Annotated in this window: 99 protein-coding genes and 2 pseudogenes (2 of these 101 cut by a window edge); 50 read left to right on the plus strand and 51 right to left on the minus strand. The window is 64.1% G+C overall.

From position 1 onward, the window contains the following. Both HWV67_RS10305 and HWV67_RS10310 read left to right on the plus strand, forming a co-directional pair. Window positions 1-415, plus strand: the final stretch of a protein-coding gene (locus HWV67_RS10305; protein WP_175651155.1) for a WD40 repeat domain-containing protein. The gene continues 476 nt to the left of window position 1, outside the view; only the last 415 of its 891 coding nucleotides appear in the window; its start codon lies beyond the left edge, outside the window; the stop codon is at window positions 413-415. A gap of 247 nt (window positions 416-662) precedes the next feature. Further along, on the plus strand, window positions 663-2513 hold the full coding sequence (locus HWV67_RS10310) for an amidohydrolase (protein ID WP_175651156.1): 1851 nt from the start codon (window positions 663-665) through the stop codon (window positions 2511-2513). A 60-nt stretch (window positions 2514-2573) separates the two neighbouring features. Here HWV67_RS10310 and HWV67_RS10315 read toward each other — a convergent pair whose 3' ends face one another. From HWV67_RS10315 to HWV67_RS10345, 7 genes are all read right to left on the minus strand, one after another. Continuing rightward, the gene (locus HWV67_RS10315; RefSeq protein WP_175651157.1) at window positions 2574-5036 is read right to left on the minus strand and encodes a TonB-dependent siderophore receptor; all 2463 of its coding nucleotides are present in this window, start codon (window positions 5034-5036) and stop codon (window positions 2574-2576) included. A 90-nt stretch (window positions 5037-5126) separates the two neighbouring features. Next, window positions 5127-6080 carry a FecR domain-containing protein gene (locus HWV67_RS10320; RefSeq protein ID WP_175651158.1) on the minus strand — a complete coding sequence of 318 codons (954 nt, stop codon included), beginning with the start codon at window positions 6078-6080 and terminating at the stop codon, window positions 5127-5129. After that, a complete protein-coding gene (locus HWV67_RS10325; RefSeq protein ID WP_175651159.1) occupies window positions 6077-6607 on the minus strand; it encodes a sigma-70 family RNA polymerase sigma factor in 531 nt (176 codons plus the stop codon). The genes HWV67_RS10320 and HWV67_RS10325 overlap by 4 nt, the downstream gene beginning before the upstream one ends. Before the next feature lie 100 nt (window positions 6608-6707). Beyond that, a complete protein-coding gene (locus tag HWV67_RS10330; RefSeq protein ID WP_175651160.1) occupies window positions 6708-7598 on the minus strand; it encodes a LysR family transcriptional regulator in 891 nt (296 codons plus the stop codon). A 115-nt stretch (window positions 7599-7713) separates the two neighbouring features. Beyond that, window positions 7714-8178, minus strand: a complete 465-nt coding sequence (locus HWV67_RS10335; RefSeq protein WP_095154219.1) for a nuclear transport factor 2 family protein — start codon at window positions 8176-8178, stop codon at window positions 7714-7716. A gap of 27 nt (window positions 8179-8205) precedes the next feature. Then, window positions 8206-10251: a 2Fe-2S iron-sulfur cluster-binding protein gene (locus HWV67_RS10340; protein ID WP_175651161.1), complete on the minus strand. Its 2046-nt coding sequence runs from the start codon at window positions 10249-10251 to the stop codon at window positions 8206-8208. A 33-nt stretch (window positions 10252-10284) separates the two neighbouring features. Beyond that, entirely contained in the window at window positions 10285-10902 is a 618-nt protein-coding gene (locus tag HWV67_RS10345) for a glutathione S-transferase (RefSeq protein ID WP_175651162.1), read from the minus strand. Between the two features lie 213 nt (window positions 10903-11115). Between HWV67_RS10345 and HWV67_RS10350 the strand changes: the two genes are divergently transcribed. The 6 genes and pseudogenes from HWV67_RS10350 (at window position 11116) to tadA (ending at window position 18418) form a co-directional block, all read left to right on the plus strand. Next, window positions 11116-11811 (plus strand): response regulator transcription factor, encoded by a 696-nt coding sequence (locus HWV67_RS10350; RefSeq protein WP_175651163.1) that lies wholly within the window; start codon window positions 11116-11118, stop codon window positions 11809-11811. Then, window positions 11811-13157, plus strand: a complete 1347-nt coding sequence (locus HWV67_RS10355) for a HAMP domain-containing sensor histidine kinase (RefSeq protein WP_175651164.1) — start codon at window positions 11811-11813, stop codon at window positions 13155-13157. Before HWV67_RS10350 ends, HWV67_RS10355 begins: the two co-directional genes overlap by 1 nt. A 76-nt stretch (window positions 13158-13233) precedes the next feature. Beyond that, window positions 13234-15462 (plus strand): annotated as a pseudogene (locus HWV67_RS10360) (TonB-dependent siderophore receptor). A gap of 65 nt (window positions 15463-15527) precedes the next feature. Next, the gene (locus tag HWV67_RS10365) at window positions 15528-16418 is read left to right on the plus strand and encodes an alpha/beta hydrolase (RefSeq protein WP_175651165.1); all 891 of its coding nucleotides are present in this window, start codon (window positions 15528-15530) and stop codon (window positions 16416-16418) included. Window positions 16419-16556: 138 nt separating this feature from the next. Continuing rightward, complete coding sequence (locus HWV67_RS10370; RefSeq protein WP_175651166.1) at window positions 16557-17939, plus strand: multicopper oxidase family protein; 1383 nt, start codon at window positions 16557-16559, stop codon at window positions 17937-17939. After that, entirely contained in the window at window positions 17939-18418 is a 480-nt protein-coding gene (gene tadA, locus HWV67_RS10375; RefSeq protein WP_110968183.1) for a tRNA adenosine(34) deaminase TadA, read from the plus strand. Before HWV67_RS10370 ends, tadA begins: the two co-directional genes overlap by 1 nt. Here the strand turns inward: tadA and mltF are convergent. Then, window positions 18415-19875, minus strand: coding sequence for a membrane-bound lytic murein transglycosylase MltF (gene mltF / locus HWV67_RS10380; RefSeq protein WP_175651167.1), 1461 nt, complete (start codon window positions 19873-19875; stop codon window positions 18415-18417). The two genes, tadA and mltF, sit on opposite strands and share 4 nt — an antisense overlap. Window positions 19876-20121: 246 nt before the next feature. On the opposite strand from mltF, the gene purL reads away from it, so the two are divergent. Both purL and HWV67_RS10390 read left to right on the plus strand, forming a co-directional pair. Further along, a complete protein-coding gene (gene purL / locus HWV67_RS10385) occupies window positions 20122-24021 on the plus strand; it encodes a phosphoribosylformylglycinamidine synthase (RefSeq protein WP_175651168.1) in 3900 nt (1299 codons plus the stop codon). Between the two features lie 3 nt (window positions 24022-24024). Beyond that, window positions 24025-24336 carry a Nif3-like dinuclear metal center hexameric protein gene (locus tag HWV67_RS10390; RefSeq protein WP_110968185.1) on the plus strand — a complete coding sequence of 104 codons (312 nt, stop codon included), beginning with the start codon at window positions 24025-24027 and terminating at the stop codon, window positions 24334-24336. A 104-nt stretch (window positions 24337-24440) separates the two neighbouring features. On the opposite strand, the gene HWV67_RS31655 is transcribed toward HWV67_RS10390, so the two are convergent. From HWV67_RS31655 to HWV67_RS10410, 5 genes are all read right to left on the minus strand, one after another. Further along, entirely contained in the window at window positions 24441-25373 is a 933-nt protein-coding gene (locus HWV67_RS31655) for a hemagglutinin repeat-containing protein (protein WP_256680081.1), read from the minus strand. Next, entirely contained in the window at window positions 25333-28971 is a 3639-nt protein-coding gene (locus HWV67_RS10395; protein WP_256680082.1) for a two-partner secretion domain-containing protein, read from the minus strand. Before HWV67_RS10395 ends, HWV67_RS31655 begins: the two co-directional genes overlap by 41 nt. 24 nt (window positions 28972-28995) lie before the next feature. Then, window positions 28996-30699 carry a ShlB/FhaC/HecB family hemolysin secretion/activation protein gene (locus HWV67_RS10400; protein ID WP_175651169.1) on the minus strand — a complete coding sequence of 568 codons (1704 nt, stop codon included), beginning with the start codon at window positions 30697-30699 and terminating at the stop codon, window positions 28996-28998. 198 nt (window positions 30700-30897) lie between these two features. Next, window positions 30898-31464, minus strand: a complete 567-nt coding sequence (locus HWV67_RS10405; protein WP_175651170.1) for a L,D-transpeptidase family protein — start codon at window positions 31462-31464, stop codon at window positions 30898-30900. A gap of 27 nt (window positions 31465-31491) precedes the next feature. Next, entirely contained in the window at window positions 31492-32052 is a 561-nt protein-coding gene (locus HWV67_RS10410; RefSeq protein ID WP_175651171.1) for an NUDIX hydrolase, read from the minus strand. A 131-nt stretch (window positions 32053-32183) separates the two neighbouring features. On the opposite strand from HWV67_RS10410, the gene HWV67_RS10415 reads away from it, so the two are divergent. From HWV67_RS10415 to purT, 5 genes are all read left to right on the plus strand, one after another. Continuing rightward, on the plus strand, window positions 32184-32783 hold the full coding sequence (locus HWV67_RS10415; protein WP_110968190.1) for a CoA pyrophosphatase: 600 nt from the start codon (window positions 32184-32186) through the stop codon (window positions 32781-32783). 41 nt (window positions 32784-32824) lie between these two features. Beyond that, the gene (locus HWV67_RS10420; protein WP_095154202.1) at window positions 32825-33349 is read left to right on the plus strand and encodes a gamma carbonic anhydrase family protein; all 525 of its coding nucleotides are present in this window, start codon (window positions 32825-32827) and stop codon (window positions 33347-33349) included. Then, window positions 33349-33561: a DUF1289 domain-containing protein gene (locus tag HWV67_RS10425; protein ID WP_110968191.1), complete on the plus strand. Its 213-nt coding sequence runs from the start codon at window positions 33349-33351 to the stop codon at window positions 33559-33561. Before HWV67_RS10420 ends, HWV67_RS10425 begins: the two co-directional genes overlap by 1 nt. Window positions 33562-33625: 64 nt before the next feature. Then, window positions 33626-34093 carry a VUT family protein gene (locus HWV67_RS10430; RefSeq protein ID WP_175651172.1) on the plus strand — a complete coding sequence of 156 codons (468 nt, stop codon included), beginning with the start codon at window positions 33626-33628 and terminating at the stop codon, window positions 34091-34093. Between the two features lie 94 nt (window positions 34094-34187). Beyond that, window positions 34188-35369, plus strand: coding sequence for a formate-dependent phosphoribosylglycinamide formyltransferase (gene purT, locus HWV67_RS10435; RefSeq protein WP_095154199.1), 1182 nt, complete (start codon window positions 34188-34190; stop codon window positions 35367-35369). Here purT and HWV67_RS10440 read toward each other — a convergent pair. The 3 genes from HWV67_RS10440 to HWV67_RS10450 all read right to left on the minus strand — a co-directional run bounded on the left by HWV67_RS10440 (window position 35270) and on the right by HWV67_RS10450 (window position 39078). Beyond that, window positions 35270-36721, minus strand: coding sequence for an MFS transporter (locus HWV67_RS10440; protein ID WP_371929293.1), 1452 nt, complete (start codon window positions 36719-36721; stop codon window positions 35270-35272). The two genes, purT and HWV67_RS10440, sit on opposite strands and share 100 nt — an antisense overlap. A 304-nt stretch (window positions 36722-37025) precedes the next feature. Beyond that, on the minus strand, window positions 37026-38255 hold the full coding sequence (locus HWV67_RS10445; protein WP_175651173.1) for a transporter associated domain-containing protein: 1230 nt from the start codon (window positions 38253-38255) through the stop codon (window positions 37026-37028). A 10-nt stretch (window positions 38256-38265) separates the two neighbouring features. Beyond that, complete coding sequence (locus tag HWV67_RS10450; RefSeq protein WP_371929294.1) at window positions 38266-39078, minus strand: cytochrome C assembly family protein; 813 nt, start codon at window positions 39076-39078, stop codon at window positions 38266-38268. Between the two features lie 197 nt (window positions 39079-39275). Between HWV67_RS10450 and ffh the strand changes: the two genes are divergently transcribed. From ffh to HWV67_RS10480, 6 genes are all read left to right on the plus strand, one after another. Further along, window positions 39276-40652 (plus strand): signal recognition particle protein, encoded by a 1377-nt coding sequence (gene ffh, locus HWV67_RS10455; protein WP_175651175.1) that lies wholly within the window; start codon window positions 39276-39278, stop codon window positions 40650-40652. Between the two features lie 240 nt (window positions 40653-40892). Next, window positions 40893-41144, plus strand: coding sequence for a 30S ribosomal protein S16 (gene rpsP / locus HWV67_RS10460; RefSeq protein ID WP_175651176.1), 252 nt, complete (start codon window positions 40893-40895; stop codon window positions 41142-41144). 5 nt (window positions 41145-41149) lie between these two features. Further along, a complete protein-coding gene (gene rimM, locus HWV67_RS10465; RefSeq protein ID WP_175651177.1) occupies window positions 41150-41686 on the plus strand; it encodes a ribosome maturation factor RimM in 537 nt (178 codons plus the stop codon). Between the two features lie 3 nt (window positions 41687-41689). Then, the gene (trmD, locus tag HWV67_RS10470; protein WP_175651178.1) at window positions 41690-42442 is read left to right on the plus strand and encodes a tRNA (guanosine(37)-N1)-methyltransferase TrmD; all 753 of its coding nucleotides are present in this window, start codon (window positions 41690-41692) and stop codon (window positions 42440-42442) included. 42 nt (window positions 42443-42484) lie between these two features. Next, the gene (gene rplS, locus HWV67_RS10475) at window positions 42485-42835 is read left to right on the plus strand and encodes a 50S ribosomal protein L19 (protein ID WP_095154191.1); all 351 of its coding nucleotides are present in this window, start codon (window positions 42485-42487) and stop codon (window positions 42833-42835) included. 194 nt (window positions 42836-43029) lie between these two features. Beyond that, on the plus strand, window positions 43030-43437 hold the full coding sequence (locus tag HWV67_RS10480) for an acyl-CoA thioesterase (RefSeq protein ID WP_095154190.1): 408 nt from the start codon (window positions 43030-43032) through the stop codon (window positions 43435-43437). A 9-nt stretch (window positions 43438-43446) separates the two neighbouring features. On the opposite strand, the gene HWV67_RS10485 is transcribed toward HWV67_RS10480, so the two are convergent. After that, window positions 43447-45252 carry a cation:proton antiporter gene (locus HWV67_RS10485; protein WP_175651179.1) on the minus strand — a complete coding sequence of 602 codons (1806 nt, stop codon included), beginning with the start codon at window positions 45250-45252 and terminating at the stop codon, window positions 43447-43449. A 77-nt stretch (window positions 45253-45329) separates the two neighbouring features. Between HWV67_RS10485 and xerD the strand changes: the two genes are divergently transcribed. From xerD to HWV67_RS10515, 6 genes are all read left to right on the plus strand, one after another. Next, entirely contained in the window at window positions 45330-46226 is an 897-nt protein-coding gene (xerD, locus tag HWV67_RS10490) for a site-specific tyrosine recombinase XerD (protein WP_175651180.1), read from the plus strand. Between the two features lie 176 nt (window positions 46227-46402). Next, a complete protein-coding gene (gene dsbC, locus HWV67_RS10495) occupies window positions 46403-47128 on the plus strand; it encodes a bifunctional protein-disulfide isomerase/oxidoreductase DsbC (RefSeq protein WP_175651181.1) in 726 nt (241 codons plus the stop codon). Between the two features lie 82 nt (window positions 47129-47210). Next, entirely contained in the window at window positions 47211-48515 is a 1305-nt protein-coding gene (locus tag HWV67_RS10500; RefSeq protein WP_095154186.1) for a homoserine dehydrogenase, read from the plus strand. A 103-nt stretch (window positions 48516-48618) separates the two neighbouring features. Beyond that, window positions 48619-50028 carry a threonine synthase gene (thrC, locus tag HWV67_RS10505; RefSeq protein WP_095154185.1) on the plus strand — a complete coding sequence of 470 codons (1410 nt, stop codon included), beginning with the start codon at window positions 48619-48621 and terminating at the stop codon, window positions 50026-50028. 197 nt (window positions 50029-50225) lie between these two features. After that, window positions 50226-51437 (plus strand): EAL domain-containing response regulator, encoded by a 1212-nt coding sequence (locus HWV67_RS10510; protein WP_175651182.1) that lies wholly within the window; start codon window positions 50226-50228, stop codon window positions 51435-51437. 164 nt (window positions 51438-51601) lie between these two features. Beyond that, entirely contained in the window at window positions 51602-51886 is a 285-nt protein-coding gene (locus HWV67_RS10515; protein WP_095154359.1) for a DUF3509 domain-containing protein, read from the plus strand. A 149-nt stretch (window positions 51887-52035) separates the two neighbouring features. Here the strand turns inward: HWV67_RS10515 and HWV67_RS10520 are convergent, their stop codons facing one another. Then, complete coding sequence (locus tag HWV67_RS10520) at window positions 52036-52884, minus strand: TIGR02285 family protein (protein WP_371929304.1); 849 nt, start codon at window positions 52882-52884, stop codon at window positions 52036-52038. Between the two features lie 23 nt (window positions 52885-52907). Then, on the minus strand, window positions 52908-54107 hold the full coding sequence (locus HWV67_RS10525; RefSeq protein ID WP_175651183.1) for a CaiB/BaiF CoA transferase family protein: 1200 nt from the start codon (window positions 54105-54107) through the stop codon (window positions 52908-52910). Between the two features lie 151 nt (window positions 54108-54258). Between HWV67_RS10525 and HWV67_RS10530 the strand changes: the two genes are divergently transcribed. From HWV67_RS10530 to HWV67_RS10540, 3 genes are all read left to right on the plus strand, one after another. Beyond that, complete coding sequence (locus HWV67_RS10530) at window positions 54259-54801, plus strand: YaeQ family protein (RefSeq protein WP_110968206.1); 543 nt, start codon at window positions 54259-54261, stop codon at window positions 54799-54801. Window positions 54802-54846: 45 nt separating this feature from the next. Next, a complete protein-coding gene (gene recJ / locus HWV67_RS10535; RefSeq protein WP_175651184.1) occupies window positions 54847-56556 on the plus strand; it encodes a single-stranded-DNA-specific exonuclease RecJ in 1710 nt (569 codons plus the stop codon). A gap of 119 nt (window positions 56557-56675) precedes the next feature. After that, window positions 56676-57782 carry an NADH:flavin oxidoreductase/NADH oxidase gene (locus tag HWV67_RS10540; RefSeq protein WP_175651185.1) on the plus strand — a complete coding sequence of 369 codons (1107 nt, stop codon included), beginning with the start codon at window positions 56676-56678 and terminating at the stop codon, window positions 57780-57782. A gap of 109 nt (window positions 57783-57891) precedes the next feature. On the opposite strand, the gene HWV67_RS10545 is transcribed toward HWV67_RS10540, so the two are convergent. The 8 genes from HWV67_RS10545 to HWV67_RS10580 form a co-directional block, all read right to left on the minus strand. After that, window positions 57892-59754: an NAD(P)/FAD-dependent oxidoreductase gene (locus HWV67_RS10545; protein WP_175651186.1), complete on the minus strand. Its 1863-nt coding sequence runs from the start codon at window positions 59752-59754 to the stop codon at window positions 57892-57894. 16 nt (window positions 59755-59770) lie between these two features. Then, entirely contained in the window at window positions 59771-61195 is a 1425-nt protein-coding gene (locus HWV67_RS10550; RefSeq protein WP_175651187.1) for a gamma-aminobutyraldehyde dehydrogenase, read from the minus strand. A 27-nt stretch (window positions 61196-61222) separates the two neighbouring features. After that, a complete protein-coding gene (locus HWV67_RS10555; protein ID WP_110968211.1) occupies window positions 61223-62029 on the minus strand; it encodes an ABC transporter permease in 807 nt (268 codons plus the stop codon). After that, complete coding sequence (locus HWV67_RS10560; RefSeq protein ID WP_110968212.1) at window positions 62019-62969, minus strand: ABC transporter permease; 951 nt, start codon at window positions 62967-62969, stop codon at window positions 62019-62021. The genes HWV67_RS10555 and HWV67_RS10560 overlap by 11 nt, the downstream gene beginning before the upstream one ends. A 1-nt stretch (window position 62970) precedes the next feature. Beyond that, a complete protein-coding gene (locus HWV67_RS10565) occupies window positions 62971-64008 on the minus strand; it encodes an ABC transporter ATP-binding protein (protein WP_175651188.1) in 1038 nt (345 codons plus the stop codon). A 211-nt stretch (window positions 64009-64219) separates the two neighbouring features. Then, a complete protein-coding gene (gene ydcS, locus HWV67_RS10570) occupies window positions 64220-65371 on the minus strand; it encodes a putative ABC transporter substrate-binding protein YdcS (protein ID WP_175651189.1) in 1152 nt (383 codons plus the stop codon). A gap of 83 nt (window positions 65372-65454) precedes the next feature. Next, entirely contained in the window at window positions 65455-66918 is a 1464-nt protein-coding gene (locus HWV67_RS10575; protein ID WP_175651190.1) for a gamma-aminobutyraldehyde dehydrogenase, read from the minus strand. Window positions 66919-67035: 117 nt separating this feature from the next. Further along, a complete protein-coding gene (locus HWV67_RS10580) occupies window positions 67036-67947 on the minus strand; it encodes a LysR family transcriptional regulator (protein ID WP_110968215.1) in 912 nt (303 codons plus the stop codon). Window positions 67948-68212: 265 nt separating this feature from the next. On the opposite strand from HWV67_RS10580, the gene HWV67_RS10585 reads away from it, so the two are divergent. Both HWV67_RS10585 and HWV67_RS10590 read left to right on the plus strand, forming a co-directional pair. Further along, window positions 68213-68926: a helix-turn-helix transcriptional regulator gene (locus HWV67_RS10585; RefSeq protein ID WP_175651191.1), complete on the plus strand. Its 714-nt coding sequence runs from the start codon at window positions 68213-68215 to the stop codon at window positions 68924-68926. Window positions 68927-68970: 44 nt separating this feature from the next. Continuing rightward, a complete protein-coding gene (locus tag HWV67_RS10590) occupies window positions 68971-69273 on the plus strand; it encodes a hypothetical protein (RefSeq protein WP_175651192.1) in 303 nt (100 codons plus the stop codon). Between the two features lie 153 nt (window positions 69274-69426). On the opposite strand, the gene HWV67_RS10595 is transcribed toward HWV67_RS10590, so the two are convergent. From HWV67_RS10595 to HWV67_RS10655, 13 genes are all read right to left on the minus strand, one after another. Beyond that, window positions 69427-70047, minus strand: coding sequence for a TetR/AcrR family transcriptional regulator (locus HWV67_RS10595; protein WP_095154168.1), 621 nt, complete (start codon window positions 70045-70047; stop codon window positions 69427-69429). A gap of 116 nt (window positions 70048-70163) precedes the next feature. Continuing rightward, window positions 70164-71246: an endonuclease/exonuclease/phosphatase family protein gene (locus HWV67_RS10600; RefSeq protein ID WP_175651193.1), complete on the minus strand. Its 1083-nt coding sequence runs from the start codon at window positions 71244-71246 to the stop codon at window positions 70164-70166. Window positions 71247-71307: 61 nt separating this feature from the next. After that, entirely contained in the window at window positions 71308-72279 is a 972-nt protein-coding gene (locus HWV67_RS10605) for a S1/P1 nuclease (RefSeq protein ID WP_175651194.1), read from the minus strand. Then, window positions 72276-73556 (minus strand): phosphopentomutase, encoded by a 1281-nt coding sequence (locus tag HWV67_RS10610; protein ID WP_175651195.1) that lies wholly within the window; start codon window positions 73554-73556, stop codon window positions 72276-72278. Before HWV67_RS10610 ends, HWV67_RS10605 begins: the two co-directional genes overlap by 4 nt. Further along, entirely contained in the window at window positions 73553-74875 is a 1323-nt protein-coding gene (deoA, locus tag HWV67_RS10615; RefSeq protein ID WP_175651196.1) for a thymidine phosphorylase, read from the minus strand. The genes HWV67_RS10610 and deoA overlap by 4 nt, the downstream gene beginning before the upstream one ends. Next, window positions 74875-75651: a deoxyribose-phosphate aldolase gene (deoC, locus tag HWV67_RS10620; RefSeq protein ID WP_175651197.1), complete on the minus strand. Its 777-nt coding sequence runs from the start codon at window positions 75649-75651 to the stop codon at window positions 74875-74877. Before deoC ends, deoA begins: the two co-directional genes overlap by 1 nt. A gap of 30 nt (window positions 75652-75681) precedes the next feature. Next, window positions 75682-76941, minus strand: coding sequence for a NupC/NupG family nucleoside CNT transporter (locus tag HWV67_RS10625; RefSeq protein ID WP_175651198.1), 1260 nt, complete (start codon window positions 76939-76941; stop codon window positions 75682-75684). Between the two features lie 65 nt (window positions 76942-77006). Beyond that, on the minus strand, window positions 77007-77423 hold the full coding sequence (gene cdd, locus HWV67_RS10630; RefSeq protein ID WP_175651199.1) for a cytidine deaminase: 417 nt from the start codon (window positions 77421-77423) through the stop codon (window positions 77007-77009). Continuing rightward, window positions 77413-79113, minus strand: coding sequence for a bifunctional metallophosphatase/5'-nucleotidase (locus tag HWV67_RS10635; RefSeq protein WP_175651200.1), 1701 nt, complete (start codon window positions 79111-79113; stop codon window positions 77413-77415). Before HWV67_RS10635 ends, cdd begins: the two co-directional genes overlap by 11 nt. A gap of 16 nt (window positions 79114-79129) precedes the next feature. Beyond that, window positions 79130-79774, minus strand: a complete 645-nt coding sequence (locus tag HWV67_RS10640) for a MotA/TolQ/ExbB proton channel family protein (protein WP_175651201.1) — start codon at window positions 79772-79774, stop codon at window positions 79130-79132. A gap of 79 nt (window positions 79775-79853) precedes the next feature. Then, complete coding sequence (locus HWV67_RS10645; protein WP_218585598.1) at window positions 79854-82154, minus strand: TonB-dependent receptor; 2301 nt, start codon at window positions 82152-82154, stop codon at window positions 79854-79856. Between the two features lie 117 nt (window positions 82155-82271). Further along, the gene (locus HWV67_RS10650) at window positions 82272-83027 is read right to left on the minus strand and encodes an energy transducer TonB family protein (protein ID WP_175651202.1); all 756 of its coding nucleotides are present in this window, start codon (window positions 83025-83027) and stop codon (window positions 82272-82274) included. 3 nt (window positions 83028-83030) lie between these two features. Next, a complete protein-coding gene (locus HWV67_RS10655) occupies window positions 83031-83438 on the minus strand; it encodes an ExbD/TolR family protein (protein WP_175651203.1) in 408 nt (135 codons plus the stop codon). 413 nt (window positions 83439-83851) lie between these two features. Between HWV67_RS10655 and aphA the strand changes: the two genes are divergently transcribed. Continuing rightward, window positions 83852-84493, plus strand: a complete 642-nt coding sequence (aphA, locus tag HWV67_RS10660; protein ID WP_256680083.1) for an acid phosphatase AphA — start codon at window positions 83852-83854, stop codon at window positions 84491-84493. On the opposite strand, the pseudogene HWV67_RS10665 reads toward aphA, so the two are convergent. From HWV67_RS10665 to HWV67_RS10690, 6 genes and pseudogenes are all read right to left on the minus strand, one after another. Then, window positions 84490-85753, minus strand: a pseudogene (locus tag HWV67_RS10665) (FAD-dependent oxidoreductase). The gene aphA and the pseudogene HWV67_RS10665 sit on opposite strands and share 4 nt — an antisense overlap. Window positions 85754-85756: 3 nt before the next feature. Continuing rightward, complete coding sequence (locus HWV67_RS10670) at window positions 85757-87334, minus strand: aldehyde dehydrogenase (NADP(+)) (protein WP_175651204.1); 1578 nt, start codon at window positions 87332-87334, stop codon at window positions 85757-85759. 84 nt (window positions 87335-87418) lie between these two features. Next, window positions 87419-88366 carry a dihydrodipicolinate synthase family protein gene (locus tag HWV67_RS10675; RefSeq protein ID WP_175651205.1) on the minus strand — a complete coding sequence of 316 codons (948 nt, stop codon included), beginning with the start codon at window positions 88364-88366 and terminating at the stop codon, window positions 87419-87421. A 94-nt stretch (window positions 88367-88460) separates the two neighbouring features. Beyond that, the gene (locus HWV67_RS10680; protein ID WP_175651206.1) at window positions 88461-89387 is read right to left on the minus strand and encodes a 4-hydroxyproline epimerase; all 927 of its coding nucleotides are present in this window, start codon (window positions 89385-89387) and stop codon (window positions 88461-88463) included. A gap of 33 nt (window positions 89388-89420) precedes the next feature. Next, complete coding sequence (locus tag HWV67_RS10685; RefSeq protein WP_175651207.1) at window positions 89421-90434, minus strand: Ldh family oxidoreductase; 1014 nt, start codon at window positions 90432-90434, stop codon at window positions 89421-89423. Window positions 90435-90451: 17 nt separating this feature from the next. Beyond that, window positions 90452-92080: an APC family permease gene (locus tag HWV67_RS10690; RefSeq protein ID WP_175651208.1), complete on the minus strand. Its 1629-nt coding sequence runs from the start codon at window positions 92078-92080 to the stop codon at window positions 90452-90454. 486 nt (window positions 92081-92566) lie between these two features. Between HWV67_RS10690 and HWV67_RS10695 the strand changes: the two genes are divergently transcribed. Beyond that, on the plus strand, window positions 92567-93349 hold the full coding sequence (locus HWV67_RS10695; RefSeq protein ID WP_175651209.1) for an AraC family transcriptional regulator: 783 nt from the start codon (window positions 92567-92569) through the stop codon (window positions 93347-93349). A 563-nt stretch (window positions 93350-93912) separates the two neighbouring features. Here the strand turns inward: HWV67_RS10695 and HWV67_RS10700 are convergent. Continuing rightward, window positions 93913-94674, minus strand: coding sequence for a DUF2092 domain-containing protein (locus HWV67_RS10700; protein WP_256680084.1), 762 nt, complete (start codon window positions 94672-94674; stop codon window positions 93913-93915). Window positions 94675-95029: 355 nt separating this feature from the next. Between HWV67_RS10700 and HWV67_RS10705 the strand changes: the two genes are divergently transcribed. The 15 genes from HWV67_RS10705 (at window position 95030) to HWV67_RS10775 (ending at window position 111084) form a co-directional block, all read left to right on the plus strand. After that, window positions 95030-95716 carry a tellurite resistance TerB family protein gene (locus tag HWV67_RS10705; protein WP_175651210.1) on the plus strand — a complete coding sequence of 229 codons (687 nt, stop codon included), beginning with the start codon at window positions 95030-95032 and terminating at the stop codon, window positions 95714-95716. Window positions 95717-95853: 137 nt separating this feature from the next. Beyond that, window positions 95854-97476: a methyl-accepting chemotaxis protein gene (locus HWV67_RS10710; RefSeq protein ID WP_175651211.1), complete on the plus strand. Its 1623-nt coding sequence runs from the start codon at window positions 95854-95856 to the stop codon at window positions 97474-97476. 7 nt (window positions 97477-97483) lie between these two features. Next, window positions 97484-98011 (plus strand): chemotaxis protein CheW, encoded by a 528-nt coding sequence (locus HWV67_RS10715; protein ID WP_175651212.1) that lies wholly within the window; start codon window positions 97484-97486, stop codon window positions 98009-98011. Next, window positions 98008-99273, plus strand: coding sequence for a CheR family methyltransferase (locus tag HWV67_RS10720; RefSeq protein WP_175651213.1), 1266 nt, complete (start codon window positions 98008-98010; stop codon window positions 99271-99273). The genes HWV67_RS10715 and HWV67_RS10720 overlap by 4 nt, the downstream gene beginning before the upstream one ends. Continuing rightward, entirely contained in the window at window positions 99270-99929 is a 660-nt protein-coding gene (locus HWV67_RS10725) for a chemotaxis protein CheW (RefSeq protein ID WP_175651214.1), read from the plus strand. The genes HWV67_RS10720 and HWV67_RS10725 overlap by 4 nt, the downstream gene beginning before the upstream one ends. After that, window positions 99926-102214, plus strand: a complete 2289-nt coding sequence (locus tag HWV67_RS10730; RefSeq protein ID WP_175651215.1) for a hybrid sensor histidine kinase/response regulator — start codon at window positions 99926-99928, stop codon at window positions 102212-102214. Before HWV67_RS10725 ends, HWV67_RS10730 begins: the two co-directional genes overlap by 4 nt. Beyond that, window positions 102211-103224 carry a chemotaxis response regulator protein-glutamate methylesterase gene (locus tag HWV67_RS10735; protein WP_175651216.1) on the plus strand — a complete coding sequence of 338 codons (1014 nt, stop codon included), beginning with the start codon at window positions 102211-102213 and terminating at the stop codon, window positions 103222-103224. The genes HWV67_RS10730 and HWV67_RS10735 overlap by 4 nt, the downstream gene beginning before the upstream one ends. Window positions 103225-103275: 51 nt before the next feature. Beyond that, entirely contained in the window at window positions 103276-104280 is a 1005-nt protein-coding gene (locus tag HWV67_RS10740) for a response regulator (protein WP_175651217.1), read from the plus strand. A 159-nt stretch (window positions 104281-104439) separates the two neighbouring features. Further along, window positions 104440-105535, plus strand: a protein-coding gene (gene prfB / locus HWV67_RS10745; protein ID WP_175651218.1) for a peptide chain release factor 2 whose coding sequence is annotated in 2 segments (ribosomal slippage) — window positions 104440-104511 and window positions 104513-105535 — 1095 coding nt in all. Because the reading frame shifts where the segments join, the coding sequence is not laid out codon by codon here. A 102-nt stretch (window positions 105536-105637) separates the two neighbouring features. After that, on the plus strand, window positions 105638-107140 hold the full coding sequence (lysS, locus tag HWV67_RS10750) for a lysine--tRNA ligase (protein WP_175651219.1): 1503 nt from the start codon (window positions 105638-105640) through the stop codon (window positions 107138-107140). A 152-nt stretch (window positions 107141-107292) separates the two neighbouring features. After that, a complete protein-coding gene (locus HWV67_RS10755) occupies window positions 107293-107997 on the plus strand; it encodes a TetR/AcrR family transcriptional regulator (protein ID WP_175651220.1) in 705 nt (234 codons plus the stop codon). A 26-nt stretch (window positions 107998-108023) separates the two neighbouring features. After that, on the plus strand, window positions 108024-108569 hold the full coding sequence (locus tag HWV67_RS10760; RefSeq protein WP_175651221.1) for a hypothetical protein: 546 nt from the start codon (window positions 108024-108026) through the stop codon (window positions 108567-108569). A gap of 19 nt (window positions 108570-108588) precedes the next feature. After that, the gene (locus HWV67_RS10765) at window positions 108589-109866 is read left to right on the plus strand and encodes a flavohemoglobin expression-modulating QEGLA motif protein (protein WP_110968244.1); all 1278 of its coding nucleotides are present in this window, start codon (window positions 108589-108591) and stop codon (window positions 109864-109866) included. Next, a complete protein-coding gene (locus HWV67_RS10770) occupies window positions 109838-110761 on the plus strand; it encodes an alpha/beta hydrolase (protein ID WP_175651222.1) in 924 nt (307 codons plus the stop codon). Before HWV67_RS10765 ends, HWV67_RS10770 begins: the two co-directional genes overlap by 29 nt. Then, complete coding sequence (locus tag HWV67_RS10775) at window positions 110758-111084, plus strand: hypothetical protein (protein WP_095154133.1); 327 nt, start codon at window positions 110758-110760, stop codon at window positions 111082-111084. Before HWV67_RS10770 ends, HWV67_RS10775 begins: the two co-directional genes overlap by 4 nt. 265 nt (window positions 111085-111349) lie before the next feature. Here HWV67_RS10775 and HWV67_RS10780 read toward each other — a convergent pair whose 3' ends face one another. From HWV67_RS10780 to HWV67_RS10795, 4 genes are all read right to left on the minus strand, one after another. Continuing rightward, the gene (locus tag HWV67_RS10780) at window positions 111350-111655 is read right to left on the minus strand and encodes a type II toxin-antitoxin system Phd/YefM family antitoxin (protein WP_175651923.1); all 306 of its coding nucleotides are present in this window, start codon (window positions 111653-111655) and stop codon (window positions 111350-111352) included. Window positions 111656-111874: 219 nt separating this feature from the next. After that, the gene (locus HWV67_RS10785) at window positions 111875-112663 is read right to left on the minus strand and encodes an OmpA family protein (protein WP_175651223.1); all 789 of its coding nucleotides are present in this window, start codon (window positions 112661-112663) and stop codon (window positions 111875-111877) included. A 47-nt stretch (window positions 112664-112710) separates the two neighbouring features. Next, entirely contained in the window at window positions 112711-113136 is a 426-nt protein-coding gene (locus tag HWV67_RS10790; protein WP_095154130.1) for a DUF4398 domain-containing protein, read from the minus strand. A 317-nt stretch (window positions 113137-113453) separates the two neighbouring features. Further along, window positions 113454-113798, minus strand: coding sequence for a pilin assembly protein (locus HWV67_RS10795; protein ID WP_175651224.1), 345 nt, complete (start codon window positions 113796-113798; stop codon window positions 113454-113456). Between the two features lie 130 nt (window positions 113799-113928). Between HWV67_RS10795 and ppc the strand changes: the two genes are divergently transcribed. Continuing rightward, window positions 113929-115343: the 5' portion of a phosphoenolpyruvate carboxylase gene (ppc, locus tag HWV67_RS10800; RefSeq protein ID WP_175651225.1), read on the plus strand. 1213 nt of this gene lie beyond the right edge of the window; 1415 of the gene's 2628 nt are visible here — the first part of the coding sequence; its start codon is at window positions 113929-113931; its stop codon lies off the right edge, out of view.

Consider the following 115343-nt stretch of genomic DNA (forward strand, 5'->3'; position numbering starts at 1 on the left):
CGAACACCATCCGATCGACGGCATGCGCCTCGCGTACCTCGACGGCCTTGTCGGCCTGAGTGCAAGCGGTGGGTACTACTTCATTCATTGGGACGACTACCTCGTCATCACCACCGGGACCGAAGATATCGCCTTCGAAGGATCGATCGTCCACCGTGCCCGGTGCGCTGCCCTCAGTGACGATGGGCGTCGACTTGCTGTGGGTACTCGCGACGGGGAGCTCGTTGTCATTGAGGACGGGCAGACCCAAACCATGGCGTTGCAACCGAGCCCCCACGCAATCAGAGCAGTGGTGTGGCAAGCCGATGGTGCCCGGATCGGCTGGATCGACGCGCAGGGCTGCTTCGGGGTCGTCGATGCGAAGAGCGGTTTAGAAGTTGTGGATCGCGCCCGCGGCGTCGAGCTGCTCGGCTGAAGCATTTGGTCGCACGCTGCGGACTTTTTTGTGGCGGGTGAGTGATGGCTAGATGCTATGCACACTGACCTTATCCTGACTACAAGCACCCGCTGCGGTGCTAAGTTAGCCGGGCGATCGAGCACGGACCAGGACGGCCTCTCGACCTCTTCGCATTGCCGGACGCGAGGATAACCGGACTGAAATCGTGCCATGCGATGTTCATCGTCATTCCACAGACCAACTCTGAAACTGAAAGGAATCACTCATGTCGCAACAACCTCAATTCGGCTGTGCCTGCTGTACCCCCAACATGCTGCCGCGCTTCGAGCATGCAGCCGAAGCCTGGCAGGCCCTGCACGCCGAGGCCGAGACACTGGCCCCCCATGGCGGTCAGCAAGCCGTGATTTTCTTTGGCGGCAATATCTACCCTGATCCCGAGCGGGCGGGGCAGCAGGTCGAGGCCATCGGTATCGCCGAGGGCGAGGTGAAGGCGAGCGGCGCACTGGACGATGTCCGCAAGGCGATGCAGCAGTACAAGCCGGTCGATCGCCAACTGAAGCCGGAAGAAACCTTGCTGCCCGGTTTGATCGATGCCCATGCGCACCTGATGTCTACCGCACTGATCACCGGATGGACCGATCTGTCGCCCATTCAGGGTCAGAGCCTGAACAGGGAATACAGCATCGCCCACGTCGAGGCCGAGATCGTGAGGGCCGCCAAGGCGGTGAAAGACAAGCCCAAGGATGAGCAATGGGTGACCGGGTTCGGTGTCGACCCCTCGTTGATGACGCATTGGGAGGACATCCAGGCGTCCACGCTTGATAGCCTCTACCCCGAGCTGCCTGAGCTGAAGATCTTCCTGCTCAACGCGTCCGGTCATATCAGCTATGCGAACACCCAGGCCCTGAAGCTGGCCGGTCTCGACAAGGAATACAAAGATGGCGTCCTGACCGAAACCCAATCGGCCCTGATGATCCCGCATCTGCCTAAACCGGGGCCGTTGCAGTTTTTCCGCAACCTGTTACAGGTCTTCAGGGACGCGAACAAGCGTGGCATCACCACGGTATTCGATGCGAGTGTCGGGTTGGTCGGCAAGCAGTATGAAATCGGCCTGATGAGGCTGCTGGCCAAGACTCATGTACTGACGCTGCGGGTAGGCGGGGCCTTGTATGGCAGCGATGACGCCGATCTGAAGATGTGGCTGAAGTCCTACCATCCCGAGCTGGACAGCAAGGGCAACGAGCTGTTCACGCTGCGCGCGATGAAACTGATCGCCGACGGCTCGAACCAGGGGCTCACCGGGCTGCAGAGCGAGCCCTACAAGTGTTGCCATGAGCATCAGGTACCCGGTGTCGGCGCCTACGGCCTGTTCAACTACAACCCGGTGCGCGAACTGGCCAATGTCATGGCCGATGTTACCGCCAAGGGCTGGCCGATCCTGACCCATGCCAACGGCGACGAAGCGATCGACAACGTGCTGTCCGCCTACCAACTGGCCCTGTGCAATCCGCCCACCGACAAGGCCCAGCTGCCCGAGCCGCCGTTCAACAGCGTGCCGGCCTGGGCCAACCAGCGCCACCGTATCGAACACTGCTCGCTGCTGCACGACGACGCCATTGCGCTGATGAAGCGCATGGCGATCTCACCGAGCTTCCTGATCGGTCATGTCGGCTACTGGGGCCAGGCATTCCAGCAAACCATCCTCGGCAAGGAACGCGCCGACATGCTCGACCGTTGCGCCTCGGCGTTGAAAGGTGGCCTGCGCATCAGCCTGCACAGCGACCGTTTCGTCACCCCGTTCGGTCCGCTGCGCTACATGGAACAGGCGATTGGCCGGGTGATGGAAGCCGTGGTGGATGAGCACGATGACAACAAGCGGATTCTCAACAAGGAAGAGCGCCTCGACGTGCACCAGGCCCTGCGCGCGGTGACCATCGATGCGGCCTGGCAATGCCATCTTGACCATCAGGTCGGTTCTCTGCTGCCGGGCAAGCAGGCCGACCTGGTGATCCTGGCCAAGGACCCGCTGCAATGGAAGGCCGCCGATGCGGCTGGCATGCGCGATATCCCGGTGCAGGAAACCTGGGTCAGTGGACGCAAGGTGCATTCGGCGTAATGAGCTGATGGGGCCCCGGCCACTGGCCGGGGCTTTCCTGTCTGGGGGGGGGACGTCAGGTTAGAAACGCCCACTCAACGTCAGCACATATCGCCGCGGCTCACCGTAGAAGTTGGCGTAATCCGAATACCCCACGGTCGAATAGTAGCGCTTGTCGAACAGGTTCTCGGCGTTCAGGGCCAGGCTCCAGTGTTCGTCCACGTCGTAGTGGGCGAAGGCGTTCCATAGGCTGTAGCCGGCCTGGCCGAAACTGTAGGCCTGGCTTTGCTGGGTCAGGTTGCCGTTGCTGTCGCGGACCACGGCACTGCCGCTGACGAAGCTGGCGCTTTGCGCGGTGACTCCGCCGCCCACCTTGAAGGCCGACCACGCGCCCGGTAGTTGATAGGTGGCGAACAGCTTGGCCAGGTGCTTGGGTGTGAGCGAGGTGTAGTCGAGCGAGCTGGCATTCTTTTCGATGTGGTTGTAGGTGTAGCCAAAGGTGGCTTGCAGGCGCTCCAGCACTTCACCGCTGATTTCCAGGTCGATCCCTTTGCTGGTGACTTCACCTTCGCGCAGGTAGCAGCAACTGGCGCCGGTCTGCGGGTTGCTTGACGATCCGCTGTTCGGGTCGCGCACCGCCTCGCCCTCGCGCTTGACGTAGTAGAGCGCGACGTAGGTGTTGAGCTTACCGTCCCACAACGAACCCTTCACACCCAGTTCATAATTGCGCCCGGTAATCGGGTCGAGCGAGCTGCTGCCCGGCAGAGGTCCGGCAAGACGATCGGCCTGGGACTTGTAGATTTCGCTGATGCTGCCGTAGGCGGTCCACTGCGGTGTCAGGGCGTAGGTCAGGCCGGTATAGGGCACCAGCACATTGCTGTCGTCGTAGCGTGACGGGGAAACCACTCCTGTAGCGGTATCGGTGTAGTTGTAGGCGTAGCGGTAGTTGGTCAGGCTGCCACCGATGAACCAGTGCAGCGGTTCGGCCAGTTGCAGCCGCAGGTTGGTGTAGAGGCCATCGCTACGTCTTTTCGTCTGGTTGCTGCCGGTCTGCACGGCTTCGGCCTTGCGGCTCGGATAGTCCTTGGGATCGAAGGCGAAGATGTTCGGCACACTGACGAAACCGCCGGAGAGCAAGGGCGTACGGGTGTCGAAGTCGTGCCACATCCAGCCGGCCACCAGGCTGTGCTCCAGGCCGAAGCGGGTGAAATTGCCGCGCAGCGACAGGTCAACCGAGCGTTCGTGGGCCCTGGCGTCCTGATAACCCCATTCTGCGTTGCTGCCGCTACCGGTGGCGGGGTCGATTGCGCCGTTGAAGTTGTAGTAGTCGCGTTGCGTGAGCAGGCGGGTGTAGAGGGTGTCGAGGTTCAGGCTCCAGTCTTCGCCCAGTTGTTGCTTGAGGGTGGCGAAGTAGCTGTTTTCGCGCTGGGTGAAGTAGTCGTTGGCGCCTGCCAGGAAAAGGCTTCGTGACAGTTTCAGGTCTTCGCCGGTGCTGTAGCGGGGCAGTCCGTAGGTTTGGTCGCTGTCGCGGTAGCGACCGCGGCTCAGGCCCACGAACAGGTTGGTGCTCTCCGTCAGGTCGGCTTCCAGCACCCCGTAGAACAGGTCGTGGTTGGCACTGGCGTCATCCATGAAGGATTGCTTGTTCTGGCTGACCAGTACCGCCCGGCCGCGCAATTTGCCGTCGGCTGCCAGCGGGCCGCTGACGTCCAGTTCGCTGCGATAGTCGTCCCAGCTGCCGGCCGAGGTGGTGATGCTGGCCTGAGGCTCGAAGGTCGGACGCTTGCGCACGAAATTGACCGTACCACCCGGCTCGCCGGAGCCGGCGAACAGGCCGTCGGCACCGCGCAGTACCTCAATATGATCGAAGATCGCCGTATCGGAGTTCTTCCACACGCCATCGGCCATGGACGCGCCACCGTCCACGCGGAAGTTGGTGACTTCAAAGCCCCGCGACAGGTAGCGGGTGGACGTCAGGCTGCCCTCGTACAGGCTGATGCCCGTGGTTTGCGTCATTGCCTGGGCCAGGGTGGTGAGTTTCTGGTCCTCCAGGCGCTGGCGGCTGATGACGCTCACGGTCTGCGGTGTGTCCTTGATCGCCTGCGGAGTCTTGCCGACGGAGACCGAGCCGGTGGTGTAGGACCCGCTCGCTTCGGTGACTTCGCCCAGCCCCTGGGCACTGATCGTACTGGGGGCCAGCACCATGGTGCTGTCGTCCGGCAGTTTCACCAGGCTGTAGCGGCCATCCGCTTCGCGAACGGCTTGCAGGCCGGTGCCACGCAGCAGCAATGCCAGCGCTTCTTCCTCCGAGTATTGTCCGCGCAGACCCGGGGTCCGCATGCCTGCGGTCAGGCGGGTATCGAACGACAACACCACCCCGGCTTGTGCCGCAAAACCGGTCAAAGCTTCGCCCAGGTCGCCTTGTCTCAAGTCGTAGTCATGGGCTGGCGCGGCCAGTGCAGTGGCAGGCCCTGCAAGCAAAAGGGACAGCAGTACGCTGGTGCGCAGATTGGGCGAGCGGCGGGGGAAGCAGTTCGATGTCATGGGGCCTTCTCAAGGATATTCAGCCAGCAAATGCCGGGGTTATCCATGAGTCGGACGAAGGTGCGGAAAGTGTTCAGGCGTAGCGCGATTTCATGCACCGACCACGGTTACCCAGTAGCGTGTACGCCGTTCAAGACGCACTGGCAGGGCGCTGGTGACAGCGCGCAAAACCTGTTCGGTATCGTCGAGCCTGAAGGTGCCGCTCAAGCTCAGTTGCGCCACTTCGGGGGCGCAGCGTAGCCAGCCCGGCCGGTAGCGGGACAGCTCGGCAATGAAGTGACCGAGGCGTTGGCCATTGGCAATGATCAGGCCTTTGTCCCAGGCATCGGAACCACTGGCAAGCGCCTCGATAGCGCCGAAGCGCTGGTCATCGAACCGGCAGCCCTGCGCCTGGCTCAGCGTCAACGACTGGCCGGAGGGCAGGGTGGCGCGGGCTTGCCCGGCATGCACATCGAGACGGGCGCCGCTATCGAACAGGCGTACCGAGAAACGGCAGTGCTGCGCATCGATAAGCCCGTGGCGGGTCTGTACCTGGCACTGCTGCTGCTCGGGGACATCTACCATGATCTCGCCCTGGCGCAGGAACAGCCGGGGTTGCCCCCCTGTTTCTTCCACATCCAGCGCGGTGTCGGTGTTGAGGTGCACGGTGGTGCCGTTTTGCAGGCGTAACCGCCGCTGCTCGCCTACGCCGCTGCGGTAATCCGCCAGCCAGCCCAAGCGCGAGGTTTGTGGGTAGCTGACTGTGCCCAATGCGGTGACGCCCAGCAGGACTGCGCCCGCCTTGATCACCCGGCGCCGGCTGCTACGGCGGTTTTCGGCAGTCAGGTTCAGCACCCTGGCAGTCGAAGGGTGGGTCGTGCTGGCCACCCGGTTTTGCAGGCGCTCGGCTTGCAGCCAGGCCCAGGCATTGTCCGGCGCCGCATCGTGCCAGCGTTGCCAGGCGGCATGGTCGCTCGCTTGTGCCTCGCCGCTGTTCAGCTGGCACAGCCATTCGGCGGCCTGGCGCAGGGCGGCGAGTTGCCGGGGGTTCAAGGTGCCGCTCAAAGACCGTGGCTCAGGCTGTAGATCATGCAGTGTTCGGCGGCTTTGATGATGTAGCGGCGCACGCTCATTTCAGAGACGCCGAGCTCTGCGGCGATCGATTTGTACGGCATGCCGTCGACCTGCGACAACAGGAACGCCTTGCGTACCTTGTCGCCCAGGGCCGCGAGCATGGCGTCCAGTTCGTACAGGGTTTCCAGCAACGCCAGGTGGTGTTCGGGTGAGGCGTGAAAGGCTTCCGGGTGCTCGGCCAGTGCCTGCAGCCAGGCTTTTTCCAGATTGACGCGACGCATGCGGTCGATCATCAGGCGCCGCGCGATGGTTGCCAGGTAGCCCTTGGGTTCGCGCACCGCGTTCAACTTCGCTGCCGCGTCCACCGCCGTCAGCACCCGGATGAACACATCCTGGACCAGGTCGGCGGCCAGGTGCTGGCAGTTGACCCGTGACCTTAACCAGCCATGCAGCCACCGGCTTTGCGACTGGTAAAGGTGGGTGACCTGGGTGTTCAGGGGGACGTCCTGCATGCTCATGGAAAGGGGCTACTGCTGTGTAAATGGGAATTGTTCGTATATTAGGCGCGACTTTTCCGCATTTGCAACACAAGTGCTATGGGTTTGATGGCCATCTTTCTCAGGCGAACAGCGGATTGCCCCGCAACCGCTCCACTGCCATATCCACGAACGCCCGCACCTTCGCCGGCGCCTGTCGGCCCTCGGGATACACCAGGTGAATCGGCAATGGCGGCTCTTCGAATTCCTCCAGCACCACCTGCAATTCACCGGCGAGCAAGGCCGGGCCGACCTGGTAATGCAGCACCCGGGTCAAACCCCAACCCGAACGCGCCGCATCGATCACCGCCTGGTTGGTATTGCACATCAGCACCGGGTCGATGCCGATTCGCTGCCCGCCGGCGAAGCGCCATTCCGGCGAAGCCCATGAGCTGTTGGACGCGACGATGCGGTGGTCCTTGAGGTCTGTCGGGGTGGTCGGCGTACCACGCTTTCCAAGGTAGTCCGGCGCCGCGCAGATCACGTGACGCACCGCGCCGACCCGCACCGCAGTCAGGCCGGAGTCCGCCAGATGGCCGATGCGCACGGCAACATCGAGCCCTTCCTCGACGATATTCACCTGGCGATCGATGAACAGGGTCCGCGCGTGCATGCCGGGGTAGGCGTCGAGGTAGTCGGTGACGATCGGCAGTACGTACAACTGGCCGAACAGGATCGGCGCGGTGATCGCCAATGTCCCGGACGGCTCGCTGTAGTGACCGGCCGCAGCGGCTTCGGCTTCGGCGATATCACCGAGAATGCGCCGGCAGTCGGCGAGATAGTGTGCGCCGGCTTCGGTGGTCTTCACCGACCGCGTTGTGCGCACCAGCAGGCGTGCGCCGACCAGGTCTTCCAGCGCCGCCACGATCCGCGTCACCGCCGGCGCGCTCATGTGCATCTGCCGTGCGGTCTTGGCGAAGCTCTCGGTTTGCGCAACGTTCACGAAGACGCGCATCGCCAGCCAACGGTCCATTGCGGTGGGTTTCCTTCGGGTCAGGAGCTTGTCATGGGCGTCTCCGGTGAGTCCCGGGACGCCGTCGGGGTGCCCGGGATTATGTGCCATTTTGCGCATCCTTCCAGTGTCGGCTTCAGAAGCCGAAGTGGCTGAGGCCCGGGTGATCGTCCGGACGCCGGCCCAGCGGCCAGTGGAACTGGCGGTCTTCTTCGCGGATCGGCTGTTCGTTGATGCTGGCGTGGCGCGCGCGCATCAGGCCGTCTTCGGCGAACTCCCAGTTCTCGTTGCCGTAGGCGCGGAACCACTGGCCGCTGTCGTCGCGGTACTCGTAGGCGTAGCGAACGGCGATGCGGTTGCCGGTGAAGGCCCACAGCTCCTTGATCAGCCGGTAGTCCAGTTCGCGGTTCCATTTGCGGGTGAGGAAGGCTTCGGCTTCGGCGCGGTTGTGGACGAACTCGGCGCGGTTTCTCCAGCGGGTGTCCGTGGTGTAGGCCAGCGCGACTTTGGCAGGGTCGCGGCTGTTCCAGCCGTCTTCGGCCAGGCGGACTTTTTCGATGGCGCTCTGTTCGGTGAACGGTGGCAGTGGTGGACGGGACATGGTCAGTCTCCTGAGTGATGAGTGAAGTCAAAGGGCGAGCTGGATCGGATCCTCACCGGCCGCGACCGCGCAGCAGATCAGCACTTCATCGTCACCGACGCTGGCGCTGGGCTCCTTGATATAGGTGACCGCACCCTTGAGCAGGCGGGTGCGGCAGGTGCCGCAATGGCCTTCGCGGCAACTGTATTCCGGTGACAGGCCACGGGCTTCCGCCAGTTCCAGCAAGGTGCCGGACTCCGGTGTCCAGCGGGCTTCCTTCAGCGAGTCCATGAAGGTGACCGCTACCGGCGCTGTTGCGGGTGGCAGGCGCACGGGTGCGGCGCTGGCGCCGGTGCGGGTCAATGAGCCGGGCCCGAAAGCCTCGGCGTGAATGCGCTCGTCGGCGATGCCGTAGCCACGCAAGCCGTCGTAGATCGCCTGGGTGAATGCGGGCGGGCCGCACAGGTAGAACGCGTAGTCGCCGAAGGGCAGATAACGCCCAAGCAGCGGCGTGTCGATGCGGCCCGCGACGTCGTAGTCGATGCCCGGCGCAGCCCCGTGGGTGTCGCTCAGTACGCGGACCTGTTTGACCGCACCGTTGGCCATGCCGACCAGCGCCGCCAGTTCCTCATCGAAGGCGCGATCCGCCTTCGAACGGGCCGCATAGAACAGCGTGGCCGGGCGGATTCGCTGGGTACGTGCGCCTTCGAAAACGAGGTGGCGCAGCATCGCCAGCATCGGTGTGATGCCGACGCCGCCGGCGATCAGTATCGCGGGGCGCGGGTCCGCGGCATCCAGGGTGAAGTCGCCCGCTGGCGCACGCGCTTCCAACGTGTCGCCTTCGCGCAGTTCGTCGTGGAGATGGGCGGATACCCGGCCGTCGCGTTTCACGCTGATGCGGTAATGGCTATCGGACGGCGCGACGGACAAGGTGTAGGTGCGAATGACCGGTTTGTCGGCGCCGGGCAGTCGCACACGGATCGGCAGGTGCTGGCCTGCCAGATGTGGCTGCAGCCCCGCGCCGTCGGTGGGTTCTAGATGAAAGGAACGGATCGACGCGCTTTCCTGCACCACGCGGGAAACTCTCAATGGCCGCCAGCGGGTGGCGAGTTCGGTCGCGCGCAGGCGCTCTTCGGTCTGCTGCCAGTCGCCGGTCATCAGCGAGCTGTCGGCCTCGCCGTCTTTTTGGGATATCCAGCGCAGGGCGAGGCCGCCGGGGCGACGGACAATCTTGCGCGGGCGGAAGGTCCAGAGCCGTTCGGCGCCCTGAAACGCAGCGATTTCAGGCGAATCGAAGATCACCTCGGCGTCGCCGGTCATCTGCAGCAGGTCGCCGCTGGCGAAATCGACGAAGAGCAGTCCGGCCTTGCCGTTGAGATGGATATTACCCAGCGTCGAGAAAAACAGGTTGCCGTTGAAATCCGGAATGGTCAGCGTGCCGTCTTCGCCGACACGCACGAAGCCGGCCTTGCCGCCACGGTGGGAGACATCGACCTGGCGGCAGTCCTGGCGATCGGCGTAGGAGGCGACGAAAAAGGCGTCGGCGCCTTCGATCAATGCGCGGGCTGCCGGGTCGATGCCTGGGAGTTGTTCGATCTGCCCTGGCGAGGGCGCGTCTGGCTCGCGATCAAAGCGGAAGTCGCGCAACTGAATGTAGCGGGGGCAGTTGCCGAAACTCTGGTCGACCTGCACCCGGAAGCCCTGATCGATCTGCGCCAGCACACCGTTCATGCGATTGCGCCGGCGGCTGTGCATCTCGATGCCCAGCAGGCCGACCGGCGCACCGTCAAGCATGCCCCGGGCGGCGGGATCCAGCGGATCCGGCCGGGCATGGAGATCGAGCGCCGTCGGTGTTGGCGAGGACATGAAGCCCGGCCGGCCTTCAATAAAGGTCGCCCAGGCATCGCCCTCGGCGTCCACGCTGCCGAGGACGATAAAGGGCAACTGGCCGTAGAAGTCGCGATGCTGGTTGGGCATGAAGTCCCGGATGACCCGCTGGCCGACACCTTCCATGCGCTCGGCAACGCCGACTTTCGCCTGGATGAACGTCTCGCCTTCATGCCAGATCGGCAGCGTGTTCAGGTGTTCGGCCATGTTCGTCTCTCCCGTGGGGTGGGGCAGCGTTGGTCAGGCGTTGGCGGTCAGGCCGGCCGGGGTTTTGGCAAAGGGGACGAAGCCGGGCAGCGCTTCCACGCGAGCGAGGAAGGCGTTGACGGCGGGGTAGGCGGACAGGTCGACATTGCCTTCCGGTGCGCTGGCGATATAGCTGTAGATCGCGACGTCGGCGATGGTCGGGTGATCGGCCGCCAGCCAGTCGCGGTTGGCCAGATGCTGCTCCAGCCGGCCGAGCAGCACATGGGCCCGGGCAATCACTTCATCGGCATTGAAGCTGGCGTTGAACACGGTGATCAGCCGGGCCGCTGCGGGACCGTAAGCCAGTTCGCCGGCCGCGACCGACAGCCAGCGCTGAACCTGTGCCGCGCCGGGTGCGTCTTCCGGCAGCCAGTCACTGCGGCCGGCTTTCTTCGCGAGATAGACGAGGATCGCGTTGGAATCAGCGATTACGATCTCGCCATCTTCCAGCACTGGAATCTGGCCGAAGGGATTGAGCGCCAGAAACGCGGGCGCCTTGTGTGCAGCGGCTGCCAGATCGACGAGCGCCAGCTCATGGGGCACGCCCAGCAGCGAGGCGAACAACACGGCGCGGTGGGCGTGGCCCGACAGGGGATGGTGGTGAATTTTCATGGTTCGGCTCCTGACTGCGGGGCGGGTTGATTCCCGATCCGTGCCTCCAGTGTGGGATCGAACGCTTTTCGGCGGAATACGCGTTGTGGTGAGTTCTTTATTTCACTGGGTGGAATAATCCCGTTTTCGATGCCTGACCGGAGGCATTGCCCGAACCAACCTCGCGGTGGGATGATTCGCAATTGCAATCACTGCCCATCCAGAGCACTGTCCGTGTCCCCCAGACTTCTCCTTACCGAAGACGACCTCAACCTGCGTCAGGACCTCGAGCACCATTTCCAGCGCCGTGGGTTTCAGGTCCATGCCTGCGAAAACGGCACTCAGGCCCTGGCGGCAATGGAGCAGGGCGGCTTCGACCTGATGCTGCTGGACATCATGCTGCCGGGGATCGATGGCCTGAGCCTGCTGGATACTCTGCGCCGGCATCAGTCGGTGCCGGTGATGCTGATGTCCGCCCTTGGCGCCGAGCAGGACCGCATCAGCGGGTTCACCCGCGGTGCCGATGACTACCTCCCCAAGCCGTTCAGCCTCGCCGAGCTGGATGCGCGGGTGGATGCGCTGTTGCGGCGGGTGGCGCTGGATCGGCGGCGCGACGAGCAGGGCAGCGACAGTGGTTCGCTGACCTTCGATCAGGAGCGTCAGGACGTCATTCATCAGGGCCGCAACGCCGGGCTCACCGGTTCCGAATTTCGTTTGCTGTCGACGCTGCGCGCTCATCCCGGGGAGGCGTTGAGCAAGGCGTTTCTCTATCAGACGGTGCTGCACCGTGCCTACACCCGACTGGACCGTGGCCTCGATGTGCATGTCTGCAACCTGCGGCGCAAGCTGACCGCCATCGGCGCGGCCCATGTGCAAATCCAGTCGGTGCGCAGTCAGGGCTACATCCTGGTGGAAGCGGAGCCGTCCTGATGCGTCGTCATCCGCTGTTATGGAAGCTGGCCCTGATACTGGTGAGCTTCTGCCTGTTGCTGACGTGGCTGATCTGGACCTGGGGCCTGTCGGTGGAGCGCAGCACCTACTTTCTCAGCGCGGCCGATCAACGCTATCTGGCCCGTTATGCCGAGCAGGCTGAACAGGCCTGGCGCGACGGCGGAGCCGAAGGTGCCGAGGCTTACCGCAAGCAGCTCGCACAGCAGGAAGACACCTGGGTGGCGCTGGTCGGGCCCTATCTGCAAAGCCTCGGCACCACGCCGCTGACCGCTGACGATGCCAGCCACCTGACCTTCATGCGCAAGCTCGACTGGCCCATGAGCCGGCGGCTGCAGGATGAATTGCCGTATGTCAGCATCGAGTTTCCCGAGCATCCCGAAGACGGCCGGCTGGTCATTCAGTTGCCGGAGCGTTTGCTACCCACCGGCCTGACGCCTTGGACCCATCTGGTCACCCACGGTATAGCGCCGGCGGTGTTGGCGTTGCTGCTCGGGCTGGCGCTCTATCGCCATCTGGTGGTGCCGCTCAATCGCCTGCGCGACCGCGCCGACGCGTTGCGTGCCGATGATCTGAACAGCCCCGGCCTGCCGTTGCAGGAGCGCCGCGATGAACTGGGCGAACTGGCCCAGGCTTTCGAACATATGGCCGGGCGCTTGCGGCGCAGCCTCGATCAGCAACGGTTGTTGCTGCGGACGTTGTCCCACGAGTTGCGCACGCCGCTGGCGCGGTTGCGCATCGCCCATGACAGCGGCGTGCCGGCGGAGCAACTGCGCGAGCGTCTGAACCGGGAAGTGGACGGCATGCAGCGGCTGCTGGAAGACACCCTCGACCTGGCCTGGATGGACACCGAACAACCGGAGTTGTCCACCGAGCCGGTGCAAATGCTTTCGGTGTGGGAAGCGCTGTGTGAAGACGCCTGTTTCGAAAGCGGCTGGGCGCGCTCGCGCTTTCCTTCGACGCTCGCTGCCGATTGCCGGATCCAGGGCCATCTGGACAGTGTCGCCCAGGCGCTGGAAAACCTGCTGCGCAACGCCATTCGCCACTCGCCGGAAGGTGGCACGGTCAGCTTCGAGGGCGTGCGTGAAGGTGACACTTGGCACTTTCAATTGACGGATCAGGGGCCGGGCGTCGCCGACGCCGACCTCGAGCGCATCTTTGAGCCTTACCAACGTCTGGCCGGCAGCGGCGCGGGTTTTGGCCTTGGATTGGCAATCGCCCGTCGCGGCATCGCCCTGCAAGGCGGCACGCTTTGGGCCAGCAATGGCCATCCGGGCCTGGTGCTGCATCTGGTGCTGCCCGTCGCCGAGGAATGTTTAGAAAGTTAATGAGCTTTACTCTCAATTAGCAGTCATTATCATTCGTGATCTCTTGCCTACAGCGCGACGTTCCGGAGATCGAAAGATGTTGCCCCGCCCAGCCACCCGCATTCCCTTCCTGCTGCTGTCCAGTTGCCTGTTGTCCACCGCCGTGCAGGCGGCTTCCGAGCCGCAGGTCGTCGAGCTGGAAAGCCAGAACGTCGTTGCCACCGCGCTGGAAGAGACCAAGCAGGCGCCGGGCGTGTCGATCATCACCGCCGAAGACATCAAGAAGCGCCCGCCGGCCACTGACCTGTCGCAGATCATCCGGACCATGCCCGGGGTCAACCTGACCGGCAACTCCACCAGCGGCCAGCGCGGCAACAACCGCCAGATCGATATTCGTGGCATGGGCCCGGAAAACACCCTGATCCTGGTCGACGGCAAGCCGGTCGGCAGCCGCAGTTCGGTGCGCTACGGCTGGCGCGGCGAACGCGATTCGCGTGGCGACACCAACTGGGTGCCGGCCGATCAGGTCGAGCGCATCGAGGTCATCCGTGGCCCGGCGGCAGCCCGTTATGGCTCCGGCGCGATGGGCGGGGTGGTGAACATCATCACCAAGCAGGCCAGTGCCGAAACCCACGGCAACATGACCGTCTACCAGAACTTCCCGCAGCACGACGAAGAAGGCGTCAGCAAGCGCGTGACCTTCGGGCTCAACGGCCCGCTGACCGATAGCCTCAGCTACCGGGTCTACGGCAACGTGGCGAAAACCGATTCGGATGACTGGGACATCAACGCCGGCCACGAATCCGCCCGTACCGGTAACTAGGTCGGCACGCTGCCGGCTGGCCGCGAAGGCGTGCGCAACAAGGACGTGAACGGCCAGTTGAGCTGGCACCTGAGCCCCGAGCAGACCCTGGAACTGGAAGCAGGCTTCAGCCGCCAGGGCAACATCTATACCGGTGACACCCAGAACACCAACTCCAACGCCAACGTGAAAAGCATGCTCGGTCACGAGACCAACATCCTTTACCGCGAGAACTACGCGCTGACCCATCGCGGCGACTGGGATTTCGGCAGCACCATGGCCTACCTGCAATACGAGAAGACCCGCAACCAGCGGATCAACGAAGGCCTGGCCGGCGGCACCGAAGGCATCTTCAGCAACACCGATTTCTACACCTCTACCCTGCGCGACCTCACCGCCCACGGCGAAGTGAACCTGCCGCTGCACGCCCTGCGTGACCAGACCCTGACCCTCGGCGCCGAGTGGAGCCAGCAAAAGCTCGATGACCCGAGCGCCAACACCCAGACCACCAGCGAAGGCGGCGCGGTCAGCGGCCTGACCAGCGGCGGCCGCGACACCAGCTCGCAAGCGCAGATCGTCTCGTTCTTCGCTGAAGACAACATCGAACTGCTGCCCGGCACCATGCTCACGCCGGCCCTGCGTTTCGATCACCACAGCATCGTCGGCGACAACTGGAGCCCATCGCTCAACCTGTCCCACGCGCTGACCGACACCCTCACCCTGAAAGCCGGTATCGCCCGTGCCTACAAGGCGCCGAACCTTTATCAGCTCAACCCTGACTACCTGCTCTACAGCCGCGGCCAGGGCTGCTATGGCCAGAGCACCAGTTGCTACCTGCAAGGCAACGACAAGCTCGAAGCCGAGACCAGCATCAACAAGGAACTGGGGATCGAGTACCAGAACGACGGCTGGGTCGTCGGCCTGACGTACTTCCGCAACGACTACAAGAACAAGATCGAGTCCGGCATGAGCCCGGTGGGCCGCGCGACTGGTGGCACCGGCACTTACGTCAACTCTGCGATCTACCAGTGGGAAAACGTGCCGAAGGCGCTGGTCGAAGGCCTCGAAGGCACCCTGACCATTCCGCTGACCGAGCAGTTGAAGTGGAACAACAATTTCACCTACATGCTGCAATCGAAGAACAAGACCACCGGCGAGACCCTGTCGGTGACCCCGAAGTACACCCTCAACTCAATGCTCGACTGGCAGGCCACCGACGCGCTGTCGCTGCAGGCCAGCGTGGCCTGGTATGGCAAGCAGACGCCGAAGAAGTATGACTATCACGGTGCTCGCGTGACCGGTAACGGCAACAACCAGTTGTCGCCGTATGCACTGGTGGGCTTGAGCGGCACGTACGCTTTCACCAAGAACCTGAGCCTGACCACCGGCGTCGATAACCTCTTCGACAAGCGCCTGTTCCGCGAAGGCAACGCCCAGGGCGTGAACGGTATCGACGGTGCGGGCGCCGCTACCTACAACGAGCCGGGCCGCACGCTCTACACCAGCCTGACTGCCTCCTTCTAAAAGGACCACAGCCGCCGCTTGCCTGTGCAAGCGGCGGCTGATCGCGCACAGAACGAGAATGCCTGATGAACCTCACCCCGTTATTTCTGAGCCTGGCGCTGATGGCGTCGGGCTCTGTTGCATTGGCGCAGCCGGAACACGAGCAGAAGATGGACGCGCCCGTGCTGCAACAGAAGGATTCCGCTTACCGCTTCACCACCCTCACGCTGGATTCTGCTGACGGCAAGCGCCACTACCAGCTCTGGATCGGCCAGCCGGATCGTCCGGCGCCGGCTGCGGGTTATCCGGTGTTGTGGATGCTCGACGGCAATGCCGCCCTCGGCGCCCTGCAAGCGCCGCAGTTGCGCGAACTGGCCGCCGGGCAAGCGCCGTTGCTGGTTGCCGTGGGTTACCAGACCGAGCAGCGCATCGAGCGCAACGCCCGCACCTATGACTACACCCCGGCGGTGCCGGGCCTGGCGGAGCAGGTCGATCCGCTGACCGGGCAGCCCAGTGGCGGTGTGGATGAGTTTTTTAACCTGTTGAATCAGCGCATGCGGCCGATGGTTGCCGCCGTTGCGCCGATTGATGGCCGTCGCCAGACGCTGTGGGGCCACTCCTACGGCGGATTGGCCGTGCTGCACGCGTTGTTCCGCCGGACTGGGGAGTTCAGTGATTACGCGGCGGCGAGTCCTTCGCTGTGGTGGCGGGACGGGGCGATCGTGCGCGAGGCCGAAGGTTTGTCGGCGCGTCTGGGCGACAGCCATCCTCGTCTGCTGCTGATGCGCGGGAGCGCCGAACCGTCCCAGCCACGCGGACCGAGCACGGGTGATGTGGAAGCACCCGCGCGGGCGCTGGTTGCCGATCTGCAGAAGGTTCCGGGGTTGCAGGTCAGCTACCAGCGCTTCGAAGGGCTGAACCACGGGCCGATGTTGCCGGCGTCGTTGCGGCTGGTGATCGAGCGGATGTCTCGCTGACTGGTTGGAGGTCCCCCGGCCTCCCTGCGACAAGACTTCACTTAATCTTTAGTAAATGCGGGTGTATCGTATTCGCCCTTCACGCTGGCCAGATAATGGCTGACTGTTGTTTTCCGCGAGTACGAGGTGCCTGTTCCGATGTCCTTTTCCCGTCGACAAATGCTCAAGGGGCTGACCGGCCTGGTGGTGGTTGGCCTGGGCGCCGGTGGCGCGGCCCGTTACTGGCTGGGCAAGGTCGAGGACGAGAACGCCGGGCACGACTACGAACTGATCGCCGCGCCGCTGGACGTCGAGCTGGTGCCGGGCTTCAAGACCGAGGCCTGGGCCTTCGGCCCGTCGGCGCCGGGCACCGAGTTGCGGGTGCGCCAGGGTACCTGGCTGCGGGTGCGCTTCATCACCCACCTGCCGGTGGAAACCACCATTCACTGGCACGGCATCCGCCTGCCGCTGGAAATGGACGGCGTGCCCTACGTGTCGCAGTTGCCGGTCAAGCCGGGCGAGTTCTTCGATTACAAGTTCCGCGTGCCGGACGCCGGCAGCTACTGGTATCACCCCCATGTCAGCAGCAGCGAGGAACTCGGCCGCGGCCTGGTCGGCCCGCTGATTGTCGAGGAGCGCGAGCCGACCGGCTTCAAACACGAGCGCACCCTGAGCCTGAAAACCTGGCATGTGGACGAGCAGGGCGCCTTCCTGCCTTTCAGCATCCCCCGCGAGGCAGCGCGCAACGGCACCGCCGGGCGCCTGATCACCATCAACGGCCAGGCCAACGCGGTGAGCGAGCTGCCGGCCGGGCAGGTGGTGCGGGTGCGTTTGCTCAACCTCGACAACACCTGGACCTACCGCCTCAACCTCAAGGGCAACTGCGAGGCGATGATCTATGCCCTCGACGGCAACCCCATCACCCCGCGTCCGCTGGAAGACGAGTACTGGCTCGGCCCGGGCATGCGCATTTGCCTGGCGATCCGCATTCCCGAGGTGGGCGAGGAAGTGTCCCTGCGCGACGGCTTTGTGCGCCTCGGCACCCTGCGCTCGGTCGCCAGCGCCGACACGCCGGGCGACTGGCCGCCGGCGCTGCCGCCGAACCCGGTCGCCGAGCCGGACCTGGAGAACGCCGAGAAACTCAACTTCAATTTCGAATGGGCCGGCAAGGTCTCGGTGGATACCGACAACGGCAGGCCGCCGAGCCTCTGGCAGATCAACGGCCAGGCCTGGGACATCACCGACAAGACCTGCGCCGACCGCCCGATCGCCACGTTGCAGAAGGGCAAAAGCTACATCTTCGAGTTGAAGAACATGACCCAGTACCAGCATCCGATCCACCTGCATGGCATGAGCTTCAAGGTCATCGGGTCCAATCGTCACAACATCGTCGAGCCGTGGTTCACCGACACCTACCTGCTGGGCAAGAACGAACGCGCCCAGGTGGCGCTGGTGGCGGATAACCCGGGGACCTGGATGTTCCATTGCCACGTCATCGACCACATGGAAACCGGCCTGATGGCCGCGATCGCGGTGGTGTGATGCGACCGCAGATCATCGATCGCAGCCGCGATCAGGAATTCATGCGCCTGGCCCTGGAACTGGCCGCCCAAGGCGCGGCTCTCGGCGAAGTGCCGGTGGGCGCGGTGCTGGTGCAGCACGGCGAAGTGATCGGCCAGGGCTTCAACCGGCCGATCATCGACAGCGACCCCAGCGCCCACGCCGAAATGGTCGCCATCCGCGCCGCCGCCAAGGCCGCCAGCAACTACCGGCTGCCAGGCAGCACTCTGTATGTGACGCTGGAACCGTGCAGCATGTGCGCCGGGCTGATCGTGCATTCGCGGGTCAACCGCGTGGTTTATGGCGCGCTGGAGCCCAAGGCCGGGATCGTGCAAAGCCAGGGACAGTTCTTCACCCAGGGTTTTCTCAATCACCGGGTGCTCTATGAAGGCGGGGTGCTGGCGGAGGAGTGCGGGACGGTGCTGAGCGAGTTCTTCAAGGCCCGAAGAGCCAAGGCTTAAAGCGGCGGGGTCTGCTCCGCCGGCTTGTCCTTGTTGACGCCGGGCACGTGCAGGTTGCCTTCGGCGACCTGGCTGCCCTCGAGCTGCGGCTGGGTCACCCAGGTGAGGATGTCGTAGTAGCGGCGGATGTTGGCGACGAAATGCACCGGCTCGCCGCCGCGGGCGTAACCGTACTTGGTCTTGCTGTACCACTTCTTCTGCGACAGCCGCGGCAGCATCTTTTTCACGTCCAGCCACTTGTTCGGGTTCAGGCCCTCGCGTTCGGCCAGCTTGCGCGCGTCGTCCAGGTGACCGCCGCCAACGTTGTAGGCGGCCAGAGCGAACCAGGTGCGGTCCGGCTCCTTGATGGAATCGTCGAGCTGTTCCTTGACGTGCATGAAGTACTTGGCGCCGCCGCGGATGCTCTGCACCGGATCGAGGCGGTTGGACACGCCCATGGCCTGGGCCGTGCGCTGGGTCAGCATCATCAGGCCGCGCACGCCGGTCTTGGAGGTCACTTCCGGCTGCCACATGGATTCCTGATAACCGATCGCCGCCAGCAGGCGCCAGTCCACCTGTTCCTGCTTGGCCGAGGTGCGGAAGTGCTTTTCGAAGCGCGGCAGGCGCTGTTGCAGGTGCTGGGCGAAGGTGTAGGCGCCGACATAGCCGAGGACGTCGACGTGCCCGTAATAACGGTCTTTCAGGCGTTGCAGGGTGCCGTTCTTCTGCACCTTGTCGAGGAATTCGTTGATTTCGTTGAGCAGGCTGTTGTCTTCGCCGGCGGCCACGGCCCAACGCTGGTCACGGGCGTCGCCGAGGTCGAAGGCCACCCGCACGTTGGAGAAATACACCTGGTTCATCGCCAGTTCGTTGGAATCCACCAGGGTCAGGTCGATCTGACCTTCATCGACCATGCGCAGCAGGTCGACCACTTCCACTTGGTCGGACTCTTCATATTCCAGGCCCGGGTACTGTTTCTTCAGTTCGGCGAGCTGTTCAGCGTGGCTGCTGCCCTTGAGCACCAGGATGCGCTTGCCCACCAGCCCGGCGGCATTGGTGGGGCGGGTCTTGCCGTTGCGGTAGATGACTTGCGGGGTGACTTCTAGATAAGGGTGGGAGAAGCGCGCCTGGCCCTTGCGCTGCTCGCTGCTGACCAGGCCGGCGGCGGCCAGCACCGGGCCTGATGGCTTGCCGAGCTGGCTGAACAGGTCGTCGAGGTTGTCGGCAGTTTCGATCTGCAGTTCGACGCCCAGATCGTCGGCGAAGCGCTTCACCAGCTCGTATTCGAAGCCGGTCTCGCCGTTACGATCCTGGAAATAGGTGGCCGGGCTGTTGCGGGTCACCACGCGCAATACACCATCCTCCTTGATGCGTTCGAGGGTGCTGGGTTTTTCAACGCAGGCACCGAGCATCAGGAAGAGTCCGGTTGCGATGAGCCATTTGGCGCAACGCTGGCGCAAAGCAGTCTGGGCAAACATAACGTGCAGTATACGCAAAGGGCCTGCCGTGCCATATCTCGACAACTGATAGCTTGTCTGCTATCGCCGCCTGTGCTTGCGACTTTTCAGCGCAGTTGCAGCCCGCCGACGGACGGACGGCTGCCCTGGAACGCACTTGCCGACATTCGGATGGCCGCCAATGCAGCGTTTCGGGTGCCTGACGCAGAGGTTTAGGCTAGAATGCACGGCCTCTAAGCACACCCCCTTCCTGAGGCTGTCCCGACGATGTTGATCCTGCGCGGCGCTCCTGCCCTTTCTGCCTTTCGCCACGGTAAATTACTCGAGCAATTGAGCCAGAAAGTCCCCGCTGTTAGTGGTTTGTACGCTGAATTCGCTCATTTCGCCGAGGTTGACGGCGATCTGACCGCCGACCAACAGCAAGTGCTTGCGCGCCTGCTCAAGTACGGCCCGAGCGTACCGGTACAGGAACCTGCCGGTCGCCTGTTCCTGGTCATGCCGCGTTTCGGCACCATCTCGCCCTGGTCGAGCAAGGCCAGCGATATCGCCCACAACTGCGGCCTGGAAAACGTCCGTCGCCTGGAGCGGGGTATTGCCTTCTATGTCAGTGGTGAGCTGAGCGAAGCCGACGCCGCTGGCGTTGCCGAGCTGCTGCACGACCGCATGACCCAGGTGGTGCTGGCCCGGCTGGAAGAGGCCGCGGGCCTGTTCAGCCACGCCGAACCCAAGCCGCTGACTGCCGTCGACATCCTCGGCGGTGGCCGCGACGCCCTGGCCAAGGCCAACGTCGAGCTGGGCCTGGCCCTGGCCGAAGACGAAATCGACTACCTGGTCAACGCCTTCCAGGGCCTCAAGCGCAACCCGCACGACATCGAACTGATGATGTTCGCCCAGGCCAACTCCGAGCACTGCCGTCACAAGATCTTCAACGCCAGTTGGGATATCGACGGCGAAAGCCAGGAAAAAAGCCTGTTCGGCATGATCAAGAACACCTACCAGATGCACAGCGAAGGCGTTCTGTCCGCTTACAAGGACAACGCCTCGGTGATCGTCGGTTCGGTCGCCGGCCGCTTCTTCCCGAATCCTGAAACCCGCCAGTACGGCGCGGTGAAGGAGCCGGTGCACATCCTGATGAAGGTCGAGACCCACAACCACCCGACCGCCATCGCTCCGTTCCCGGGCGCGTCCACCGGCTCCGGCGGCGAAATCCGCGACGAAGGCGCCACCGGTCGCGGCGCCAAGCCGAAAGCCGGCCTGACCGGCTTCACCGTTTCCAACCTGCGCATCCCGGGCTTCGAACAGCCGTGGGAACAGGCGTATGGCAAGCCCGAGCGCATCGTCAACGCGCTGGACATCATGATCGAAGGCCCGCTGGGCGGCGCCGCGTTCAACAACGAGTTCGGCCGTCCGGCCCTGACTGGCTACTTCCGTACCTTCGAACAGTCGATCAACACCCCGCACGGCGAAGAAGTTCGCGGTTACCACAAGCCGATCATGCTGGCTGGTGGTATGGGCAACATCCGTGAAGACCACGTGCAGAAGGGCGAAATCACCGTCGGCGCCAAGCTGATCGTGCTCGGCGGCCCGGCCATGCTGATCGGCCTGGGCGGCGGCGCTGCCTCGTCGATGGCCACCGGCGCAAGCTCCGCTGACCTCGACTTCGCGTCCGTGCAACGGGAAAACCCGGAAATGGAACGCCGCTGCCAGGAGGTTATCGACCGTTGCTGGCAACTGGGCGACAACAACCCGATCGCCTTCATCCATGACGTCGGCGCTGGCGGTATCTCCAATGCCTTCCCGGAGCTGGTCAACGACGGTGGCCGCGGCGGCCGCTTCGAACTGCGCAACGTGCCCAACGACGAGCCGGGCATGGCCCCGCACGAAATCTGGAGCAACGAATCCCAGGAGCGTTACGTGCTGGCCGTCAGCGCGGTCGACTTCGAGCGCTTCCAGGCCATCTGTGAACGCGAGCGTTGCCCGTTCGCCGTAGTCGGCGAAGCCACCGAGGAAGCGCACCTGACCGTCACCGACAGCCATTTCGGCAACACCCCGGTGGACATGCCGCTGGAAGTCCTGCTGGGCAAGCCGCCGCGCATGCACCGTTCGGTGACCCGCGAAGCTGAGCTCGGCGATGACTTCGACCCGGCCCAGCTGGAACTGACCGACTCGATCGAGCGCGTCCTGCGTCACCCGGCCGTGGCCAGCAAGAGCTTCCTGATCACCATCGGCGACCGCACCATCACCGGTCTGGTTGCCCGCGACCAGATGGTCGGCCCGTGGCAGGTTCCGGTGGCCGACGTTGCCGTGACCGCCACCAGCTTCGACGTCTACAGCGGTGAAGCCATGGCGATGGGCGAGCGCACTCCGCTGGCGCTGCTGGACGCTCCGGCATCCGGCCGCATGGCGATCGGCGAGACGCTGACCAACATGGCCGCCTCGCGCATCGAAAAACTCTCCGACATCAAGCTGTCGGCCAACTGGATGTCCGCCGCCGGCCATCCGGGTGAAGACGCCCGTCTGTACGACACCGTCAAGGCCGTGGGCATGGAACTGTGCCCTGAGCTGGGCATTACCATTCCAGTGGGCAAGGACTCCATGTCCATGAAAACCCGCTGGAGCGACGAGGGCGCGGAGAAGAGCGTTACCTCGCCGATGTCGCTGATCGTCACCGGCTTCGCACCGGTCACCGATATCCGCAAGACCCTGACCCCAGAGCTGCGCATGGACAAGGGCGAAACCGACCTGATCCTGATCGACCTGGGCCGCGGGCAGAACCGCATGGGCGCCTCGATCCTGGCGCAGACCCACGGCAAGCTGGGCAGCCAGGCGCCGGACGTCGATGACGCCGAAGACCTCAAGGCCTTCTTCGCGGTGATCCAGGGCCTCAACGCCGACGGTCACCTGCTGGCCTACCACGACCGTTCCGACGGCGGCCTGCTGACCACCGCGCTGGAAATGGCCTTCGCCGGTCACTGCGGCCTGAGCCTGGAACTGGACACCCTGACCAGCAAGCGCGAGAAAGTCGCGGCCATCCTCTTCAACGAAGAGCTGGGCGCGGTGATCCAGGTTCGCCAGGACGCTACGCCAGACGTGCTGGCCCAGTTCAGCGCCGCCGGCCTGGGCGAAGACTGCGTTGCGGTGATCGGCAAGCCGGTCAACAGCAATGAAGTCTCCATCAGCCTCAATGGCGAAGTGCTGTTCGACGGCCAGCGCCGTCTGCTGCAACGCCAGTGGGCCGAGACCAGCTACCAGATCCAGCGCCTGCGCGACAACGCCCAGTGTGCCGATCAGGAATTCGACCTGCTGCTGGAAGAAGACAACCCGGGCCTGAGCGCCAAGCTCGGCTTCGACGTCAACCAGGACATCGCCGCGCCGTTCATCAAGAAAGGCGTGCGTCCACAGGTGGCGGTACTGCGCGAGCAGGGCGTCAACGGTCAGGTCGAGATGGCCGCAGCCTTCGACCGCGCCGGCTTCAACGCCATCGACGTGCACATGAGCGATATCCTCGCCGGCCGCGTCGACCTGGACGCGTTCAAAGGCCTGGTGGCCTGCGGTGGCTTCTCGTACGGTGACGTTCTCGGCGCCGGTGAGGGCTGGGCCAAGTCGGCGCTGTTCAACAGCCGTGCCCGCGACGCCTTCCAAGGCTTCTTCGAGCGCACCGACAGCTTCACCCTCGGTGTGTGCAACGGTTGCCAGATGATGTCCAACCTGCACGAACTGGTGCCGGGCAGCGAATTCTGGCCGCACTTCGTGCGTAACCGTTCCGAGCAGTTCGAAGCCCGTGTCGCCATGGTTGAAGTGCAGAAGTCGAACTCGATCTTCCTGCAGGGCATGGCCGGTTCGCGTATGCCGATCGCCATCGCCCACGGCGAAGGCCATGCCGAGTTCGCCAGCGAAGAAGCCCTGCTCGAAGCCGACCTGTCCGGCTGCGTGGCACTGCGCTTCGTCGATAACCACGGCAAGGTCACCGAAACCTACCCGGCCAACCCGAACGGCTCGCCGCGCGGGATCACCGGCCTGACCAGCCGCGACGGTCGCGTCACCATCATGATGCCGCACCCTGAGCGGGTCTTCCGTGCTGTGCAGAACTCCTGGCGTCCTGACGACTGGAACGAAGACGGCGCCTGGATGCGCATGTTCCGCAACGCGCGGGTGTGGGTGAACTAAAGGGTGTACAAGCTCGCCTTCTTCGTTCCGCCGAGCCACGTCGACACGGTCAAACAGGCCGTGTTCGCCGCGGGTGGCGGGCGCATCGGCGACTACGACTGCTGCGCCTGGCAAGTGCTGGGCCAGGGTCAGTTCCGCCCGTTGGACGGCAGCCAGCCGTTTATCGGGCAGAGCGGGGTGGTCGAGCAGGTGGAAGAGTGGCGAGTGGAATTGGTGGTGGCCGACGACCTGATTCATCAGGTCGTCGGTGCGCTGAAGCAGAGTCATCCGTATGAAACGCCGGCATATGAGGCGTGGAAATTGGCTGATATCTGATTTTGGTAACTGCTTAGTGGCGCATCGCGAGCAAGCTCGCTCCTACAGGATTTGGAAATCATCGTGAACCCTGTAGGAGCGAGCTTGCTCGCGATGCGGCTCAATCATTTCTTCTCGACAATCCCCGACTCCAGCCTAACCTCCCGATCATGCCCCCCGGTGCGCAACAGCCCCAGGTCCAGTGACGAATCCCCTTCCTCCAGATTCATCCCGCCATTCTTGTAGGTGTTGACCAGATCACTGCCCAGCTCCACTGGCGCATTCGACAGGTTGGTCCCCACCACTCGCCGCACATCACGGCCATTCAGGGTTTCCTGGCTGATCCGCTCGCTACCCAGTTCGACCTTGCCCTGGCTTGAGCGCACATCCGCCCCCGACAGTTTCACATCGCCGCCAACCTGCAAGGCAACGCCTTCCTGCCCGCTCAACCGACTCTGACTGGCGACGCTGTCACGCCGTGCGTAATCCACTTTCACGTCCAGCGTCGGCGAAAGGCCCGGATCGGCGCTCTGTACCGCACCGCCGACTTTCTTCTCGGCGCTGGCGCCCAGCGGACCACCGAAGGAGCGCACGGCATTGAGGTAGCCCTGCGGGTTCTTCTCCCGGCTCAGTTGCGCATCGACATTCACCTTCAACGCGTTGACCCGGTCCTGGCGGCTGGCCAGTTGCAGGTCACCGCCGATAACGCCCTCGATGCGCCCGGCATTGACCCGCACGCCGTTGAGCTGCATGTCGTTCATGCTGTACAGGCCGACCTGCCCGGCGTCGAGCTGGCTGTTCTGGTGCACAAGGTTGTCGCGTTGGTCGAGGTTGAACTGCGCCCGGCCATACAGGCCCTTTTTCGTTTCGTCGCGGGTGGCCGCCGGGGTCATGGCGATGCCGGCACCCACGGTCAGGTCAAGGTTGTCGCGGCGCTCGCTGCTGGTGGCGGACTCGATCAGTACGCCGCCGTTTTCCGCCGCGACCTTGATCCGCTCGGCCGATGCCTGCAGGCCCTCAAGGTGAATCGCGTCGCCCTGTCTTGCGTGGCTCGACAAGTTCACCTCCTGTTGCGCGGTGAAGACCGCGCCTGGGCACGGCGGTCGGACTCGAAATCCGCCCGTTGCTGAAATGCCCGCCCAGCCCGCCGCCCTTGCCGGCATCGTTCATCTTCAAGACCACCTCACCGCCGCCGCCAATGTTGTCGCCGCTGGCCTCATGACTGTCGCTGGCCGCCAGCACCCGCAGCGGGCCGTCGGCCTGCACGTCGATATTGGTTGGCTTGGCGCCGCTGCTGCCGATGCGGGTGCCGGCGAGCGTCAGCTCACCGCCGGCCTTGAGGCGGACATCGCCGGTGCTGTCGATGCTGGCGACCCGCGCCTGGCTGTCCTGGCTGTCGCTGCGTTTTTGATCCAGATAGCCACGGGCCTCCAGTGCACTGCCCGCCGGGCTGTTACCCGCCTTGAGCCAGGCATTGCCGTCGAGCTGGCGCAGGCTCTGCTGCTGATGATCGTTGGCCTGGGGCAGGCTGAGCTTGCCGGCCGTCTCAACGGTCAGGCCGCCCTTGCCGGCGTCGAAGGCGGTGCCCTCATAAAGCCCGTCGCTCCCCAGTTGAATCTGGATGCCCTGTTGCCCGTAGAGGCTCCCCGGGCGGGCGGTGGTCGTGGTGTTGCTGCTGCTCAGCGATCCGCCCTTGCCGGTGATTTTCCCGGCAATGTCCTTGCCCGTGCTGGTTTCCACCCGGGCAGTGCCACCAGCCTCCAAGCGCTCGACAGTCTCGGCGGTGGTGTCTTGCGCAGCGACGAATTGGTGAGTGCGGGCATCGATCTGCAGTCCGCCTTTTTCGGCGCGGTAGCGGGTGCCGGTATCGCTCACTTCATCTGCCAGGACCTTCACCGTGGTGCCGGCCAGCTCGCTGACCCGCGCGGTTTCGCTGCGGCTGGTCTGTTCGCGGTTGAGGTGCTCCAGCGCCAGGTCCACGCCCAGGGTTGGCGGCGCCAGGGCGTCTTCCACAGAGGCTTGCTGGAAGCGCGCGGCCTCGTTGCCGTTGATCAGGTTTTCGATCGGACGGGTGATATCGCGGGTTTCCAGGCTGAGGCCCAGGCTGCCCTGCCAGTTGCGTTCGCTGTCGCGGGTTTCGCGGACGCTGGCGGTGGCGCGGTTTTCCACCCGAGTCGCGTCGACCAGCAGGTGCTCGTCGGCGCTCACCTGCGCCGCTTCATTGATCAGCGTGTCGGCCTTGATGCGTAACGGTCCCGACGCCTTCAGCTCGCTCGGGAGGCTGTCGACCAGGCTTTCCTCCTGTTCCCGCCGCTGGTAGGCGCCCTCGTAACCACCGCCCTGGCGATCCATCCCCGCGGTCACCGCCAGACCGCCCGCCGAGCGGGTGCTGATGGTGAGTTGCTGCTCGCGGGTGGTTTGCGCGCCAAGGGTGACGGTCTTGCCGCTAATATCGATTGCGCCGCTGCTGTCGAGGTTGCTGCTGTTCAGCGACACGTCGGCCTGGCTGCCGATGTTGATCGCTGCGCCGCTGAGCTGGCTGGCAACCAGCGTGTCCTGGCTGCTGCTGCGCTCGCTTTTTTTCACTTCATAACCCGCTGAGGCAACGTATTGCTTCGACGCCGGCTTGCCGTCGAGCGCTTCGGCAGTCTGCCGCGCGCTGGCGTAGAGGCTCTTGTCGGTTTGTTGGGTGCTGCTGTTTTCGCTCTGGGTGGCGGCGCTGACGCGCAGGTCTTTCGCGGCGTCCAGTTGCAACTGCCCACCGGCCTTGAGCCGGGCACCGATGACCTGCAACTCGTCGGCGCTGGCCAGGCGCAGGTTGCTCTCCGAAGCCAGGTCGCTGACCAGCGCGGTGTCACGTTGCTGGCGGGTGTCGGTGCTGTTGCCGAGCAGGCCGAACAGCTTGCTGTCTTTGCTGCTCGTGCTGCGGGTCGAGCTTTCCCGCGCCGCTTCGACGCTGAGCAGGGCCTTTTCGCTAGCCAACAGGGCGTCGCCGGTGCTGCTGATCCGGCTGCCGCTGACCCGTACCTGATCGGCGATCACGGTCAAGGCACCGCCCGACTCAAGCTGGCTGCCACGAACGGTCTGCTGCTCGCCTTGCGCCCGTTCGCGGTTGCCGAAAAACGCCCCGGAGGCCAGGTCGCCCCGGTATTCCTTGCGGGAGTCACTGCCCTTGAGCGAGGTCCCGGCGATATCAAGTTCAGGGGTTTTGATGCTCATGTCCGCGCTGCTTCGCAGCTCGCTGCCGATGATGCGGGTGGGCCCCGCCGCCTCCACGGTCAGGTTGCGGCCCGAGAGTTGGCTGGGGCGGGCGCTTTCGCGGTAGTCGTGGGTGTCCTGGTCGCCGCGCCACAGGTGCTTGCGGTGGCGAATGCGTTCGTCGCGGGTCACGCTGTCGATGCCGGCGCTAACCTCCAGCGTGTTGCCGCTGCGCAGTTTCAGGTCGCCGCCTGCCTGTACGCCAGCGGCCAGCAGGCGGGCGTCGCCACCGGCATCGAGCGTGATGTCGCTGACCGCCTGAAAATCGCTGCCGGTGGTCAGGCGTTCGACTTCGCTGCCCGTTCGCTCGAAGGTTTCGGTGGTGACGAACCACCACTTCTTGTCCCACTTCTCGTTGTCGCGGCGGATGCTTTCGCGGGTTTTGGCGTCGAGGGTGAGGTTCTTGCCGGTGCGGACCTTGATCTGTTCGGCCCGGCCTTCGATGGCGCTCAGCGTCATGTTGTCCTTGGCGTCCAGCTCGAGGTTGCCTTTGCCGGCGTCGAGGCGACTGCGTTGCTGCGCGCTGCCGCTGATCTGCAAGTCCCCGGCCGAGCGAATGCTGATGCCTTGGCGAGCGTCCATCGACGGCGCCTCGATCCGCACGCCCGCGCCCTCGGCGGTGCTGATGATTCTGATGCGCCCGGCCTGCATGGCGCCGAACAGGCTGGCGTCGATCGAGCCCGGCGTGCCTGCCAGGTGCTCGACGATCTCGCCGCTGGCGCGGTCGATGCGGTTGCGGCCGACGGTCAGGTCCAGGTCGGTCGCCGCGCGGAGCGGGCCATGGCTCTCGATGCGCGGGGCGATCAGTTCCAGGGCGCCTTCTGCATTGCTCAGGCCAAGGCCGTCGACCCGCAGTTCACCGCTGGCGGTGAGGCTGTTGAGGTAGGTGAGGCGCTGGTCTTCGATTTCCGGGCGCCCCACCAGAAAGCCCGCGCGGGTGGTGTTGATGAAGCTGCCGCCGTTGATGGTGATGCCGTTGGGGTTGGCGAGGATGTAGTCGGCAGGCTGGCCGAAGATTTCCTGGGCGCCGTCAATGCGCGAGGCGTTGCGGCTGATTACCTCGTTGAGGATGGTGGACGCCGCCTGGCTCTGGAGTTGCGGGTTGGCGCCCAGCGCGCCGGCCAGTTGCGATTGCCCTGCCTGCAGGGCGTTGTTGAGCACTACGCCGGGCTGGCCGACGTTGTAGTCGAGAAACTGGTTGTGCGACAGGCCGCTGGCAGACGGCGCGACGATATTGATCACCGGCACACCGTTGTGCTCGTTGATGGACGGCGTTCCGCCCGGGCCGGTGGCCGGTTGCAGGCCGTTGTTGGCGATGGCGCCGGTGGGAACCAGCAGGCTGACGCTGATCGCCCAGCGCAGCAGGTCGGGGGTGAACCGTGGAGGTAGAGGGGTCATGGTGGTCTCTCTCTTGGGTGGGGATCAGAACGTCAGGGTCAGTTGCGCGCGCCAGTAGCCCGGCTCCAGATCGCGGCGCCGCGTGCCGCTGGCCTGCAGGGCGCGCTGGTAATCGAGGCTCAACTGGCCGCGAGGCAGGCTCAGTTGCAGGCCGGCGTGGGCGCCGAGCAGTCGTTGTGTGGGGCTGCCGTGGTCGTAGCGGCTCCAGCCGGCGTCGAGGCCGAGGCTCGGACGGATTTCCAGCGGCACCGGCAGCGGGTTGTTCAGCGGCAGGCTGAGGGTGTTGCGCCAGACCGCGCCGCTGGCGCCGGACACCGTGGCGCGACGAAAGCCCCGCACCGCGGTGTCGCCCGCGACCGCCATCTGCTCGATCGCGGGCAGCGGCTCAGGGCTGTATTGCAGGTTCAGTTCGCTTTCCCAGCGCCAGCGAAACGCGGGATCGACGCCTTCGCGCAGTTGCCAGAGGCTCGCCTGGTACTTGCGAAACAGCGGCTGCGGTGCGCGCGGGTTTGCTGCGCGGTCATCGGAGCCGAACCAGCCGAGGCCCTGGTTGTAGCCGAGGGTGGCGCTCCAGAGCGCATCGTCGCGCCAGCTCAGGTTGAGACTGGCATCAAGGCTGGTGAGCGTCGGGCTTTGCAGGCGAAGGCGCAGTCGCTCGCTGGAGAACCGCGTGTCCAGGCGTTTGTAGTTGAGCCGCAGGTTGGCGCCGAGGGTGGTGGACTGGTCGTGCCATAGCGCGCGGCCCACGCCGAGGCTGTAGAAATCGCTCTGGCCGCTGTTGTTGGCGTTCGAGCCGGGCAGGGCGGCGCGGTATTCCAGGCGGTCCAGGCTCAGGGCGAAACGCCAGGGGCCATAAGGACTGTTGTAGTAGAGCCCGTAGCCGCGGCTGTCGCCGCGCCCGGGTAACAGGCGCCGAAGGCTGTGCAGGCGCAGGAAGTCGTTGTGCTCCAGTGGACTGTCGAGACTCACGCTGACACCCAGTCGCTCGCGGCCCGTCGATTCGCTGCCGCGGTTGTCGATGCTGGTGGCCAGTCTCAGGCGTGACGCCGGTTGCCGTTGCGAGCGAATGATCACCCGCGTGCCGCCTCGCAGTTCGCCCGGCTCAAGGTCCGCGCTGAGGTCGAACGCCTGCAGGCGATTCATCTGGTTCAGCCCCTGCTCCAGCGTGCTCAGGCGCAGTGGCTGGCCAAGCAGATCGGGAAAGGCGCGGGGCAGCGACAACGGCAGTTCCGGGTCATCGAACTCCACCGATTCGACAAAACCTTCGACGATCATGATGTCCAGGCTCGCCCCCGCGTGCGGCGGTTGCGCCAGATAGGGCCGGCTGGTGAGGTAGCCCTGTTGCAGGTAAAGCCGGGTGATGGCTTTGAGCACCGCGTTGACCCGTGCCTCATCCATGCACGGTTGCAGCAACGGATCGACCACCTCGTTCAGCGCTTCGCGGGTAATCACCGTGTTGCCCGCCAGGCGCAGGCCGGAGACAGGCCAGCAGCCTTCGGCTTCGAGCGCCGCAGCCGGCGTCTCGCTGACCGTCGGTGGCGTGAGCTGGCGCAAGCGTTGTTGCCGCTCCAGCGCCTCTGCGTCGCGGCGTTGCTCGCGCAATAGCGGCAGGACCGGAAAGGTCTCGTCGGCCCACGTGGGTGCCATGCACAGCAAAATCAGGGTGATGAAGACCGTGGATGCCAGCGCAGGGCAGCGCGGGCCTCCGGTTCGCGATGAACGGGACATAGGGTGGCGTCCTTATGTTCTTGTTCTAGGACGAAGCAAGCATTTCAGGTGAGATGAATCTAAGGGAGGGGCATTCGTTTGAATGCTGGGGATGACCGTGAGGAGGAGTAGGGGACGAGCGCGAGTGCCCTCGGAAATTTCCGAAGCTTATTTACTGAGGTAGGAAATGTCCGGCGCGGAGGCGCCGGAGCGGGTCAGTCAGGGGCGGATTTCGATCATGGTGCCGTCTTTTACCAGGTTCCAGACTTCGCGCATGTCGGTGTTGCGCATGGCGATGCAGCCTTCGGTCCAGTCGAGGGTGTGAAACAGCTCTTCGGGGTTGTCTTCGGTGTCTGGCGTGCCGTGGATCATGATCATCCCGCCGGGCTGCACCCCTTCGCGACGTGCCTTGGCGGCATCGCTGACGTTGGGATATGACACGTGGATCGCCAGGTTGTAGCGGTCCGAGACCTTGCGCCAGTCCAGCCAGTAGAAGCCTTCCGGGGTGCGCTTGTCGCCCTCGCGCTCCTTGGCGCCAAGGGGCTTCTTGCCGAGGGAGATGCGGTAGGTCTTGAGCGGTGCACCATTGCTGATCAGTTCCAGGCGACGCTGGGACTTGAGCACCAGCACCTTTTCGATCCGGGTCGATGGCCTGACCTCGGCTGGAGAGGACTGCGGCGCAAGCGGCGCATCCTTGAGGATCGGCTTGGTGACGATGGTTTCGGTGTAAGCCGCCTGGGACACCGACGCCACACTGAGGCAGAAAAGGGCAAACAACCAGCGCATGAAACGGTATCCCTGAAAATCGCGGTTTTACGAATCGGTCTTGGGTGGCGGGGCGAACGAGGCTGACAAACTCTCGGTATGAACCGGATAGTGCTGCCGTTCGCGGTCCCGATAGTAGCATTCTAGTGTGACGCGGATCGTCCTGAAAGCCAGCTCGTCCCAGGGGATCTCGTTTTCTTCGAACAGGCGCACTTCCAGGCTTTCTTCGCCGATATCGAAGTCCAGGTCGGCCAGTTCGGCGCGGAAGAACACGTGCACCTGGTTGATGTGCGGCAGGTCGTACAGGTGATACAGGGTCATCTCGCCCAGGCGGGCGCAGGCTTCCTCGACGGTTTCGCGGCGGGCGGCCTGTTCCATGGTTTCGCCGTTTTCCATGAAGCCGGCGGGCAGGGTCCAGTAGCCGCGTCGCGGCTCGATGGCGCGGCGGCACAGCAGCACCTTGCTGCCGTGGTTCGGCAGCACGCCGGCGACGATATTGGGGTTCTGGTAATGGATGGTCTGGCAGTGATCGCAGACATAACGCAAGCGCGAGTCGCCTTCGGGTATACGCTGGGTGACCGCTTTGCCGCACGCGCTGCAGTATTTCATGCTTATCTTCCTGAGAGTTGCCGCTATCTTCGCGCCGCGGTCGCGCGGCCCGCAAGTGCGATCGTCGCCGGGGCTTGGGCGGGGCGCGGCTTTGGTGCATGATGCAGAACGCTTCTGGAACGAGAGAGACCATGCTGGACGAGCTACTTCGCCGAGTGAGCAGTCACACACCAGGCACCCTGGAAACCGATCGACGTTTTCCCGAGGCCGCGGTGCTGCTACCGATCACCCGTAGTGAAGAGCCCGAGCTGGTATTGACCTTGCGCGCCAAGGGCCTCTCGACCCACGGCGGTGAAGTGGCCTTCCCTGGTGGACGCCGCGACCCGGAAGACCCCGACCTGATCTACACCGCCCTGCGCGAAGCCGAGGAAGAAATCGGCCTGCCGCCCGGACTGGTGGAAGTGATCGGTCCCTTGACCCCGCTGGTGTCGTTGCACGGATTGAAAGTCACGCCTTTTGTCGGGCTGATTCCCGATTACGTCGAGTACCGCCCCAACGATGCCGAGATTGCCGCTGTGTTCAGTGTGCCGCTGGAGTTCTTCCGCCAGGACCCGCGCGATCACACCCACCGCATCGATTATCAGGGCCGCAGCTGGTACGTCCCCAGCTACCGCTTCGGCGAGTACAAGATCTGGGGCCTGTCGGCGATCATGATCGTCGAGCTGGTCAACCTGCTCTACGATGCGCGCATCAGCCTGCACCATCCGCCTGAACGCTTCACCCCACTCTGAGCGGGACCACCCGCCGCGAACCCCACCGTGAGGAACCACGCATGAAATACCGTCTGGGCGACTTTCGGGTCGAAACCCATCCACAAAGCTGGGTGGCGCCCAATGCCACGCTGATCGGCAAGGTACGCCTGCAGGCGGGCGCCAATGTCTGGTTCAACGCGGTCCTGCGCGGCGACAACGAACTGATCGACATCGGCGAGAACAGCAACGTCCAGGACGGCACGGTGATGCACACCGACATGGGCTCGCCGCTGACCATCGGCAAGGGCGTGACCATCGGCCACAACGCCATGCTCCATGGCTGCTCGGTGGACGACTACAGTCTGATCGGCATCAATGCGGTGATTCTCAACGGTGCGCGGATCGGCAAGCACTGCATCATCGGCGCCAATGCGCTGATCCCCGAAGGCAAGGAAATCCCCGACGGTTCGCTGGTCATGGGCTCGCCGGGCAAGGTGGTGCGCGAACTGACCGAGGCGCAGAAGAAGATGCTGGAGGCCAGCGCCGCGCATTACGTGCACAACGCCCAGCGTTACGCCCGCGACCTGGCGCCGCAGGAGGATTGATGAGCACCGCTGAAAGGCCCGTGGCCTCACCTTGCGTCAGCATTTGCGCATTGGACGAACAAGACATCTGCACCGGCTGCCAGCGCACCGCCGCTGAAATCACCCGCTGGGGCCGCATGGACAACACCGAGCGCCGGCAGGTGCTGCGCTTCTGTCACGAGCGCGCCGTGGCCGCTGGCCTGGTCTTCGCCCAACCCCGCACGGCGAACTGATTCCCGGGGCTTGGCCGCACGCGGGCTGTGAAGTACCCTGTGCGGCTTGCTACCGGTGCCCCCAATGTTCTTTCTCATCGCCTATATCAGCAGCGTGGTGCTCATCAACTACGCCTTCTCCAGTGCGCCGCACCTGGACGTCATCTGGTCCGCCTGGGGCGGATTGGTGTTCGTCCTGCGCGACATGGTGCAGACCCGCTTCGGCCACGGCGCGCTGGTCGCCATGCTGGCAGCGCTGGTGCTGTCCTACGTCACCTCCGACCCGACCATCGCCCTGGCCAGCGCCACCGCGTTCGCGGTGTCCGAGCTGATCGACTGGGTGGTGTTCAGCATCACCAAGCGCCCGCTGCATGACCGCCTGTGGATCAGTTCCGCGCTGAGCATTCCGCTCGACACCTTTATCTTCTTCGGCATGATCGGCGCCCTGACGCCGGCCGTGGTCGGCACCGCGCTGGCCTCGAAGTTCGCCGGCGTCACCGCAGTCTGGCTGGCCATGGCCTGGCGGGGGCGGAAAAACGCCATCGCCGGCTGAGCCGCGACGGCGTTCAAGCATGTAAAATGTGCCCCTTTCGCTGGCCCGCACCGTGCTGGGGCGGCCATGGATTCCTTCCCTTTGAGGACCTGAGATGACCCGTATCGGAACCCCATTGTCGCCCACCGCGACCCGTGTACTGCTCTGTGGCTGTGGCGAGCTGGGCAAGGAAGTGGTGATCGAGCTGCAACGCCTGGGCGTCGAAGTGATCGCCGTGGACCGTTACGCCAATGCCCCGGCCATGCAGGTGGCGCATCGCAGTCACGTGATCAACATGCTCGACGGCGCCGCCCTGCGTGCGGTCATCGAGGCCGAGAAGCCGCACTACATCGTCCCGGAAATCGAAGCCATCGCCACCGCGACCCTGGTCGAGCTGGAAGCCGAAGGCTTCACCGTGGTGCCCACCGCCCGCGCCGCGCAACTGACCATGAACCGCGAAGGCATCCGTCGCCTGGCGGCTGAAGAGCTGGACCTGCCAACCTCGCCGTACCACTTCGCCGACACCTTCGAGGACTACAGCAAGGCCGCTCTGGACCTGGGCTTCCCGTGTGTGGTCAAGCCGGTGATGAGTTCGTCGGGCAAGGGCCAGAGCCTGCTGAAAAGCGCCGACGACCTGCAGAAAGCCTGGGACTACGCCCAGGAAGGCGGCCGTGCCGGCAAGGGCCGGGTGATCATCGAAGGCTTCATCGATTTCGACTACGAAATCACCCTGCTGACCGTTCGTCATGTTGGCGGCACCACCTTCCTGGCACCTGTCGGTCACCGTCAGGAGAAGGGCGACTACCAGGAATCCTGGCAGCCACAGGCCATGAGCCCGGTGGCGCTGGCCGAGTCCGAGCGCGTGGCCAAGGCCGTCACCGAGGCACTGGGCGGTCGTGGCCTGTTCGGCGTCGAACTGTTCGTCAAGGGCGATCAGGTGTGGTTCAGCGAAGTCTCGCCGCGCCCGCATGACACCGGCCTGGTGACCCTGATTTCCCAGGACCTGTCGCAGTTCGCCCTGCACGCCCGGGCGATTCTCGGCCTGCCGATCCCGTCGGTTCGTCAGTTCGGTCCGTCTGCTTCCGCGGTGATTCTGGTGGAAGGTCAGTCGCAGCAGACTGCGTTCGACAACCTCGGCGCTGCCCTGGCCGAGCCTGATACCGCGCTGCGCCTGTTCGGCAAGCCGGAAGTCAACGGTCAGCGCCGCATGGGCGTGTGCCTGGCGCGCGATGAGTCGATCGAGGCCGCCCGGGCCAAGGCGACCCGCGCCTCGCAAGCAGTCAACGTCGAGCTGTAAGGCTGTAGACGCGGGGCGGGCCGTCTGGCTCGCCCCGCGTTGTCGTTCAACTCCGTGTGCTGTGTTTCCTTCAGGCACAGTACCGCGATCAGGCTCAGCAGGGCCGCCATCGACACATACCCGCCCACCCAGCTCAATCCCCCCATCGCCACCAGCTTCTGTGCGAAGAACGGTGCTGCCGAGGCGCCGACGATTCCGCCCAGGTTGTAAGCCGCCGACGCGCCGGTGTAGCGCACGTGGGTTGGGAACAGCTCGGGCAGCAGCGCGCCCATCGGGGCGAACGTCACCCCCATCAGGAACAGCTCGATCGCCAGGAACAACGCCACGCCGGCGGTGGACCCGGACGTCAGCAGCGGCTCCATGGCAAAGCCCGAGGCGATCGCCATAAGTGCGCCAGTCACCAGCACCGGCTTGCGCCCGTAGCGGTCGCTGAGCCAGGCCGACAGCGGGGTGGCCAAGGCCATGAACAGCACCGCGAAGCACAGCAGGCCGAGGAAGGTTTCGCGGGTGTAGCCCAGCGTGGACACGCCGTAGCTCAGCGAAAACACCGTCGAGATGTAGAACAGCGCGTAGCACACTACCATCGCCCCGGCGCCGAGCAGCACCGGCAGCCAGTATTGGGCGAACAGCTCGACCACCGGCAGCTTCACGCGCTGGTGGCTGGCCATGGCTTTGGCGAACACCGGGGTTTCTTCCAGTTTCAGGCGCACGTACAGGCCGACGATCACCAGTGCCGCGCTGAGCAGGAACGGAATGCGCCAGCCCCAGGCGCGGAAATCTTCGTCGCTCAGCAGCATCGCCAGGGCCAGGAACAGACCGTTGGCGGCGAGGAAGCCGATCGACGGGCCAAGTTGCGGGAACATGCCGAACCAGGCGCGCTTGCCCTTCGGCGCGTTCTCGGTGGCCAGCAACGCCGCGCCGCCCCATTCGCCGCCAAGGCCAAGACCTTGACCGAAACGCAGGACGCAAAGCAGGATCGGCGCCCAGTTGCCGATGCTGTCATGTCCCGGCAGCACGCCAATCAGCGTGGTACACACGCCCATCAGCAGCAGCGACGCGACCAGGGTGGACTTGCGTCCGATGCGGTCGCCGAAGTGGCCGAACAGCGCCGAGCCCAGCGGTCGCGCCAGGAAGGCGATGCCGAAGGTGAGGAACGCCGACAGCATCTGCGCGGTGCCGGAGGTCTGCGGGAAGAACACCGGTCCGATCACCAGTGCGGCCGCAGTGGCGTAGACGTAGAAATCGTAGAACTCGATGGCCGTGCCGATGAAGCTGGCCGTGGCGACGCGGGCCGGCGAATTGCCGGACGGCGCGGTGTCGGCCTCATTGTTGTAGGTGCTGCTGGTGGTCATGCAAGGTCCCCTGACAGTCGAAGGCTTCCTGGGCGGCCGCGCACGGGCGACGGCACTGCGTCGGAGCATTTTTTTTGGTATGGGTCGCGCGGCCGAGCATAGCCCTGGGGGGATGGGGGCGGGCGCGGGCACTGTTCGGGGTGTGAAGCGGTGCCGGTAAAGCGCGCGATGCAGGCGGTGCGGACTGGCCGGAAAGCGCCGGGAGCGGGTAGCGGGCGCGACGGCAGGGCTGGGTAAGCGTGGGTCGAGTATAGCCAGATTCGATACGAAATGTGTCTATGTCAGGCGTTGCGGGCGTAACGAATCAGGCGGCGGGCTGGCGGGCGACGGTCCAGACCAGGATCCGGCTGGCGCAGTTGTCTTCGGTTTCGAGGATTTCCAGGCGGTAGCGGCCAATCTTCAGGCACACCGCGCTGGCCGGGATGCTTTCCAGCGCCTCGGTGACCAACCCGTTGAGGGTCTTCGGTCCGTCGCTGGGCAGGTGCCAGCCAAGGCTGCGGTTGAGTTCGCGGATCGCCACGTTGCCTTCGATCACATAACGGCCATCCCCTTGCGGATGGATGTGCGGGTTGTCGAGGTCGTCCTGTTCTTCGAACTCGCCGACGATCTCTTCGAGAATGTCTTCCAGGGTGACAATCCCTTCTACTTCGCCGTACTCGTCGACGACGATGCCCATCCGCCGCTGTTGCTTGTGGAAGTTGAGCAACTGCAGTTGCAGTGGGGTGCTTTCCGGGACGAAGTAAGGCTCGTAGCAGGCTGCCAGCAGGGTTTCGTGGGTCAGCTCGGCCTTGGGCAGCAGGTGGGCGATATGCCGCGTGTTGAGCACTGCCTGGACCTGGTTGATGTCGTTGTGGAATACCGGCAGTCGCGTGTGCTTGCAGGTGTTCAATTGCGCGATGATCTGCTCGATCGAATCGTCGAGGTTGATCCCGTCGACTTCGCTGCGCGGCACCAGGATGTGGTTGACAGTGACCCTCTCCAGCGCCTTCAGGCTGGTCGGGAGGTTGCCGGGGGAGGGGTTTTCCTCCGACTCGTCGCTATCGTCCGGTTCGCTGTCGGCATTCTGTTCATGCTGGTTGACCATGCTCGGCCGCACGGAAAAGGGGCGCAGGATCAGGCGCGCGATGCCGTCCAGCAACCAGGCCAGCGGCTGCAGCAGACGCAGCGGCAGGCGCAGGACGATGCCCAGGCCGATGAAGGCTTCCGGGTTGCGTCGGGCCAGTTGCCGCGGCAGGTACTCGGCGCAGACCAGCAGCAGGATGGCCGCTCCCACGCAGCCCAGCCAGAAACCGGTCTCGCCCTGGCAGCGCAGGCCGGTCAGGCCGGCGAGGGCCAGCACCAGCAGCTTGCCGAGGGTGGCGCCGAAGATCAGCGCCTGGGGCGGGAGGTCAGAGGTGTCGCGGGCGCCGCCATTGCCGTTGCGCCGATTGCCCGCCAGTTGCACGCGGGCGGCGTCGACCGCGGTGAACAGTGCCGACCACAGCAAGGCCAGGGCCAGAAGCCCGAGCAGCGGAGCCAACGGCAAGGTGTCCATAGTTCGCCCGTCAGATATGCAGGATGAATTCGCGTACCAGCTTGCTGCCGAAATACGCCAGCATCAGCAGGCAGAACCCGGCGAGGGTCCAGCGGATCGCCTTGTGTCCGCGCCAGCCGAGGCGGGTGCGGCCCCATAGCAGTACGCTGAACACGATCCAGGCGACGCAGGCCAGCAAGGGCTTGTGGACCAGATGCTGGGCGAACAGGTTGTCGAGGAACAGCCAGCCGGAGATCAGCGACAGCGAGAGCAGGCCCCAGCCGGCCCAGAGGAAGCCGAACAGCAGGCTTTCCATGGTTTGCAGCGGCGGGAAATTGCGGATCAGCCCGGACGGATGCTTGTGCTTGAGCTGGTGGTCCTGCATCAGCAGCAACAGCGACTGGAACACCGCGATGGTGAACAGGCCGTAGGCAAGGATCGACAGCAGGATATGCGCGAGGATGCCGGGCTCTTCGTTGATCAGCGGAACCGTGCCCGACGGCGCGAACTGCGCGATCAGGGCCGTCAGCAGGCCCAGCGGGAACAGCAACAGCAGCAGGTTCTCCACCGGACTGCGCAGGCAGGCGAGCAGGGTAATGGCAATGACCGCAGTGGCGATCAGGCTGGCGGCGCTGAAGAAGTCCAGGCTCAGTCCCAACGGCGTGAGCAGTTGCCAGTACAGCGCGGCGCCCTGGGCGACGACCGCCAGGCCTCCCAGCAGGCCGAGCAGCCGTTTGTCGGCCTTGACGCCCCGGGCCAGGCCGGTGCCTTGGAGGATGATCGCGGCGGCGTAGAGGCAGGCGGCGATCAGGTTGGGTAGCAAGCTGGGTGACAAGGGGAGCATAAGTCCTGTTAGGCAAGCCCGAAAGCCGATGAGTTTGGCATAGAACCCGGCCCCCTAGGAAGACTGTGCGCCGACGGTATGGTGTGCGCTGGCGCGAGTCTTCGTTATAATCGCCGCCCTGCCCCTGCCCAAGGCCGGCCGAATGCGCCTGGGGCGGCTGATAAACCTCGGTTCTACAAGAGCCCGAAAGGATCCCCATGTTTGAAAACCTGACCGATCGTCTGTCACAGACGCTGCGCCATGTCACCGGCAAGGCCAAGCTGAACGAAGACAACATCAAAGACACCCTGCGCGAAGTGCGCATGGCGTTGCTCGAAGCCGACGTCGCCTTGCCGGTGGTGAAGGACTTCGTCAACAAGGTCAAGGAACGTGCGGTCGGGACCGAGGTTTCGCGCAGCCTGACGCCGGGCCAGGCGTTCGTGAAGATCGTCCAGGCCGAACTCGAAGAATTGATGGGCGCGGCCAACGAAGACCTCAGTCTGAATGCCGCACCACCTGCCGTGGTACTGATGGCCGGCCTGCAGGGCGCGGGCAAGACCACCACCGCCGGCAAGCTCGCGCGTTTCCTTAAAGAGCGCAAGAAGAAGACCGTCATGGTCGTTTCGGCCGACGTCTACCGTCCGGCGGCGATCAAGCAGCTGGAAACCCTGGCCAACGACATCGGCGTGACCTTCTTCCCGTCGGACATCAGCCAGAAGCCGGTGGCCATCGCCGAAGCGGCGATCCGCGAAGCCAAGCTGAAATTCATCGACGTGGTTATCGTCGATACCGCCGGTCGTCTGCACATCGACGCCGAGATGATGGCCGAGATCAAGGACCTGCACGCCGCGGTCAAGCCGATCGAAACGCTGTTCGTGGTCGACGCCATGACCGGCCAGGACGCCGCCAACACCGCCAAGGCCTTCGGCGATGCCCTGCCGCTCACCGGTGTGGTGCTGACCAAGGTCGACGGTGATGCCCGTGGCGGTGCCGCGCTGTCGGTGCGCGCCATCACCGGCAAGCCGATCAAGTTCATCGGTATGGGCGAGAAGACCGAAGCGCTCGAGCCGTTCCACCCCGACCGGATCGCCTCGCGGATCCTCGGCATGGGTGACGTGCTCAGCCTGATCGAGCAGGCCGAGCAGACGCTCGACAAGGAAAAGGCCGACAAACTCGCCAAGAAGCTGAAAAAGGGCAAGGGCTTCGACCTCGAAGACTTCCGCGACCAGCTCCTGCAAATGAAGAACATGGGCGGCCTAGGCGGCCTGATGGACAAGCTGCCGAGCATCGGTGGGGTCAACCTGTCGCAGATGGGCAACGCCCAGGGCGCAGCCGAGAAGCAGTTCAAGCAGATGGAAGCGATCATCAACTCCATGACCCCGGCCGAGCGCCGTGACCCTGACCTGATCAGCGGTTCGCGCAAACGCCGTATCGCCATGGGTTCCGGCACCCAGGTGCAGGACATTGGCCGCCTGATCAAGCAGCACAAGCAAATGCAGAAGATGATGAAGAAGTTTTCTGCCAAGGGCGGCATGGCCAAAATGATGCGCGGCCTGGGCGGCATGATGCCTGGCGGCGGCATGCCCAAGATGTAAACCCGATTCAGGTCGTTGGCTTTTAGATGAGCCAACGACTGAAATCCCGCCCTCGGCGGGACCATTGCTGCCTTTATATAGAAGGCAGTGCAAACCGCAGATCAGCAGGCAGGCCTTTTACCTCGTGTAAAAAGGCATTTGCAAATACCCGTGTATTCCTTGAGAATATGCGGCCTTTCGGGCACCCGTGTGCCCGCTGTGCATTATGATTTGCAGCACCGACTACAGGAACGATGTTCAATGCTAACCATCCGTCTTGCCCGTGGCGGCTCCAAAAAGCGCCCATTTTACACCCTGACCGTAACCGACTCGCGTAACCCAGTTACCGGTTCGCACATCGAGCAGGTTGGTTTCTTCAACCCTGTCGCTCGTGGCCAGGAAGTTCGTCTGTCCGTTAAGGAAGACCGCGTTGCTCATTGGCTGAGCGTTGGCGCACAGCCGTCTGCACGTGTTGCACAACTGCTGAAGACTGCTGCCAAGGCTGCCGCCTGAGCAATATGAACGCGACGCCAGAAAACGCTGATGACTTGATCGTTGTTGGCAAGATTTTTTCGGTTCACGGCGTTCGCGGCGAGGTGAAGGTTTATTCCTTTACCGATCCGATCGACAACCTGCTGGAATTCCGCAACTGGACGCTTCGGCGCGAAGGCGTGGTCAAGCAGGTAGAGCTGGTCTCGGGCCGATCCACTCAAAAGGATCTGGTCGCCAAGCTCAAAGGGCTCGACGATCGTGATGAAGCTCGTCTTCTGAGCGGTTATGAGATTTGTATCTCTCGCAGCCTTTTGCCCAACCTGACCGACGGCGATTACTACTGGTATCAGCTCGTGGGTCTGAGTGTCATCAACCAGGACGGGCATCTGTTCGGCAAGGTTGATCACCTGTTGGAGACCGGCGCAAACGATGTAATGGTGGTCAAGCCCTGCGCTGGCAGCCTGGATGATCGTGAACGGCTATTGCCCTATACAGAGCAATGCGTGTTGGCAATCGACCTGGCGGCAGGCGAAATGAGGGTGGAATGGGACGCGGACTTCTAAGCAATGGCCAGCCTGCGCGTAGACGTCATCACGCTGTTTCCCGAGATGTTCTCGGCCATCAGTGAGTACGGCATTACCAGCCGAGCGGTGAAACAGGGGTTGTTGCAACTGACCTGCTGGAACCCGCGGGACTACACCACGGATCGTCACCACACGGTAGATGATCGGCCTTTTGGCGGTGGTCCGGGCATGGTGATGAAGATCAAGCCTCTGGAAGACGCCCTGGTTGATGCCAGGCAGGCAACCGGAGGAACGGCGAAGGTGATTTACCTGTCGCCACAAGGCCGCAAGCTGACTCAGTCGGCGGTCAAGGACCTGGCGAAGCATGAATCGTTGATTCTGATAGCCGGTCGTTATGAAGGCATTGACGAGCGCTTTATTGAGGCTCATGTCGATGAAGAGTGGTCGATTGGTGACTACGTATTGTCTGGCGGTGAGCTGCCGGCAATGGTCCTGGTTGATGCGGTTACACGGCTGCTGCCCGGAGCTTTAGGGCATGCGGACTCGGCGGAGGAAGATTCCTTCACCGACGGTCTGCTTGATTGCCCGCACTACACCCGTCCGGAGGTGTATGCGGATCAGCGTGTTCCCGACGTGTTGCTCAGTGGCAACCATGCACACATCCGGCGTTGGCGTTTACAGCAGTCCCTTGGGCGGACCTATGAACGACGCGTCGATCTTCTGGAAAGTCGCTCACTTTCTGGAGAAGAGAAGAAGCTGCTCGAGGAGTACCTCCGCGAGCGGGACGATAGTTAACGTATCGATGGTAGATCCGACGATTTACCTTAGGAGCACAAGATGACCAACAAAATCATTCAGCAGATCGAAGCTGAACAGATGAGCAAAGAAATCCCGGCCTTTGCCCCGGGCGACACCATCGTCGTTCAGGTGAAAGTGAAGGAAGGTGACCGCTCCCGTCTGCAGGCTTTCGAAGGCGTTGTAATCGCCAAGCGTAACCGTGGTCTGAACAGCGCTTTCACCGTTCGCAAAATCTCCAACGGTGTTGGCGTTGAGCGTACTTTCCAGACCTACAGCCCGCAAATCGACAGCCTGGCCGTGAAACGTCGTGGTGACGTGCGTAAAGCCAAGCTGTACTACCTGCGTGACCTGTCCGGTAAAGCAGCTCGCATCAAGGAAAAACTGGCTTAAGTCCAGTCCGACCTTTGCGAAAGAAAGGGCAGCCTCCGGGCTGCCCTTTTTGTTTTTCAGCGCTGTGAGTTTCAAGGCGCAAGATGTTTGTCGGTTAAATCTGTTGGGGTCTTCGCGAGCAAGCTCGCTCCTACAGTGCCCCCCCAACCTTATGGCTTGCAGCGTGCAACTGCCTTCTTCGTTCAAGTGATCCCATGACCCCCAGAGACCAGGAAATCGAACGCCGCACCGAGCTGTCGGTCACCCGCGTGACCAAGGCGGTATTCCCCTCCACGACCAACCACCACAACACCCTGTTCGGCGGCACCGCGCTGGCCTGGATGGACGAAGTGTCGTTCATCGCCGCGACGCGCTTCTGCCGTCTGCCACTGGTCACTGTGTCCACTGACCGCATCGACTTCAAGCACCCAATCGCCGCAGGCTCCATCGTCGAGCTGGTAGGGCGGGTCGTTAAAGTCGGCAACACCAGCCTCAAGGTGGAAGTCGAAGTGTTTGTCGAAAGCATGAGCTGCGACAGCCGCGAGAAAGCCATTCACGGCCTGTTCAGTTTTGTCGCCATCGACGAGGACAAGCGTCCGGTGCCGGTATTGCCCGGGTTCTGATCGCCGCGCTCAACGGCTTTCATCCTGTCGAATCAACGCCAGCACCGTCCACCCAGGCCCGGGCTTGAGCGGGCTGTCCGGGCCGAACACATGCACCCAGCCATTGGCGTCCCGGGCAAACAGCAAGGTCGCCCGCTCACCATGCAGCGCCCGATAGGCGTCCCAGTCGAAGGCTTCGGTCAGGTGCGTGCTGTACAGCTCGGCACCGTGGTGCAGTTGATTGGCCAGTTGCACGTACGTCAGTGACGGATTTCCCAGCACATGCCCGCGGTGTTCGTCACTGGCCCGGTGCTTGTCGCTGCGGCTGACCTCCAGGCCGCTGGCCAGCGAAAACAGCCGGGTATGGCCGAAGTCGTGACGAAAACGCATGCAGGCCAGTGCATTCAACTCGCCTGCGGGAGAAAGCCCGAGCAGATGGCCCAGGCCGACCAGGTCCAGGTGCGCATCCGCATGCTGCGAGGCCGGATTGCCAAAGTAAGTCGCCAGCCCTTCCATGCGCGCCGCGCGGATGTTCTCCCAACTGGAGTCGGTCAGCAGCACCCGGCAATCCATCTGTTGCAAGGCCTTGCCAATCGCCCGTGCGGGCGGGTTGGCACCGACGATAAGAAAGCCGCTGGGCGCGGGCTCCGCGACTTTCAGCAGGCGGGCCAGCGGCCGCGCCGTTGCGCTCTGCAAGACCACCGTGCCGATGATCACGGCGAAGGTCAGCGGCACCAGCAGCAAGGCGCCCTCGTGGCCGGCCTCGTTCAGGCGAATCGCAAAGATCGCCGAGACCGCCGCCGCGACGATCCCCCGCGGTGCGATCCAGGCCAGCAGCGCCCGTTCGCGCCAGTTTAGTGGTGAGCGCCAGGTTGAGAGGGCGACGTTCAGTGGTCGGGCGATCAACTGGATCACCAGCAGCAGCGCCAGCACCGACGGGCCGAGGCCGAGAAGGGCGGTCAGGTCCAGGCGCGCGGCGAGCAGAATGAACAGCCCGGAGATCAGCAGCACGCTGAGGTTTTCCTTGAAGTGCAGGATCTGCCGAACGTCGACGCCTTTCATATTGGCCAGCCACATGCCCATCAGGGTTACCGCTAGCAGTCCCGACTCGTGCATCACCTGGTTGGCAGCGATGAAGATCCCCAGCACCGCCGCCAGCGACGCCAGGTTGTGCAGGTATTCCGGTAGCCATTGCTCACGCATCACCTGGCCCAGCAACCAGCCGCCGGCGGCACCGAACGCGCTGCCGCAGAAAATCACCCCGGCGAAGGTTTTCAGGCTCTGGCTCAGGCCTTCATCCGCGGCACTGGCAATGATGAAGCTGTAGACCACCACGGCCAGCAGCGCGCCGATCGGGTCGATGACGATGCCTTCCCAGCGCAGGATGTTGGCGATCGTCGCCTTGGGTCGCACCACCCGCAGCATTGGCACGATCACCGTGGGGCCGGTGACCAGGGTCAGGGTGCCGAACAGCACCGCCAACGGCCAGTCGAAACCCAAAAGCCAGTGCGTTGCGACGGCAATCACCACCCAGGTGACCAGCGCGCCGACGGTCACCATGCGTTGCACCACGCTGCCAATGTCGCGCCATTGCGACAGGTGCAGGGTCAGGCTGCCTTCGAACAGGATCAGTGCCACCGCCAGCGACACCAGCGGCATCAGCAGCGGGCCGAACATTTCCTGCGGATCAAGCCAACCCAGCACGGGCCCGGCGAGTATGCCGCTGAGCAGCAGAAACAGGATGGCCGGGAGCTTCAGGCGCCAGGCCAGCCACTGGCAGCCCAGTGCCGCCGCACCAATGCCGCCAAACGCGAGCAGAATCTGTTGTTCGTTCATTCGGACTCCCTATCCCGGCATGGTTATGGAAGACTAGCGGCACTTCGGCGTTTTCATCGTCCCGTCTCCGAGTTTTCATGCCTGCTATCGACCACCCCCTGATTGACCAGTTTCTTGATGCCCTGTGGCTGGAAAAAGGCCTGTCGGACAACACCCGAGCGTCCTATCGCAGCGACCTGGCGCTGTTCAACGGCTGGTTGCAGGAAAAGGGCATTGCATTGCCCGATGCCGGCCGCGAACTGATCCTCGACCACCTCGGCTGGCGCCTGGATAACGCCTACAAGCCGCGTTCCACGGCGCGGTTTCTTTCCGGGCTGCGCGGTTTCTATCGCTACCTGCTGCGAGAGAAACTGATTGCCGTCGACCCGACGCTGCAGATCGACATGCCGCAGCTTGGCCGGCCATTGCCCAAGTCGCTCTCCGAGGCTGACGTCGAAGCCCTGCTATTGGCGCCGGACCTGAGCGAAGACATCGGCCAGCGCGACCGTGCCATGCTCGAAGTGCTGTATGCCTGTGGTTTGCGGGTTACCGAGCTGGTCAGCCTGACCCTCGACCAGATCAACCTGCGCCAGGGCGTGTTGCGGGTCATGGGCAAGGGCAGCAAGGAGCGGCTGGTGCCGATGGGCGAGGAAGCGGTGGTCTGGCTGGAGCGCTACCTGCGTGATGGTCGCAATGGCCTGCTCAACGGCCGTCCCAGCGACGTGGTGTTTCCCAGCCAGCGGGGTGAGCAGATGACCCGCCAGACGTTCTGGCACCGTATCAAGCACCACGCCCAGGTTGCCGGGATCGGCAAGGCGCTGTCGCCTCACACCTTGCGCCATGCCTTCGCCACTCATCTGCTCAACCATGGCGCCGACTTGCGCGTGGTTCAGATGTTGCTGGGCCACAGCGACCTGTCGACCACCCAGATCTATACTCATGTGGCCCGAGCGAGGCTGCAGGAACTGCATGCTCGGCACCATCCCAGGGGTTAGAGAACGAATCGGCCGCGGCCGGTTCGTTTGTCTGCGCATTCGAGCGGTCAAGGTGCCCGTCGTAGGGCGTTGAATATGGTAGTCTTTCGGGGTTTACGTCTTGGGCCGGCCAATCCCCCGTGTTTTCCATCCGGGCGTCCCCATCCCGGCCCCTTGTACGCTTTCAGGAGCTCCAAATGCGCATGATCAAGATTGTTGCCGCCGCCGCGCTGGCGCTGGCCAGTTCGTTCGTCCTGGCTGACGAGCAGGCGATCCGCAAAACCCTGCAGTCGCTGGAGTCGGAAGTCCCGGTCGACAGCATCGCCGCCAGTCCGCTCAATGGCCTGTACGAAGTCAAGCTCAAGGGCGGACGTGTGTTGTACGCCAGCGCCGACGGCCAGTTCCTGGTCCAGGGCTATCTGTTTCAGGTGCAGGGTGGCAAACCAGTCAACCTGACTGAAAAGACCGAACGCGAGGGCGTCGCCAAGACGATCAATGCCATTCCAGGCGCGGAAATGGTGGTTTATCCTGCCATTGGCCCGGCCAAGTCGCACATCACGGTGTTCACCGACACCACCTGCCCGTACTGCCACAAACTGCACGCCGAAGTGCCTGAGCTGAACAAGCTCGGTATCGAAGTGCGCTACGTCGCCTTCCCGCGCCAGGGCCTCGGCTCGCCGGGTGACGAGCAGTTGCAGGCGGTCTGGTGCTCCAAGGACCGCAAGGGTGCGCTGGACAAGATGATCGACGGCAAGGAAATCAAGGCCGCCAAGTGCGAGAACCCGGTCAGCAAGCAGTTCACCATGGGCCAGTCCATCGGTGTCAACGGCACGCCAGCCATCGTGCTGGAAGATGGCCAGGTGATCCCGGGCTACCAGCCGGCCCCGCAAGTGGCCAAGCTGGCCCTGGCCGTCGCCAAGTAATTCAATCAGTGAGCCGCCACCATGGGGAGGCGGCTTTTTTCACGATCGGTTCCACACCGGTCGTTCAATGGGGAGTTTCACAGTGAAACCGGTCAAAGTAGGCATCTGTGGGTTAGGGACCGTCGGTGGCGGAACCTTCAACGTACTTCAGCGAAACGCCGAGGAGATTGCCCGCCGCGCCGGGCGTGGAATTGAAGTGGCACAGATTGCCATGCGTTCGCCCAACCCGAACTGCCAGATTACCGGTACCCCCATTACCGCTGATGTGTTCGAAGTCGCGAGCAACCCCGAGATCGATATCGTCATTGAACTGATCGGTGGCTATACCGTGGCCCGCGAGCTGGTGCTCAAGGCCATCGACAACGGCAAGCACGTGGTCACCGCGAACAAGGCGCTGATCGCCGTGCACGGCAACGAGATCTTCGCCCGCGCCCGCGAAAAAGGCGTGATCGTCGCATTCGAAGCCGCTGTGGCCGGCGGCATCCCGGTGATCAAGGCGATCCGTGAAGGCCTCTCGGCCAACCGTATCAACTGGGTTGCCGGCATCATCAACGGCACCGGCAACTTCATCCTCACCGAGATGCGCGAGAAGGGCCGCACCTTCCCGGACGTGCTGGCCGAAGCCCAGGCGCTGGGTTATGCCGAAGCGGACCCGACCTTCGACGTCGAAGGCATCGATGCTGCGCACAAGCTGACCATCCTCGCTTCCATCGCTTTCGGCATCCCGCTGCAGTTCGACAAGGCCTACACCGAAGGCATCACTCAGCTCACCACTGCTGACGTGAACTACGCCGAGGCCCTGGGCTACCGCATCAAGCACCTGGGCGTGGCGCGCAGCACTGCCGCCGGTATCGAACTGCGTGTGCACCCGACGCTGATCCCGGCTGACCGCCTGATCGCCAACGTCAATGGCGTGATGAACGCTGTGATGGTCAACGGCGACGCTGCGGGTTCGACCCTGTTCTACGGCGCTGGCGCCGGCATGGAGCCTACCGCTTCCTCGGTCGTCGCCGACCTGGTGGACGTGGTTCGCGCCATGACCGCCGACCCGGAAAACCGCGTTCCGCACCTGGCCTTCCAGCCGGATTCGCTGTCGGCCCACCCGATCCTGCCGATCGACGCCTGCGAAAGCGCCTACTACCTGCGCATCCAGGCCAAGGACCATCCGGGCGTACTGGCCCAGGTGGCAAGCATCCTCTCCGAGCGCGGGATCAACATCGAGTCGATCATGCAGAAGGAAGTCGAGGAACAGGACGGCCTGGTGCCGATGATCCTGCTGGTCCACAAGGTCCAGGAGAAACGCATGAACGACGCCATCGCGGCGCTGGAAGCCCTCCAGGACGTGATCGGCAAGGTCGTGCGGATCCGCGTCGAACAGCTCAACTAAATTCCAGCGGCAAGCTGCAAGCCATACGCTGCAAGAAAAAGCGCCACCGCTTCTCTTGCAGCTTGCAACTTGAACCTTGCCGCTCAAAGAAAGGTTTGCCCTCATGCGCTATATCAGTACCCGTGGCCAGGCTCCTGCCCTGAATTTCGAAGACGTGCTGCTGGCCGGTCTTGCCAGCGATGGCGGTCTTTATGTGCCGGAAAACCTGCCGCGTTTCACCCAGGAAGAGATCGCTTCCTGGGCCGGCCTGCCGTACCACGAGCTGGCGTTCCGGGTGATGCGCCCGTTCGTCACCGGCAGCATCGCCGACGCCGATTTCAAGAAGATCCTCGAAGAAACCTACGGTGAGTTCGCTCACGCTGCGGTCGCACCGCTGCGTCAACTGAACAGCAACGAATGGGTGCTGGAGCTGTTCCACGGCCCGACCCTGGCGTTCAAGGACTTCGCCCTGCAACTGCTCGGTCGTCTGCTGGACCACGTGCTGGTCAAGCGCGGCGAGCGCGTCGTGATCATCGGCGCCACCAGTGGTGACACCGGTTCCGCGGCCATCGAAGGCTGCCGCCGTTGCGACAACGTCGATATCTTCATCCTGCATCCGCACCAGCGCGTGTCGGAAGTGCAGCGCCGTCAGATGACCACCATCTTCGGCGAGAACATCCACAACATCGCCATCGAAGGCAACTTCGATGACTGCCAGGAAATGGTCAAGGCCAGCTTCGCCGACCAGGACTTCCTCAAGGGCACTCGCCTGGTAGCGGTCAACTCGATCAACTGGGCGCGGATCATGGCCCAGATCGTCTACTACTTCCACGCGGCCCTGCAGTTGGGCGGCCCGGCGCGTTCCGTGGCGTTCTCGGTGCCGACCGGCAACTTCGGCGACATCTTCGCCGGCTACCTGGCGCGCAACATGGGCCTGCCGATCAGCCAACTGATCGTCGCCACCAACCGCAACGACATCCTGCACCGCTTCATGAGTGGCAACCAGTACGTCAAGGAAACCCTGCACGCGACGCTGTCGCCGTCGATGGACATCATGGTGTCGTCGAACTTCGAGCGCCTGCTGTTCGACCTGCACGGTCGCAACGGCGCGGCAATCGCCGAGCTGATGGCCAACTTCAAGCAGGGTGGCGGCTTCAGCGTCGAAGAAGACCGTTGGGTCGAAGCGCGCAAGCTGTTCGATTCCCTGGCCGTCGATGACGCGCAGACCTGCGAAACCATCGCCGAAGTCTTCGCCCAGACGGGCGAGATCCTCGATCCGCACACCGCGATCGGCGTCAAGGCCGGCCGCGAGTGCCGTCGCAGCCTGGATACACCGATGGTAGTGCTGGGCACCGCGCACCCGGTCAAGTTCCCGGAAGCGGTGGAGAAGGCCGGTATTGGCAAGGAACTGGAACTGCCAGCCCACCTGACCGACCTGTTCTCCCGTGAAGAGCGTTGCACGGTGCTGGCCAACGACCTGAGCCAGGTTCAGGCTTTCGTCAGCAAGCACGGCAACCGCGGCAAACCGCTCTGATCGATTGGTCGGATGCAGAAAAGCCCGTCGCATGACGGGCTTTTTCGTTTTCAGCGCGGTCGTCAGGCCGGTTCGTCGGCGGCGGTTGGAAATGGAGCGCTAAATTTGGGATTTTTCCTATAGGGCCGCCGTTCTGTTTTCCCTAGAGTTGCGACTTTGTGCCGCCACACGAGCCTGCAACCTGCGGAGAAACGTTGATGCACTCGCTCAAGGTCCTGATCCTCGAAGACCATCCCTTTCAACTCATGGCATTGCACCAGATGCTCAACGCCAACGGCGTGTTCGACGTCCTGGCGGCCGAGTCGGTGGAGTGCGCGAAGCAGATGCTGGCCCGCCGTGGACCGGTGGATATCGCCATCTGCGACCTGTACATGGAAGGTGCCGACGGTTTGGCGTTGATCCGCCACCTGGCGGAAAACGCGCTGGCTGACGCGTTGATCGTCCTCAGTGATGCCGAGCCTGCGCTGCTCGACAGCATTGGCGAGCTGTCCCGGCACCTTGGCCTGCAACTGCTGGGTTGCGTGCGCAAGCCGGCCAGTTGCGCCACGCTGCACCGCCTGCTGTCGCAATACTGCGAAGACACACACGCGCCACAACAGGCCGGCGTACCGCCGCATATCCTCGAACTGACTCGCCTGTCCCCCGAGCATCTGGCCTTGTCCCGCGCACAGTGGCGGGTTCGTTACCAGCCGATGATCTGCGCTGCGGGTGCGTTGGTTGGCGTCGAAGCGAGCGTGCGCTGGCAGCACCCGACCCTTGGTCTGTTGGCGCCGGGCCAGTTCTTTACCGTGCCCAATGGGGTAGGGCTGCTCGACGTGCTGACCTGGCATGTGCTCGAACATGCACTGGCGTTCAGTTCGGTGACCTGCCTGGGCAATGGTCAGCCGCTGCCGGTGACGGTGGAACTGCCACCCGCGTTGTTGCCGGATGCCGGCTTCGTCGCACGGTTGGCGCAACTGCTGGTGACGCTGGAACTGCCCGCCAGCGTGCTCACGCTGACGTTGAAGGAGGGCCACTGTGGTCTGCTCGACGGCGAGCAATGGGCGGTGTTGCGTCAGCTCGGTTGTCGTCTTGCACTGGAATGTTCAGGAAGCGCCGTCGGCAATCTGCCGCAACTGTTTGCCCTGCCCCTGAGTGAATTGAAGCTGCCTGCCGAGTTGCTGCGCGGCTTGGCCGCTGACGGCAAGAAGTCGGGCGCGGTGGCGACGGCGTTGATCCTGGCGCGGCGCCTGGCGTTGGACGTGGTGGTGCAGGGCGTGGAAACCTTCAACGATTGGCGGGCCCTGAACCATGTGGGCAAACCGCGGGTGCAAGGTGGTTTTGTCGCAAGGCCGATGGGCGAAGGTGAATTGCTGAAGTGGATGAATGCCCACGAGCCGGCGGCGCTGGCACGAAACGGTGCGGCTTGAGCTGAGTGCTGGCTTTCTGATATTAATCGGTTGGGCAGATTTAATCTGTCATGTTCCGTGGGCATTCTCGCTGAACGTGCAGCGAAGTGACCTGGCCGAACTTTCCCGCCGCTCACAGGGTCAGTTAAAGACCCTTTGTCCTAACGAGGTGAATAGTGAACAAGATGGAATCTGTCAGCTTGTTGCTCAACGAAGCATTCGCACCTTATCTGGTCACGCTGGCGCCCCAGGGGACTACCGATTTTGCCTTGTCGCTGAGCGACGAGTCCGGCCTGGAAGTGTTGCAGCGCACGGTCAGGGCCAGTCAGTTGCAGGATCAGCGTCTGCTGGTGGACCTGGTGGACGGTCTGCAACGCGATCTACGCATTGCCGAAGGACGTTTGCAGCCCTGTGTGATCGCGGCCTGGCAACACGCCCGACAGGATAGGAATTTATCGGCTACCTTGTAGGAACCTTTCCTTAGCAACGTAATCAGACCTTATACAGGCAGCCAGATGGCATTTTGCTCCGATGCTTTCTGACTGTCATACACGAGGCCCAAGGGCCTTCGTTTAACCCCGAGCGGCCTCCCCACCGTCCGGGGTTTCTTTTTGCCTGTTTACGGCGCGTCATCGTCGAAAAAGCGTTCGGCGTCCTTCATGTAGCTTTCGCGCATTTGCGGGTCGAGCCACTGGCCGTAGAGTGGCGGCAGGGTTTCCTTGCGCAGCTCCAGCAGCAACTGGTTGATGTGGGTAATGGCTTCGTGACCCAGCGGCGTATCGGAACAGCCGACGTGGATGAACTGGTACTGCGTCACGCCCTGGATCGGGTAGAACACCAGATCGTCCAGTGACTGGCCCAGTTCAAGGCTCAGATAACGCACCTCCGGCCAGTAGGCCAGCAGCCATTTCAACCGCCCCAGATGCTGCATCTGCAGAAGGCTTCTGACCGCATCGGTGCCGTAATGTGGCGTCAGGTTTTCCGCAGGCGTGGTCTTCAGCACGCTGTCGATCGGTGTGCTGTAGCTGCGTTCGGCGACCATGCCAAGCCGGGCCGGCGGGTTGGCCAGCAGTGCCTTGAGGTCAACGGCGTGGTTGACCAGGAAAGGATCGACCAGTGCCTGATCCTGCTTGCGCACCACCAGGCCGTTGCTCAGGGTGCCCATGCTCGGCACCGAAAAATGGATGAACCGCGCGCGTTCGGGCGTCCAGAGCAGCGTCGGGTCGCAATTGAAGCCTCCTTCCTGGAGCATCTGCAAGGCTCGGGCACGGTTGACCCGCTGGATGCTGTGGTCGTACTCGGGCATGCGCTCGATCAGCATCGCCAGCATCTGGTCCACCGCGCCCTGGCTTTTCCGCGAGCCCTCGAAAATCGTCAGCGGCGGCAAATCACGCAGTAGCCAGATCAGCCGTTCCTTGGCCCACGCTGCGCCCGGCGCGGCCAGCAGCGCGCCGAGCAGAACGCCCAGGCCGAGTCGACGCAGCGCCCCGGTCAGATGGCACCCTGTTCGCGCAGGTTGGCGATGGTCGCTGCGGTGTAGCCCAGCTCACCCAGTACCTGTTCGGTGTGTTCGCCGAGTTTCGGCCCGACCCACTCGGTGGCGCCCGGCGTGTCGGAGAGCTTGGGCACGATGCCGGGCATCTTGAACGGCTTGCCGTCGGGCAGCTTGGCCTGGAGGAACATTTCGCGGGCGAGGTATTGCGGGTCGCTGAACATGTCTTCGGCGGAATAGATGCGGCTGGCCGGCACTTCGGCGGTGGTGAGTGTCTGCATCAAAGTGTCCAGTGGCACACTGTTGGCCCAGCGATCAATGACGCCATACAGCTCGTCGCGGCGCAGGTCGCGGCCGTCGTTGCTGGCCAGGGTCGGGTCGTCGGCGAGGTCGGCGCGACCGATCGCCAGCATGAAGCGCTTGAAGATTGCGTCGCCGTTGGCGCCGATCTGCACGTGCTTGCCGTCGGCGCTGGTGTGGATGGAGGAGGGCGTGATGCCGGGCATGATGTTGCCGGTGCGCTCGCGGATGAAACCGAACACGTCGAACTCCGGAACCATGCTTTCCATCATGGCGAAGATCGCTTCGTACAGCGCCACGTCCACCACTTGGCCTTCGCCGCCGTTCACCTCGCGGTGGCGCAGCGCCATGAGCGCGCCGATCACGCCCCACAGGGCGGCAATGGAGTCACCGATGGAAATCCCGGTGCGTACTGGCGGGCGGTCTTCGAAGCCGGTGATGTAGCGCAGCCCGCCCATTGACTCGCCCACTGCGCCGAAGCCTGGCTGGTCTTTCATCGGCCCGGTCTGGCCGAAGCCTGACAGGCGCACCATCACCAGCTTCGGATTCAGCGCCTTGAGCACGTCCCAGCCCAGGCCGAGCTTTTCCAGCACGCCGGGACGGAAGTTCTCGATGAGGATGTCGGCATCGGCCAGCAGGCGTTTGAGGATCGCCAGGCCTTCGGGATGCTTGAGGTTGAGGGTCAGCGACTGCTTGTTGCGCGCCTGGACGAACCACCACAGCGAGGTGCCCTCGTAGAGCTTGCGCCACTTGCGCAGCGGGTCGCCGCCGTCCGGCGACTCGACCTTGACCACCTGGGCGCCGAATTCGGCACAGATTCGCGAGGCGAACGGTCCGGCAATCAGGGTTCCGAGTTCGACGACCTTGAGGCCGGCAAGAGGTTTGCTGGGCAGCGACATAAGACATCCGTGGCGGTGGGCAAGGCGCTCGTTTTTATCACAGGGCGAAAGGCTCAGATACTGTTGTAGCTCATGATTGTGGGTTCGCTTAGTTGATAGGCGTCGCATCGGGTAGACTGGGCGACTTTCCCCGTTATCAGAAGCCCGCCCCATGGCCCAGCCGTCCACCACCTACAAATTCGAACTGAACCTCACTGACCTCGACCGCGGCGTGTACGAAAGCGTCAAGCAGACCATCGCCCGCCACCCTTCGGAAACCGAAGAGCGCATGGCCGTGCGGCTGCTGGCCTACGCCTTCTGGTACAACGAGCAGTTGTCGTTCGGGCGTGGTCTGTCGGACGTCGATGAGCCTGCGCTGTGGGAAAAAAGCCTGGATGACCGTGTTCTGCACTGGATCGAAGTCGGCCAGCCGGACGCTGATCGCCTGACCTGGTGCTCGCGTCGCACCGAGCGCACCAGCCTGCTGGCCTACGGCAGCCTGCGGGTGTGGACGGGCAAGGTGGTGGATGCGGTCAAGGGCCTGAAGAACCTCAACATCGCCGCGGTGCCGCAAGAGGTGCTGGAAACCCTGTCCACCGACATGCCGCGTGCCATCAAGTGGGACGTGATGATCAGCGAAGGGACGATCTTCGTCACCGACGACCGTGGTCAGCATGAAGTCCAGTTGGAGTGGTTGCTGGGTGATCGCGGCTAAGCCGTCGTCCGTTTTTTTGTTTTTCATGGAAGCCTAAGCCGTCCCATGCGTATCGAGCCGCGTTCACTGCCGTCCACCCTGCCGTTTCTTGGCGACCTGCCACCCCTGCTGACCCGCCTGTACGCCGCCCGTGGCGTGCAGAGCGCGGAAGAGCTGGACAAGAGCCTGGGCCGGCTGCTGCCGTACCAGATGCTCAAGGGCATCGATGCCGCGGTGGACCTGCTGCTGGACGCCCTGGGCAAGCGCCAGCGCATCCTCATCGTCGGCGACTTCGATGCCGACGGCGCCACCGCCAGCACGGTCGGTGTGCTTGGCCTGCGCTTGCTGGGCGCGGCCCATGTCGATTATCTGGTGCCCAACCGCTTCGAATATGGCTACGGCCTGACGCCGGAAATCGTTGCGGTGGCGCTGCAGCGTTCGCCGGACCTGCTGGTCACCGTGGATAACGGCATTTCCAGCGTCGAGGGTGTGGCGGCGGCGCGGGCGGCGGGGCTGAAAGTGCTGGTCACCGACCACCACTTGCCCGGCAACGAGTTGCCCCAGGCCGATGCGATCGTCAACCCGAACCAGCCGGGGTGCGAGTTCCCGAGCAAGTCGCTGGCCGGCGTCGGGGTGATCTTCTATGTGCTGCTGGCGTTGCGCGCGCAACTGCGCAGCCTTGGCCACTTCCAGGACAAGCCGCAACCCAACCTCGGCGAGCTGCTGGATCTGGTGGCCCTGGGCAGTGTGGCCGACGTGGTGCCGCTGGACGCCAACAACCGCATTCTGGTGCACCAGGGCCTTGAGCGCATTCGCGCCGGTCGTGCCCGGCCCGGGCTCAAGGCGATCCTGGAAGTGGCGCGCCGCGATCACCAGCGCATCACCTCCACCGACCTCGGCTTCATCATCGGCCCGCGTCTCAACGCCGCCGGACGTCTGGATGACATGAGCCTGGGCATCGAATGCCTGCTCAGCGAAGACCCGCAACTGGCGCGGGACATGGCTGCGCAACTGGACGAACTGAACCAGGACCGCAAGTCCATCGAGCAGGGCATGCAGCGCGAAGCCCTGGCCCAGCTCAAGGACCTGCCGGTGGAATCCATGCCGTTCGGCCTGTGCCTGTTCGAAGCCGATTGGCACCAGGGCGTGATCGGTATCCTCGCTTCGCGGATGAAAGAGCGTTATCACCGCCCGACCATCGCTTTTGCCGATGCTGGCGAAGGCATGCTCAAGGGCTCGGCGCGGTCGGTGCCGGGCTTCCATATTCGCGATGCGCTGGACGCCGTGGCGGCGCGCCATCCGCAGCTCATCAGCAAGTTCGGCGGCCACGCCATGGCGGCGGGCCTGTCGTTGCCGGCAGAGAATTTCCCGGCGTTTGCCGAGGCCTTCGATGAAGAAGTCCGGCGTCAGTTGCGCGAAGAAGACCTGACCGGCCGCTTGCTGTCCGACGGTACCCTGGCGGTCGAGGAGTTCCACCTCGAACTGGCCCGCGCCCTGCGTCATGCCGGGCCGTGGGGTCAGCATTTCCCCGAGCCGTTGTTCCACGGCGTGTTCCAGTTGGTGGAGCAGCGGGTGGTGGGGGAGCGGCACCTGAAGGTGGTACTCAAGAGCGAATGCGGTGCGGTCCGGCTGGACGGCATTGCCTTCAGTGTCGACCGTGAAGTCTGGCCGAACCCCACCGTGCGCTGGGTGGAGCTGGCCTACAAGCTCGACGTCAACGAGTTCCGCGGCCAGGAAAGCGTGCAACTGATGATTGCGCACATGGAGCCGCGCTGATCGGCCCGGTGACCCGAGGGTAGGAAACTGGTCTAGGCTCAGTAGGACCGGCACTGAGCCGCAGGGAAGAATGAGCGCTCGGTTCGGCCTACCATTCGGAGTCATGGAGAGGTGCCCTCATGAGCCTGTTGCTTGAGCCATACACCCTGCGTCAGTTGACCCTGCCCAACCGCATCGCCGTTTCCCCCATGTGCCAGTATTCCAGTGTCGATGGCCTGGCCAACGACTGGCACCTGGTCCATCTCGGCAGTCGGGCGGTCGGTGGCGCCGGCCTGGTGATTACCGAGGCCGTGGCGGTTACCGCTGACGGCCGCCTCACCGCCCAGGATTTGGGCCTGTGGGACGACGCGCAGATCCCGGGGCTACAACGAATCACCCGTTTCATCACCGCCCAGGGCGTCGTGCCGGGTATCCAGTTGGCGCATGCCGGGCGCAAGGCCAGCACCCATCGGCCGTGGCTGGGCAAGCACGGCAGCATCAAGCCTGAAGACGGCGGCTGGATCCCTGTGGGCCCTTCGAAAATCGCCTTCGACCCACAACACACGCCGCCTACCGAACTTAACGAATCGCAGATCCATGACGTGATCGACGCCTTTGTCGCCGCCGCGAAAAGAGCGCTGGTGGCGGGGTTCAAGGTGGTTGAGGTTCACGCGGCCCATGGCTATCTGCTGCACCAGTTCCTGTCGCCACTGAGCAACCAGCGGCGTGACAGCTATGGCAGTTGTTTCGACAACCGCATCCGCTTGACCCTGCAGGTTACCGAGGCTGTGCGTGAGGTCTGGCCGGATTCGCTGCCGCTGTTTGTACGGGTGTCGGCGACCGACTGGGTCGAGGATGGCTGGAACCCCGACGAAACCGTAGAGCTGGCCAAGCGCCTGAAGGCGTTGGGTGCGGACCTGATCGACGTCTCGTCTGGTGGCACTTCAGTGCATGCCGAGATCCCGACCGGCCCCGGCTACCAGACCCGCTTCGCCGAGCGGGTGCGCAAGGAGTCGGGCATCGCCACCGGCACCGTGGGCATGATTACCGAACCGGCCCAGGCCGAGCACATCCTTCGTACCGGCCAGGCGGATCTGATCTTCCTCGCCCGCGAGCTGCTGCGTGATCCGTACTGGCCGCTGCATGCAGACGATGATCTGGGCGGCAACAAAGCGGTCTGGCCGGCGCAGTATCAGCGGGCGACCAGTCGGGAGCAGCCGATTCATGAGTCGGATTTGAGGGATTGATGCTGGGATATCTTGCAGGCAATCCCAAAGCGTTGGTCGATCGCGATTCTGTAGGAGCGGCCGTTAGCCGCGATGGGCCGTTCCTACAGGTTCCGTGTCAAACCACGGTTCAGCTCAGCTCCCCAACCGCCCGCCACGCCTCATCAATCGCCGCATGCGCGTAAGCACTCCACGCCGCGTCCGAGTTGGCGATGGTGACGTTGCCCAGCGGTTTCTTCGCTTGTTCCATCCACGTTTCAGTCTGTCCGACGTCGTCGTACAGGCTGTTGGTGAAGCACGCATAGCCGTGGGACCAGCGGTTGACGGTGATCGCCAGAATATCTTTCTGGTGATCAAAGCCACCGGGACCGAGCATCCGCTGTAGCTGCTCCCGCAACTGTGCTTCGAGCTGGTCGAAACTTTGCGCATAAAGTTTTGCCCGCCCGGTCCGCGCCTGGTCGCGGGCGTTCATGCCGGCGTTGGGCGTGGTCGGGACGTAGACCATGTGCAAGCCGATCGGTTTGTTGGGGTCTCGCGGGTGTTCGTAGCCGCCCATGCTCACCGGATAGTCCAGCTTGATCCGGCTGTAAGGTTGGGTCGCGGCGTAGATTTCGTGCACGCCAAGCTTCTGGAACGCCTGCCAGTTGCGCACCACGACCTTGGTGTACACCAGCGGGAACTTGACGTTCTGGCTCAGCGCGTTGGCCTGTTCGGCCGGCAGGTCGCGCAGCAGGTACGGGATCATCATGTTGTAGCGGGCCAGCACGCAGTGTTTGCCGCGCACTGGCGTCAGTTGCCCGCCACGGCTGTAGCCGATGTTCACGCCGCCATCGACGTTGCGCACGCTCACCGCCGTGCTGTTGAGGCGCAGACGCACCGGGTGCGCGGCCTGGTCGAGCTGGCTGTAGTCGAATTTCGCCAGGACGATGTCTTCCATGTCCTTGCCCGGCGCCACCTGTGGAATCAGGCTGCGCACCAGCAACCGCGCGACGGAGGCGTTGCCGTCGGGGAAGTGGTAGATGTACGGCTCTTCCATCTCCGCCCGGGCTTCTTCGCTGATGGGGTCGAGCTGCATGGCGGCGAAGCCCGGAAAACCGACGTTGTAGGCGTCGGCGGCGGCCACGGCATCGATGCTCAGGGCCATGAAGTCGTTGGTGCGACCCTGGAAATACGCCACCGCAGCCTGCGACAGGCCCACGTCCTTGAGCAGGAAGTCGCGGTAGCTGGTGCGTTCCAGGTGCGCGGTCTTTTCTTCCTTGGTCTTGCCGGCCAGGTAGTCCCGCGGCGCCTCGTGCAGGTCGATCAGCGCCTTGCGGTCGGCCTCCGGCAGCGGGAAGTCGTTGATGAAGTCGCGGACCGAGCGGGCATTCAGGCGCTCGGGGGCGATGTCGTCGGCCACCATCGGCGTCGGATCACCGGTCACCAGCTTGTCGCTACCGAAGGTCTCCTTGTCGAAGAACACCCCACGCGACAGCTTCAGGTCTGGATAGAAATTGCGGTCGAAGGCGGTCTCGAAGCGCTTGATGTCCACGCCCAGCGCCTTGAGCAGGCCGTTCACTTCCTTGCTGTAGAGGTGGTTCGGCGACTGGAAGGCTTCGCTGCCGCCATAGCCGATGATCATCTGGCCGCCGGCGTTGAATTCGTTGCGCTTGGCGTGGCCGCCGAAGTCATCGTGGTTTTCCAGGACCAGGATCCGCGCCTGCGGGTGGCGCTGGCGATAGAACCAGGCCGCCGACAGGCCACTGAGGCCACCGCCGACCACCACCAGGTCGTACTGTTCGGCGATGGGCAGGGCGTCGGTGTCGAAGGTCTTTTTTTCCCAACCCATCTGGTGCGCCACTTCGAAGGCACCCGGATGGCTGCCGCGCAGGCCGGTCAGCGTCGGCGGATAGTAGCGTCCGTCCGGCGCGGCCTGGAGGATCTGCAGCGGGGTCATCCCCGCCGCGATACCAATGGCGACGCCGTTGAGAAAGTCGCGTCGTGTGATTTGCATGCAAGGTTCCTGTCGATCAGTGCTTGAACATCACGTGTCTGATGCACGTGTAGTCTTCCAGGCCGTACATGGACATGTCCTTGCCGTAGCCGGAGAGTTTCTGGCCGCCGTGAGGCATTTCGCTGACCAGCATGAAGTGCGTGTTGACCCAGGTGCAGCCGTATTGCAGACGCGCCGAGACGCGGTGGGCGCGGCCGGTGTCGTTGGTCCACAGCGACGAGGCCAGGCCGTAGTCGGAGTCGTTGGCCCACGCCAGTACCTGGGCTTCGTCGTCGAAACGGGTGACCGAGACCACCGGACCGAACACCTCGCGGCGCACGATCTCGTCGTCCTGCTGGGCATCGGCCAGCACCGTCGGCTCGAAGAAGAAACCGTTGCCAGGCACCGCCTTGCCGCCGGTGACCAGGCGGATATGCGGCTGGGCGATGGCACGTTCGACAAAGCCCGCCACGCGGTCGCGGTGTTGCGCGGTGATCAGCGGGCCAAGCTCGGTGTCCGGGTCGTCCTGCAGGCCGTACTTGATGGTGGACACCGCCTTGCCGAGTTTCTCCACGAACTGCTCGTAGATGCCGCTCTGCGCATAGATACGGCAGGCTGCGGTGCAGTCTTGCCCGGCGTTGTAGAAGCCGAAGGTGCGGATGCCTTCAACGGCGGCGTCGATATCGGCGTCGTCGAAGATGATCACCGGGGCCTTGCCGCCCAGTTCCATGTGCATGCGCTTCACGCTGTCGGCGGTGCTGGAAATGATGTTGGCGCCGGTGGCGATGGAGCCGGTCAGCGAGACCATGCGCACTTTCGGGTGGCTGACCAGTGGCGCGCCGACGCTCGGGCCCTTGCCGAAGACGATATTGAGCACACCCGCCGGGAAGATCTCGGCGGCAATCTGCGCCAGGCGCAGGGCGGTCAGCGGGGTCTGCTCGGACGGCTTGAGCACCACGGTGTTGCCGGCCGCGAGGGCCGGGGCGATCTTCCAGGCGACCATCATCAGCGGGTAGTTCCACGGCGCGATGGAGGCGATCACGCCGACCGGGTCGCGGCGGATCATCGAGGTGTGGCCCGGCAGGTACTCGCCCGCGGCCGAGCCATTGAGGCAGCGGCTGGCGCCGGCAAAGAAGCGGAACACATCGGCGATGGCCGGGATCTCGTCGTTCAGCGCGGCGCTGTAGGGTTTGCCGCAGTTGTCCGACTCCAGTTTCGCCAGTTCTTCGCCGTTGGCTTCGATGGCGTCGGCCAGTTTCAGCAGCAGCAGCGAGCGGTCCTTGGGCACGGTCTGCGACCAGGCGTCGAAGGCGTGGTCGGCGGCGCGCACGGCGGCATCGACCTGGGCCGACGTGGCCTCGTTGATGCTTACCAGGGTGGTGCCCAGCGACGGGTTCAGCACGTCGTGGCCTGGTCCTTCGCCGGCCACCAGTTGGCCGTTGATCAGCAGCTTGGTTTGCATGATTCAGTCCTCGTCAGGCAGTCAGGGTTATTTGCCACTGCCGGCGACGCTTTCGCCGCCGCGGGTCAGGTAGTAAGCGCCAAGGATCGGCAGCATGGTCACCATCATCACCAGCATGGCGACCACGTTGGTGACGGGGACGTCGCGCGGCCGGCTGAGCTGGTTGAGCAGCCAGATCGGCAGGGTGCGCTCGTGCCCGGCGGTGAAGGTAGTCACGATGATTTCGTCGAACGACAGGGCGAACGCCAGCATGCCGCCGGCCAGCAGCGCCGAGCCGAGGTTCGGCAGGATGATGTAGCGGAAGGTCTGCCAGCCGTCGGCGCCGAGGTCCATCGAGGCTTCGATCAGGCTCTGCGAGGTGCGGCGCAGGCGGGCGATGACGTTGTTGTAGACGATCACCACGCAGAAGGTCGCGTGGCCGACGACGATGGTGAAGATCCCGGGCTCGATGCCCAGGCTCTTGAACGCCGACAGCAGGGCGATACCGGTGATGATGCCGGGCAGGGCGATCGGCAGGATCAGCATCAGCGAGATGCCTTCCTTGCCGAAGAAGCTGCGCCGGTACAGCGCCGCCGAGGCCAGGGTGCCGAGCACCAGGGCGATCAGGGTGGCCAGGCATGCCACCTGCAGCGACAGCTTGATCGACTCCAGCACGTCAGGCCGCGAGAAGGCCACGCTGAACCATTTCAGGGTGAAGCCCTGGGGCGGGAAGCTGAACGCCGAGTCCTCGGTGTTGAAGGCGTAGAGGAAGATGATCAGGATCGGGAAGTGCAGGAACACCAGCCCGCCCCAGGCCGCGATGCGCAGGCCCAACGAAGCTTTTTCAGAGTGCATCGAAGGCCCCCAGGCGTTTGACGATGGACAGGTAGATGGCGATCAGCACGATCGGCACCAGGGTGAACGCCGCGGCCATTGGCATGTTGCCGATCGCGCCCTGCTGGGCGTAGACCATGCTGCCGATGAAGTAGCCGGGCGGACCCACCAGTTGCGGGACGATGAAGTCGCCGAGGGTCAGCGAGAAGGTGAAGATCGAGCCGGCAGCGATGCCCGGCACCGACAGCGGCAGGATCACCTGCATCAGGGTTTGCCGCGGCGTCGCGCCGAGGTCTGCCGAGGCTTGCAGCAGCGACGGCGGCAGGCGTTCCAGCGATGCCTGGATCGGCAGGATCATGAACGGCAGCCAGATGTAGACGAACACCATGAAACGCCCCAGGTGCGAGGTCGACAGCGTGCTGCCGCCCACGCCCGGAATGCCGAGGATGAATTGCAGGACCGGCTCCAGACTGAGCGCCTGCACGAACCACTGGGCTACGCCGCCTTTGGCCAGCAGCAGGGTCCAGGCGTAGGCCTTGACGATGTAGCTGGCCCACATCGGCATCATCACCGCGATGTAGAAGAACGCCTTGGTCTTGCCCGTGGTGTAGCGCGCCATGTAGTAGGCGATCGGGAAGGCCAGCGCCGCGCTGCCGATGGACACGGCGACGGCCATGCCCAGGGTGCGCAGGATGATGTCGAAGTTCGCCGGGTTGAACAGCGCGGCGAAGTTGGCCAGGGTCAGGTCCGGCGTCACCGCCATGGTGAAGTCGTCGAAGGTGTAGAACCCCTGCCACAGCAGGCTCAGCAGTGAGCCGAGGTAGATCGCGCCGAACCAGATCAGCGGCGGGATCAGCAGCAACGCCAGGTACAGATTGGGCTTGCGGTACAGCAGGGTGGAGAAGCGCCGCATCGGCGATCCCGCCGCGGTCAGCGCCGGTTTTTCCAGGGCCAGGCTCATTTCAGCGACCCTCGCTCAGCACGGTTTCGGCCAGTGGCGTCATGGCTTCCCGCGCCCAGTGCGCGGCCAGGCGCTGGCCCGGCTGCAACTGCGCGGCCTCGGCCTGCCACTGGTTGTTGGCCTGGCTGACGTTGAGCAACTGGCCGTTATCCAGCTTCAACTCGTAGCGGGTGGCGCTGCCCTGGTACTGGATGTCGTGCAGCACGCCGCTGATCTGCACCTGATCACTGGCGGCGGCATCGCCGAGGCGGATGTGCTCTGGGCGGATCGAGAACGGCTGGGCGACGCCGCTCAACTGGCTGGCCAGCTCGCCACGGACCACGTTGGAGGTGCCGACGAATTCGGCGACGAAGGTGGTCGCGGGCTTCATGTAGAGGTTGCGCGGGGTGTCCACCTGCTCGATGCGGCCGCGGTTGAATACGGCGACGCGGTCGGACATCGACAGCGCTTCGGTTTGGTCATGGGTGACGAAGATGAAGGTGATGCCGAGCTGGCGCTGGAGCTTTTTCAGCTCGGATTGCATCTGCTCGCGCAGCTTGAGGTCGAGGGCGCCCAGCGGCTCATCGAGCAGCAGCACGCGCGGGCGGTTGACCAGGGCGCGGGCCAGGGCCACGCGCTGGCGTTGGCCGCCGGACAATTGCACCGGCTTGCGTGCGCCGTAGCCGCCGAGGGCGACCATTCCCAGCGCTTCTTCGGCGCGGGCGTGCCGTTCCTGTTTGCCGATGCCCTTGACCTTGAGGCCGTAGGCGACGTTGTCCAGCACGCTCATGTGCGGGAACAGCGCGTAGTCCTGGAACACCGTGTTAACGTCGCGCTGGTAGGGCGGCAGGCCGGCGGCTTCGGCGCCGTGAATGCGGATCGAGCCGTGGCTCGGTTGTTCGAATCCGGCGATCAGGCGCAGGCAGGTGGTCTTGCCCGAGCCCGAGGGGCCGAGCATGGAAAAGAACTCGCCGTCCTGGATATCGATGGACACCCGGTCGACGGCTTTCACCTCGCCGAACAAACGGGAAACCTGGGTGAACTGGACTGCAAGGGTCATGGTGCGGTGCTCCGGATAGGCATGGGGGTGTGCAGCGGCCCAGGCCTGGACGACTGACGACGATGTTGCGTTTAAAAGTGGGAGGACTGGGGCCGCTCTGCGGCCCTTCGCGAGCAAGGTTTCAGTAACCTTGGAAGTCGAGGCTTGCCGCTATCCCTGTGGGAGCGAGCTCGCTCGCGAAGGGCCGCAAAGCGGCCCCAGGCTTCAGCCCTTACCGCCCGCCCATGATCGCAATGTAATCCTGGGTCCAGCGGCTATACGGCACGAACTTGCCGCCTTCGGCCTGCGGGGTTTTCCAGAAGGCGATCTTGTCGAACTGGTCGAAGCCGTTGGTCTTGCAGCCTTCGGCGCCCAGCAGTTCGCTGCCAGTGCACGCCGCTGGCACCGCTGGCGACGAACCGAACCAGGCGGCAACGTCACCCTGGACCTTCGGTTGCAGCGACCAGTCCATCCACTTGTACGCGCAGTTCGGGTGCTTGGCCTCGGCGTGCAGCATGGTAGTGTCGGCCCAGCCGGTGGCGCCTTCTTTCGGGATGGTCGAGGCCACAGGCTGGTTGTCGGCTTTCAGGCCGTTGACCATGTAGCCCCACGAGCTGGACGCGGCCACGCCTTCGTTTTTCACGTCGCTCATCTGCACGGTCGCGTCATGCCAGTAGCGGTGGATCAGCGGCTGTTGCTGGCGCAGCAGATCGAGCACGGCCTTGTACTGGGTTTCAGTCAGTTCATACGGGTTCTGGATGCCCAGTTCCGGTTTGGTCGACTTCAGGTACAGCGCAGCGTCAGCGATGTAGATCGGGCCGTCATAGGCCTGCACGCGGCCTTTGTTCGGCTTGCCGTCCGGCAGGTTCTGCGGTTCGAACACCACGCTCCAGCTGGTCGGCGCCTGCGGGAACACCTTGGTGTTGTACATCAGCACGTTCGGGCCCCACTGGTAAGGCGTGCCGTACACCTGCTTGTTGACCACGTACCACGGGCCGTCTTGCAGGCGCGGGTCGATGTTCTTCCAGTTCGGGATCAGTGCGGTATTGATCGGCTGCACACGCTTGCCGACGATCAGTCGCAGCGAGGCGTCGCCCGATGCGGTGACCAGGTCGTAGCCGCCCTTGGCCATCAGGCTGACCATTTCGTCGGAGGTCGCGGCGGTTTTCACGCTGACCTTGCAGCCGGTTTCCTTCTCGAAACCAGTCACCCAGTCGTAGTTCTTGTCGCTTTCACCGCGCTCGATATAGCCGGGCCAGGCGACGATATCCAGTTGGCCTTCGCCGGCACCTACAGCTTTCAGCGGTTCGGCGGCCTGCAGGCTGGCGCTGGCCAGCAGGGCGGTGCTCAGGGCGCTGAGCAATGCGGTCTTGTGCACGAACATGGTGTTCCCTCTTTTTCAAATTATGGTCGGGGCAGTAAGTGAAAGCGGTACAACGGTCTTGTTAGCGTAGTGCGTATCGTTATTTAGCTCAGGTGTTCGCCGTGGCGGGCCATGATGTGTCTGACCACGCTGTAGTCCTGCAGCGAATCACTGGACAGGTCCTTGCCATAGCCGGAGCGTTTCAGGCCGCCGTGGGGCATTTCGCTGACCAGCATGAAATGGCTGTTGATCCAGGTGCAGCCGTACTGCAGGCGCGCGGCGACCTGCATCGCCTTGTCCAGGTCGCGGGTCCAGACCGAGGAGGCCAGGCCGTATTCGGAGTCGTTGGCCCAGTCCACCGCCTGCGACAGCTCGTCGAAGCGGGTCACGGTGACCACCGGGCCGAACACTTCGCGCTGGACGATCTCGTCGCTCTGCTTGCAGCCGGCCAACAGGGTCGGCTGGTAATAGTAGCCAGGGCCCGAATGCACGGCGGCGCCGGTGACCCGTTCGATATGCGGTTGACTCAGGGCACGCTCGACAAAGCTGGCCACGCGGTCGCGCTGGCGGATGCTGATCAGCGGGCCGATCTCGTTGTCGGCGTCACGCTTGCCGGCGAAACGCAGGCTGCTGACTGCGGCGCCGAGCTCGGCCACCAGTTGGTCGTGGATGCCGGCCTGGGCGTAGATGCGGCAGGCGGCGGTGCAATCCTGGCCGGCGTTGTAATAGCCGTAGCTGCGCACGCCCTCGACCACGGCCTTGAGGTCGGCGTCGTTGCAGACGATCACCGGAGCCTTACCGCCCAATTCCAGGTGAGTGCGCTTGAGGGTCTTGGCGGCGGCCTGGAGGATTTTCTGCCCGGTGACGATATCGCCGGTGAGCGACACCATGCGCACTTTGGCGTGGCTGACCAGATGGCTGCCAACACTTTCGCCGCCGCCGCAGACGATATTCAGCACGCCCGGCGGCAGCAGCTCGGCGAGGGTCGGCGCCAGCGCCAGGATCGACAGCGGAGTGTGTTCGGACGGCTTGAACACCAGCGTGTTGCCGGCGGCGAGGGCTGGGGCGATTTTCCACGCGGCCATCATGATCGGGTAGTTCCACGGCGCGATGGACGCCACCACGCCCAGCGGATCGCGGCGGACCATGCTGGTGTAGCCGGGCAGGTACTCGCCGGCCAGTTGCCCGGTCTGGCAGCGCACGGCGCCGGCGAAAAAGCGGAACACGTCGATGGCGGCCGGCAGGTCGTCCTGGCGCGCCAGGTGCAATGGCTTGCCGCAGTTGAGGGCTTCGAGGCGGGCCAGGTGATCGGCCTGCCGCTGCATGGCATCGGCGATGGCCAGGAGAATGTTCGAGCGCTGTTGCGGGGTGGTCCGCGACCAGGTGGCGAAGGCGCGGTGGGCGGCCTGGATCGCCGCCTCGACCTGCTCGGTGCTGGCCTCGGCGATCTGCGTCAGCACTTCGCCGTTGGCCGGGTTGAAGATTGGCTCGGCCAGACCTGCGCCGGCAACCAGTTCGCCATCGATCAACAAGGCTGTGGACAGCGGGGTCGAGTGCGCACCGGACATTCTTCGAGTTCTCTGTTGTTTTAATTTTTCGCCCGCCAGGGGTGGGCGATATTTCTTACAGAGCCTAGAGCGGAGTGCGCAGGTCGACAAATTCTAAATATTGAAGGGGGCGTTCGATTAAATAGATGGCTTGCGCGCGCTGCCCGGTTCGCGGGCCACGGTGAGGAACGGGTCCACCAGCGCCGGCCGTGCCGTGCCGCGGCGCCAGGCCAGGCCGATATCGAGGGTCTGGTTGAGGTCGGCCAGCGGCCGCGCCTCGATGATGTCGCCTTCCAGCGACCAGGGGCGGTAGGTCATGTCCGGCTGGATCGACACGCCAAGGCCTGCCGCCACCAGGCTGCGCACCGCCTCGGTGGACGCCGTGCGCAGGCTGATCCGCGCCTGCAAGCCAGCGCCGGCCCACATGCGCCGGGCGTTCTGCTCCATTTCATCGACATTGAGCTGAATCAGCGGCTCGTTGGCCACATCGGCGAGGCTGATGCTGTCGCGTTCCAGCAAAGGGTGCTGGGCCGGCAGCCAGAGGCGGTGCGGCGAGTGGGTGAGGACTTCGGTCTGCAAGGCCAGGCGGTCTTCGAGGTTGGACAGAATCAGCACGCCGACATCGATTTCCCCGGCCACCAACAGATGCTCGATATAGGGTCGCTCGTCCTCTGTCACGCGGATTTCGACATTGGGGTAAGCGCGCTGGAAGCGGGTCAGCAGGTCCGCGAGGTAGTAACCGGCAACCAGGCTGGTCACGCCGATGGTCAATTGCCCGGCCACCTGGTCGGTGCTCTGTTGCAGGCTGCGCTTGGCGTTATCCACCGTGGCGAGGATCAGGTGGGCCTGACGCAAAAACTGATGGCCCTGATGGGTCAGGGTCATGCCCTTGGCGTGACGGCTGAACAGGCTGACGCCGATTTCCTCCTCCAGTTGCTGGATGGCCAGGGTCAGCGTGGACTGGGAAATGAACACCGCCTGGGCGGCGGCGGAAATCGACCCGGTTTCGGCGACGGCGATGAAATGACGGATCTGGCGCAGGGTCATCATGACGGGGAGGCTTTTATGAGTTTTGTTGGTGCCTCGGAGTGTATATCTTTTTTTTAGATGGCTTGGGTGGGCGCTGACCAAGCGACACCTTTGTTATTGCCGGCCAGATGCGTATGCCGGTAATCCCGTGAGTGCGTGAGGTAGATCCGTTGAGCGCTCCTTTCCAGTGAGGCAAACTCCGGCCATTGCATGGGTTGATCAGAAAAGAGGGTACGGATGCCGTTTTCATTGGCGGGACATAACGCTTGGACGTTGAGCATTCCACGTGCGTAAAGCCGATCGCTTGTTTCAGTTGGTCAATTTGATTCGTGTCCACCAGCCAATCTCTGCTGAACGTCTGGCCAGCCGAATCGGCGTTTCTGTGCGCTCAATCTATCGATACATCGATGACCTTTCCTTCAGCGGAATTCCGATTTATGGCACGGCAGGCGTGGGCTATGCGCTGGATGCTGATTTTGAGCTGCCGCCGTTAACGCTGAACAGGCTTGAGCTGGATGCGTTGATGCTCGGAGTGGAGATGCTTTCGGCTGCTGCGGATAACGATCTGAGTAGTGCAGCAAAGACATTGCTGAGCAAGATTTCAGCCTCCATCGCCCATCACAAGGTCGACCCTGCTCTGGCAACGATCAGGGCACTTGGGTCAACACCCGATTCGACACGTAGCCATCTGACAATGCTGCGAAGGGCGATCGAAAAGGGTCAGGCGCTACGGATCACCTATACCCGCCTGGACGGTGCGACCTCGCAACGCCTCATCTTTCCCCTCGGTCTTTTCTATTGGGGAGGAAAGTGGACGGTCGGGTGCTGGTGCGATGCGCGGGCGGCGTACCGTGATTTCCGGGTCGACCGCATAGCCTCGATGGTTATTGCCCATGAAGCGTTACCCGACAATCCCGCCCTCGATCTGCATGCGTACATGAAGCATCAGGCAAGCCAATGGCAAGCGATCACCGCGACTGACAATACGTTGTCAGTATGAGCCTCGGACAATAGGGACTTCTCTACACACAGAAGGTCCTCCTTATGCAGCAACCCTGTCATGTACTTGAACTGGCCATTTTCACGGTCAAACAGCAATGCGTAGAACAAATGCCTGCGCTGCGCGCCGGACTGCGCGAAACGTTAAAGAGCTTTCCGGGTTTGATCGAATACCGCGCTTATTGCCCGATGAGCGACGACCGTGTCTTCGTCGACCTGGCCACATGGGACAGTTTCGAGAGTGCAGAGAAAGTGGCAAAAGCGTTCAACGAGGGTGACCCGAGATTCTCCGGGTACATGTCCGCCATTGAAAACCTGACGTTCATGAGCCACTTCGTCCCGGAGTGAGTTCACCTTCAAACAACAACGCCCGTTCTCACACCTTGGATGACTGAACGGGCGTCTCCATCGGCAGCCGCGTCAGCAGGTTGCCGAACAAGGGAAATTGACTTCCCGGGACGCCGAACCGCCGCGACAACGCCGGACAGGCCGAGCGCGGTCTCAGGGCTCCAGCCCGATCCCCCGCAACACCACCGCCGTCACGGTCTGCACGGCCCGCTCGAACTGTTCGTCGCTCAGCGGCTGGTGATCATTGAGCGCCCTGACCTGGTAGTCGAAGTCGGCGTAGTGCTGGGTCGAGGCCCAGATCATGTAGAGCAACGCGAACGGTTCAACGTCGCGGATGCGTTTTTCCTCTACCCACTGGCGAATCTTGTTTTCCTTGAACTTGGCGCCGGCGAACAGGTGTTCGTCGAGGATGTCACGGAACAGCGGGGCGCCGTGCATGATCTCGTTGGCCCAGAGTTTCGAGCCATGGGGGCGGATACGCGAGTGGGTCATCTTTTCGCGCACGTAGCTGGTCAGCACCACGCGCGGGTCGTCGAAGTGCACGAAGCAGGCGCCTTCGCGCTCCCAGACCTTGAGCAGGTTGACCAGCACTTCGCGGTACAAGTCGTCCTTGGTGGTGAAGTAGTAATGCAGGTTGGAGCGGGGCAGGTCGGCGCGCTTGGCGATGTCGGACATGGAGGTGCCCGCGTGGCCCTGTTCGGCGAAGACCTGTTCGGCAGCCAAGAGGATTTTCTCGACGTTTTTGCGCCGGATGTTGATCTTGTGGTTTGTCATTCCGTTCCTTGGCGTTGCCACTTGTGGCGGCAACGCTACTACAAACACCGGGTGATTTCGTTGACGTGGGACGCTTGCCAGGGTCGCTGGAGCCACAGTCTTGTCGGACAATTCTGTCAGCGATGGATCTCCGCGTACATCGGCCAGTGATCTGAGACGCCCTCGGGGTATTTGCCGCCCTCGAAGCGCGCCGGCGAGCCCCATTTGTTCACTTGATAGCGGCTCTGATGAGGCAGGCGAATGCTGGCCGGATCGACCTTCCAGCCGTTGAAACCGGTGGTGGTCATTTGTTGCGGGAACAGCAGCATGTCGAAGAACGACCACTCGCGGTTGCGGTGGTAGTAATAGCTGCCCTTGCAGTCGTTGCAGCCGATCAGGTGCGACACGCTCCAGGTGCTGGCGAGGCGGTCGGCGATGTAGCGGTGCTCGCGCTCTTCGCCGGCGTTGATGTTGAAGTCGCCACCGACGATCGGCAGTACATCAGCAGGCAACTGGCGCTTGAGTTCGGCCAGGTAGTCCACCGCCTGGCGCCGAAGATAGCCAGGGCCGCCGCCGGAGGGCAGGTGCACGGCGAACACCGAGGCTTTCTGGCCGTCCGGCAGGAGCAGGCGTACTTCAAGAATGCCGCGGGTCTTGCCGGTTTTGTCGGAGCTGTCGCCGTTCTCGTTGCGGTAGGGGACCTTGTGCAGGACCGGTCGATCCCACTGCGGCAGGCGGCTCAGCACGGCGGTGTCGATCCCGCGCTCGTCCCAGCCTTCCAGCAACACGCGGGTCTGGTAGTCGGACTTGCCGAGGCGGGCGTTGAGCATGTCCACCACGTTCAGGTTTTCCACTTCCTCCAGCAGCAGGATATCGGGGCCGCGCCCGTTGCCGATCTGGCCAATGACCTCTGCCAGTCGGGTGAGTTTTTCGTCCAGCCGGGCATCGGTCCAGTCGTTGTTCTCGCACTCGTCGCGCCAGGCCGCAACGGTGATTCTGGCGCAGGTCGCCAGGTATTCGGGATGTGCCTGTTTCACGCTGCGCGGCAGGTAGGCGAAGTCTTCCTTGCCCTCGTCGTGCACGGTGTCGAACAGGTTTTCGACGTTCCAGGTCATCAGTGACACACGCTGTTCACCCGTGCCGGAGGAAGGCGTAGCGGTGCAACCAGCGAGGCCGAGGGCAAGCAGTAACGGCAAGAGACGCAGGCTTTGAGAGTTCATGGCTACTCACGTTCAGCGAAGAAAAAAATGGCCGGCAAGACCACCCCGGCCAAAAGGGGATTCAGGAAGCGGGACGACCGGCGACCAACGCGGCGTTGAGCAGTCGGGCAAGGCGGGCGGAGGCCAGTTGTACCTGTTTCTCGGCAACCGGCACGAAGGTGCTCATGTACGTGCCGTCGATGCCGTCGCCCGCGCCGTCACGCGGTTTTTCGTTCATCAGCTTGTCGCCACGGCTGTAGTCCTTGCCGGAGCGGTTGTATTCGATGTTCTTGGCGGCGTAGTCGATATCGCCGCTGTCGTCATCGCCTTGGGTGCGATGGGTGGGCAACTTGCGCTTCTTCTCGGCCTTTTGCGGGTAGATGCCGCCGTCGCGAACGATCTGGCAGGCCTGTTGCGACCACTGCGCGGGGTTGTCCGAGTCGGCAGCGGGAAGGCCTTTCTGCAGCTTGTCGGCGTAGGCCTTCACGTCCAGCTTGGCCGAGCCGAGCAGGAAGTCATCCCACACCTGGCGCAGGTTGTAGGTCTTGCCGCCGGCCTTGACCGGGAAGTCGTAGCCGCCCTTGTCGTCCTTGAAGCTGTTGTTCAGCGGCGAGCTGGCATCGCTGGTGTGGTGGATCAGGAACAGCAGGGCCATCAGGCGTGTCTGGTTGGGCGCCTTGGGATCGGCCAGGGCGGCGCGGTTCCGTTCGATGGCGGCGACGCTGCAGACGCCGTCCGGGCAATCGCGCGGGAGCTGGAAGGTGCAATCGTCGGCCTTGTAGATCACCAGCCGCTGGTTTTTGGTTTGCTGCCACAGCTCTTTGGTCTGCGGGTTCTGGTCCAGGTTGCCGGCCCAGTTGGCCACCACTGCGAAATCGCTCTGCTTGATCAGGCCCAACAGGCGCCCGGCCTCGGCCTTCGCCTCGGGGGTGAGCTGACGCTGGGTCAGTTCGCCGACCAGGGCAGTGCCCTGTTGGCCCCAGGCCAGGACCTGACCGGCCCACAGGCCAGCAACCAGCATCAGGCCGTTACGCAGGGATTGGCGTGCATTCATTTGCAGGTACTCCGTGGCGCGGCGCACTGGCCGCGGGATGAGGGTGAGGTGAAAGGCGTAGAGAGGAACGAGCGGCCATGGGTGCAAGGCGGCATGCCGAAAAAGGCGGCCAGGGTCTGGCCGATATCGGCGAAGGTGTCCCGCTCGCCAATGCTGCCGGCGCTGACGCCGTTGCCCCAGGCGAGTACCGGAATGTGTTCGCGGGTGTGGTCGCTGCCCGGCGCGCTGGGGTCGCAGCCGTGGTCGGCGGCAAGGATCAGCAGGTCCTGCGGGCCCATCTGCGCCAGCAGTTCAGGCAGGCGCTGGTCGAAGGCTTCGAGGGCCGCGGCGTAGCCGGCCGTATCGCGGCGGTGGCCGTAGAGCATGTCGAAGTCGACGAAGTTGCTGAACACCAGGGTGTTGTCCGGCGCATCGGCCAGGGCCTGCAACGTGGCATCGAACAGCGCGGCGTTGCCGTCGCCCTTGTACTGCCGGCTGATGCCCTGGTGGGCGAAGATGTCGCCGATCTTGCCAACGGCGAACACCTGGCCGCCACTGGCGCACAGGCGCTCAAGCAGGGTCGGCGCCGGCGGTGGCACCGCGTAGTCGCGGCGGTTGCCGGTGCGCCGGTAATGCGCGGTGCTGTCGCCGAGGAACGGCCGGGCGATGACCCGGCCGATGCCGTAGGGGTTGCACAGTTCGCGGGCCAGTTCGCACAGGGCGTAGAGCCGCTCCAGGCCGAAGTGGGTTTCGTGGGCGGCGATCTGCAGCACGCTGTCGGCCGAGGTGTAGAGAATCGGCTGGCCGCTGCGAACGTGCACGTCGCCCAGCCGTTCGATGATCGCGGTACCCGAAGCGTGGCAGTTGCCGAGGATGCCGGGCAGCCCGCCGCGGGTAATCAGCGCGTTGAGCAGTTCTGGCGGAAAGCTGTGTTCCGGCGCCGGAAAATAGCCCCAGTCGAACAGCACTGGCACGCCGGCGATTTCCCAGTGGCCGGACGGTGTGTCCTTGCCGCTGGACAATTCCCTGGCGTAACCCCAGGCGCCCTCGACTGGACCGTCGGCGCGCAGGCCCGGCGGGAAGATGCCGCCACTGAGGGCCGTGGCATGACCCAGGCCGAGTCGCGCCAGATTCGGCAGGTGCAGCGGCCCCTGGCGTCCGCGCTCATCGGCCTCGCCGCGGGCACAGGCCTCGGCGATATGCAGCAGGGTGTTGGCGCCGGCATCGCCGAAGCGTTCGGCGTCGGCGCTAGCGCCGATGCCCAAGGAATCGAGGACGAGCAGCAGCGCGCGTTTCATTGCGGCTCCAGGCACAGGCGGGAAATCAGCGCGGGCGCCTCGAAGGGCACGCCAGCAATGCGGTAGGCCGCCTGCACTGCTGCGACGGCTTGCTCGGCCTGGGCCAGATCGCGGGCGTGCACCAGCGCCAGAGGCTGGTTGGGGCCGACCGCTTCGCCGGGGAAACACAGGCGGGTGAGCCCCACGGCGGGGTCGATCGGGTCTTGCGGGTTACGCCGCCCGCCGCCGAGGTTGACCACCGCCAGACCGATAGCGCGGGTGTCGATGCTTTGCACGATGCCCGCTTGCGGTGCCGGCACCGGGATCACTACCGGTGCCGCCGGCAGGTGCGCTTCGGGGCGCTCGGTCAGATCGGCGGGGCCGCCAAGGGCCTCGACCATGCGCTGGAAACGCTGCAGTGCCGCGCCGCTGTGCCAGGCGGCAAGCAGTTGCTCGCGGGCCAGTTCGAGGCTGCTGGCGAGTCCGGCGCAGAGCAGGGTCTGTTCCGCCAGGGCCAGGGTTACCTCCCACAGGCGCTCGCTACGGACTTCACCGCGCAGCAGGGCAATGGCTTCCTCGACTTCCAGGGCATTGCCCGCCGAGCGAGCCAGGGGCTGGCTCATGTCGGTGATCAGCGCACGGGTACGGACCCCGGCGCCATTGGCCACCGCGACGATGCTTTCGGCCAGTGCCGTGGCATCGCCGGGCAGGGCCATGAATGCACCGTTGCCCATCTTCACGTCGATCAGCAGTACATCGAGGCCGGCCGCCAGTTTCTTGCTCAGGATCGAGGCGATGATCAGGTCGATCGACTCCACCGTGCCGGTGACATCGCGGATGGCGTACAGGCGCTTGTCTGCCGGGGCGAGGTCGTTGGTCTGGCCGATGATGGCGCAGCCGACCCCGGCCACCACGTCGCGCAGCCTGGCCATATCCGGCTGGCTGTCGTAGCCGGGGATGCTGTCGAGTTTGTCGAGGGTGCCGCCGGTGTGGCCGAGGCCGCGCCCGGAGATCATCGGCACGTAGCAGCCGCAGGCCGCCAGCAGTGGCGCGAGCGGCAGGCTGACCAGGTCGCCGATGCCGCCGGTGGAGTGCTTGTCCACAACCGGACCAGGCAGGTTCCAGCTCAGCACCCGGCCGGAGTCGCGCATCGCCGAGGCCAGGGCAATGCGTTCCTCGACGTTGAGGCCCTTGAGCAACACCGCCATGGCGAAGGCGGCGGCCTGGCCTTCGCTGATGCTGAAATCGGTGATGCCGCTGACGAAGCGGCGGATATCCGCATCGTCGAGCACCTTGCCGTCGCGTTTGCGGCGGATCACTTCCTGTGGGAGCCAGGCCATCAGTACGCTCCTCGCGTCGGGCTGGCCGTGTCCGTGCCGAGGTGGCGCAGCAGGTCGTCGAGCAGGCTGGAAGCGCCCAGGCGCAGATGCCGTGGCGAGATCCAGTGCGGGCCGTTGATCTGTTCGGCCAGTTGCAGATAGCCCCGCGCATCGGCCAGCGTCCTGATGCCGCCTGCCGGTTTCAGGCCAACGTGGGTGCCGCTGGCGGCGATGCATTCGAGCATGATCCGCGCCGCCTCGACGGTGGCATTGACCTTCACTTTGCCGGTGCTGGTCTTGATGAAGTCGGCGCCGGCATCGATGGCATCCAGGCTGGCCTGGCGAATCAGCGCAGGCGACGCCAGCTCGCCGGTCTCCAGGATCACCTTGAGCACTGCGCGGTCTGCGCATAGCGCCTTGCAGGCGCGGACCAGGGCAAAGCCGCTGTCGGCGTCGCCGGCCAGCAGCGCGCGCCAGGGGTAGACCATATCGATTTCATCGGCGCCATCGGCGAGGGCCTGGCGGGTCTGTTCGAGCACTTCGGCAACGGGGGCGCTGCCGGCGGGGAAGTTGACCACGGTGGCCACCGCCACGGTCTGCGCGCCGAGTTCATCAAGGGTATTGCGCGCCAGGGCAACGAAGCGCGGGTACACGCAGACCGCGGCCACGTGGCCGGCCGGGGTTGTGGCTTTGTGGCACAACTCGACGATGTGCGCGTCGCTGTCATCGTCGTTCAAGGAAGTGAGGTCCATCAGCGCAATCAGCGTGCGCGAGTGCTTTGCATCGAGTTCGGTCATGTCAGTTCACACGCATTCATTGGATTCGGTTCAGATGGCCAGGAAGAGCCCGGCCAGTGCCGCGCTCATCAGGTTGGACAGGGTGCCGGCCACCACCGCCTTGAGGCCCAGGCGGGCGATGTCCGGGCGTCGCTCGGGGGCCATCACTCCCAGGCTGCCCAGTTGGATGCCGATGGAGGCGAGGTTGGCGAAGCCGCACAGGGCGAAGGTGATGATCACCTGGGTCTGCGTGGACAGCACCGCCACGCCCTTGGCGGCAGCTTGTGCCGGGTCGAGGTGGGCGGCGAAGTCGACGTAGGCCACGAACTCGTTGAGCACCAGCTTTTCGCCGATCAGGCCGCCGGCCGTGACGGCTTCGCTCCAGGGCACGCCCAGGACGAAGGCCAGCGGCGCCAGCAGGTAGCCGAGGATCAGTTGCATGCTCAGTTCCGGGACGCCGAACCAGCTGCCGCTCCAACTGAGGATGCCGTTGAACAGGGCGATCAGGGCGATGAAGGCGAGCAGCATGGCGCCGACATTAAGCGCGAGCTGCAGGCCGGACGAGGCACCAAGGGCGGCGGCGTCGATAACGTTGGCCGGCTTGTCGCCGTAGTTCTGCTGCACGTCGTCCGGGCGCAGCTGCGGGGTTTCGGTTTCCGGTTCCATCAGCTTGGCCATCAGCAACCCACCTGGAGCGGCCATGAAGCTTGCGGCAATCAGGTATTTCAGTTCGACGCCGAGGCTTGCATAGCCGATCAGCATCGAGCCGGCCACCGAGGCCATGCCGCCAGCCATGACCGCGAACAGTTCGGAGCGGGTCAGGCGCCGGATGAAGGGGCGGATCACCATGGGCGCCTCGGTCTGGCCGACGAAGATGTTCGCCGTGGCGGCCATCGACTCGGTGCGGCTGGTGCCCAACACGCGGTGCAGGCCGCCGCCGATCACCCGGATCACCAGGTCCATCACGCCCAGGTAATACAGCACGGCGATGAAGCTGCTGAAAAACACGATCAGCGGCAGCACGCGGATGGCGAAGACGAAGCCGCCAGTGCCGAACACGTCGAACATCGTGCTGCTGCTCAAGCCGCCGAAGATGAAGCTGATGCCCTGATCGGCGTAGCCCTGCAGCGAACTTACCGACTCGGAGATACCGCCCAGGGTGCTCTGGCCCCAGGGTACGTACAGGGCGAATGCGCCCAGCCCGGCCTGCACAGCGAACGCCGCACCGACGGTGCGCAAACGGATGGCCTTGCGGTTACTGGACAGCGCCACCGCCAACAGCAACAACACCACGATACCGATGAAGCCCATCGATCATTTCCCCGGAGGATTCAAGTAAGCGCCGCCGACGTCTGCGGTCGGTCTGGCGGGTCTGGTCAAAACTCGATGAAGGCGCCGGGCAGCAATTGCCCGGCGGTCCAGTGGCGGGTTGCCGCGCTGTCGTGGCCGACGCAGATCACGGGGCAGTCCTGCGCCAGCAGCTCCACCATCACCTGGCGACAGGCGCCGCAGGGCGAGATCACCGGCACCTTGGGCGCGTACACCAGCAGCGCCTTGAAACTGCCGGGTGCCAGGCCCTGGCTGATCGCGCTGAACAGCGCGCTGCGCTCGGCGCAGTTGGTCAGCCCGTAGGAAACGTTCTCCACGTTGCAGCCGCGGATCACCTTGCCGTCGGCGGTGAGCAACGCGGCGCCCACGGGGAATTCCGAGTGCGGGCACCAGGCGCTGTCAGCGGCGGCGATTGCTTCCTGCAGCAGGCGATCCTGTAGCGCTTGCCAGTCTTCACTGCGCATTGCTGGCCACCTGCGCTGCGGCTTTCTGGATGCGCTGCTGCGCTTCGGCGAGGCCGCCGGGCTGGCCCGCGCGATCACGCTCTTGCAGGTAGCTGATCATCGCGTCGAGGTCGTTGATCCCGGTGTCGAGGCGGTCACTGGCCTGTTTGAGCACGTTGAAGTTGTCGCCGCCCTCGGCGAGGAAGCTGTTCATGACGATGCGGTAGGGCTGCTCCGGCTGCACCGGCTGGCCGTCGACCAGCAGGCTGCCTGCGAGCACGCGCTGGCCCTTCGGCTGGCTGTCGTCCCAGCGGTAGGTCAGCGAGGCCGAAGGTTGCAGCGGGTAGAAGCCCATGCTGCCGTCCTGCCATTGCTGCTCCAGCAGTTGCCGCAGTTGCGCGCCAGTCAGGGTCAGCAGGATCAGGCTGTTGTTGAACGGCTGCACGGTGGCGACCTGGCCGTAGTTCACCTGCTCCTGGCCGTCCTCCAGGTTGATGTCCATGCGCATGCCGCCCTGGTTCATCAACGCTACCTGGGCACCGAGGGCGCGGGTGGCGGCCAGGTGCGAGTCGGCGATCAGGTCGCCCATGGCCGATTCGCCGGCCTCATTGGTGGTCCGCAGCACTTCGCGAGCGCCCAGGCGGGCCACCGGTTTGCTCAGTTGCGCCTGGCTGCGGGTTTCGATTTCCGCCAGCAACGGAGCGATTTCGGGGCTGGCGTGGTAGCGCTGGGCGTCCACCACCAGGTTGTTGGCTTTGACGTCGAGCAACTGGTGCTTGTCGGTATCCACGGTCAGGGTCAGGTGGGTGAGCAGGCGGCCGAACGAGGCGCCCTGGGTCACCAGCTTGTCGCCGACACGGCACAGGTAGCCTTCGTGGGTGTGGGCGGTGAGCACCACTTTGATCGCCGGGTCGAGCCGCTTGGCCACGTCCACCACGTCGCCGCTCAACTGGCTGCATTCCTGCTGGTCGAAGCGCTCCGGCGTGGCGCCGCCCTGGTGGATCACGGCGACCACGGCGTCGACCTTTTGCGCGGTCAGTTCCGGCAGCAGGGCATTGATCGCCTCGGCTTCATCGATCGTGTACAGGCCTTTCATGCTGTTGGCGCTGACGTAGGCATCGACGTTTCTGAGGGTGGCGCCGACGAAGGCGATCTTCGCCCCGTGGGCCTGTTCGATGCGGTAGGCCGGGAACAGCGCCTTGCCGGTCTGGCGGTCCATCAGGTTGGCGGAAAGGTAGGGGAAGCCTGCGCCCTTGAAGTCCTTGTCGAACTGGCAGGCCTGGGCGGTGCGATCGGACTGGCAGCCGCCGTCGATCTGCCGCAGCAGCTCGGCCTTGCCGTGGTCCAGCTCATGGTTGCCGACCACTGAGAACTTCAGGCCCAGCAGGTTCAGCGCTTTCAGGCTGGGCTCGTCGGCCCACATTGAGGAGATCGGCGGGCTGCCGCCGACCATGTCGCCTACGCCCACCAGCAGCAGTTGCGGATCCTGCTTGCGCAACTCGCCCAACGCACCGCTGAGCGGACCGATGCCGCCGGCCTTGAGCTTGACCTCGCCGTTCTGGAACGGGCTCGGTTGCAGGTTGCCGTGGAAATCGTTGAGGGCGGCGATAGTGACGTTGACCGGCGGCTTCGCCGGTTGGCAGCCGCTGGCCAGCAGCATGGCCGCCAGCAGCAGCGGCAGGGGACGTAGGGCAAGACGTGGATGCGGCATGACGATCCTCGGCCGGTCAGGCAGGTTGCAGGCTGGAGGCAGCCGGCGCGGTAACGGGCCGGGTGCTGAAGGCGGTGCCCATGCCGGCGCGCAACAGGAGCATCTTCAGGTTGTCGTTGATCAGTTCGAGGCGGTCTTGAAGGTGGCTGTTGAACACCAGTCCAACCAGGGCGATGGCGATCCCCAAAGCGGTGGCGTACAGCGCGGTACCGATGCCGCGAGAGACTTCGCCCGGGTCGGAAACACCGGCTTCGGCCAGCGCCTTGAAGGTGTCGATGATGCCGAGGATGGTGCCGAGCAGGCCCAGCAACGGTGCGCCGGCGACCACCGCTTCAAGGATCCACAGGCCATGGTTGAGCTTGCCGCGCATGGCGATGTAGATCGCCTGGCCGAGGTCTTCCAGCTCATTGTGCGAATGCAGGCCGACGCGGCCCTCGAAGAGTTGGCGCAGCAACTGCAACGGCAGGCTGTCGCGCTGGCGCAGCTCGGCGGGCAGGTCGTCGAAGTGGCGCACCTTCTGGTGCAGGGCCGCTTCCAGGGCGCGGGCGCGGCGCAGGTTGTGGGCGAAGAAAATGCCGCGCTCCACCACCACGAAGGCGGCGAGGGCGGCGGCGCCGTACATGATGTAGAAGGTGATGTCGTGAAGCAGGTCCATGTTCATGGCGGGTTACCTCTGGCGGTTCAGGCACGGGGCAGGACCGGCTCGCAGGCCGGTCCTGGCTCTGGGTTAGAAGACAGGGTTAGAAGTTGGCTTCCACGGAGAGCGCGACCGTCTGCTCTTCGCCGATGGTGTAGTAAGGCGTCTGGGCGCCGGCGAAGGCCGAGCCGCTGCCGTTGTAGCGCACCGAGTTGAAGGTGGTGGTCTGCACGCCGGAGAGGTACTCGCGGTTGAACACGTTGTTCAGCGACAGGCGCACGGTGGCGTCCTTGACGAACTTCTTGTTCACCGGCAGGCGGTAGCCGACGTTCATGTCAACGGTGGTGTAGTGCGGGATGCTCTGGTCGTTGGTCAGGTCGCCGAACTGGTTGTCGACGAACTTGCCGATGACGTTGCCGTAGAAGCGACCGTCGTCGTAGCCCAGGCTCAGGTTGAACATGTTCTTCGGCACGCCGGCGATCTGCTTGCCCTTGGTCGGCACGTACACGCCGTAGTACAGGGTGTCGTTCTGCTGCTCGGCCTCGGTGTAGGTGTAGGAGGCGTAGTAGTTGAAGTTGTGCGGCAGCAGGCCGCTGAACTCCAGTTCGACACCCCTGTTCTCGACCTTGCCGACGTTGAGCATCAGGTAGTCGCCGGTAACCTCGTCGCGGCTCGAGACCTGGCGGTCCTTGAACTTGAGGTAGAACAGCGTGGCCGACAACGCCATGTCGTCGGTGGCGTAGCGCCAGCCCAGCTCCTGGTTCCAGCTCAGCTCGGGTTTGAGGCTGATCGAGTCCCCGGCGTTGTAGAGCACGTAGTTGGGCGGTGTGCGCATATTGCGGGTGACGTTGTAGAACGCCTGATTGTCCTCGTCGATCTGGTAGCGCGCGCTGAAGCTCGGGAGGAACTCGTGGTAGGTCTTGTCGCGCTTTTCAGGCGTGTCGTAGAGGCTGGCCTTCAGGTCGCCGTCACGGGTGGAGTGCTCGTAGGCCAGGCCCATGGTCAGGGTCAGGTCGGGGGTAGCGGTCCAGGTGTCCTGGACGAACAGTTTGTGCACCGGGGTGATGGTGAAGTAGTTGCGGCCCTGTACAACCTTGCCGTTGGCGTCCCTGACCTGGTTGGAACTCTCGTAGTTGCCCCAGATGTCGGTCGGGCTGCCATCGGCCTCGAGGTAGATGAACGGCTGGGTCTGGCGCTGGCGGGCGCGTTCGTACCAGTAGCCGAAGTCGATGTTGTGTTCGTCGTTGAACGCCCAGCTCAGCTTGGTGTTGACGCCCGGACGCCAGGTTTCGGTCCAGGACGGGCGGTAGTAACGGCCGCTGACCGGGTCGCCGTCGGCGTTGTACTGGGCGGTGCTCTTGAGGTTGCTCAGGTCATAGTTGCCAGAGCTGTTGGTGGCCCGGTTGAGGGTGGCTGGCGAACCGAAAGCACGGTAGCTGCCGCCGTTGGCCCAGTAGTAGTAAGGCGCGACGGTCAGTTGCAGGTCATCGCGCAACTGCCAGCGGCTGGTGACCGATGCCGTGACGTTTTCGTACGGGTTGCGGCTGGTCTCGTAGCTGGCGGTGGTGAGCTTGCCGGTGGTCGGGTTGTAGGTCGGTACGTTGGGGAAATCGTAGTCGTGGTCCGACTTGTACTGCGCCAGGCTCGGGGAAACGTAGTTGTAGTTTTCCTGCTTGTGGTACTTGATGATGCCCTGGATCGAGTTGCCTTCACCGAACTTGAACAGGCTGTTGAGTTCGAACTTCTCGGCGTCCAGGTCGCCTTTGCCTTTCCATTTGTCGCTGTTGGTTTTCGACGCGGAAATGTAGTTGCTCAGGCCGTTGTATTCACCGGTGTTCAGGCGAACGAAGGTCTTGGACAGATTGTTGCTGCCAACGGTCTGCTTGAAGAACACCCCGGCGTCTTTGCTCGGGGCCATCGACACCAGGCCGATGTTGCCGCCGCTGGAACCGATATGCGGCGCATCCAGTTCGGAGGAGCCCTGGGTCACGAAGACTTCCTGGAGGTTTTCCGGGTCGCCCAGCAGGTTCGGGTACACCTCGAAGCTGCCCGAGTCGTTGATCGGCACGCCGTCCATGGTCATGCCGATCTGGTCGGATTTCATGCCGCGCATGGTGAAGTTGAAACCGCTCAGGCCGGTGCTGTCGTCGCTGGAGACGTTGATGCCGGGCGTGTATTTCAGCTTGTCGATACCGTTGCTTGTCGGACTCATCTTGTCCAGGGCTTCCTTGGTGACCGTGGAGCGCGCCTTGGCCGCTTCCTCCTGCACCATCAAACCGTTACCCACGGTTTGACCGGTAACGTTGACGCTACCGATATCGACGGAGTCTTCCGCCAGTGTCGAAGCGGTCCAACCGCCGCAACCAACGGTCAACATCATGACGAACAGCCGATTGAGTTTCACCAAGCTTCCCTCCCTTGTTAGTGATTGATCGTGTGTGAAGACAGGTGCCAGATTTCGCGCGTGCAGAGGCCCGCCCGGCGATCTGAGCGATCGTCGGCTGGGCTCTTTCCGGGGAACCTAGTTTTCTATGTTGTAAACAAGCGTCGCGATGAAACGGTACTTATCCCTGCCCTCGAACACTGCCTCGGGAAAGGGCCTTACTTGCTCGATACGGCGCAAGCTGGTTTGCGCTGCCTTGTTCAGCAGCATGCTCACGGCTTTCTTCTCGATGCCCGAATCGAGCACCTTTCCTCCCCGGTCGATCAGCAGCCAGATCACGACACTGCCCTCCGGGCGTTGCAGCGATGCCTCGCGGCCTCGCGGGTATTGCTTGTACTTTTCCAACTCCGCGTGCAGCGCGGCGATGTAGCTGTTTTCCAGGGCCGCGATGTTGACCTTGGGCGGCGCCGGCGGTGGTGGCGGCGCAGGTGTCGCGGGCGCTGCCGGTTTGCTCGCCACTGCCGGGGCCACCGCCGCTGGCGGGCGGGCTGGGGGGGGGCCGGCTTGGCCACCGGGTTTTAGCTTGGGCGGCTGCGGCTTGGGCTCAGGCGGTTTTGGCTTGGGCTTGGGCGGCGGTTCCGGCAGCTCGACCACCGGCTCCGTGTCTGGCTCGGGCAGTGGCTCGGGCACTGGTTCCGGCTCTGGCGGCGGTGGTGGAGGCGCCGGTTCCGGCTGCAGGTCCGTCGGATCGATCAGTGCCACCTCCACCGTGGTTTCGTCGTACTTCGGGGTGATCTTCAACTCCGCCTTGAGGGCGCTCTGGACAGCGATTACCAACAGGCAGATGGCCGGCAGGCACGCGATGACTTTTCGCGATTTGAACAGGACCGACATGGCTTACAGCTTTCGCGTGGCGATGGAGACAGACGAAAAACCGTTGCTCTTGAGCAGGTCCATCACGGCCACGAGCCGACCGACTTCAACGTCTCGGTCGCTGTTGAGGATGATCACCAGTTTCTCGCTGGTGTTCTCCAGGCTCTTCAATTGCGCGACCAGTGCGTCTTCACCGAGGTCCTGGCCGTCGAGTTGCAAACGGTCATTCAGGCCGAGGGTGATCACCGCCTTGTTCTGCGGTTTCAACTGCTGGGCGTGGGCGGCTCCGGGCAACTGGGTCTTGATGCCCAGGGCCGGAATCACGTTCAGGCTGATCAGCACGAAAAACACCAGCAGGAACATCATCACGTCGATCATCGGGATGATTTCGATATGCAAGCGTTTCTTTTTCGGTTCTTCCCAACTGCGCATTGCCTTGGCTCTCCACGTTTGTTCGTCAGCCGGCTGATAACGGCGCGGCTACTTCGACTGTGTTGTGAGAGCCCTCGGTGCGAAACCTTTCAAAGCTGTCACTGATGTCAGGAACACCCTAGAAGGAGGAAGTTACAGTTTGATTAAGTGGGTTGTGCGCGTGGCAAAAAGATATCAATCCCGGAAAAACAGTGCGTTTGAAGGGTGTTTGGCGGGCGGTAAAGGGCTAAACAGACTGATTGTTGAACATTCCGGAACCGGTAGTGGGGTGCGGGTCTCAGTCGGTGACAAAACCTTGCGTATCGAAACGAAATTGACATGACTGTCAGTTATTCAGGTAGGCCCCTTGTCGGGCACCACGGGTGTGGCACCTGCGAGTGACAAGGTCCCCATCTTCGAAACGAGAGGTTTGTGTGCTTACTTTTCAACGGATGCTGGCCGTATTGCTGGCGCTGACCCTGACAGGATGTTCCGACCCGTCGCGCCCTGCGGGTGTGCACTGGATTACCCTGCAGCAACTCACCAGCAGCCTCGGCGACACGGCGCCGATGGCGGTAGGGTTCGATATCGACGACACCGTGTTGTTCTCCAGCCCCTGTTTCTATGAGGGCCAGCAGAAGTATTCGCCGGGCAGCAACGACTACCTGAAGAACATGGCGTTCTGGACGGAAACCAACGCGGGCTGTGACCGCTATTCGATTCCCAAGGAGGTGGCCCGTGCCCTGATCGACCTGCATCAGCGTCGCGGCGACACGCTGTTTTTCGTCACCGCGCGACCGCAGACCGAGGGTGAGCAGGTCACCACGATCCTCAAGCAGGCCTTCGCCATCAGGGACATGCAACCGGTGGTGTTCACCTCCGGCCCGGAGAAGGCGCGCTTTCTCCAGGACCGTGGTGTGCACCTCTACTACGGTGACTCCGACAGCGACATCAGTTCCGCCCAGGCCGTCGGCGCGCGTGCGATCAGGGTGATGCGCGCCGCCAACTCGACCAATCAGCCGCTACCCGCCAACGGGGCGTTGGGCGAAGAAGTGCTGGTGGACTCGACTCACTAGAAACGCGCGAGCCGATAGGCATTGACGTTCGGCAACGCAGTGGCGGGCGTCGCCGAGCCCGCCAATGCTGCGACCATCTCCGCCGTCACCGCCGCCTGGGTCAGCCCCAGGTGTTGATGACCGAAAGCCAGCAGCACACGGCCGTCACACACCCGGTCAATCACCGGCAACGAATCCGGCAGCGAAGGCCGAAAGCCCATCCACGGCGTCGCCGCTTCGGCATTCAGTTCGCGCTTGAACAGGCCCTGGCTCAGCCGCTGCAACTGCCGCCCTGGCCATGTTGGCCGGGCGCCCCAGGCCGGCGAATTCGACCGTGCCGGCCAGGCGCAGGCCGCCGGTCATGGGCGTCATGATGAACTTGCGCTCCAGCGAGGTGACGGCGAACGGCAGCCGGTCGTGCTCGTGGGGCAGCATCAGGTGATAGCCGCGTTCGGTATCCAGCGGCACCCGCGTGCCGGTCAGCGCTTCGGTCAGGTGAGCCGAATGAGCGCCGCAGGCGATCAGCACCCGCGGCACCAGCAGTTCGCCCTGTTCGGTGCGCAACACGATGCCGTCGGCCTTGAGTTGCCCGCCCTGTACGTCGCGCTGAACGAACTGCACGCCCGCAGCCGTGGCGGCGTCGAACAGTGCTTCCACCGCCTGATGCGGATCGAGGAAGTGCCCGGTCGCCGGGAAGAACAGACCGCCCAACAGATGCTCGCTCAGTTGCGGCGCGGCAGCGCGCACCGCGTCGGCCTGCCACAACGCCACCTCGACATTCTGCTGGCGCATGCGCGCTTGCAGGGCGTCGATGGCCGCGCGTGATTCCGGGCGCTCGAAGACCAGCAGCGAACCGTCCTGCTTGAGCATTTCGGTGCGGCCAATGGACTCCAGCAGACGCCGCCAGGCCGCCAGGCTGCCTTCGTTAAGGGCGCGGATGCCGGCCACGCTGCGGCGAAACGGCACCGGGCGCAGATTCAGCAGCAGGCGGGTGAACCACGGCAACGCCCGCGGCAGGTATTTCCAGTCCAGGCGCAGCGGGCCCATGGGGTCCATGAGCATGGCCGGCAGGCGCTTGAGGATCGACAGGTCGGCGATGGGAAACACCTGCTCGGTCGCCAGGTGCCCGGCGTTGCCGAACGAGGCGCCCATGCCCGGCGCCTGACGGTCCACCAGCAACACCCGCTGGCCCTGGCGGGCCAGTTGCAGGGCGCAGGCGACGCCGACGATGCCGGCGCCGATCACGGCGATATCCACGTTGGGGGTGAAGGTCGTGGCCATCGATCAGGCCTCTCTCTGGCCGTCGAGCAGGCGCCGCAAGTGCAGCGGATTGCCGTGTTGCAGCGCAGCAGGCAGCAGATTGTCGGGGAAGTCCTGGTAGCACACCGGCCGCAGGAACCGCAGGATCGCCGCCGTCCCCACCGAGGTGCTCCGCGTATCCGAGGTGGCCGGGAACGGGCCGCCATGGACCATCGCATCACAGACTTCCACGCCGGTCGGCCAGCCGTTGACCAGCAGGCGTCCGGCCTTGCGTTCAAGCGTCGGCAGCAGGGCGCGGGCGTCGTCCAGGTCGGCTTCGTCCAGGTGCAGGGTCGCGGTCAATTGGCCTTCCAGGTGTTCGGCCACTTGGCGAACTTGCTCGTCATCGGCACAGGTCACCACCAGCGAGGCGGAGCCGAACACTTCGGCTTGCAGGCTCGGATCGACGAGGAAATCCCGCGCCTGGGTGACGAACAGGTGCGTCTGGCACTGGTTCGGACCTTCAGCGACGAGGCCGGCGGCAGCGGTGTCGGCGTTGGCGTTGCCCGCCAGTGCCTCGATGCCGTTGCGGTAAGCGCTGAAGATGCCCGGGGTGAGCATGGTCTGCGCCGGGCTCTGCCAGATGTGCTGGGCGGCGGTGGCGATAAAGCGGTCGAGGTCGGCACCCTGGCGCGCGATCACCAGGCCGGGGTTGGTGCAGAACTGCCCGGCGCCCTGGTTCAGCGAGGCGACGAAGCCTTGCGCCAGCGCTTCGGCACGGGCCTGCAGGGCGGAAGGGAAGAGGAACACCGGGTTGATCGAGCTCATTTCCGCGTACACCGGAATCGGCTCGGCGCGTGCTGCGGCTGCCTGGCACAGGGCGATGCCGCCGCTGCGCGAACCGGTGAAACCCACGGCCTTGATGCGCGGATCGCAGACCAGCGCGATGCCCACTTCACGGCCGGAACCGTACAGCAGCGAGAACACCCCGGGCGGCAGTTCGCAGTGTTTCACTGCGCGGGCCAGCGCCTGGCCAACCAGTTCGCTGGTGCCGGGATGGGCGCCGTGGGCCTTGACGATCACTGGGCAGCCAGCCGCCAGTGCCGAGGCGGTGTCGCCGCCGGCAACGGAGAAGGCCAGCGGGAAGTTGCTGGCGCCGAACACGGCCACCGGGCCCAGTGCTACCTGACGCTGACGCAGGTCGGCGCGGGGCAGCGGTTGGCGTTGCGGCTGCGCCTTGTCGACGCGCACGTCCAGCCATTCACCGGCGCGAACAGTGCGGGCGAAGGTGCGCAGTTGCCCGCAGGTGCGTCCGCGTTCGCCCTGGATCCGGGCGCGGGGCAGGCCGCTTTCGGCCACGGCGCGGTCGATCAGTTCGTCACCCAGCGCTTCGATCTCGCTGGCGATGCGTTCGAGAAACTGCGCGCGAACTTCCAGCGAGGTTTCCCGGTAGCGGTCGAACGCCGACCAGGCCAGGGCGCAGGCTTGTTCGACGTGCTCGGTGGTGCCGCCCGGATAAGCGGGTTCGAGCACCAGGTTGGTGGCCGGGTCGATCGCGCGGATGGCTTCGCGGCTGCCGGTTACGGCGTGCTGACCGATGAGCATGTTGCCTGTCAGGGTCATAACGGCTCCTGAAATCAATTCGAGGGTGGCCGGCTGCGCACAGCCGGCAAAAAACGCAAGCGGCGCACAAGGCGCCGCGAGCAATCAGGCGATGTTGTTGCTCGCCGACCAGGTGGCGAACCACTGGCGGAACAGCGTGTACTGGGTCTCGGCGTAGTTGCGCTGGGCGTCGCTGAGCACGTCGGTTTCGTTGAAGTGCAGGCTGTATTCGCTGTCGCCGTTGAGCACCATCAGGTGCTTGTAGTACAGCACCAGGTCGCAGCCTTCATCGAAGGACGACAGCACTTGCAGGGCGTCCGACAGTTCCAGTGCCTGGCGGCGGGCGACGGCGTCACCCTTGGCGGCTTTCTTGCTCAGGTCGACCAGCAACAGCACTTCACGCGGCAGGGCGTTGCCGATACCGGTGATGGCACCGGTGGCGCCGCAGTTGACGAAGCCGTGCACGACCTGGGTGTCGACGCCGGCCATCAGGATCACGTCCTTGTCCTGCGAGGTGATGTGCTCAGCGGCGTAGCGCATGTCGGCGGCACCACCGAATTCCTTGAAGCCGATCAGGTTCGGGTACTGGCGGCGCAGCTTGAAGAACAGGTCGGCGCGGGTGGCGAAGCCGTAGTAAGGGCTGTTGTAGATCACCGCCGGCAGTTTTGGCGCGGCTTCCAGGATTGCCGCGAAGTGCGCTTCCTGGGCAGCCGGCGAGGCGCCGCGGGACAGTACACGTGGAATCACCATCAGGCCGTGGGCGCCGACTTTGGCGGCGTGAGCGGCGTGGGACACGGCTTCGCGGGAATTGACCGCGCCGGTGCCGACGATGGTCGGAATGCCGGCGGCCACCAGGCGCGCCACGCCTTCCTGGCGCTCGGCTTCGGTCAGCAGCGGCCAGTCACCCATGGAGCCGCAATAGACCACGGCGCTCATGCCGGCTTCGATCAGTGCGTGGCCTTTTTTCACCAGCGCGTCGAAGTCCGGTTTGCGGTCCGGGGTGCAAGGGGTCATCAGGGCGGGGATGGTGCCGGTGAAGATGTTGGTGGTCATGAGTCTTGGTCCTTTGTGTTCAGTTTGAGTCGGGAGAGGGGGCGGGACCGCCTGGCGGTCCTTCGCGAGCGAGCTCGCTCCTACAGCAGGGGGCTCAGATGCCCCAGGCGAAGGGGTCGTTTTCGTCGATAAGCAGGGTGGCGTCGGCGGTCATGTAGGCGCGGCCGGTGATGAACGGGCGGATGCGCTCGCCGTCCCATTCATAGCGACCTTCGAAGCGGCTGGCGGTGATGCTCGCCTGCACCCAGGGCTCGCCGGCAGCGAGCTTGCCGTCGGCGGCCAGGCACGCGAGCTTGGCGCTGGTGCCGGTGCCGCAGGGCGAGCGGTCGTAGGCTTTGCCCGGGCACATGACGAAGTTGCGGCTGTCGGCCTCGGCGTCGTCGGCGAACAGTTCGATATGGTCGATCAGCGCGCCGTCCTCGCCGTGGATGCCCTGGTCTTCCAGGGCGCGAAGCATCTTCCAGGTGAAGTCGGTGAGCAGGTCGACGTTGCTCAGGTGCAGTTCCTGGCCGTGCTCGGACACCAGGAAGAACCAGTTGCCGCCCCAGGCGATATCGCCGAAGACGCGGCCGTAACCCGGCACGTCCACCGGCACTTGCTTGCGGTAGCGGTAAGACGGCACGTTGGCCACGGTGATCGCGCCGTCGTCATGCAGGGTGGCGCTGACCTGGCCGACCGGGGTGTCGATCTTGTGCTCGCCGGGGGCGATCTTGCCCAGGTGGTGCAGGGATGCGACCAGGCCGATGGTGCCGTGGCCGCACATGCCCAGGTAGCCGGCGTTGTTGAAGAAGATCACGCCGCAGGTGGCGTTTTCCGATACCGGTGGCGTGTACAGCGCGCCCACCAGGACGTCGTTGCCACGGGGTTCGAGCAGGCAGGCGCGGCGCCACTGGTCGTGCTGCTGGCGCAGTGCATCGCGCTTCTGCGCCATGGTCTCGCCGGCCGGTTGCGGGAAGCCGTCCAGCACCAGGCGGGTCGGTTCGCCTTCGGTGTGGGAGTCAATCACGCGGATCTGTTTCATCAGTCAGTCCCTCAAGAATGCGTTGTTGTCAGGTCAGGCCAACAGGCCTTCGATTTCCTGCAGCAGGCTGCGCTCGACCCACACGCCCTCGGCCTGCGAGCGTTGTCGCGCAGCAAAGCGCCGTTGCGAGGGCAGGCGCGCGCCCTGGCCGGTAATGGCGCTGAACAACTGTTCGGCACGTTGCTGGCCGCGCTCGAAATCGTCACCGCCGAAGCGCTGCGGATCGAACGCCAGCAGCAGTTCGCCATGGCACGGTGTGGCGCCGGCACCGGCGTCGAAGGCCAGGGAGTCGGCGCTGGTGAGGTCGCCGATCAGCGCCCCCGCCAGCAATTCGATCATTGCCGCCAGGGCCGAGCCCTTGTGTCCGCCGAAGGTCTGCATGGCGCCGTCCAGCGCGGCGCGGGCGTCGGTGGTCGGCTGGCCTTCGGTGTCCAGGCCCCAGCCCAGTGGAATGGCTTTCTCCTGGCGGGCGTGCAGTTCGATATCGCCGCGGGCGATGGCGCTGGTGGCGAAGTCGAAGACGAACGGTTCCTGTCCCGCCCGTGGCCAGGCGAAGGCCAGCGGGTTGGTGCCGAACACGCCCTGGTTGCCGCCTTCCGGCGCTACCCAGGCATGGCTCGGCGTCATCGCCATGCCCACCAGCCCGTGGGCGGCGATGGCTTCCACCTCCGGCCACAGCGCCGAAAAGTGGAAGCAGTTGCGGATCACCAGCGCCGCCACGCCCTGTTTGCGCGCCGCCTCAACCAACTGCGGCAAGCCGTGCTGGAAGGCCAGCAGCGAGTAACCGAAGTGCGCATCCACCTTGACGATGGCGGGTGCCGGCTGATTCACGGTCGGTTGCGCCGCCGGATCGACCTTGCCCGAGCGCAGCGAACGCACGCACACCAGCACCCGGTACAGGCCGTGGGAGTGGCATTCGTCGCGCTGGCCCTGGGTGATCACCTCGGCGATCGCCCGGGCATGGTCGTCGGCCATGCCGTTGTGGGTCAGGGCGCGGTGAGCCAGGTCGAACACCTGGTCGAGGCTGAGGTTGATGCGCTCGCTCATGGCAGGTCTCCGTTGGCTCAGGACAGTTGGGCGCGGGCGCCGACCGGAGCGGTCTGGGCGCTGTGCTCGACGTCGCTTTCCGATTCGTCGGTCTCCAGTTGCACCAGGTGCGCCGGTACGCCGGTGGCTGCGCCCCAGTAGTAGATGCCGAGTGCGCAGGCGGCCACGACCAGGGTGTCGAACGGATGGGCAATGACGCCCATGCCGCCGAAACTGCCGAGCCAGGAGAGCAGGATGGTCACCGCGTAGAAGCCGATCAGCCAGGCCGACGAGCGCACTTGTTGGGCCAGGCTCAGGTGCTGAGTCGGAACGAAGCGGCCGCACATCAGGTAGATCACGAACATCAGGATTTGCAGGCTGAGCAGCCAGGACACGGTCTTCCAGCCGGACCAGTAGACGATCAGCGCGGCGATGATGAACGACAGCGGACCGAGCAGGCCCATGCGGCGAACGCGGAACGGACGCGGCATGTCAGGGGCATTTCGGCGCAGCGCGGCGACCGACACCGGGGCGACGGCGTAGCTCAGGATCAGCGCGGCGGACACCACGTTGATCAGCGCTTCCCAGGACGGGAACGGCAGGGTCCAGAACACCGACAGGCCGAAGGTCAGCCACAGCGCCGGGCGCGGGATGCCGGACTCTTCGTCGATGCGGGTGAAGACCTTGAAGAAGGTGCCGGTCTTGGCCCAGCCGTAAACCACGCGCGGGGTGGCGTTCATGTAGATGTTGCCGCAGCCGCTTGGCGAGATCACCGCGTCAGCGACTACCAGATAGGCCAGCCAGCCCACGCCCAGCGCCAGGGCGATGTCGCGGTAGGGCAGGGCCAGTTCCTTGGCGATGCCGGACCAGCCGTTGGCGAGCATTTCGGTCGGAATGCCGCCGAGGAAGGCGATCTGCAGCAAGGCGTAGATCGCGGTGGACAGCAGCACCGAGAGGATCAATGCGATCGGGATGGTGCGTTGCGGGTTCTTCACTTCCGAGGCCACCGAGATGATCGGGGTCAGGCCCAGGTAGGCGAAGATGATGCCGCCGGCGGACACCGCCATTTCCACGCCGGAAAGCCCGAATGGCATGAAGCCCTGGGAGGTGAAGTTTTCCGGTTTGAAGAAGGTGAACAGCACGCCGATGACCAGCAGCGGCACGATGAACTTGAACACGCTGATCAGGTTGTTGGACTTGGCGAAGGTCTTCACGCTGTAGTAGTTGAGGGCGAAGAACAGGCAGAGCAGGCCGAACTGCACCAGCCAGCCGAGGACTGTCGGGTCACTGGAACCGACCTTGGTCAGCTCCGGGAACCAGGCTGCGGCGTACTGGCGCGCAGCAACCACCTCGATGGCCACCAGGCTGGAAAACGCGATCAGCGTGATGAAACCCATCAGGTAGCCCAGCAGCGGGCCGTGGGAATAGACCGGGTAACGCACCACGCCACCGGCGCGGGGCAGGGCGGCGCCCAGTTCGCAGTAGACGATGCCCAGCAGCAGAACGGCGAAACCGCCCAGCAACCAGGAAAAGATCCCGGCGGGACCGGCGATGGCCGACACGTGGCTGGCGGCGAACAGCCAGCCGGAACCGAAGATGGCACCGAGTCCGATAAAGGTGAGGTCTATCAATGAAAGTTGTTTTTTGAACTTGCCTTTGCCTGACATGGCGTCGCCTTCTTGTGGGTTATTGGTAGGCAGAAGTGATGTCACTTTGAATGCACTGTTTCGGGGATCACCCAATACGGTGTTTACGGTTTTGTTTAACCGCGTTCTTATAAAAACCATTGCGTTGCGCTAGCGAAGACACACTTCTTCGTTAACCCGGTGCACGCTCGCCAGCGCATTTCAGGACGCGGGCGATTGGTGTTGCCTGTACGTCGTCGCAACGTTTTCGACGACTCAGGCAATGCCAATACAGTGGACTGATCGGCGCCCCGGCGCTTGATGGTTTTCTTCAAGAGTAATGACGAAATCGGCATAGTTAGGAAATTTCCCTATGACTCTTCGGAAAATTTCTGAAGCCTTACAGGCCACGCCTGCTCTGGCGTCTGTCGAGGCTCGACAGCCCGGCAAGGGTGCGGCAAAGTGTCCGCCTGGTCAGAGCCCGCTTGTGGATTTCTACCTGCCGGTCAAAAACGAGAGCCCGCCCCCATGACCCCCAGTGCGTTTGCCATCCTCTGTCAGGGCAACGATGAGTGCCGTCCTGAAACCATCGAAGAGCTGTTGTCCGGCATGGCGTTCTTATTGCCGTTGTTCGATGCCATTCCCAATGTGGCGATATTCATCAAGGATGTTCAGGCGCGTTATCTGTTGGCCAACCTGGCGTTGGTAAAGCGCTGTGGTTTCAAACAGTTGAGACACTTGTTGGGCAAGACCAGCGCCGAAGTCTTTCCGGCGCAACTGGGCCCCGGATATACCGAACAGGATCGCCGGGTACTGGAAGAAGGTCGGGTATTGGAAGATCAACTGGAGTTGCACTTGTATGGCTCGCGCGAACCGGGCTGGTGCTTGACCCACAAGCGCCCGTTGTACAACCGGCGCGGTGAAATCATCGGCCTGGCCGGAGTGTCCGTGGACTTGCAGTCGGCCAGCGATTCGCATCCTGCGTATCAGCGGCTGGCGGCGGTGGACGAGTACATCCGGGCGAATTTTCACCAGCCGGTGACCATGCGCGAGTTGACCCGCGTGGCGGGGATTTCCGTGGCGCAACTGGAGCGCTACTGCAAGCGGGTGTTCCACCTGACGCCGCGGCAGATGATCCACAAAGTGCGGCTGGAACATGCGCACCAGCTTTTACATACCGAGTTGCCGATTACCGAGGTGGCGTTGCGCTGCGGCTATACCGATCACAGTGCGTTTACCCGGCAGTTCAAGGTGCTGACCGGGTTTACGCCGAGGCAGTATCGGCAGGCGACGGGGGGCGTTCTGGTATAGCGCCCCGTTACCAAGGCGCCCTGACCACCACGAACCGGACGCTGTTACCCACATACTGCGGCTGATACCACGTGCTCCCGCAATGCTGGTACGCGACCCCGTTGGCCACCACCGACACACAATCCGGCGGCACCGACGCCACTTCGCTACCGATCGCAATTGCGGTCGCGGTGGTTGCCCCGATCACGGCGGCGGTCGCCCAAGGGTGATACCAGCCATCCGGTGGGGGCGGCGGTGGAGGTGGCGGAGGCGGCATCGGTCCTGGGCCCGGTCCGGGAGGCATGGGATGAGGTCCGGGGCCTGGCTCAGGATGTGGCCCAGGATGCGGTTCTGGGCCGGATGCGGCCCCGGCCCCGGCCCCGGCCCCGGCCCCGGTTGCGGCCGAGGCACAGGCTGCGGCCGGTACCCCGGCTCGAACCCTGGCCGCTGAAACCCGCCTCCCGCCTGATGCGGCACCACGAACGTGCGGCCACCCCCGCCGCCCCGCATTTGCCAGGCCTCGCTCATGGCGGGCAGCAGCAGAATCACGGCAGTGCCGAGCACCAGTGCACCACGCCCGCGCCTCATGGCTGTTCTCCCTTGCGCAGTTCAACCAGTGGCACCGCCAGCGCCTTGGCCGGTGGCGTGAAGGTGAAAGCGTCGGCCTTGATCGGTGAGGTGAGGTCCCAGGCAAAGTTGACGCTATGCCGCGGTCGCTCCGGGTCGTCGCGGCGGGTGATGACCAGCCGGCATGGCAGCGGCGCGGCGCCCTCGCGCAGCCACAGTTGCCAGTCGATATCCGGCTGGCGGTAGGCGTAATGCGTGCAGGTCTGGCCTTCGATGTTCTCTTTGTCGATCACGTAGGCCTGGCTGATGCCGACGTCATCGGCGGTCTTGGCGTTCCAGCGAAACAGGTCGGCCAGCGGCAGTTCGATACCGTAGCGATCGGCCAGCCGGTCCAGCAGCTTGTCGATGCTGGCGGGGGCGTCGCCGTGGGTGAAGTAGTTCAGGCGCTGGTCGTACAGGGTGAACGTTCTGCCGTTGTAGAAGAACTGCCGGCTGGCGCTGTTCTGGTCAACATTGACGTAGAGCTTGTCGGGACGCTGCGCGAGCACCTGGGTGTGGTGCTGGAAGGCGATGGTCTGGCCGCTGTCGAGTTGCTGGTCGGTCTCGCTGCGGGTGCTCAGACTGAAACGTTGAAGGCTTTGCAGGTAATCGCCCAGGGCAACCAGTGCGGCGATGGCCGCCGGGTCGCGTTGCGGGTCCTCTGCGCCGTGTACGTTCGGTGGCAGCAAAGACAGCGACAGCGCCATGGAGGTGGCGGCGAACAACAGCGGTAAGCGCATCGACGAACTCCGTTTGGCAGATGGGCTGTCGCGACAAGCTGCGGGCATCAGGGACGTGCCTGTGCGGGGCATCTCTGAAAGTAGTTGGGCGAAGGACTTAATACAAAAGCGTGGTTAAGCGAATTCGCTATAGGCGGGGCGGTGCGGCCAAACAAAGCAACGATCGCCACCGATTCAAAGGCGTCGCTATTGTCATCAGCGGAAATACATTTTCACCCAGAGGCGCGGAAACCCGCGGTTAGGATTCGGCTCTTATCCGTCAGTGTTTTTCCCACATTGGCCATTCAGGTTTTCCGATCACTACGCTGAAATTTCAGCGAGTGCTGTCAGACAACCTCGCCTCAGGAGGCTCGCAATGAACACCCGTGGTTTGCTCGATCAACTGCTCAAGTCCGGCCAGGACTTGCTGCAAAAACAGACCGGCACATCCTCCAGCGCGAACAAGGACGGTAGCGGCGGCCTTGGCAGTCTCCTCTCCGGTGCCGGCGGTGGTGCGTTGGCGGCGGGGGCGATGGGGTTGTTGCTCGGCAACAAGAAGGCCCGTAAATACGGTGGCAAGGCGCTGACCTACGGCGGCCTGGCCGCCCTCGGCGTGCTGGCCTACAAGGCCTACGGCAACTGGCAGGCGCAACAGGCCGCCGCGCCCAAGGGCGAACCGCAAACCCTCGACCGCCTGCCCGCCGCGCAGGTCGAGCAGCACAGCCAGGCGATCCTCAAGGCGCTGGTGGCTGCGGCCAAGGCTGACGGGCATGTCGATGAGCGCGAACGCGAGTTGATCGAAGGCGAATTCGTCAAACTCTCCGGCAACGACCGCGATCTGCAGCACTGGCTGCACGCCGAACTGAACAAACCGCTGGACCCGGCCGACGTCGCCCGCGCCGCCGGCACGCCGGAAATGGCCGCAGAGATGTACCTGGCCAGCGTCATGCTGGTGGACGAAGAACACTTCATGGAACGTGCCTACCTGGACGAACTGGCCCGCCAGTTGGGCCTCGATCCGGCGCTTAAGGTCGAGCTTGAGAAGCAGGTTCGGACGATCTGAGTCAATGAAATGGGCAAATGGCCACAAATGAGGCCGTTTTGCCCATTCACTCCTGTAGGATCAGTCCCATGCTGGCGTAAGGCGTGGGCTATAATCAGCCCATTTTTCCTGACGCGTAGAACGCTCGAGGGCTGATTGTGAAGAACTGGACATTGCGCCAACGGATCCTGGCAAGCTTCGCCGTGATCATCGCCATCATGTCGCTGATGGTCATTGCCGCCTATTCGCGGTTGATGGCCATCGAAAGCAGCGAAGAAACCGTCCGCTCCGACAGCATCCCCGGCGTCTACTACAGCTCGATGATCCGCAGCGCGTGGGTCGACAGCTATATGCTCACCCAGCAAGTGGTGGGGCTGTCCAATCACCGTGAACTCAACGACGCTGACCTTGCGTTGTACAAGAGCTACGAAGAACGCCTGCGCCAGCAGATGGCCAACTACCAGCAAACCATGAACGACCCCGAAGATGTTGCCAACTTCCAGGCGTTCAAGGCGCAGGTGGACACCTACCACCAAGCGCTGAGCACGGTGCTGGCGGCCTATGGCAAGAAGGATTATCCCGAAGCGCAACGTGTGCTTATCGAGAACCTGACCCCGGCCTGGGCCGACGGTCGCAAGAACCTCAACGGGTTGATCGACTGGAATCGCCGCTCCGCCGATCACGCCACCGACAACATCGTCGCCGCCGTGTCCGCTGCGAAGATCAGCATGATCGTGTCGCTACTGCTGGCGGTCATTGCCGCCGCCATCTGCGGCCTGCTGCTGATGCGCGTCATCACCGAGCCGATGCAGCGCATCGTCCGCGCCCTCGAAGTGCTGCGCGGTGGTGACCTCAGCGTGCGCATGAACCTGGACCGCAAGGACGAGTTTGGCGCCGTGGAAACCGGCTTCAACGAGATGGTCAGCGAACTCACCGGCCTGGTGTCCCAGGCCCAGCGCTCGTCGGTGCAGGTCACCACCTCGGTGACCGAGATCGCCGCCACCTCCAAGCAACAACAGGCCACCGCCACCGAAACCGCCGCCACCACCACCGAGATTGGTGCGACTTCGCGGGAAATTGCCGCGACTTCGCGGGATCTGGTGCGGACCATGACCGAAGTGACTTCCGCCGCCGACCAGGCCTCGGTACTCGCCGGTTCCGGCCAGCAGGGCCTGGCACGCATGGAAGAAACCATGCACCAGGTGATGGGCGCCGCCGATCTGGTCAACAACAAGCTGGCGACCCTCAACGAGAAGGCCGGCAACATCAACCAGGTAGTGGTGACCATCGTCAAGGTCGCCGACCAGACCAACCTGCTCTCGCTCAACGCCGCCATCGAAGCGGAAAAGGCCGGTGAATACGGTCGCGGTTTCGCCGTGGTCGCTACCGAAGTGCGCCGTCTGGCCGACCAGACCGCCGTGGCCACCTACGACATTGAACAGATGGTCCGGGAAATCCAGTCGGCGGTCTCCGCCGGGGTGATGGGCATGGACAAGTTCTCCGAGGAAGTGCGCCGCGGCATGTTCGAGGTGCAGCAGGTAGGCGAGCAGTTGAGCCAGATCATCCACCAGGTCCAGGCGCTGGCACCGCGGGTGCTGATGGTCAACGAAGGCATGCAGGCCCAGGCCACCGGCGCCGAGCAGATCAACCACGCCCTGGCCCAGCTTAGCGACGCCAGCAGCCAGACCGTCGAGTCGCTGCGCCAGGCCAGTTTCGCCATCGACGAATTGAGTCAGGTGGCGGTCGGCCTGCGTGGTGGCGTTTCACGGTTCAAAGTCTGACGTGGCGATGAACGAGCTCAAGCCCCGCCGCAGCGAGGACGCGGCCTGCCAGGGACGGTTGTTCCTGGTGTTCCGCATTGGCGGGCAACGGTTTGCCCTCGACACCCGCGAAATCGCCGAGGTGTTGCCGCGCCTGCCGCTCAAACCCATCGCGCGCACGCCCGAGTGGGTGGCCGGGGTGCTGGCCCATCGCGGCGCGCTGGTGCCGGTGATCGACATCAGCGCCCTCAGCTTCGGCCAGCCGGCGCTGCACCGCACCAGCACGCGTCTGGTGCTGGTGCACTACCGCGCCGACCCGGCGCGCCCGGACCTGCTGCTCGGGCTGATCCTCGAACAGGCCAGCAATACCCTGCGCTGCAACCCGGCGGAATTCCGTCCTTACGGTGTCGATAATCGCGAGGCGCCGTACCTCGGCCCGGTGCGCGAAGACGCCCAGGGCCTGCTGCAGTGGATCGGTGTTCAGGACCTGCTCAGCGACGACGTCCGCGCCTTGCTCTTTCCGCCCGCCGGGACCGCGCTCGAGGTGCAGCCATGAGCATCGAACGGCGGTTCTTCCGCTTTTTGCAGGAGCGCATCGGCCTTGATGTCGCCTCGGTTGGCGAGCAGATGGTCGAGCGCGCCTTGCGCCAGCGCTGCGCGGCGCTGGAGGCCCACGACCTGGACGATTACTGGCTGCGTTTGCAGCAGTCGCCCCAGGAACAACAGGCGTTGATCGAAGCGGTGATCGTCCCGGAGACCTGGTTTTTCCGTTACCCGGAGTCTTTCACCGCACTGGTCGGCCTGGCCCGAAAACGCCTGACCGAACTCGGCGGCGTGCGCCCGTTGCGGATTCTCAGCCTGCCTTGCTCCACCGGCGAGGAGCCGTATTCGATTGCCATGGCGCTGCTCGACGGCGGCCTCGCGCCGCAGGCTTTCCGTGTCGATGCCATGGACATCAGCCCCAATTCCATCGCCCGTGCCGAGCGCGGGCTGTACGGTCGCAACTCGTTTCGCGGCAGCCACCAGGATTTTCGCGAGCGGCACTTCAGCGAATCCGATGAAGGCCATCGCCTCGACGACCGCGTGCGTAAGCAGGTGCACTTCGAGGCGGGCAATGTCCTCGATCCTGCGCTGCTGGCCCGGGAAGGCACCTACGATTTTGTGTTCTGCCGCAACCTGCTGATCTATTTCGACATCCCCACCCAGCAACGGGTATTCGAGGTGCTGAAGAACCTCACCCATGCCGGCGGCGTGCTGTTTATCGGCCCGGCCGAAGGCAGCCTGCTGGCGCGGTTGGGCATGCGGCCGCTGGGGATCGCCCAGTCGTTCGCTTACGTCCGTCATGTGCCCGAGGCCGAGGTGGCGCCGAGCAAGCCGGCCAGCCTTGCGCCCCCGGCCCGTGCGCCGTGGCCCGCGCCGCCAGCGCCCACGCCGCGCCGTCCGCTGGTGCCGACCGCGCCAGCGCCCGCTGCGCGTACCGCGAACTCCGCCCGTGACGAGCAGGCCGGCGAGTTGCTGGCGCAGATTGCCGTGCTGGCCAACGGCGGCAACAGCGAACAGGCCCGTGTGCAGTGTCAACGCTGCCTCAAGACCTTCGGGCCCTCGGCTCAGGTGTTTTATTGGCTGGGCCTGCTCAGCGACACCGCCGGCGATGCCGCCGAAGCGATCAACCAGTACCGCAAGGCGCTCTATTTGGAACCGCAACACCCCGAGGCCCTGGTGCACCTGGCGGCGCTGCTGCAATCCCGGGGCGACACCGTCGGCGCCCGACGCCTGCAGGAACGTGCGGCGCGGCGCGAGCGGGGAGGTGAGCGATGATCGACGCAATCAGCGTGTTGAGCGGCGACGTCGAACAGATCGACGATTGCTGGAACCGCATCGGCGTGCACGGCGACAAGAGCTGCCCGTTGCTGGCCGAGCATGTGCACTGCCGCAACTGCGCGGTGTATGCCGCCGCCGCGACGCGCCTGCTGGACCGCTACGCCCTGGCTCAGGACGCCCACGTGCGCGAGGACAGCGAAGAGCAGGTCCACGCCGGGCCGTCGCTGCTGTTGTTCCGCCTTGGCGAAGAATGGCTGGCCCTGGCCACCCGCTGCCTGGCCGAGGTGTCGCCGATGCAACCGGTGCACTCGTTGCCGCACCAGCGTTCGCGAGTGCTGCAAGGTGTGGCCAATGTGCGTGGCGCGCTGGTGCCTTGCTTGTCTCTGCCCGATCTGCTGGGTTTGGAAGTCGCACCGGCGGCGGCCAGTTCGGCGCGGGTCATGCCGCGCATGTTGATCGTCTCCGCCAGCGGCGGCGCAGTGGTGCTGCCGGTGGATGAAGTGGACGGCATTCATGCGCTCGACCAGGGGCTGAACGGTGAGGCTGTCAATGAAAACCGCTTTACCCGCCAGGTTCTGCAATGGCGTGGTCGCAGCGTGCGGATTCTCGATGAGGATCACCTGTTGTCTGCCGTAGACCGGAGCCTTTCATGACCCCTGAGCAAATGCGCGATGCCTCGTTGCTCGAACTGTTCAGCCTGGAGGCCGAGGCCCAGACCCAGGTGCTCAGTGCGGGGCTGCTGGCGCTGGAACGCAACCCGACCCAGGCCGACCAGCTCGAAGCCTGCATGCGCGCGGCGCACTCGCTCAAGGGCGCGGCGCGGATCGTCGGGATCGATGCCGGCGTCAGCGTTGCCCACGTGATGGAAGATTGTCTGGTGGAGGCGCAGGAAGGCCGTCTGCGCTTGCGCCCGGAACATATCGACGCGCTGTTGCAGGGCACCGACCTGCTGTTGCGCGTTGCCAACCCCGCGGACCCCACCGTCAGCGCCGCAGTCCAGGCGTTTCTGGTGCAGATGGCCGGCCTGCTGCAGCCCGGCGCTGCGCCACCGGTGCCGGCGGTGGCAGCGCCCGCGCCTGTTCAGCCTGAACCCGCGCCCGCGCCTGTGCTCGCCGAGCCTGAAATCGAGGCGGAAGTCGAAGCCGAGCCGGAGCCGCGCCCGGTCCGCCGGGGCAAACCCACCGAGGGCGGCGAGCGTGTGTTGCGGGTTACCGCCGAGCGCTTGAACAGCCTGCTTGATCTGTCGAGCAAGGCTCTGGTGGAAACCCAGCGCTTCAAACCGTTTCTCGCCACCCTGCAACGCCTCAAGCGCGTGCACGGGCAGAGCCTGCGCGCCCTCGACGGGCTCAAGGCGCAGATCGATGCCGGGGAGCAGGGCGCCGAGATTCTCGAAAGCCTCGCCCTGACCCAGCAACTGATGGGCGAAACCCAGCAGATGCTGTTGCAGCAGGCCGCCGACTTTGACGAGTTGGGCTGGCAAGCCGGGCAACGCGCGCAGTTGCTCTACGACACCGCGCTGGCGTGCCGCATGCGGCCGTTCGCCGATGTGCTCACCGGGCAAAGCCGGATGGTCCGCGACCTCGGCCGCTCGCTGGGCAAGCAGGTGCGCCTGGAGATCGAGGGTGAGAAGACCCAGGTCGACCGGGACGTACTGGAAAAACTCGAAGCGCCGCTGACCCATCTGCTGCGCAACGCCGTCGACCACGGCATCGAAATGCCCGAGCAACGCCTGCTCGCCGGCAAGCCAATGGAAGGCACCATCCGCCTGCGCGCCTCGCACCAGGCGGGGTTGCTGATTCTGGAACTGAGCGATGACGGCGGCGGCGTCGACCTGCGCGGCCTGAGCCGCAGCATTGTCGAGCGCCAGCTCTCGCCGGCCGAAACCGTAGCGCAGATGAGCGAGGCGGAACTGCTGACCTTCCTGTTCCTGCCGGGCTTCAGCCTGCGCGACAAGGTCACCGAGGTGTCCGGTCGCGGCGTTGGCCTGGACGCGGTGCAGCATATGGTCCGGCAGTTGCGCGGGCAGATCGAGATGACCCAAAGCAGCGGCCACGGCAGCCGCTTCCACCTGGAAGTGCCGCTGACCCTGTCGGTGGTGCGCAGCCTGGTGGTGGAAGTCAGCGGCGAGGCTTACGCCTTCCCGCTGGCCCATATCGAGCGCACCCTGGAGCTGCCGGCCGAGGCCATCGTGCAGCTTGAAGGGCGCCAACAGTTCTGGCACGAAGGCCGGCATATCGGCCTGGTCTCGGCCAGCCAGTTGCTCAATCGCCCGGCAACCCCGGGTGACGGGCAGAGCATCAAGGTGGTAGTGATCCGCGAGCGCGACACGCTGTATGGCGTGGCGGTGGAGCGGCTGATCGGCGAGCGGGTGCTGGTGGTGATGCCCCTCGACGCCCGCCTGGGCAAGATTCAGGACATCTCGGCCGGTGCGCTACTGGACAACGGTTCGGTGGTGCTGATCGTCGACGTCGAGGACTTGCTGCGCTCGGTGGAAAAACTCCTCAGCACCGGCCGCCTGGAGCGCATCGAGCGCGGCGGCGGCGGGGTGCGCGAAGTGGCGCGCAAGCGCGTGCTGGTGGTGGACGACTCGCTGACCGTGCGCGAGCTGCAACGCAAGCTGTTGAGCAACCGCGGCTACGAAGTGGCCGTGGCGGTGGACGGAATGGATGGCTGGAACGCGCTGCGCAGCGAGGATTTCGACCTGCTGATCACCGATATCGACATGCCGCGCATGGACGGCATCGAGTTGGTCACCCTGCTGCGCCGCGACAGCCGCCTGCAATCGTTGCCGGTGATGGTGGTGTCCTACAAGGACCGCGAAGAAGACCGACGACGCGGGCTCGATGCGGGCGCCGACTATTATTTGGCCAAGGCGAGTTTCCACGATGACGCCTTACTGGATGCCGTGGTTGAACTGATCGGGGGGGCGCAGGGATGAAAATTGCCATCGTCAACGACATGCCGCTGGCTGTGGAGGCCCTGCGCCGCGCCTTGGCCTACGAGCCCGCGCACGAGGTGATCTGGGTCGCCAACGATGGCGCCGAAGCGGTGCGCCGCTGCGCCGAGCAGACCCCGGACCTGCTGCTGATGGACCTGATCATGCCGCAGATGGACGGCGTCGAGGCGACCCGGCGGATCATGGCTGAAACGCCGTGTGCGATCGTGATCGTCACCGTCGACCGCCGGCAGAACGTCCACCGTGTATTCGAGGCCATGGGCCACGGCGCGCTGGACGTGGTCGACACGCCGGCCCTGGGCGGCGGGGATCCCAAGGAAGCGGCGGCGCCGTTGTTGCGCAAGATCTTCAATATTTCCTGGCTGATCGGCCAGCAGCGCGCCAGCAGTGTGCGCCCGGTGTCGACGCCACTGCGCCAGGCCGCGCAACGCCAGGGGCTGGTGGCCATCGGTTCGTCCGCGGGCGGGCCGGCGGCGCTGGAAGTGTTGCTCAAGGGCCTGCCCAAGGCGTTTCCGGCGTCCATCGTGCTGGTCCAGCATGTCGACCAGGTGTTCGCCGCGGGCATGGCCGAATGGCTCAGCAGTGCCTCCGGCCAGGCGGTTCGCCTGGCCCGCGAAGGCGAGCCGCCGCAGCCGGGCCAGGTGCTGCTGGCCGGCACCAACCATCATATTCGCCTGCTCGCCGATTGCACCCTGGCCTACACCGCCGAGCCGGTCAACGAAATCTACCGCCCCTCGATCGACGTGTTCTTCGAAAGTGTGGCGCGGTTCTGGCGCGGCGACGCGGTGGGCGTATTGCTCACCGGCATGGGCCGCGATGGTGCGCAGGGTCTCAAACTCATGCGCCAGCAGGGTTACCTGACCATCGCCCAGGACCAACAGAGCAGTGCGGTGTACGGCATGCCCAAAGCAGCCGTCGCCATCGACGCGGCCGTGGAGGTGCGTCCGCTGGAGCGGATAGCCCCACGTCTAATGGAACTTTTCCCGAAATGACGATATGTATTCAGCCACGCCGGCTCGCCGGCAGTGCCCAGGTGACGACGCATGAATGATCTACCGATCGACGGCTTTTCAGCCTCTGACGAGAACTCGGCGATGGTCCTGCTGGTCGATGACCAGGCGATGATCGGCGAAGCCGTGCGCCGTGGCCTTGCCCAGCAAGAAAACATCGACTTCCATTTCTGTGCCGACCCGCACGAAGCGGTGGCTCAGGCCATCCGCATCAAGCCGACGGTGATTCTCCAGGACTTGATCATGCCGGGCCTGGATGGCCTGACCCTGGTGCGTGAATACCGCAGTAACCCGGCGACCCAGGACATCCCGATCATCGTCCTGTCGACCAAGGAGGACCCGCTGGTCAAGAGCGCGGCCTTTGCTGCCGGGGCCAACGATTACCTGGTCAAGCTGCCGGACAACATCGAGTTGGTGGCGCGCATCCGCTATCACTCGCGCTCCTACCTGACCTTGCTGCAGCGCGACGAAGCCTACCGCGCGCTGCGGGTCAGCCAGCAGCAACTGCTCGACACCAACCTGGTGCTGCAGCGGCTGATGAACTCCGACGGCCTGACCGGGCTGTCCAACCGCCGCCATTTCGATGAGTACCTTGAGCTGGAATGGCGCCGGGCAATGCGCGAGCAGTCGCAACTGTCGCTGCTGATGGTCGATGTCGACTACTTCAAGTCGTTCAACGACACCTTCGGTCATCTGGCTGGCGACGAGGCCTTGCGCCAGGTCGCCGAGGCCATCCGTTCCTGCTGCGCCCGGCCCAGCGACCTGCCAGCGCGCTACGGCGGTGAAGAGTTCGCCCTGGTGCTGCCCAACACTTCGCCGGGCGGTGCACGGCTGGTGGCGGAAAAACTGCGCCAGACCGTCGAAGCCGCGCGCATCGCCCACATCATGCCCAAGCCGGATTCCTGGCTGACCGTCAGCATCGGCCTGGCGACCCAGACCCCGGCCGTCGGCAGCCACTGCCGGCAACTGATCTCGGCGGCGGACAACGCTCTCTACCAGGCCAAGAACAACGGCCGCAATCAGGTGGGGGTCGCCTGACGGCGACCCAGCTGCACGTTACAAGCTGCAAGTTGTAAGTGAAGGCAAGCGCGGTCCCCGGCTTGTCTTGCCGCTTGTAGCTTGCTGCTTGTCGCTGGCAGGGGCTCCTGCGCTATACTCTCCGGCTTTTCACAGAATCCGCACGAGAGCCGCCCGCCCATGGAAATCAATCCGATCCTGAATACCATCAAGGACCTCACCGAGCGTTCCGAGTCTATTCGGGGGTATCTTTGACTACGATCACAAGCATGACCGCCTGATCGAAGTCAACCGCGAGCTCGAAGACCCGAACGTCTGGAACAAACCCGAGTACGCCCAGGAACTGGGCCGCGAGCGCGCCACCCTGGCGCAGATCGTCGAGACCCTGGACGGCTTGTCCGGTGGTCTGGCCGATTGCCGCGACCTGCTGGACATGGCCGTCGAAGAAGACGATGAAGGCGCGGTCGCTGACGTCGTCAGCGAACTCGACCGCCTGCGCGAGTCGCTGGAAGCCCTGGAATTCCGCCGGATGTTCAGCGGCGAGATGGACATGAACAACGCCTACCTAGACATCCAGGCCGGTTCCGGCGGCACCGAGGCTCAGGACTGGGCCAACATCCTGCTGCGCATGTACTTGCGCTGGGCGTCCAAGCGTGGCTTCGACGCCACCATCATGGAACTGTCCGAGGGTGAAGTTGCCGGTATCAAGGGCGCTACCGTGCACATCAAGGGCGAATACGCCTTCGGCTGGCTGCGGACCGAGATCGGCGTGCACCGCCTGGTGCGCAAGAGCCCGTTCGACTCCGGCGCCCGTCGCCACACATCGTTCTCGGCGGTGTTCGTTTCGCCCGAGATCGACGACAAGGTCGAAATCGAGATCAACCCGTCCGACCTGCGTATCGACACCTACCGGTCCTCCGGTGCCGGTGGTCAGCACGTAAACACCACCGACTCGGCCGTACGTATCACCCACGTACCGACCAACACCGTGGTGAGCTGCCAGAACGAACGCTCCCAGCACGCCAACAAGGACACCGCCATGAAAATGCTGCGGGCCCGGTTGTACGAGCAGGAAATCCAGCGCCGCAACGCCGCCTCCCAGGCACTGGAAGACACCAAGTCGGACATCGGCTGGGGTCACCAGATCCGCTCCTACGTTCTGGATGCTTCGCGGATCAAAGACCTGCGCACCAACATCGAGCGCAGCGACTGCGACAAGGTGCTCGACGGCGATATCGACGAATACCTGGAAGCGAGCCTCAAACAGGGGCTGTAACCGCGACACCCATGCGCGAGGCAATGCCCGTAGCCAGCGGGCTTGCCCGCGATCCCCGGTCTGCGACCTGGGACAACGAACCCTGATGGAAAAAGTGACGACATGAGCGATCTACAACTCGACCCGCAAGCCCAGCAACAGGAAGAAAACGCCCTGATCGCCCTGCGCAAGGAAAAGCTTGCCGCAGAACGCGCCAAGGGCCAGGCCTTCCCCAACGACTTCCGCCGTGACAGCTACTGCAACGACCTGCAGAAACAGTATGTCGACAAGACCAAGGAAGAGCTGGAAGCTGCAGCGATCCCGGTCAAGGTTGCCGGTCGCATCATGCTCAACCGTGGTTCGTTCATGGTGATCCAGGACATGACCGGGCGTATCCAGGTCTACGTCAACCGCAAGACCCTGCCGGAAGAAACCCTGGCCGCGGTCAAGACCTGGGACCTGGGCGACATCATCGCCGCCGAAGGCACCCTGGCCCGTTCCGGCAAGGGCGACCTGTACGTTGAAATGACCAACGTGCGCCTGCTGACCAAGTCGCTGCGTCCGCTGCCGGACAAGCACCACGGCCTGACCGACACCGAGCAGCGCTATCGCCAGCGCTACGTCGACCTGATCGTCAACGAGGAAACCCGCGAGACCTTCCGCGTGCGTTCCCTGGTCATCTCCCACATCCGCAGCTTCCTGGCCAAACGCGACTTCCTCGAAGTCGAGACGCCGATGCTGCAGACCATTCCTGGCGGCGCCGCGGCCAAGCCGTTCGAAACCCACCACAACGCGCTGGACATGCCGATGTTCCTGCGTATCGCCCCGGAGCTGTACCTCAAGCGCCTGGTGGTCGGTGGTTTCGAGAAAGTGTTCGAGATCAACCGCAACTTCCGCAACGAAGGCGTTTCGACCCGGCACAACCCTGAATTCACCATGCTCGAGTTCTACCAGGCCTACGCCGACTACAACGACAACATGGACCTCACCGAAGAACTGTTCCGCGAACTGGCGCAGCTTGTTCTGGGCAGCACCGACGTGCCGTACGGCGAGAAAGTCTTCCACTTCGGCGAGCCGTTCGTGCGCCTGAGCGTGTTCGACTCGATCCTCAAGTACAACCCGGAACTCACCGAGGCTGACCTGCTGGACGTCGAAAAAGCCCGTGCCATCGCCAAGAAAGCCGGCGCCAAGGTGCTCGGCCACGAAGGCCTGGGCAAGCTGCAGGTGATGATTTTCGAAGAGCTGGTGGAGAGCAAGCTGGAACAGCCGCACTTCATCACCGAATACCCGTTCGAAGTCTCGCCGCTGGCCCGTCGCAACGACAACAACCCGAATGTCACCGACCGCTTCGAGCTGTTCATTGGTGGTCGCGAGATCGCCAACGCCTACTCCGAGCTCAACGATGCCGAAGACCAGGCCGAGCGCTTCATGGCCCAGGTGGCCGAGAAGGACGCCGGTGACGACGAAGCCATGCACTACGACGCCGACTTCGTCCGCGCCCTGGAGTACGGCATGCCGCCAACGGCGGGTGAAGGTATCGGTATCGACCGTCTGGTGATGCTGCTGACCAACTCGCCGTCGATCCGCGATGTGATCCTGTTCCCGCACATGCGTCCGCAGGCCTGATTTCGTCAGGTTTGATGGCCTCATCGCTGTCTTGTCGGGGCGCCGAACCGCTTCGATGAGGCCCGCGAGAGCAACATGAATCAGCCGCCCTTGGCGGCTTTTTCATGCCTGTAAATCCCAGATTTCGAGGTAACCCGCCAGTGACTCTCCCCATGACACAACAAGGCGCTGCTGGCGTCGCCACCGCAGTGGCAGAAAGCGTGCAGTACCAAGGCCGCAAGGCCAGCCGGCAGGGCAGCGAACAGCGCCGCCAGCAGATTCTCGACGCGGCCATGCGCATCGTCGTGCGCGACGGCGTGCGGGGCGTGCGCCATCGTGCGGTGGCGGCGGAGGCGGGCGTGCCGCTGTCGGCCACCACGTACTACTTCAACGATATCCAGGACCTGCTCAGCGACACCTTCGCCCAGTACGTCGAGCGCAGCGCCGCCTACATGGCCAAGCTGTGGGAGAACACCGAAGTGATCCTGCGTCAGTTGCTCGCCCAGGGCGATGGAAGCCCGGCCTCGCGGGCGCGGCTGGCTGACGAGGTGGCGAAGATGACCGCCGAGTACGTCCAGCGCCAATTGCACAACCGCCGCGACTTCCTCATGGCCGAGCAGGCGTTCCGCCAGGAAGCCCTGTTGTGCCCGCGTCTGGCCGAGCTGGTGAAGCTGCACGAGCAGATTCTGCTGCGTGGTGCCTGCCAGCTTTTGCAGGTCGTGGGCTCGCGTCAGCCGCAGCAAGACGCCATTGTGTTGACGGCAATAATCGAGCAGATGGAATATCAGGGCCTGCTCGATGCCGCAAAACCGCAGGCTGAAGGGCAGATGCTCGCTATTCTTGTCCGTTACCTGCATCTGGTGCTGGCGGCGGAATAAGCCGCGAGCCCCTCAAGGAGAACCCGATGAAAGCCTGGCGTGTGCTGCTGGCCCTGTCTTTCCTGCTGTTGAACGGCTGTCTGGTGACATTCAACGAGCCGATTCCGGCCAACGAGCCGGCACCCAAGGCCCTGTTGGGCAAGTGGACCAGCAAGGATGCCTGGGGCGAACCCCTGACCCTGCTGATCAGCCGCTCCGGTGGCAACGCCTATAAGGCGGTGGCCACGGCCAAGGACAAGCCGCGTCAGGAATACGCGTTCACCGTGTCGCGCCATGGCAGCCGCTGGTACCTTTCGGCGGGCGTGCCCAAGGCCATGGGCGGGAATTTCCTGATCGGCGGCTTCGAAGTGATCGATAACAAGGAACTGGTGGTCTACAACCTCGATGTCGAGCAGGTCAACCAGGCCCTGGAAAAGAAAGAACTCAGCGGCCGCAGCATCGAAGTGCCGGAAGACAACGGCGACGGCGTGTTGATCGACAGCCCGGTGGATCGTGTCCTGGCCTACCTGGATGACCCGGCCAACTCCGACCTGTTCGTCGAAGTGGCCCGTTTCCAGCGTGCCGGCAAATAACTGAAACGAGGAGTGGGGCGTGGACGAGTACCAGCAGACGATACGGACCCTGTCTGATCGCATTGTTCAGGCGCAGACGCCGATTCGCGTGCTCGATGCGGTGAAGTGGGACGATAGCATCCGCCAGGGCTTTCTCAAGGCCAAGGGCAAGGAACCACCGGCGGTGGACCGCGCCTATTACCAGAACCGGCCCTTGTCGTTCGACTCCGGCGCGCTGAAGCTGGAATTCCAGAACATCGAGCGCGACATCACCCGCCGCCTGGGCCAGTTCAACCCTGTCGGGCAGATCATGCGGCGCATGTGCAAGGAGTACCGCATGGTGGTGCGCATGCTCGAAGCGCGCGGCACCGAAGATTTCGGGCTGATCTCCCAGGAACTCTACGGCGCCGCCTCCGACGCCTTCCACGCCGGCGACCCGACCCTCGCCGACCTCGGCCTGATGCTCTCGGACTACCTGAACAACATCGACGGCCGTGGCGACCTCAAGGACGAACCGAAGAACCTCTGCGCCAAGGAGGCGGTGCAAATCCTCCAGCAGCGCCTGAACAAGGTATTCGGCGAGGCCGAGGGCACCATCCGGGTGTTCGAGTCGGACGGCATCGTCGCCGACGCGGCGGCGGGGGCCGACTACATCAAGATCCGCGCCGACGCCATGTTCAACAGCCGCGACGTCCGCGCGCTGGAGGTCCACGAGGGCCTGGTGCACGTCGGCACCACCCTCAACGGCCTGAACCAGCCGATCTGCACCTTCCTCGCCAAGGGCCCGCCCTCATCGACCGTGACCCAGGAAGGCCTGGCGATCCTCATGGAAGTCATCGCCTTCGCGTCCTACCCGAGCCGCCTGCGCAAACTGACCAACCGCACCCGCGCCATCCACATGGTCGAGGAGGGCGCCGACTTCCTGCAGGTCTTCGAATTCTTCCGCGCCCAGGGCTTCGAGATGGCGGAAAGCTACGGCAACGCCAGCCGGGTGTTCCGTGGTTCGGTGCCCAATGGCCTGCCGTTCACCAAAGACTTGTCCTACCTCAAGGGCTTCATCATGGTTTACAACTACATTCAGTTGGCCGTGCGCAAGGGCAAGCTCGAACAGATACCGCTGCTGTTCTGCGGCAAGACCACCCTGGAAGACATGCGGACCCTGCGCCAACTGGTGGACGAAGGCCTGGTGGAACCGCCCAAGTACCTGCCGGAGCAGTTCCGCGACCTTAACGCGCTGTCGGCCTGGATGTGTTTCTCCAACTTCCTCAACCACCTGAGCCTGGACCGGATTGAAGCCGACTACTCGAACATTCTCTGAGCGCTGGCGCGGGCTGTTCGCCCTGGGCCTGATGCTGATGGGCCTGTCCGGGTGCAGCTCGCTGCTGTTCTATCCGGAGCCCGGCCAGCCGTTCACCCCTGAAAAGGCCAAGTTGGCCTGGCGCGATGTCAGCCTGACCGCCGCAGACGGCACCCGCCTGCACGGTTGGTGGCTGCCGGCCAAGGAGGGCGTGGAGGTCAAGGGCACCGTGCTGCACCTGCACGGCAACGGCGGCAATCTGGCCTGGCATCTGGGCGGCAGCTACTGGTTGCCGGAGCAGGGTTATCAGGTGCTGATGATCGATTACCGCGGTTATGGACTGTCCGAAGGCAAACCCGGTTTGCCCGAGGTTTATCAGGACATCGGCGCCGCCCTCGACTGGCTGCAAAAAGCCCCGGAGGTCCAGGGCAAACCGCTGGTGCTGCTGGGGCAAAGCCTCGGCGGTGCGATGGCGATCCACTACCTGGCGCAGCATCCCGATCAGGCGCAGCGCTTCAAGGCGCTGGTGTTTGATGGCGTTCCGGTCAGTTACCGCGCGGTGGGGCGCTTTGCCCTGAGCACCTCGTGGATGACCTGGCCGCTGCAAGTGCCGCTGTCGTGGATGGTGCCCGATGGCGACAGCGCCATCCATTCCATCGGCCTGCTGAAAAGCCCGCCGAAACTGTTCTTCCACAGCATCGATGACGCTCTGGTGCCCCTTGAAAACGGCATCCGCCTGTACCAGGCCGCGCCGCCGCCACGGGTGCTGCAACTGGTGCGTGGCGCCCATGTACAGACCTTCGCCGACCCGACCTGGCGCCAGGTGATGGTGCGTTTCCTCGACGATCCCGAACATTTCAACGGCCTGCGTCGCCTGGCCGAAGTCCCCAATTATCCTGACGAGAAGTCGCAATGAGTGAAGAACGCAACGCCGTCCCCCTGATCATTACCGGAGTCTGCAGCATCGTCGGTACCGTGTGCGCCCTGTGGTACTACGGCTACCTGCATTTCGCCAAGCCGGAGGATGCTCTGCTGTTGTCGGAATTCACCATGCTCAAGACGGTGCCGGGCGAGGACTACAAAATTGCCCTGACCCCCGCGCCGCAAATGGCGCAGTGCATCGATGGCGTGCTGGTGCTGTTCGACATGCAGCAGAAAGGCCTGACCGGCGTGCTGGTGGACAACAAGAAGCAGGCGGTGCGCTGCATGGGGCAGGAAACGCCGCAGCAGACCGAGTGATTGCAAAAAAAGCCATTGCCGGCTGCAGGCTCCACACCACCAACACGATCAGCCGATCTTCGATGACCTGATAAACCAACCGATAGCCAGTCAGTTAAACCAATTGGGGCCGCTTTGCGGCCCTTCGCGAGCAAGCTCGCTCCCACAGGCCCCCGCAAAACCTTGGGTCAGTACTTTGTCTGTCACAACTGTGTGGGAGCGAGCTTGCTCGCGAAGGGCTGCAAAGCAGCCCCAACATAGGCGCTGAAACGCTAACTGACTGGTATCAACCGATAGCCGATGCCTTGCAGCTGGATCTTGTGGCAATCCCGTCGGCGTCCGCGATGAGCTCATCGATATCTACCCTGACGGCAGGCTCCCCACGCCGTTGCCTGACGAGCTCCGCCAGTTGCGCATCATCGATCAGTTCCATCATCGCTTCGTAGCGATCTGGCGGCACCGCATAGAACGCGGGCTCATTTCTGTTGAGGATGACAACGGTTTTGCCGTTGGCTTCGCGCAGGGTGCCCATGGGGTCTTTTTTAAGGTCGGTGACCGATGCGGCTACATCGGCCAGGACCGCGAATGTCATTGCCATGGCAACATTTCCTGATGGGGTGCGCTGTCGGGAGGTGCCTCGTTTCAGGTAGGCCATGGCTGATATCTAAGATCAGCGGCTTTGCCGGAAGCGAAGTAACGCGATGGTAGTTCTTTTTGTGGTGCTTTTAAAGGTGCTTTAAATAGTGTTTTTAATGTGGCAAAACAAAAAAATCCCGCCAATTTGGCGGGATTTTTCATTTCAGCCCGAGGCTTATTGAGCGCTGCTCACGCTGCGCGGTGCCACTGGCTGGTTGTCGTTGGAGATGGTCACTTCCACGCGACGGTTTTGCGCACGGCCCGAGTTGCTGCTGTTATCGGCAACCGGGTATTCCTTGCCATAGCCCTGGGCAACGATACGGGCCGGGTCGACACCGGCACGGACCAGCGCCATGCGCACGGAGTTGGCGCGGCGCTCGGACAGGCCCTGATTGTAGTTGGCGCTGCCGGTGCTGTCGGTGTAGCCCTCGACGATCACCTTGCGGTCAGGGTTTTCCTGGAGGAACTGCGCCAGCTTGGTGATGTTCGGGTAGGCGTTGCTTTTCAGCTCGGCCTTGTTGTAGTCGAACAGCACGTCGCCGAAGGTCACCAGGGTGCCGCGGTCGGTCTGCTTGGCGTTGAGGCTTTCCTGCAATTTCTTGATCTGCGCGTCACGGGCATCCAGGCGGGCCTGGGCGCGTTGGGCAGCGGCGTTTTTCAGGTTGGCCTCGGCGGTGCGCAGGGCGATGGTTTGCTTGGCCACCTCGACGCGCTGGTTGGTCAGGTAGGCGAGCTGGTCGACCTTCTTGTTGTCTTCCTTGTCCATGTAGGCCTTGTCGGCCTTGTTCAGCCAGTCCTGGGCGTCCTTGGTTTCAAGGGCCGCGACCTTGCTCGACTGCGGATCGCTCTGCAGGGCGGAGAAGTTGGTGCGGGCGGATTCCAGATTCGGGTTCGGCTGGTGGGCGCAGGCGACCAGGCCGATACTCAGGGCCAGGAGGGCGGGGATCATCACGTGGTTACGCATAGTGTTCATCCTTTAATCAATTCGAAGTGCACGGGGCGATGGCGCGCTTACTGCGGCTGGGTGGGCTCGGCGGCGCGCATACCTTCTTCGCGCAGTTCCTGAACGCCCTGGCGGGAGTCCTGCAAGGCTTTCTGGGCTTTCATGGCCTGGGCCTTGCGCTCGGCGACGCGGGCATCCCATTCCGCCTGTTCGGCCAGCAGCTTCGCTTCGTCATACTTCTTGTCGTGCATGGCGATTTCGGCTTGCTTGAACTTGTCCTGGGCGGCCTTCATTTCCACGGCGGCGTACTCGGTACCACCGGCGCTGACGGCGGAATTGACCGCCGACTGGGTCACGGCGTACTGCTCGGTGGGTGGCTTGCCAGCACAACCGGCCAATACCAGGCTACTGCCCAGGGCCAGCGCGGCCAGCTTGATCCCGCGCAGTTGGAACGGGGTTTTCTCGATGCGGGTCTTCATGGTGGTCAACTCCATTGGATCACTCCTGATGAACGACGAGTTCCGTAACAGTCCATCGACTTGGCTCCTTCACCCAGAGCTGACGGAGCTCGCAGTGAAGGGTTTTTTGCCGTAGTGGCTATGGGCTGTGACTGGGCCGTTTTTTCAAAAGTTCAGAAAAAGTACCGCTTGTTAGGCGATTTTTTCTGACTAATCGGTCAGTGGAGTTTTGCTGGAACTTTGCCGGTGTGGTGGGGTATTGCGAAGTTCTGGAAGCCTTGTGCGCCGCTTCGCCGGCAGGTGAAAGCGTTCATGGCGAAGCGGCGCAAAGGCTCGGGAAGCAAGGCGAAGAATCAGTGTTTCGAGGTGTCCTTGCTGCTGCTCAGCGCCCGTAAATGCTGGCGCGACAGGGCAAGAAAGCGCGGCGTGGCGCCGACGTCTTCATACAGCGGATCACCTTCCTCATCGGTGGCAATCACCTGCTGTCCCTGAATGTAGGGGAAGCTCGCTTCCAGCTCTTCCAGGGCGGCACCGAGCAGTTCGCCGAGCAGTTCCTCGGCGCGGCGCTTGGGGTACATCTCGGCCAGGGCCGCCAGCCGCGCGGCAGCCTCGACGTCCAGATAAAGCGTGTGACCAGTGGGGCTCAGGCGTCCTTTTGCGTTCTGTTCCCAGTACTGGGCGAGTTCGCGAATTTTCATGATGTCCTCTGTGTAAGCCAATGGGCCTGGTTAAAGCGTAGCCACTTGGCCGAAGGCTGCGCCTTGAAAGCACGACCGGTACTGGGGCACTCTGCTGGCAACGCGGTTTTTCCAGGTGTGGAGAAGGTTGATGACCGATATCGATGTGCGCTTGCGTGAAGATGTTCATCTGTTGGGCGAATTGCTGGGAGACACCGTGCGCGAACAGCACGGCGAGGCCTTCCTGCAGAAGATCGAGGCGATCCGCCACAGTGCCAAGGCCGATCGCAGTGGCGGCGAGGAGCAATTGAGCTCGACCCTCGCGGACCTCGCCGACGACGAACTGTTGCCGGTCGCCCGGGCTTTCAACCAGTTTCTTAACCTCGCCAACATCGCCGAGCAGTACCAACTGATTCGCCGGCGCGACGAGGACCAGCCCGAGCCCTTCGAGGCGACGGTCCTGCCCGAACTGCTGGCCCGGCTCAAGGCTGCCGGTCACAGCGACGATGCCCTGGCCCGTCAGCTCGGCAAGCTCAATATCGAGCTGGTGTTGACCGCCCACCCCACCGAGGTGGCCCGCCGTACCCTGATTCAGAAATACGACGCCATCGCCGCGCAACTGGCGGCCCAGGACCACCGCGACCTGACCGCCGCCGAGCGCGAGCAGGTGCGCGAGCGCCTGCAACGACTGATCGCCGAAGCCTGGCACACCGAGGAAATTCGCCGCACCCGGCCAACCCCGGTGGACGAAGCCAAGTGGGGCTTCGCGGTGATCGAGCACTCCCTCTGGCACGCCATCCCCAGCCATATGCGCAAGGCCGACAAGGCCCTGCACGATGCCACCGGGCTGCGCTTGCCACTGGAAGCGGCGCCGATCCGCTTCGCTTCGTGGATGGGCGGCGACCGTGATGGCAACCCCAATGTCACCGCCAGCGTGACCTGCGAAGTGCTGCTGCTGGCGCGCTGGATGGCGGCGGACCTGTTCCTGCGTGACGTCCACTCGCTGGCCGCCGAGCTGTCGATGCAACAGGCCAGCCCGGCGTTGCGGGCCAAGGTCGGCGAATGCGCCGAGCCGTACCGCGCGGTGCTCAAGCCATTGCGTGAGCGCCTGCGGGAAACCCGGGCGTGGGCCCAGTCGGCACTGAGCGCACCGCAGACTCCGGGGCCCTTGGTGCTGCAGGACAACCGCGAGCTGTTCGAGCCGCTGCACCTGTGTTTCGAGTCGCTGCACGAATGCGGTATGGGCGTGATTGCCGACGGTCCGCTGCTGGACTGCCTGCGCCGTGCGGTCACCTTCGGCCTGTTCCTGGTGCGCCTCGATGTGCGCCAGGACTCCAGCCGCCACGCAGCCGCGCTGAGCGAGATCACCGACTATCTGGGCCTCGGTCGCTACGCCGACTGGAACGAAGAGGCGCGCATCGACTTCCTCCAGCGCGAACTGAGCAGTCGCCGGCCGCTGCTGCCGGCGCACTTCAAGCCGCAGGCGGACACCGCCGAGGTGCTCGCCACCTGCCGCGAGATCGCCAACGCGCCGGCTGCTTCGCTGGGTTCCTACGTCATTTCCAT

It is taken from the genome of Pseudomonas sp. Marseille-P9899 (assembly GCF_903166565.1).
In the GTDB taxonomy this organism is placed as follows: Bacteria; Pseudomonadota; Gammaproteobacteria; order Pseudomonadales; family Pseudomonadaceae; genus Aquipseudomonas; species Aquipseudomonas huaxiensis.

What these genes read in the sequence shown, in the direction of transcription:
- HWV67_RS10310 (WP_175651156.1), top strand. Translation starts at nt 663, where the DNA reads ATGTCGCAACAACCTCAATTCGGCTGTGCCTGCTGTACCCCCAACATG.
- HWV67_RS10315 (WP_175651157.1), bottom strand. Translation starts at nt 5,036, where the DNA reads ATGACATCGAACTGCTTCCCCCGCCGCTCGCCCAATCTGCGCACCAGC.
- HWV67_RS10325 (WP_175651159.1), bottom strand. Translation starts at nt 6,607, where the DNA reads ATGAGCATGCAGGACGTCCCCCTGAACACCCAGGTCACCCACCTTTAC.
- HWV67_RS10330 (WP_175651160.1), bottom strand. Translation starts at nt 7,598, where the DNA reads ATGGACCGTTGGCTGGCGATGCGCGTCTTCGTGAACGTTGCGCAAACC.
- HWV67_RS10335 (WP_095154219.1), bottom strand. Translation starts at nt 8,178, where the DNA reads ATGTCCCGTCCACCACTGCCACCGTTCACCGAACAGAGCGCCATCGAA.
- HWV67_RS10340 (WP_175651161.1), bottom strand. Translation starts at nt 10,251, where the DNA reads ATGGCCGAACACCTGAACACGCTGCCGATCTGGCATGAAGGCGAGACG.
- HWV67_RS10345 (WP_175651162.1), bottom strand. Translation starts at nt 10,902, where the DNA reads ATGAAAATTCACCACCATCCCCTGTCGGGCCACGCCCACCGCGCCGTG.
- HWV67_RS10355 (WP_175651164.1), top strand. Translation starts at nt 11,811, where the DNA reads ATGCGTCGTCATCCGCTGTTATGGAAGCTGGCCCTGATACTGGTGAGC.
- HWV67_RS10365 (WP_175651165.1), top strand. Translation starts at nt 15,528, where the DNA reads ATGAACCTCACCCCGTTATTTCTGAGCCTGGCGCTGATGGCGTCGGGC.
- HWV67_RS10370 (WP_175651166.1), top strand. Translation starts at nt 16,557, where the DNA reads ATGTCCTTTTCCCGTCGACAAATGCTCAAGGGGCTGACCGGCCTGGTG.
- tadA (WP_110968183.1), top strand. Translation starts at nt 17,939, where the DNA reads ATGCGACCGCAGATCATCGATCGCAGCCGCGATCAGGAATTCATGCGC.
- mltF (WP_175651167.1), bottom strand. Translation starts at nt 19,875, where the DNA reads ATGTTTGCCCAGACTGCTTTGCGCCAGCGTTGCGCCAAATGGCTCATC.
- purL (WP_175651168.1), top strand. Translation starts at nt 20,122, where the DNA reads ATGTTGATCCTGCGCGGCGCTCCTGCCCTTTCTGCCTTTCGCCACGGT.
- HWV67_RS10395 (WP_256680082.1), bottom strand. Translation starts at nt 28,971, where the DNA reads ATGACCCCTCTACCTCCACGGTTCACCCCCGACCTGCTGCGCTGGGCG.
- HWV67_RS10400 (WP_175651169.1), bottom strand. Translation starts at nt 30,699, where the DNA reads ATGTCCCGTTCATCGCGAACCGGAGGCCCGCGCTGCCCTGCGCTGGCA.
- HWV67_RS10405 (WP_175651170.1), bottom strand. Translation starts at nt 31,464, where the DNA reads ATGCGCTGGTTGTTTGCCCTTTTCTGCCTCAGTGTGGCGTCGGTGTCC.
- HWV67_RS10410 (WP_175651171.1), bottom strand. Translation starts at nt 32,052, where the DNA reads ATGAAATACTGCAGCGCGTGCGGCAAAGCGGTCACCCAGCGTATACCC.
- HWV67_RS10415 (WP_110968190.1), top strand. Translation starts at nt 32,184, where the DNA reads ATGCTGGACGAGCTACTTCGCCGAGTGAGCAGTCACACACCAGGCACC.
- HWV67_RS10420 (WP_095154202.1), top strand. Translation starts at nt 32,825, where the DNA reads ATGAAATACCGTCTGGGCGACTTTCGGGTCGAAACCCATCCACAAAGC.
- HWV67_RS10425 (WP_110968191.1), top strand. Translation starts at nt 33,349, where the DNA reads ATGAGCACCGCTGAAAGGCCCGTGGCCTCACCTTGCGTCAGCATTTGC.
- HWV67_RS10430 (WP_175651172.1), top strand. Translation starts at nt 33,626, where the DNA reads ATGTTCTTTCTCATCGCCTATATCAGCAGCGTGGTGCTCATCAACTAC.
- purT (WP_095154199.1), top strand. Translation starts at nt 34,188, where the DNA reads ATGACCCGTATCGGAACCCCATTGTCGCCCACCGCGACCCGTGTACTG.
- HWV67_RS10440 (WP_371929293.1), bottom strand. Translation starts at nt 36,721, where the DNA reads ATGACCACCAGCAGCACCTACAACAATGAGGCCGACACCGCGCCGTCC.
- HWV67_RS10445 (WP_175651173.1), bottom strand. Translation starts at nt 38,255, where the DNA reads ATGGACACCTTGCCGTTGGCTCCGCTGCTCGGGCTTCTGGCCCTGGCC.
- HWV67_RS10450 (WP_371929294.1), bottom strand. Translation starts at nt 39,078, where the DNA reads ATGCTCCCCTTGTCACCCAGCTTGCTACCCAACCTGATCGCCGCCTGC.
- ffh (WP_175651175.1), top strand. Translation starts at nt 39,276, where the DNA reads ATGTTTGAAAACCTGACCGATCGTCTGTCACAGACGCTGCGCCATGTC.
- rpsP (WP_175651176.1), top strand. Translation starts at nt 40,893, where the DNA reads ATGCTAACCATCCGTCTTGCCCGTGGCGGCTCCAAAAAGCGCCCATTT.
- rimM (WP_175651177.1), top strand. Translation starts at nt 41,150, where the DNA reads ATGAACGCGACGCCAGAAAACGCTGATGACTTGATCGTTGTTGGCAAG.
- trmD (WP_175651178.1), top strand. Translation starts at nt 41,690, where the DNA reads ATGGCCAGCCTGCGCGTAGACGTCATCACGCTGTTTCCCGAGATGTTC.
- rplS (WP_095154191.1), top strand. Translation starts at nt 42,485, where the DNA reads ATGACCAACAAAATCATTCAGCAGATCGAAGCTGAACAGATGAGCAAA.
- HWV67_RS10480 (WP_095154190.1), top strand. Translation starts at nt 43,030, where the DNA reads ATGACCCCCAGAGACCAGGAAATCGAACGCCGCACCGAGCTGTCGGTC.
- HWV67_RS10485 (WP_175651179.1), bottom strand. Translation starts at nt 45,252, where the DNA reads ATGAACGAACAACAGATTCTGCTCGCGTTTGGCGGCATTGGTGCGGCG.
- xerD (WP_175651180.1), top strand. Translation starts at nt 45,330, where the DNA reads ATGCCTGCTATCGACCACCCCCTGATTGACCAGTTTCTTGATGCCCTG.
- dsbC (WP_175651181.1), top strand. Translation starts at nt 46,403, where the DNA reads ATGCGCATGATCAAGATTGTTGCCGCCGCCGCGCTGGCGCTGGCCAGT.
- thrC (WP_095154185.1), top strand. Translation starts at nt 48,619, where the DNA reads ATGCGCTATATCAGTACCCGTGGCCAGGCTCCTGCCCTGAATTTCGAA.
- HWV67_RS10510 (WP_175651182.1), top strand. Translation starts at nt 50,226, where the DNA reads ATGCACTCGCTCAAGGTCCTGATCCTCGAAGACCATCCCTTTCAACTC.
- HWV67_RS10515 (WP_095154359.1), top strand. Translation starts at nt 51,602, where the DNA reads ATGGAATCTGTCAGCTTGTTGCTCAACGAAGCATTCGCACCTTATCTG.
- HWV67_RS10525 (WP_175651183.1), bottom strand. Translation starts at nt 54,107, where the DNA reads ATGTCGCTGCCCAGCAAACCTCTTGCCGGCCTCAAGGTCGTCGAACTC.
- HWV67_RS10530 (WP_110968206.1), top strand. Translation starts at nt 54,259, where the DNA reads ATGGCCCAGCCGTCCACCACCTACAAATTCGAACTGAACCTCACTGAC.
- recJ (WP_175651184.1), top strand. Translation starts at nt 54,847, where the DNA reads ATGCGTATCGAGCCGCGTTCACTGCCGTCCACCCTGCCGTTTCTTGGC.
- HWV67_RS10540 (WP_175651185.1), top strand. Translation starts at nt 56,676, where the DNA reads ATGAGCCTGTTGCTTGAGCCATACACCCTGCGTCAGTTGACCCTGCCC.
- HWV67_RS10545 (WP_175651186.1), bottom strand. Translation starts at nt 59,754, where the DNA reads ATGCAAATCACACGACGCGACTTTCTCAACGGCGTCGCCATTGGTATC.
- HWV67_RS10550 (WP_175651187.1), bottom strand. Translation starts at nt 61,195, where the DNA reads ATGCAAACCAAGCTGCTGATCAACGGCCAACTGGTGGCCGGCGAAGGA.
- HWV67_RS10555 (WP_110968211.1), bottom strand. Translation starts at nt 62,029, where the DNA reads ATGCACTCTGAAAAAGCTTCGTTGGGCCTGCGCATCGCGGCCTGGGGC.
- HWV67_RS10560 (WP_110968212.1), bottom strand. Translation starts at nt 62,969, where the DNA reads ATGAGCCTGGCCCTGGAAAAACCGGCGCTGACCGCGGCGGGATCGCCG.
- HWV67_RS10565 (WP_175651188.1), bottom strand. Translation starts at nt 64,008, where the DNA reads ATGACCCTTGCAGTCCAGTTCACCCAGGTTTCCCGTTTGTTCGGCGAG.
- ydcS (WP_175651189.1), bottom strand. Translation starts at nt 65,371, where the DNA reads ATGTTCGTGCACAAGACCGCATTGCTCAGCGCCCTGAGCACCGCCCTG.
- HWV67_RS10575 (WP_175651190.1), bottom strand. Translation starts at nt 66,918, where the DNA reads ATGTCCGGTGCGCACTCGACCCCGCTGTCCACAGCCTTGTTGATCGAT.
- HWV67_RS10580 (WP_110968215.1), bottom strand. Translation starts at nt 67,947, where the DNA reads ATGATGACCCTGCGCCAGATCCGTCATTTCATCGCCGTCGCCGAAACC.
- HWV67_RS10590 (WP_175651192.1), top strand. Translation starts at nt 68,971, where the DNA reads ATGCAGCAACCCTGTCATGTACTTGAACTGGCCATTTTCACGGTCAAA.
- HWV67_RS10595 (WP_095154168.1), bottom strand. Translation starts at nt 70,047, where the DNA reads ATGACAAACCACAAGATCAACATCCGGCGCAAAAACGTCGAGAAAATC.
- HWV67_RS10600 (WP_175651193.1), bottom strand. Translation starts at nt 71,246, where the DNA reads ATGAACTCTCAAAGCCTGCGTCTCTTGCCGTTACTGCTTGCCCTCGGC.
- HWV67_RS10605 (WP_175651194.1), bottom strand. Translation starts at nt 72,279, where the DNA reads ATGAATGCACGCCAATCCCTGCGTAACGGCCTGATGCTGGTTGCTGGC.
- HWV67_RS10610 (WP_175651195.1), bottom strand. Translation starts at nt 73,556, where the DNA reads ATGAAACGCGCGCTGCTGCTCGTCCTCGATTCCTTGGGCATCGGCGCT.
- deoA (WP_175651196.1), bottom strand. Translation starts at nt 74,875, where the DNA reads ATGGCCTGGCTCCCACAGGAAGTGATCCGCCGCAAACGCGACGGCAAG.
- deoC (WP_175651197.1), bottom strand. Translation starts at nt 75,651, where the DNA reads ATGACCGAACTCGATGCAAAGCACTCGCGCACGCTGATTGCGCTGATG.
- HWV67_RS10625 (WP_175651198.1), bottom strand. Translation starts at nt 76,941, where the DNA reads ATGGGCTTCATCGGTATCGTGGTGTTGTTGCTGTTGGCGGTGGCGCTG.
- cdd (WP_175651199.1), bottom strand. Translation starts at nt 77,423, where the DNA reads ATGCGCAGTGAAGACTGGCAAGCGCTACAGGATCGCCTGCTGCAGGAA.
- HWV67_RS10635 (WP_175651200.1), bottom strand. Translation starts at nt 79,113, where the DNA reads ATGCCGCATCCACGTCTTGCCCTACGTCCCCTGCCGCTGCTGCTGGCG.
- HWV67_RS10640 (WP_175651201.1), bottom strand. Translation starts at nt 79,774, where the DNA reads ATGAACATGGACCTGCTTCACGACATCACCTTCTACATCATGTACGGC.
- HWV67_RS10650 (WP_175651202.1), bottom strand. Translation starts at nt 83,027, where the DNA reads ATGTCGGTCCTGTTCAAATCGCGAAAAGTCATCGCGTGCCTGCCGGCC.
- HWV67_RS10655 (WP_175651203.1), bottom strand. Translation starts at nt 83,438, where the DNA reads ATGCGCAGTTGGGAAGAACCGAAAAAGAAACGCTTGCATATCGAAATC.
- HWV67_RS10670 (WP_175651204.1), bottom strand. Translation starts at nt 87,334, where the DNA reads ATGACCCTGACAGGCAACATGCTCATCGGTCAGCACGCCGTAACCGGC.
- HWV67_RS10675 (WP_175651205.1), bottom strand. Translation starts at nt 88,366, where the DNA reads ATGACCACCAACATCTTCACCGGCACCATCCCCGCCCTGATGACCCCT.
- HWV67_RS10680 (WP_175651206.1), bottom strand. Translation starts at nt 89,387, where the DNA reads ATGAAACAGATCCGCGTGATTGACTCCCACACCGAAGGCGAACCGACC.
- HWV67_RS10685 (WP_175651207.1), bottom strand. Translation starts at nt 90,434, where the DNA reads ATGAGCGAGCGCATCAACCTCAGCCTCGACCAGGTGTTCGACCTGGCT.
- HWV67_RS10690 (WP_175651208.1), bottom strand. Translation starts at nt 92,080, where the DNA reads ATGTCAGGCAAAGGCAAGTTCAAAAAACAACTTTCATTGATAGACCTC.
- HWV67_RS10695 (WP_175651209.1), top strand. Translation starts at nt 92,567, where the DNA reads ATGACCCCCAGTGCGTTTGCCATCCTCTGTCAGGGCAACGATGAGTGC.
- HWV67_RS10700 (WP_256680084.1), bottom strand. Translation starts at nt 94,674, where the DNA reads ATGCGCTTACCGCTGTTGTTCGCCGCCACCTCCATGGCGCTGTCGCTG.
- HWV67_RS10705 (WP_175651210.1), top strand. Translation starts at nt 95,030, where the DNA reads ATGAACACCCGTGGTTTGCTCGATCAACTGCTCAAGTCCGGCCAGGAC.
- HWV67_RS10715 (WP_175651212.1), top strand. Translation starts at nt 97,484, where the DNA reads ATGAACGAGCTCAAGCCCCGCCGCAGCGAGGACGCGGCCTGCCAGGGA.
- HWV67_RS10720 (WP_175651213.1), top strand. Translation starts at nt 98,008, where the DNA reads ATGAGCATCGAACGGCGGTTCTTCCGCTTTTTGCAGGAGCGCATCGGC.
- HWV67_RS10725 (WP_175651214.1), top strand. Translation starts at nt 99,270, where the DNA reads ATGATCGACGCAATCAGCGTGTTGAGCGGCGACGTCGAACAGATCGAC.
- HWV67_RS10730 (WP_175651215.1), top strand. Translation starts at nt 99,926, where the DNA reads ATGACCCCTGAGCAAATGCGCGATGCCTCGTTGCTCGAACTGTTCAGC.
- HWV67_RS10735 (WP_175651216.1), top strand. Translation starts at nt 102,211, where the DNA reads ATGAAAATTGCCATCGTCAACGACATGCCGCTGGCTGTGGAGGCCCTG.
- HWV67_RS10740 (WP_175651217.1), top strand. Translation starts at nt 103,276, where the DNA reads ATGAATGATCTACCGATCGACGGCTTTTCAGCCTCTGACGAGAACTCG.
- lysS (WP_175651219.1), top strand. Translation starts at nt 105,638, where the DNA reads ATGAGCGATCTACAACTCGACCCGCAAGCCCAGCAACAGGAAGAAAAC.
- HWV67_RS10755 (WP_175651220.1), top strand. Translation starts at nt 107,293, where the DNA reads ATGACACAACAAGGCGCTGCTGGCGTCGCCACCGCAGTGGCAGAAAGC.
- HWV67_RS10760 (WP_175651221.1), top strand. Translation starts at nt 108,024, where the DNA reads ATGAAAGCCTGGCGTGTGCTGCTGGCCCTGTCTTTCCTGCTGTTGAAC.
- HWV67_RS10775 (WP_095154133.1), top strand. Translation starts at nt 110,758, where the DNA reads ATGAGTGAAGAACGCAACGCCGTCCCCCTGATCATTACCGGAGTCTGC.
- HWV67_RS10780 (WP_175651923.1), bottom strand. Translation starts at nt 111,655, where the DNA reads ATGACATTCGCGGTCCTGGCCGATGTAGCCGCATCGGTCACCGACCTT.
- HWV67_RS10785 (WP_175651223.1), bottom strand. Translation starts at nt 112,663, where the DNA reads ATGCGTAACCACGTGATGATCCCCGCCCTCCTGGCCCTGAGTATCGGC.
- HWV67_RS10790 (WP_095154130.1), bottom strand. Translation starts at nt 113,136, where the DNA reads ATGGAGTTGACCACCATGAAGACCCGCATCGAGAAAACCCCGTTCCAA.
- HWV67_RS10795 (WP_175651224.1), bottom strand. Translation starts at nt 113,798, where the DNA reads ATGAAAATTCGCGAACTCGCCCAGTACTGGGAACAGAACGCAAAAGGA.